At 65.7% G+C, this 115,343-nt stretch carries 100 protein-coding genes and 1 pseudogene (2 of these 101 running past the window's edge); 53 read left to right on the forward strand and 48 right to left on the reverse strand.

Annotation, left to right across the window (positions count from 1 at the left end; all coding sequences use genetic code 11):
* Positions 1–392 carry the 5' portion of a LysE family translocator gene (locus tag OSH10_RS14550; RefSeq protein ID WP_266332555.1) on the reverse strand. 202 nt of this gene lie to the left of the window's left edge, so only the first 392 of its 594 coding nucleotides appear in the window; its start codon is at positions 390–392; its stop codon lies beyond the left edge, outside the window.
* A gap of 199 nt (positions 393–591) precedes the next feature.
* On the opposite strand from OSH10_RS14550, the gene OSH10_RS14555 reads away from it, so the two are divergent.
* Positions 592–1,440 (forward strand): fumarylacetoacetate hydrolase family protein, encoded by an 849-nt coding sequence (locus tag OSH10_RS14555; protein WP_266332556.1) that lies wholly within the window; start codon positions 592–594, stop codon positions 1,438–1,440.
* 381 nt (positions 1,441–1,821) lie between these two features.
* Positions 1,822–3,075, forward strand: coding sequence for a mechanosensitive ion channel family protein (locus OSH10_RS14560; RefSeq protein ID WP_266332875.1), 1,254 nt, complete (start codon positions 1,822–1,824; stop codon positions 3,073–3,075).
* Between the two features lie 10 nt (positions 3,076–3,085).
* On the opposite strand, the gene thiD is transcribed toward OSH10_RS14560, so the two are convergent.
* Complete coding sequence (thiD, locus tag OSH10_RS14565) at positions 3,086–3,883, reverse strand: bifunctional hydroxymethylpyrimidine kinase/phosphomethylpyrimidine kinase (RefSeq protein WP_266332557.1); 798 nt, start codon at positions 3,881–3,883, stop codon at positions 3,086–3,088.
* Between the two features lie 19 nt (positions 3,884–3,902).
* Positions 3,903–4,844: a DMT family transporter gene (locus OSH10_RS14570; RefSeq protein WP_266332558.1), complete on the reverse strand. Its 942-nt coding sequence runs from the start codon at positions 4,842–4,844 to the stop codon at positions 3,903–3,905.
* A 265-nt stretch (positions 4,845–5,109) separates the two neighbouring features.
* On the opposite strand from OSH10_RS14570, the gene OSH10_RS14575 reads away from it, so the two are divergent.
* Positions 5,110–5,532, forward strand: coding sequence for a DUF2155 domain-containing protein (locus OSH10_RS14575; RefSeq protein ID WP_266332559.1), 423 nt, complete (start codon positions 5,110–5,112; stop codon positions 5,530–5,532).
* On the opposite strand, the gene aat is transcribed toward OSH10_RS14575, so the two are convergent.
* From aat to OSH10_RS14605, 6 genes are all read right to left on the reverse strand, one after another.
* On the reverse strand, positions 5,469–6,146 hold the full coding sequence (gene aat / locus OSH10_RS14580) for a leucyl/phenylalanyl-tRNA--protein transferase (RefSeq protein WP_266332560.1): 678 nt from the start codon (positions 6,144–6,146) through the stop codon (positions 5,469–5,471). The genes OSH10_RS14575 and aat overlap by 64 nt on opposite strands.
* 156 nt (positions 6,147–6,302) lie before the next feature.
* The gene (gene accC / locus OSH10_RS14585; protein WP_266332876.1) at positions 6,303–7,646 is read right to left on the reverse strand and encodes an acetyl-CoA carboxylase biotin carboxylase subunit; all 1,344 of its coding nucleotides are present in this window, start codon (positions 7,644–7,646) and stop codon (positions 6,303–6,305) included.
* Positions 7,647–7,660: 14 nt separating this feature from the next.
* Entirely contained in the window at positions 7,661–8,116 is a 456-nt protein-coding gene (accB, locus tag OSH10_RS14590; RefSeq protein WP_266332561.1) for an acetyl-CoA carboxylase biotin carboxyl carrier protein, read from the reverse strand.
* Positions 8,117–8,152: 36 nt separating this feature from the next.
* On the reverse strand, positions 8,153–8,590 hold the full coding sequence (gene aroQ, locus OSH10_RS14595; RefSeq protein WP_266332562.1) for a type II 3-dehydroquinate dehydratase: 438 nt from the start codon (positions 8,588–8,590) through the stop codon (positions 8,153–8,155).
* 137 nt (positions 8,591–8,727) lie between these two features.
* Entirely contained in the window at positions 8,728–9,486 is a 759-nt protein-coding gene (locus tag OSH10_RS14600) for a DsbA family protein (RefSeq protein WP_266332563.1), read from the reverse strand.
* Positions 9,487–9,547: 61 nt separating this feature from the next.
* Positions 9,548–10,936 (reverse strand): M48 family metalloprotease, encoded by a 1,389-nt coding sequence (locus OSH10_RS14605; RefSeq protein WP_266332565.1) that lies wholly within the window; start codon positions 10,934–10,936, stop codon positions 9,548–9,550.
* Positions 10,937–11,084: 148 nt separating this feature from the next.
* Here OSH10_RS14605 and OSH10_RS14610 point away from each other — a divergent pair, with 148 nt between their 5' ends.
* Positions 11,085–12,248, forward strand: a complete 1,164-nt coding sequence (locus tag OSH10_RS14610; RefSeq protein ID WP_266332566.1) for a pyridoxal phosphate-dependent aminotransferase — start codon at positions 11,085–11,087, stop codon at positions 12,246–12,248.
* Between the two features lie 6 nt (positions 12,249–12,254).
* On the opposite strand, the gene OSH10_RS14615 is transcribed toward OSH10_RS14610, so the two are convergent.
* Positions 12,255–13,538: an ROK family protein gene (locus tag OSH10_RS14615; RefSeq protein ID WP_266332567.1), complete on the reverse strand. Its 1,284-nt coding sequence runs from the start codon at positions 13,536–13,538 to the stop codon at positions 12,255–12,257.
* Between the two features lie 213 nt (positions 13,539–13,751).
* Here OSH10_RS14615 and pgi point away from each other — a divergent pair, with 213 nt between their 5' ends.
* The 7 genes and pseudogenes from pgi to OSH10_RS14650 form a co-directional block, all read left to right on the forward strand.
* Positions 13,752–15,404 (forward strand): glucose-6-phosphate isomerase, encoded by a 1,653-nt coding sequence (gene pgi / locus OSH10_RS14620; RefSeq protein WP_266332568.1) that lies wholly within the window; start codon positions 13,752–13,754, stop codon positions 15,402–15,404.
* A gap of 633 nt (positions 15,405–16,037) precedes the next feature.
* Positions 16,038–17,093 carry an ABC transporter permease gene (locus tag OSH10_RS14625; protein ID WP_266332569.1) on the forward strand — a complete coding sequence of 352 codons (1,056 nt, stop codon included), beginning with the start codon at positions 16,038–16,040 and terminating at the stop codon, positions 17,091–17,093.
* 85 nt (positions 17,094–17,178) lie between these two features.
* Positions 17,179–18,156, forward strand: coding sequence for a sugar ABC transporter substrate-binding protein (locus OSH10_RS14630; protein WP_266332570.1), 978 nt, complete (start codon positions 17,179–17,181; stop codon positions 18,154–18,156).
* A 110-nt stretch (positions 18,157–18,266) separates the two neighbouring features.
* The gene (locus OSH10_RS14635; RefSeq protein WP_266332571.1) at positions 18,267–19,844 is read left to right on the forward strand and encodes a sugar ABC transporter ATP-binding protein; all 1,578 of its coding nucleotides are present in this window, start codon (positions 18,267–18,269) and stop codon (positions 19,842–19,844) included.
* A complete protein-coding gene (locus OSH10_RS14640) occupies positions 19,844–20,620 on the forward strand; it encodes an SDR family NAD(P)-dependent oxidoreductase (protein ID WP_266332572.1) in 777 nt (258 codons plus the stop codon). Before OSH10_RS14635 ends, OSH10_RS14640 begins: the two co-directional genes overlap by 1 nt.
* A 578-nt stretch (positions 20,621–21,198) precedes the next feature.
* Positions 21,199–22,314 carry a reverse transcriptase domain-containing protein gene (locus tag OSH10_RS14645; protein ID WP_266332573.1) on the forward strand — a complete coding sequence of 372 codons (1,116 nt, stop codon included), beginning with the start codon at positions 21,199–21,201 and terminating at the stop codon, positions 22,312–22,314.
* A 12-nt stretch (positions 22,315–22,326) separates the two neighbouring features.
* Positions 22,327–22,797 (forward strand): annotated as a pseudogene (locus tag OSH10_RS14650) (S1 family peptidase); the annotation flags it as partial.
* A 62-nt stretch (positions 22,798–22,859) separates the two neighbouring features.
* Here OSH10_RS14650 and OSH10_RS14655 read toward each other — a convergent pair.
* Positions 22,860–23,732, reverse strand: a complete 873-nt coding sequence (locus OSH10_RS14655) for an aldose 1-epimerase (RefSeq protein ID WP_266332574.1) — start codon at positions 23,730–23,732, stop codon at positions 22,860–22,862.
* Between the two features lie 251 nt (positions 23,733–23,983).
* On the reverse strand, positions 23,984–24,553 hold the full coding sequence (locus tag OSH10_RS14660; protein ID WP_266332575.1) for an SDR family NAD(P)-dependent oxidoreductase: 570 nt from the start codon (positions 24,551–24,553) through the stop codon (positions 23,984–23,986).
* Positions 24,554–24,765: 212 nt separating this feature from the next.
* On the opposite strand from OSH10_RS14660, the gene OSH10_RS14665 reads away from it, so the two are divergent.
* Both OSH10_RS14665 and OSH10_RS14670 read left to right on the forward strand, forming a co-directional pair.
* Positions 24,766–27,207 (forward strand): thiamine pyrophosphate-dependent enzyme, encoded by a 2,442-nt coding sequence (locus OSH10_RS14665; RefSeq protein WP_266332576.1) that lies wholly within the window; start codon positions 24,766–24,768, stop codon positions 27,205–27,207.
* 11 nt (positions 27,208–27,218) lie between these two features.
* A complete protein-coding gene (locus OSH10_RS14670) occupies positions 27,219–27,905 on the forward strand; it encodes an E3 binding domain-containing protein (RefSeq protein WP_266332577.1) in 687 nt (228 codons plus the stop codon).
* Between the two features lie 83 nt (positions 27,906–27,988).
* Here OSH10_RS14670 and OSH10_RS14675 read toward each other — a convergent pair whose 3' ends face one another.
* Entirely contained in the window at positions 27,989–28,768 is a 780-nt protein-coding gene (locus OSH10_RS14675; protein WP_266332578.1) for an SDR family NAD(P)-dependent oxidoreductase, read from the reverse strand.
* A 188-nt stretch (positions 28,769–28,956) separates the two neighbouring features.
* Here OSH10_RS14675 and OSH10_RS14680 point away from each other — a divergent pair, with 188 nt between their 5' ends.
* The 7 genes from OSH10_RS14680 (at position 28,957) to OSH10_RS14710 (ending at position 38,874) form a co-directional block, all read left to right on the forward strand.
* Positions 28,957–29,772, forward strand: coding sequence for a GntR family transcriptional regulator (locus tag OSH10_RS14680; protein ID WP_266332579.1), 816 nt, complete (start codon positions 28,957–28,959; stop codon positions 29,770–29,772).
* Positions 29,773–29,968: 196 nt separating this feature from the next.
* Complete coding sequence (locus OSH10_RS14685) at positions 29,969–31,033, forward strand: sugar ABC transporter substrate-binding protein (RefSeq protein WP_266332580.1); 1,065 nt, start codon at positions 29,969–29,971, stop codon at positions 31,031–31,033.
* 116 nt (positions 31,034–31,149) lie between these two features.
* Complete coding sequence (locus OSH10_RS14690; protein WP_266332581.1) at positions 31,150–32,655, forward strand: sugar ABC transporter ATP-binding protein; 1,506 nt, start codon at positions 31,150–31,152, stop codon at positions 32,653–32,655.
* The gene (locus OSH10_RS14695; RefSeq protein ID WP_266332582.1) at positions 32,652–33,695 is read left to right on the forward strand and encodes an ABC transporter permease; all 1,044 of its coding nucleotides are present in this window, start codon (positions 32,652–32,654) and stop codon (positions 33,693–33,695) included. The genes OSH10_RS14690 and OSH10_RS14695 overlap by 4 nt, the downstream gene beginning before the upstream one ends.
* A complete protein-coding gene (locus OSH10_RS14700) occupies positions 33,692–34,672 on the forward strand; it encodes an ABC transporter permease (protein ID WP_266332583.1) in 981 nt (326 codons plus the stop codon). The genes OSH10_RS14695 and OSH10_RS14700 overlap by 4 nt, the downstream gene beginning before the upstream one ends.
* Positions 34,673–34,681: 9 nt before the next feature.
* Positions 34,682–35,563, forward strand: a complete 882-nt coding sequence (locus OSH10_RS14705; protein ID WP_266332584.1) for an SMP-30/gluconolactonase/LRE family protein — start codon at positions 34,682–34,684, stop codon at positions 35,561–35,563.
* A gap of 83 nt (positions 35,564–35,646) precedes the next feature.
* Positions 35,647–38,874 carry a GH36-type glycosyl hydrolase domain-containing protein gene (locus OSH10_RS14710; protein WP_266332585.1) on the forward strand — a complete coding sequence of 1,076 codons (3,228 nt, stop codon included), beginning with the start codon at positions 35,647–35,649 and terminating at the stop codon, positions 38,872–38,874.
* Between the two features lie 4 nt (positions 38,875–38,878).
* Here the strand turns inward: OSH10_RS14710 and OSH10_RS22920 are convergent, their stop codons facing one another.
* Genes OSH10_RS22920 through OSH10_RS14720 form a run of 3 tightly spaced genes read right to left on the reverse strand, consistent with a single transcriptional unit; the run spans position 38,879 to position 41,301 of the window.
* On the reverse strand, positions 38,879–39,415 hold the full coding sequence (locus OSH10_RS22920; protein WP_323181606.1) for an AAA family ATPase: 537 nt from the start codon (positions 39,413–39,415) through the stop codon (positions 38,879–38,881).
* A gap of 4 nt (positions 39,416–39,419) precedes the next feature.
* Complete coding sequence (locus tag OSH10_RS22925) at positions 39,420–40,358, reverse strand: ROK family protein (protein ID WP_323181607.1); 939 nt, start codon at positions 40,356–40,358, stop codon at positions 39,420–39,422.
* A 28-nt stretch (positions 40,359–40,386) separates the two neighbouring features.
* Positions 40,387–41,301, reverse strand: coding sequence for a tagatose-bisphosphate aldolase (locus OSH10_RS14720; RefSeq protein WP_266332586.1), 915 nt, complete (start codon positions 41,299–41,301; stop codon positions 40,387–40,389).
* Positions 41,302–41,594: 293 nt separating this feature from the next.
* On the opposite strand from OSH10_RS14720, the gene OSH10_RS14725 reads away from it, so the two are divergent.
* Complete coding sequence (locus tag OSH10_RS14725) at positions 41,595–42,494, forward strand: sugar-binding transcriptional regulator (protein ID WP_266332587.1); 900 nt, start codon at positions 41,595–41,597, stop codon at positions 42,492–42,494.
* A 68-nt stretch (positions 42,495–42,562) separates the two neighbouring features.
* Here OSH10_RS14725 and OSH10_RS14730 read toward each other — a convergent pair whose 3' ends face one another.
* From OSH10_RS14730 to OSH10_RS14745, 4 genes are all read right to left on the reverse strand, one after another.
* Entirely contained in the window at positions 42,563–43,327 is a 765-nt protein-coding gene (locus OSH10_RS14730) for an ATP-binding cassette domain-containing protein (protein WP_266332588.1), read from the reverse strand.
* A 2-nt stretch (positions 43,328–43,329) separates the two neighbouring features.
* Entirely contained in the window at positions 43,330–44,364 is a 1,035-nt protein-coding gene (locus OSH10_RS14735) for an ABC transporter permease subunit (RefSeq protein ID WP_266332589.1), read from the reverse strand.
* Between the two features lie 71 nt (positions 44,365–44,435).
* Positions 44,436–45,419, reverse strand: a complete 984-nt coding sequence (locus tag OSH10_RS14740; RefSeq protein WP_266332590.1) for an ABC transporter substrate-binding protein — start codon at positions 45,417–45,419, stop codon at positions 44,436–44,438.
* Between the two features lie 540 nt (positions 45,420–45,959).
* On the reverse strand, positions 45,960–46,691 hold the full coding sequence (locus OSH10_RS14745) for an SDR family oxidoreductase (RefSeq protein WP_266332591.1): 732 nt from the start codon (positions 46,689–46,691) through the stop codon (positions 45,960–45,962).
* Positions 46,692–47,030: 339 nt separating this feature from the next.
* Between OSH10_RS14745 and OSH10_RS14750 the strand changes: the two genes are divergently transcribed.
* Positions 47,031–48,065: a LacI family DNA-binding transcriptional regulator gene (locus tag OSH10_RS14750; protein WP_266332592.1), complete on the forward strand. Its 1,035-nt coding sequence runs from the start codon at positions 47,031–47,033 to the stop codon at positions 48,063–48,065.
* A gap of 3 nt (positions 48,066–48,068) precedes the next feature.
* Here the strand turns inward: OSH10_RS14750 and OSH10_RS14755 are convergent, their stop codons facing one another.
* The 16 genes from OSH10_RS14755 to OSH10_RS14830 form a co-directional block, all read right to left on the reverse strand.
* Positions 48,069–48,737: an HAD family hydrolase gene (locus OSH10_RS14755; protein WP_266332593.1), complete on the reverse strand. Its 669-nt coding sequence runs from the start codon at positions 48,735–48,737 to the stop codon at positions 48,069–48,071.
* An 88-nt stretch (positions 48,738–48,825) separates the two neighbouring features.
* Positions 48,826–49,755 carry a sensor domain-containing diguanylate cyclase gene (locus tag OSH10_RS14760; RefSeq protein WP_407660718.1) on the reverse strand — a complete coding sequence of 310 codons (930 nt, stop codon included), beginning with the start codon at positions 49,753–49,755 and terminating at the stop codon, positions 48,826–48,828.
* A gap of 175 nt (positions 49,756–49,930) precedes the next feature.
* Positions 49,931–51,421, reverse strand: coding sequence for a sugar ABC transporter ATP-binding protein (locus OSH10_RS14765; protein WP_266332595.1), 1,491 nt, complete (start codon positions 51,419–51,421; stop codon positions 49,931–49,933).
* A 72-nt stretch (positions 51,422–51,493) separates the two neighbouring features.
* Entirely contained in the window at positions 51,494–52,495 is a 1,002-nt protein-coding gene (locus OSH10_RS14770; protein WP_266332596.1) for a sugar ABC transporter substrate-binding protein, read from the reverse strand.
* A 49-nt stretch (positions 52,496–52,544) separates the two neighbouring features.
* Positions 52,545–53,498, reverse strand: a complete 954-nt coding sequence (locus tag OSH10_RS14775) for an ABC transporter permease (protein ID WP_266332597.1) — start codon at positions 53,496–53,498, stop codon at positions 52,545–52,547.
* A 3-nt stretch (positions 53,499–53,501) separates the two neighbouring features.
* Complete coding sequence (locus OSH10_RS14780) at positions 53,502–54,272, reverse strand: enoyl-CoA hydratase/isomerase family protein (protein ID WP_266332598.1); 771 nt, start codon at positions 54,270–54,272, stop codon at positions 53,502–53,504.
* Positions 54,269–55,462 carry a CaiB/BaiF CoA transferase family protein gene (locus OSH10_RS14785; RefSeq protein ID WP_266332599.1) on the reverse strand — a complete coding sequence of 398 codons (1,194 nt, stop codon included), beginning with the start codon at positions 55,460–55,462 and terminating at the stop codon, positions 54,269–54,271. Before OSH10_RS14785 ends, OSH10_RS14780 begins: the two co-directional genes overlap by 4 nt.
* A 169-nt stretch (positions 55,463–55,631) precedes the next feature.
* On the reverse strand, positions 55,632–56,384 hold the full coding sequence (locus OSH10_RS14790) for an SDR family NAD(P)-dependent oxidoreductase (protein ID WP_266332600.1): 753 nt from the start codon (positions 56,382–56,384) through the stop codon (positions 55,632–55,634).
* A 177-nt stretch (positions 56,385–56,561) separates the two neighbouring features.
* Complete coding sequence (locus OSH10_RS14795; RefSeq protein WP_266332601.1) at positions 56,562–57,740, reverse strand: aldose 1-epimerase family protein; 1,179 nt, start codon at positions 57,738–57,740, stop codon at positions 56,562–56,564.
* A gap of 163 nt (positions 57,741–57,903) precedes the next feature.
* Entirely contained in the window at positions 57,904–58,818 is a 915-nt protein-coding gene (locus tag OSH10_RS14800) for a sugar phosphate isomerase/epimerase family protein (RefSeq protein ID WP_266332602.1), read from the reverse strand.
* Between the two features lie 20 nt (positions 58,819–58,838).
* On the reverse strand, positions 58,839–59,927 hold the full coding sequence (locus OSH10_RS14805; protein WP_266332603.1) for a Gfo/Idh/MocA family protein: 1,089 nt from the start codon (positions 59,925–59,927) through the stop codon (positions 58,839–58,841).
* Between the two features lie 16 nt (positions 59,928–59,943).
* Positions 59,944–61,017 carry an ABC transporter ATP-binding protein gene (locus tag OSH10_RS14810; protein WP_266332604.1) on the reverse strand — a complete coding sequence of 358 codons (1,074 nt, stop codon included), beginning with the start codon at positions 61,015–61,017 and terminating at the stop codon, positions 59,944–59,946.
* A gap of 2 nt (positions 61,018–61,019) precedes the next feature.
* Positions 61,020–62,111, reverse strand: a complete 1,092-nt coding sequence (locus OSH10_RS14815; protein ID WP_266332605.1) for an ABC transporter ATP-binding protein — start codon at positions 62,109–62,111, stop codon at positions 61,020–61,022.
* Positions 62,108–63,067 carry a carbohydrate ABC transporter permease gene (locus tag OSH10_RS14820; RefSeq protein ID WP_266332606.1) on the reverse strand — a complete coding sequence of 320 codons (960 nt, stop codon included), beginning with the start codon at positions 63,065–63,067 and terminating at the stop codon, positions 62,108–62,110. The genes OSH10_RS14815 and OSH10_RS14820 overlap by 4 nt, the downstream gene beginning before the upstream one ends.
* On the reverse strand, positions 63,064–63,924 hold the full coding sequence (locus OSH10_RS14825; protein ID WP_266332608.1) for a carbohydrate ABC transporter permease: 861 nt from the start codon (positions 63,922–63,924) through the stop codon (positions 63,064–63,066). Before OSH10_RS14825 ends, OSH10_RS14820 begins: the two co-directional genes overlap by 4 nt.
* Positions 63,925–64,229: 305 nt before the next feature.
* Positions 64,230–65,858 carry an extracellular solute-binding protein gene (locus OSH10_RS14830; RefSeq protein WP_266332609.1) on the reverse strand — a complete coding sequence of 543 codons (1,629 nt, stop codon included), beginning with the start codon at positions 65,856–65,858 and terminating at the stop codon, positions 64,230–64,232.
* Between the two features lie 411 nt (positions 65,859–66,269).
* On the opposite strand from OSH10_RS14830, the gene OSH10_RS14835 reads away from it, so the two are divergent.
* From OSH10_RS14835 to OSH10_RS14845, 3 genes are all read left to right on the forward strand, one after another.
* Positions 66,270–67,307 carry a LacI family DNA-binding transcriptional regulator gene (locus OSH10_RS14835; protein WP_266332611.1) on the forward strand — a complete coding sequence of 346 codons (1,038 nt, stop codon included), beginning with the start codon at positions 66,270–66,272 and terminating at the stop codon, positions 67,305–67,307.
* Between the two features lie 349 nt (positions 67,308–67,656).
* Positions 67,657–68,754, forward strand: coding sequence for an alcohol dehydrogenase catalytic domain-containing protein (locus OSH10_RS14840; RefSeq protein ID WP_266332612.1), 1,098 nt, complete (start codon positions 67,657–67,659; stop codon positions 68,752–68,754).
* 21 nt (positions 68,755–68,775) lie between these two features.
* A complete protein-coding gene (locus OSH10_RS14845; protein WP_266332613.1) occupies positions 68,776–70,410 on the forward strand; it encodes an FGGY-family carbohydrate kinase in 1,635 nt (544 codons plus the stop codon).
* Between the two features lie 1,376 nt (positions 70,411–71,786).
* Here the strand turns inward: OSH10_RS14845 and OSH10_RS14850 are convergent.
* The 4 genes from OSH10_RS14850 to OSH10_RS14865 all read right to left on the reverse strand — a co-directional run bounded on the left by OSH10_RS14850 (position 71,787) and on the right by OSH10_RS14865 (position 75,300).
* Positions 71,787–73,589, reverse strand: coding sequence for an adenine deaminase (locus OSH10_RS14850; RefSeq protein ID WP_266332614.1), 1,803 nt, complete (start codon positions 73,587–73,589; stop codon positions 71,787–71,789).
* A gap of 84 nt (positions 73,590–73,673) precedes the next feature.
* Entirely contained in the window at positions 73,674–74,303 is a 630-nt protein-coding gene (locus tag OSH10_RS14855) for a glutathione S-transferase family protein (RefSeq protein WP_266332615.1), read from the reverse strand.
* Complete coding sequence (locus tag OSH10_RS14860; protein ID WP_266332616.1) at positions 74,300–74,989, reverse strand: Rieske (2Fe-2S) protein; 690 nt, start codon at positions 74,987–74,989, stop codon at positions 74,300–74,302. Before OSH10_RS14860 ends, OSH10_RS14855 begins: the two co-directional genes overlap by 4 nt.
* A 38-nt stretch (positions 74,990–75,027) precedes the next feature.
* Positions 75,028–75,300: an acylphosphatase gene (locus OSH10_RS14865; RefSeq protein WP_266332617.1), complete on the reverse strand. Its 273-nt coding sequence runs from the start codon at positions 75,298–75,300 to the stop codon at positions 75,028–75,030.
* Positions 75,301–75,760: 460 nt separating this feature from the next.
* Between OSH10_RS14865 and OSH10_RS14870 the strand changes: the two genes are divergently transcribed.
* The 12 genes from OSH10_RS14870 to OSH10_RS14925 all read left to right on the forward strand — a co-directional run bounded on the left by OSH10_RS14870 (position 75,761) and on the right by OSH10_RS14925 (position 91,327).
* Positions 75,761–76,885 (forward strand): BMP family ABC transporter substrate-binding protein, encoded by a 1,125-nt coding sequence (locus tag OSH10_RS14870; RefSeq protein ID WP_266332618.1) that lies wholly within the window; start codon positions 75,761–75,763, stop codon positions 76,883–76,885.
* A gap of 74 nt (positions 76,886–76,959) precedes the next feature.
* On the forward strand, positions 76,960–78,537 hold the full coding sequence (locus OSH10_RS14875) for an ABC transporter ATP-binding protein (RefSeq protein ID WP_266332619.1): 1,578 nt from the start codon (positions 76,960–76,962) through the stop codon (positions 78,535–78,537).
* 1 nt (position 78,538) lies between these two features.
* Positions 78,539–79,621, forward strand: a complete 1,083-nt coding sequence (locus OSH10_RS14880; RefSeq protein WP_266332621.1) for an ABC transporter permease — start codon at positions 78,539–78,541, stop codon at positions 79,619–79,621.
* A 9-nt stretch (positions 79,622–79,630) separates the two neighbouring features.
* Positions 79,631–80,566 (forward strand): ABC transporter permease, encoded by a 936-nt coding sequence (locus OSH10_RS14885; protein WP_266332622.1) that lies wholly within the window; start codon positions 79,631–79,633, stop codon positions 80,564–80,566.
* 81 nt (positions 80,567–80,647) lie between these two features.
* Positions 80,648–81,517 (forward strand): aromatic ring-hydroxylating oxygenase subunit alpha, encoded by an 870-nt coding sequence (locus OSH10_RS14890; protein WP_266332623.1) that lies wholly within the window; start codon positions 80,648–80,650, stop codon positions 81,515–81,517.
* A gap of 86 nt (positions 81,518–81,603) precedes the next feature.
* On the forward strand, positions 81,604–82,932 hold the full coding sequence (locus OSH10_RS14895) for an amidohydrolase family protein (RefSeq protein WP_266332624.1): 1,329 nt from the start codon (positions 81,604–81,606) through the stop codon (positions 82,930–82,932).
* Between the two features lie 29 nt (positions 82,933–82,961).
* The gene (guaD, locus tag OSH10_RS14900; RefSeq protein ID WP_266332625.1) at positions 82,962–84,329 is read left to right on the forward strand and encodes a guanine deaminase; all 1,368 of its coding nucleotides are present in this window, start codon (positions 82,962–82,964) and stop codon (positions 84,327–84,329) included.
* Positions 84,330–84,542: 213 nt separating this feature from the next.
* The gene (locus OSH10_RS14905; RefSeq protein WP_266332626.1) at positions 84,543–85,583 is read left to right on the forward strand and encodes a substrate-binding domain-containing protein; all 1,041 of its coding nucleotides are present in this window, start codon (positions 84,543–84,545) and stop codon (positions 85,581–85,583) included.
* Positions 85,584–85,788: 205 nt separating this feature from the next.
* The gene (locus OSH10_RS14910; RefSeq protein WP_266332627.1) at positions 85,789–87,042 is read left to right on the forward strand and encodes an LVIVD repeat-containing protein; all 1,254 of its coding nucleotides are present in this window, start codon (positions 85,789–85,791) and stop codon (positions 87,040–87,042) included.
* Between the two features lie 159 nt (positions 87,043–87,201).
* Positions 87,202–88,749, forward strand: a complete 1,548-nt coding sequence (locus OSH10_RS14915) for a sugar ABC transporter ATP-binding protein (RefSeq protein WP_266332628.1) — start codon at positions 87,202–87,204, stop codon at positions 88,747–88,749.
* The gene (locus OSH10_RS14920; RefSeq protein WP_266332630.1) at positions 88,746–89,762 is read left to right on the forward strand and encodes an ABC transporter permease; all 1,017 of its coding nucleotides are present in this window, start codon (positions 88,746–88,748) and stop codon (positions 89,760–89,762) included. Before OSH10_RS14915 ends, OSH10_RS14920 begins: the two co-directional genes overlap by 4 nt.
* Before the next feature lie 215 nt (positions 89,763–89,977).
* On the forward strand, positions 89,978–91,327 hold the full coding sequence (locus OSH10_RS14925; protein WP_266332631.1) for a ferredoxin reductase family protein: 1,350 nt from the start codon (positions 89,978–89,980) through the stop codon (positions 91,325–91,327).
* A 242-nt stretch (positions 91,328–91,569) separates the two neighbouring features.
* On the opposite strand, the gene mtnK is transcribed toward OSH10_RS14925, so the two are convergent.
* From mtnK to OSH10_RS14940, 3 genes are all read right to left on the reverse strand, one after another.
* Positions 91,570–92,832 carry an S-methyl-5-thioribose kinase gene (gene mtnK / locus OSH10_RS14930; protein WP_266332633.1) on the reverse strand — a complete coding sequence of 421 codons (1,263 nt, stop codon included), beginning with the start codon at positions 92,830–92,832 and terminating at the stop codon, positions 91,570–91,572.
* Between the two features lie 91 nt (positions 92,833–92,923).
* Positions 92,924–93,766, reverse strand: coding sequence for a hypothetical protein (locus OSH10_RS14935; protein ID WP_266332634.1), 843 nt, complete (start codon positions 93,764–93,766; stop codon positions 92,924–92,926).
* A gap of 18 nt (positions 93,767–93,784) precedes the next feature.
* Positions 93,785–94,834, reverse strand: coding sequence for a substrate-binding domain-containing protein (locus tag OSH10_RS14940; RefSeq protein ID WP_266332635.1), 1,050 nt, complete (start codon positions 94,832–94,834; stop codon positions 93,785–93,787).
* Between the two features lie 267 nt (positions 94,835–95,101).
* On the opposite strand from OSH10_RS14940, the gene mtnB reads away from it, so the two are divergent.
* The 4 genes from mtnB (at position 95,102) to OSH10_RS14960 (ending at position 98,615) form a co-directional block, all read left to right on the forward strand.
* Complete coding sequence (mtnB, locus tag OSH10_RS14945; RefSeq protein WP_266332636.1) at positions 95,102–95,752, forward strand: methylthioribulose 1-phosphate dehydratase; 651 nt, start codon at positions 95,102–95,104, stop codon at positions 95,750–95,752.
* The gene (locus OSH10_RS14950; RefSeq protein WP_266332637.1) at positions 95,749–96,306 is read left to right on the forward strand and encodes a 1,2-dihydroxy-3-keto-5-methylthiopentene dioxygenase; all 558 of its coding nucleotides are present in this window, start codon (positions 95,749–95,751) and stop codon (positions 96,304–96,306) included. Before mtnB ends, OSH10_RS14950 begins: the two co-directional genes overlap by 4 nt.
* Before the next feature lie 471 nt (positions 96,307–96,777).
* The gene (locus tag OSH10_RS14955; protein WP_266332638.1) at positions 96,778–97,815 is read left to right on the forward strand and encodes a LacI family DNA-binding transcriptional regulator; all 1,038 of its coding nucleotides are present in this window, start codon (positions 96,778–96,780) and stop codon (positions 97,813–97,815) included.
* A 23-nt stretch (positions 97,816–97,838) separates the two neighbouring features.
* The gene (locus OSH10_RS14960; RefSeq protein ID WP_266332639.1) at positions 97,839–98,615 is read left to right on the forward strand and encodes a glutamine amidotransferase; all 777 of its coding nucleotides are present in this window, start codon (positions 97,839–97,841) and stop codon (positions 98,613–98,615) included.
* 260 nt (positions 98,616–98,875) lie between these two features.
* On the opposite strand, the gene OSH10_RS14965 is transcribed toward OSH10_RS14960, so the two are convergent.
* On the reverse strand, positions 98,876–99,511 hold the full coding sequence (locus OSH10_RS14965) for a GntR family transcriptional regulator (protein ID WP_266332640.1): 636 nt from the start codon (positions 99,509–99,511) through the stop codon (positions 98,876–98,878).
* 136 nt (positions 99,512–99,647) lie between these two features.
* Between OSH10_RS14965 and OSH10_RS14970 the strand changes: the two genes are divergently transcribed.
* The 10 genes from OSH10_RS14970 (at position 99,648) to OSH10_RS15015 (ending at position 110,585) form a co-directional block, all read left to right on the forward strand.
* A complete protein-coding gene (locus OSH10_RS14970) occupies positions 99,648–100,784 on the forward strand; it encodes a mandelate racemase/muconate lactonizing enzyme family protein (protein ID WP_266332641.1) in 1,137 nt (378 codons plus the stop codon).
* Between the two features lie 71 nt (positions 100,785–100,855).
* The gene (locus OSH10_RS14975; protein WP_266332642.1) at positions 100,856–102,133 is read left to right on the forward strand and encodes an ABC transporter substrate-binding protein; all 1,278 of its coding nucleotides are present in this window, start codon (positions 100,856–100,858) and stop codon (positions 102,131–102,133) included.
* Positions 102,134–102,344: 211 nt separating this feature from the next.
* The gene (locus tag OSH10_RS14980; RefSeq protein ID WP_266332643.1) at positions 102,345–103,274 is read left to right on the forward strand and encodes a carbohydrate ABC transporter permease; all 930 of its coding nucleotides are present in this window, start codon (positions 102,345–102,347) and stop codon (positions 103,272–103,274) included.
* A gap of 10 nt (positions 103,275–103,284) precedes the next feature.
* Positions 103,285–104,118, forward strand: a complete 834-nt coding sequence (locus OSH10_RS14985) for a carbohydrate ABC transporter permease (protein WP_266332644.1) — start codon at positions 103,285–103,287, stop codon at positions 104,116–104,118.
* A gap of 163 nt (positions 104,119–104,281) precedes the next feature.
* Positions 104,282–104,611: an L-rhamnose mutarotase gene (locus tag OSH10_RS14990; RefSeq protein WP_266332645.1), complete on the forward strand. Its 330-nt coding sequence runs from the start codon at positions 104,282–104,284 to the stop codon at positions 104,609–104,611.
* A gap of 231 nt (positions 104,612–104,842) precedes the next feature.
* Positions 104,843–105,217, forward strand: coding sequence for a hypothetical protein (locus OSH10_RS14995; protein WP_266332646.1), 375 nt, complete (start codon positions 104,843–104,845; stop codon positions 105,215–105,217).
* 33 nt (positions 105,218–105,250) lie between these two features.
* Positions 105,251–108,103 carry a response regulator gene (locus OSH10_RS15000; RefSeq protein ID WP_266332647.1) on the forward strand — a complete coding sequence of 951 codons (2,853 nt, stop codon included), beginning with the start codon at positions 105,251–105,253 and terminating at the stop codon, positions 108,101–108,103.
* Complete coding sequence (locus tag OSH10_RS15005; RefSeq protein WP_266332649.1) at positions 108,100–109,065, forward strand: diguanylate cyclase; 966 nt, start codon at positions 108,100–108,102, stop codon at positions 109,063–109,065. The genes OSH10_RS15000 and OSH10_RS15005 overlap by 4 nt, the downstream gene beginning before the upstream one ends.
* A gap of 81 nt (positions 109,066–109,146) precedes the next feature.
* Positions 109,147–109,890 (forward strand): SDR family oxidoreductase, encoded by a 744-nt coding sequence (locus OSH10_RS15010; protein WP_266332650.1) that lies wholly within the window; start codon positions 109,147–109,149, stop codon positions 109,888–109,890.
* 62 nt (positions 109,891–109,952) lie between these two features.
* The gene (locus OSH10_RS15015; protein WP_266332651.1) at positions 109,953–110,585 is read left to right on the forward strand and encodes a GNAT family N-acetyltransferase; all 633 of its coding nucleotides are present in this window, start codon (positions 109,953–109,955) and stop codon (positions 110,583–110,585) included.
* A 75-nt stretch (positions 110,586–110,660) separates the two neighbouring features.
* Here OSH10_RS15015 and OSH10_RS15020 read toward each other — a convergent pair whose 3' ends face one another.
* Genes OSH10_RS15020 through OSH10_RS15035 form a run of 4 tightly spaced genes read right to left on the reverse strand, consistent with a single transcriptional unit; the run spans position 110,661 to position 113,891 of the window.
* A complete protein-coding gene (locus OSH10_RS15020; protein ID WP_266332652.1) occupies positions 110,661–111,626 on the reverse strand; it encodes an alpha/beta hydrolase in 966 nt (321 codons plus the stop codon).
* On the reverse strand, positions 111,613–112,260 hold the full coding sequence (locus tag OSH10_RS15025) for an RraA family protein (RefSeq protein WP_266332653.1): 648 nt from the start codon (positions 112,258–112,260) through the stop codon (positions 111,613–111,615). The genes OSH10_RS15020 and OSH10_RS15025 overlap by 14 nt, the downstream gene beginning before the upstream one ends.
* 30 nt (positions 112,261–112,290) lie before the next feature.
* Positions 112,291–113,544: a UxaA family hydrolase gene (locus OSH10_RS15030; protein ID WP_266332655.1), complete on the reverse strand. Its 1,254-nt coding sequence runs from the start codon at positions 113,542–113,544 to the stop codon at positions 112,291–112,293.
* The gene (locus tag OSH10_RS15035) at positions 113,541–113,891 is read right to left on the reverse strand and encodes a UxaA family hydrolase (RefSeq protein WP_266332656.1); all 351 of its coding nucleotides are present in this window, start codon (positions 113,889–113,891) and stop codon (positions 113,541–113,543) included. The genes OSH10_RS15030 and OSH10_RS15035 overlap by 4 nt, the downstream gene beginning before the upstream one ends.
* A gap of 120 nt (positions 113,892–114,011) precedes the next feature.
* On the opposite strand from OSH10_RS15035, the gene OSH10_RS15040 reads away from it, so the two are divergent.
* Together OSH10_RS15040 and OSH10_RS15045 are read left to right on the forward strand one after the other, a co-directional pair.
* Complete coding sequence (locus OSH10_RS15040) at positions 114,012–114,692, forward strand: GntR family transcriptional regulator (RefSeq protein WP_266332657.1); 681 nt, start codon at positions 114,012–114,014, stop codon at positions 114,690–114,692.
* Positions 114,693–114,816: 124 nt separating this feature from the next.
* Positions 114,817–115,343, forward strand: partial view of a sugar ABC transporter substrate-binding protein gene (locus OSH10_RS15045; RefSeq protein WP_266332658.1) — the 5' portion only. 490 nt of this gene lie beyond the right edge of the window; 527 of the gene's 1,017 nt are visible here — the first part of the coding sequence; its start codon is at positions 114,817–114,819; its stop codon lies off the right edge, out of view.

Genomic DNA, 115,343 nt, shown 5'->3' on the forward strand with positions numbered 1-115,343 from the left:
AACAGGGCCATCGCGCTGACCGCCATGATCCATGCCTTGGGATTGACCCACTGGAACAGCGCGGCGGACAGGAAACTCATCGGCCTGCCCTGCTTCGTGCCGTCGGAATCATGCCGGCCGGCCCGCGCCAGCTTCCAGGCCAGATAGAGCAGATAGGCGAAGGAGACGTATTTCAGGACTTCGTGCAGCAAGGGGTAGGTTTCGAACACGCCGCCGAGCCCCATGCCCACGGCGAACACCATCAGCGGGAACCCGACCGTGATGCCGAGAATATGCGGCACGGTCGGCACAACGCCCCAATTGGCGCCGGAGACCATCAGCATCGTGTTGTTCGGCCCCGGGGTGAAAGCCATCACCGCCGTGAAGCCGAGAACGGCCAGCACATGTTCCATGGGGTCCTCCCGAGACCGGCCTCATCCATGGCACAGCCGCCATTATAGGTCAACAATGCTGACATTTCGCCTCAAGGCGAAGGTCGGCGCGCAGTTGTTCCCTGTGGGCCAAGCTGCATTGCTCCAGTCGTCAGACATCTGCTCTTGCAAGCCAGCGCCCCCTCGACCAATATCCGCCCGCCAACACGGAGAACTATCAATGAAACTCGTACGTTTCGGGGCCGCTGGCTCGGAGAAGCCGGGCCTTGTCGCCAAGGACGGCACCATTCGCGATCTTTCGGGCGTCGTTTCCGACATCACCCCCGAGACGCTCAAGAACGGCGCAATCGACGCGATCGCCAAGGTCGATCCGGCTTCGCTGCCGGTCGTGCCCGCCGGCACGCGCCTTGGCCCGGTCGTCAACGGCACGCGCAACTTCATCGCCGTCGGCCTGAACTATGTCGACCACGCGCATGAAACCAACATGCCGATTCCGGCCGAGCCGATCCTGTTCAACAAGGCCCCGAACTGCATCGTCGGCCCGAACGACAACGTCACGATTCCCAAGGGTTCGGAAAAGACCGACTGGGAAGTCGAGCTGGCGATCGTCATCGGCAAGACCGCGAGCTACGTTTCGGAAGCGGACGCGATCAACTACGTCGCCGGCTACGCCGTCTGCCACGATGTCTCCGAGCGCGCCTTCCAGACGGAGCGCGGCGGCCAGTGGATGAAGGGCAAGGGTTCGCCGACCTTCGGTCCGCTCGGCCCCTACCTGGTCACGCCGGACGAAGTCGCCGACGTCCAGAACCTCGACATGTATCTCGACCTGAACGGCGAGCGCGTCCAGACCGGCAACACCAAGACCATGATCTTCGGCGTTGCTCACCTGGTCAGCTACATCAGCCAGTTCCTGCAGCTCGACCCGGGCGACGTCATCACCACCGGCACCCCTCCGGGCGTCGGCATGGGCATGAAGCCGCCGCGCTTCCTGAAGGCCGGCGACAAGGTTCGCCTCGGCATCCAGGGCCTGGGCGACCAGGAGCAGGAGTTCGTCGCCTACAAGGGCTGATGGACCGGCGATAGAGCCTTAAGAATGAGAAGCGGTCGATGCCTCGCGCATCGGCCGCTTTTTTTGTCCAAAGCTACCCCGTCCGATACGAGGATTGACGCAGGCCGCTCCGGCAGGCACCCTACACGCCTTGTTTCGGCGCATCCCGACGATGCGCCCGATCCCGTAAGGCGCTCGAAGTGAGAGCCTATCGTCGCGCGGATGCGGCCAGTCCTCAACGGGCGGCTCTCCGCCATTTCCGGTATCGTCCCGCTTGCGCTTCGGTGCGCGGGACACGTCCATCGGGCGCGGATACCCCCATCAGGCGTAGCGCCGCTCCGGATAGCCCCAAAGCCGGGGCCGCGCGCCGTTCACATCTCCAGAGGAGTAATGGTGGACAGCATCAATCGAATTCTCGCGGAACACCATTGGCTCAGCCCGCTGCTGGCCCTGTTCGCTCTCGTCCTCGCCGCCCTGTTCGCCAACTTCGTCGTCAAGGCGCTGCTGCTGCGGCTCTTCAACCACTTCATCGGCCTGACCGTGTATGGCCGCGACGAGCAGCTTCGCCGCCATGGCGCGATCGGTCGCCTCGCCAACATCATGCCGGCCTTCGTCGTCTACGCGGGCATCAAGCTCATTCCCGACCTGCCGGCGGGCATCGTCACGATCGTCCAGAACGTGGCGAATGCCTTCATCATCCTGTCGTTGGCGATGGCCATCAGCGCGGTGCTGAACATCGTCGACACGATCTATCATCGCCGCCCTGCGCACCGGCTGAAGCCGATCAAGGGCTACATCCAGGTCGTCAAGATCGCCGTTTATGTGATCGCGACGCTGCTGATCATCGCGACCCTGATCGACAAGTCGCCGATCATCCTGCTCTCCGGCCTTGGCGCGATGGCCGCCGTCCTGATTCTCGTGTTCCAGGACACGCTGCTCTCGCTGGTGGCCGGCATCCAGATATCCTCTTCGGATATGGTCCGCGTCGGCGACTGGATCGAGATGCCGGACCAGAACGCCGATGGCGAGGTGGTCGAAATTGCCCTGCACACGGTCAAGGTTCAGAACTTTGACAACACGATCACCACGCTGCCGATCCGCACCATGGTCACCGACCCGTTCAAGAACTGGCGCGGCATGCAGGAATCAGGCGGTCGCCGCATCAAGCGCTCGCTGCATCTCGACCAGACCAGCATCCGCTTCCTCGATCCGGCAGATTTCGCCAAGCTTGCCCAGTTCGGCATGCTGGAGACCTATATCGAGCACAAGCGAGTGGAACTGGACGCCTGGAACAGCAAGCTCGGCGAACGGGCCAATGTCGCTGCGAACCGCAGGAGGTCGACCAATATCGGTGTCTTCCGCGCCTATGTGCAGACCTATCTCCAGAGGCATCCCGGCATCCGCCAGGACATGACGATCCTCGTGCGCCAGATGGTGCCGGCCGCCGACGGATTGCCGATCGAGATCTACGCCTTCACCAATACGACGGCCTGGGCGGAATACGAAGGCATCCAGTCGGACATCTTCGATCACCTCTATGCGATCCTGCCCGAGTTCGATCTGCGCATCTTCCAGAATCCGAGCGGCCACGATCTCAAGACGCTGGCCCCGAGCCTGCGCCGCGTCGAGCGGGGTGCCGTGGCGGCCACGGCGTGATCCGCATCGTTCACCACCACTTGTAGAAGTGATGCACCGGTCCGTGGCCCCGGCCGATCCGCAATCGGTCGGCGGCCGCGATCGCCTCGGTGATGTAGAGCTTGGCCTCGCCGACCGCCGGTTCCAGCGCCAGCCCGCGCGCCAGCCCGGCGGCGATCGCCGACGACAGGGTGCAGCCGGTGCCGTGCGTGTTGAGCGTGTCGATGCGCGGGGCGTGGAACCATCGCTTGCCATGCGCCGATACCAGCAGGTCGGCGCTCTCCGGGCCGGTGCCATGCCCGCCCTTGATCAGCACGGCCTGAGCGCCGAGGCGCAGGATCGCCTCCCCCTGACGCTCCATGCCGGCCTCGTCCTCGGCCATATCGGCCTGGAGCAGGCGTGCCGCCTCGCGCAGGTTCGGCGTGACGAGGGCTGCGCGCGGCAGCAGGTGGGAGATCAGCACCGCGACCGATTCCTCGCGCAGCAGCATGTCGCCGCTGGTCGCCACCATCACCGGGTCGAGCACGACATTGCCCTGCGCGTGGCGGTCGAGCCCGTCGGCGACCGCGCGGATGACGTCCGGCTGCGACAGCATGCCGATTTTCACCGCATCGACGGCGAGATCGGAAAACACCGCGTCGATCTGCTGGGTGACGAATTCCGCCGGCACGTCGTGGATGCCGGTAACCCCCAGCGTGTTCTGCGCCGTGAGCGCCGCGATCACCGAGGCGCCATAGACGCCGAGCGCCGAAAATGTCTTGAGGTCGGCCTGGATGCCGGCGCCGCCGCCCGAATCCGAGCCGGCGATGGTAACGGCGATGGCTGTCATATCGGCTTGTCCTTGTCTCTCAGGTGCCCGGGCCGGCTGGCGTCTTGGCCGCGCGCTCGCGGTTGCGCTTCAGGCCAAGTCGATGCTCGCGATAGATCACGAACATGCCGGATGCAATCACGATCCCCGACCCCACCAGCATGGTGACGCTCGGCGTGGAATGGAACAGCAGATAGCCGACGATGATCGCCCACAGCATCGAGATATATTCGAACGGCGCGATCAGCGAGGCCTCGCCGTAGCGGTAGCTCTGCGTCAGCAGCACCTGGCCGATGCCGCCGAAAATGCCGGCGCCGATCAGGAACGGCACATGCTTCCAGTCCGGCACCACCCAGCCGAACGGCGCGGTCAGCAGCATGAAGATGGCGGTGAAGATCGAGAAATAGACGACGATCGTGCCGGGCGATTCGACCCAGGTGAGCCGTCGCGTCTGGGTCGCGGCCAGCGCGCCGAAAAAGGCGGCCAGGATCGAGAACACCGCGCCGAGCGTGCTGCGGTCGGGTCCGCTCTCCGGCCCGACATAATCCGACAGGATGACCAGCACGCCGATCAGCCCGATCACGACAGCCGTCCAGCGATAGACGCGGATCGCCTCCTTCAGCAGCACGGCGGCGAGCACGACGGTCAGCAGCGGCGAGGCGTAGCCGATGGCGGTGGCGTCGGAGAGAGGCAATCGTGCGAGTGCGGAAAAGCCGAAGAACATCGAAGTCGCACCGGCGACCGAGCGCAGCACATGGCCGCCGATGCGCGGTGTGATGAAGACGGAAGGGAAATTGCCCAGCCACGCCACCCAGATCAGCACCGGGATCAACGCGAAGGCCGAACGGAAGAAGGCGATCTCCCCCGGCGGGTAGCTGTCCGAGATGTATTTGATCAGGGTCGCCATCGCCGTGAAGGCAAGGGTCGATATGATCTTGAGCAGCACGCCGAATAGCGGCTGTCCCCGTTCTGGCGTTTCCATGAGACCGATCGGACCGGGGGGCGGCCCGTTTCTTTATTGGTGGGTCGCGAAGGGCGCGACCGGCTTCAACGTCGGATCATAGGACCCGGCTGACAGAAGGTGCAACCGGTTAAAGCCCGGGGACGGCATTCGAAACGAGCCGGCGGCCTTATTCGGTTGACGGCCGGGGCGTGTCGGTGGACTGGTATGCGTACAACGCCTTTTCCCCGCCGGAATCGCATGTTAAGCACCCTACCGGCGGTGCAGAGGTCATCATCGGAATCCTATGACACGTTTCATTTCACGACGCAGCAGCCCGGCTCTTGCCGTGGCGGCCCTGGCCTCTCTCTTCGTCGGCTCCCCTGCCCACGCGGAGCGGATCACCAATCCGATCGCCGAGTTCGCGGGCCTCGACAAGATCACCGGCCGGATCATCACCTTCGACGTCTACATGGACGAGACGGTGCAGTTCGGCGCGCTTCAGGTCACGCCGCGGGTCTGCTATTCGCGCCCGCCGACCGAGCCGCCGCAGACCGATTCCTTCGTCGAGGTCGATGAGATCACGCTGAACCGCAAGGTGCGCCGGATCTTCACGGGCTGGATGTTCGCCTATAGCCCCGGCCTCCACGCCGTCGACCACGCCGTCTATGACGTCTGGCTTGCCAGCTGCAAGACTTCGTCGACAGTCGCCCGCCCGTCCAAGCCGTAGAACTCGCCATCTCCCTCCAGCGCCTGGTCGAGCCGGCGGTGATAGTCCGCGCGGTCGACTTCGATCGCGCCGAACTGCGAGAGATGCTCGGTAGTGAACTGGGCGTCGAGCAGGGTGAAGCCGCCCGCCTTCAGCCGCGCCACGAGATAGACGAGTGCTATCTTGGATGCGTCGCGCGCGTGGCTGAACATGCTCTCGCCGAAGAAGGCACCGCGTAGCCGCACGCCATAGAGCCCGCCCACCAGCTTGCCGTCCTGCCACGCCTCGACCGTGTGGCAATATCCCAGCGTGAACAGTTCGTGATAGAGCGCGCGGATGCGCTGGTTGATCCAGGTCTTGTCGCGATAGGGCGTATCGGCATTGCCGGCGCAGCCGGCGATCACCCCGTCAAAATCCGAATCGATCCGGATCTCGTAGGGCTGGTGGCGCATGGTGCGCGCAAGCCGGCGCGGGACGTGGAACGTCTCGAGCGGAAAGATGCCGCGGCTTTCGGGTTCGATCCAGTAGAGGCCGGGATCATCGGCCGAGTCGGACATCGGAAAGATGCCGGACGCGTACGCCTTCAAGAGGATTTCGGGCGTGATCTCCGGGAAACGGTCGGACCTGCGAGCCATCACGCGATACCCGGATCGCATTCGAGCCGAGCCGAATCAAACGCGGCTCTCTCCGTATTGGCTGAGCGAATCCAGCGCATCGTGCCCCCTCCTTGGAAGAGCACGGGAACATTGTCATGTTCCCGTGCTGCCTCAAAGGGGGATGTCGCGGCCGAGCTAGTGGTCCACAGCCAGCTTCTTCTCGAGCCAATGGATGTCGTAGCGGCCATCGGCGATGTCCTGGTCATCCACCAGCTGGCGGAAGAGCGGGATCGTCGTATGGATGCCGTCGACGACGAACTCGTCGAGCGCGCGCCGCAGCCGCATCATGCATTCGACGCGGTTGCGTCCATGCACGATCAGCTTGCCGATCAGGCTGTCGTAATAGGGCGGGATCTTATAGCCCTGATAGACGCCGGAATCGACGCGAACGCCGAGACCGCCCGGCGGATGGTAATAGGTGATCTTGCCCGGCGACGGCGCGAAGGTACGCGGATCCTCGGCATTGATGCGGCATTCGATGGCGTGGCCCTCGAAGGTCACGTCTTCCTGCCGGAAGGACAGGCCGCTGCCGGCGGCGATGCGGATCTGCTCGTTGACCAGATCGATGCCGGTGATCGCTTCCGTGACCGGATGCTCGACCTGCAGGCGCGTGTTCATCTCGATGAAATAGAACTCGCCATCCTCGTAGAGGAACTCGATCGTGCCCGCGCCGGAATAGCCGAGATCGGCGACAGCCTTGGCGCAGACCGCACCGATCTTGTCGCGCTCCTCGGCGTTCAGGGCCGGCGAACCCGCCTCTTCCCAGACCTTCTGGTGCCGGCGCTGCAGCGAGCAGTCGCGCTCGCCCAGATGCACGGCATAGCCCTTGCCGTCACCGAGAACCTGGATCTCGATGTGGCGCGGCTTCTCGAGGTACTTTTCCATGTAGACGGCATCGTCGCCGAAGGCGGCCTTGGCCTCGGAACGGGCGGTCTGGAAGGCGATGACGACATCCGCCTCCGAACGAGCCACCTTCATGCCGCGGCCACCGCCGCCGGACGATGCCTTGATCAGAACCGGGTAGCCGATCTTGGCGCCGTTGCGGATCGCGTCGGCCTCGTCCTTGAGCGCGCCGTCCGAGCCCGGAACGACGGGAATGCCCAGGCGCTGCGCGGTGCGCTTCGCCTCGATCTTGTCGCCCATGATGCGGATGTGCTCGGACTTCGGTCCGATGAAGGTCAGGTTGTGCGCTTCGAGGATCTCGGCGAAGCGCGCATTCTCGGACAGGAAGCCGTAGCCGGGATGGATGGCATCGGCGCCCGTGATCTCGCAGGCGGCGAGCAGCGAGGGAATGTTCAAATAGCTGTCGCGCGCGGGCGGCGGGCCGATGCAGACGCTCTCGTCCGCGAGGCGGACATGCATGGCATCCGCGTCAGCCGTCGAATGCGCGGCAACGGTCTGAATCCCGAGCTCCTTGCAGGCGCGCAGAATGCGGAGGGCGATTTCACCGCGATTGGCAATCAGGATCTTGTTGAACATCGGCACCACGGCGCTCATTCGATGATCAGGAGCGGTTCGCCATACTCTACCGGCTGGCCGTCCTCGACCATGATGGCCTTCACGACACCGGAGCGCGGCGACGGAATCTGGTTCATCGTCTTCATCGCCTCGACGATGAGGAGCGTCTGGCCCTCGCGGACCGTATCGCCGATCTCGATGAAGGTCTTAGCGCCCGGCTCGGGCGAGCGGTAGGCGGTGCCGACCATCGGCGAGGGAACGATGCCGGGGTGGCCGGCCAGGCTGACTTCAACCGGCGCAGCCGCCACGACCGGCGCCGCCGCGAGCGGAGCGGCGACCTGATAGGCGGCGGGAGCGGCGGTGATGTTGCGTGCAACGCGGATCCGCAGATCCTCGTGCTCGACTTCGATCTCGGTGAGATCCGTCTCCGTCAGCAGCAGCGCGAGCTGCCGGATCAGGTCCTGATCGATCGTCGAATTTTTGCTCGTCATGCCCTTTGTTCTTTCATTGAGGCCGTTCCCCCTCACTCACTCGACGAGCGGTTGCAGCGCTTGAAGCGCCAACCCGTAGCCAGCGGCTCCGAAACCGCAGATCACGCCGGCGGCGACAGGGGAAACATAGGAATGATGTCGGAAATCTTCGCGCGCGAAGACATTGGAAAGATGCAGCTCGATCGTGGGGAGCCCGACGGCGCGAATCGCGTCATGCAGGGCGATCGACGTATGCGTATAGGCGCCCGGATTGATCACGATGCCGCGGAACCGCCCGAGCGCCTCGTGAATCCAGTCGATCAGCATTCCCTCATGGTTGGACTGGCGAAAATCGACCGCCATGCCCAACCGCTCGCCCGCGGCCTTGGTATCCGCCTCGATCTCGCTCAGCGTCTTGGAGCCATAGACACCAGGCTCCCGCTTGCCGAGCATGTTGAGGTTGGGACCGTTGAGAACGAGGATTGCTGCTGTCATCGATGATTTTCTACCGAGGGCCCTGCAAGGACGGGCCCTTGCGGCGAGGTTGGCAGGTTATAGGGGGTCGAGGAATAAAGGAAAAGCCCCGAAACTCGCGCCTCGGGAATCCTGTCCCATGATTCTTGACCCGTCGGTCAGCACGTCACGGAGCCGCAGGCGCGCACGGATTTGATCTTCTCCTTCAGCGCATCATACCCGACCGCGCCGACGACCACGTCGTTCTGCAGGACATAGGACGGCGTGCCGTTGATGCCGAGAGCCTGGGCCAGTCCATAAGATTCGTTGATGGTGGCCGCGACCTCCGGATCCTTGAGGTGCGCCTGGATTGCGGCCTTGTCGAGACCGATATCGGCGGCAACCGCCAGCGCCCGCGCGCCATCGACGGCGCCCCGGCTCATCAGCAGCTCGTCATAGAAGGCCTTGTACTTCTCGGGCGCGACCTTGTTGACGCTGATCGCCACCTGGGCGGCCTCTTCCGACCCCTGCCCCAGCACCGGGAACTCCTTCAGGATGACGCGAAGGCCCTTGTCCTCGTCGAGCAGCTTCTGCATGTCGGCGTGGGCGCGCTTGCAGTAGCCGCAATTGTAGTCGAAGAACTCGACCAGCGTGACGTCGCCCTTGGGATTGCCCAGCACGACATGGCGCGGCGAATTGAACAGCTGGTCGGCATATTTGGCGACGCCGCTCTTGCGGGCCTCGGCTTCGGCGACCTGTTCCTTGCGCTGGAGTTCCTCCATCGCATCCCGGATCACTTCCGGGTTCTTCATCAGATAGTCCTTCACCAGATCGCCGATCTCGGCCTGCTGGTCCTCGGAGAAGCTGGCGGCCTGCACCGGCACGGCGGCGGTCAGCGCGATCGCGGCGAAAGCCGCTGCGAAGAAGGGTCTCGACATGGCAATCACCTGTTTGCGTCGGGCCTGGAGATCGCGCGCGGCGATCGGCGGGCGGAACGGATCATTTCGTCTTCGATGGCGGTGTATAGGACAGAATGTCGTCGGCACGAAGCCAGGCCGGCGATCCCGTCTTGAATTGGCTCTGCACGCGCTTGGCGCGGGACTTGGCTTCCCGGAACTTGCCCTCGGCGAATTCGCCCTGCGCGGTGGCGAGATCGGCCATGGCGATGTCGCCCCGCAGCGCATAGGCGCGCGCCAGGCTGCGATGGCCGATCGGCATGTCCGGATCGGCCTGCAGGCCGATGGTGAGGTTTTTCACCGCCTCATTGACCGATTTGGGATCGCCGACCTCGACGAGAGCCTGGCCGAGCATGATCCGCAGCAGCCCCGATTTCGGTGCCGCGGCCACGGCCTTGCGCAACGGCGCGACGGCCTCCTTGGCGCGGCCGGCTTCGAGAAGCACCTGGCCCTGCAACTCGTAGAAATAGGGGAAGTTGGGCCGCGACTTGATCAACGAGCCGATCTGGTCGATGGCGTTGCGGGAATTGCCGGTTCGATAGGCCAGGATGGCGCGGGCATAGCGCGCCGGCATCGAGGTGTCGGAAGGCGGATAGCGCCGCATCACCAGCATCGAGTCTTCGGAGAACGCCGAGAGCTTGGCCCGCACCATGTCGTGCCGCGCCTGCAACTCCGGCGAGTCCTTGGTATTGTAGAACTTGCTCTTTTTCGCCGCGCTCTCGATCAGCTCGATGCGCTCGTTCGGCATCGGGTGGCTCTGCAGATACGGATTGGCGCCCTGGCTGGAGAACAGCGTGTTGTCGGCGAAGCGCTGGAACGTCGTGATCATGCCCTTGGCGGACTGGCCGCTCTTGTCGAGATAGGTGAGCGCCGAACGGTCGGCGGCCATTTCCTCGGAGCGCTGATAGGCGAGCAGGCCGCGCCGGACCATCTCGTTCGAGCCCATGGCGATGCCGCCACCGGCGCGCGCGGCGTCGCCGGAGCCGGAGGCCGCGCCGGCGATCGCGGCGCCCATGCCGACAACGCTGCCGATCATCGCCATCGTCTTGGCCGTCTCGAGCTGCTGGCGCAGCTGAATCTGGTGGTTGCCGGCGAGATGCCCGGTTTCATGCGCGAGCACGCCGATCAGCTCGTTCGGCGTCTTCGAATCGATGATCGCGCCGGTGTTGACGAAGATCTTGTCGCCGGCGGCGACGAAGGCGTTGAAGGACGGATTGTTGACCAGATACAGCTCGATCGAGGTCGCACGAAGGCCGGCGGCCTTGTAGATCGGCCGCAGGTAGTCCTGGATCAGCGCCTCGGTTTCCGCGTCGCGCACCAGGGCCGGCCTGGACTGGGCATCGGCCGGGCCGGCGGCGAACGGCGCCAGCATGGCCATGCCGATCATGCCGCCCACAAGGCCTCGCACCACGCGCTGGATCGAATTCGTCACGGATCGCCCCTCCTCCAGCCTTTCCCTCACGGCCGGCGAATTGTATGAAGCCGCCTCGCGCTCGCGCCAGCGGCATCCCCCTTGGACGGATGCGCAGAAAATGGGGCGATAGCAAGACTTTTAATCCCCCGGATGGAACAGCCCCGCCATGACCCCTTCCGATCGCCCGCCATCGCGCCGCAGCGCCGTCGCTCCCTTCATCGCGATGGATGTGATGTCGGCGGCGTTTGCGCGAATCGCCAAGGGCGAGCGCATCGTCCGCATGGAGATCGGCGAACCCGGAGCCTCGGCCCCGAAGCCCGTGCTCGACGCCGCCCGCGCGGCGCTGGATAGCGGCCGCATCGGCTATACCGAGGCACTCGGCTGGCGGCCGCTGCGCGAGCGCATCGCGCAGTATTATGCGGATACGCACGGCATCGACGTCCCCGCCTCGCGGATCGCCATCACCACGGGCTCGTCGGCCGGCTTCAACCTCGCCTTCCTCGCCGCCTTCGATGTCGGCGACCGGGTGGCCATCGCCTCACCCGGCTATCCCGCCTATCGCAACATCCTTGCCGCGCTCGGCCTGGAGGTCGTCGAGATCGAGACCACGGCCGAGACCCGGCACGCGATCACGCCGGCCATGCTGGAGCGCGTCCATGCGGACAAGCCGCTGGCCGGCATCCTGGTCGCCAGCCCCGGCAACCCGACCGGCACGATGATGACGCCCGACTCGCTCGCGGCCCTCATCCGCGCCGCCGACGAACTCGGCATCCGCTTCATCTCGGACGAGATCTATCACGGCCTCGTCTATGAGGGCGTCGCCGAGACGGCGCTTGCCACCAGCGACCGCGCCATCGTCATCAACTCGTTCTCGAAATATTACTGCATGACCGGCTGGCGGATCGGCTGGATGGTGCTGCCGGAAATCCTCGTCCGCCCGGTCGAGCGGATCGGCCAGAGCCTCTACATCTCCGCGCCCGACCTGTCGCAGCGCGCCGCGATCGCCGCCTTCGACGCGATCGAGGAACTCGAAGCGATCAAGGCCGGCTATGCCGCCAATCGCAAGCTGCTGCTGGAAAGGCTGCCGAAGATCGGCTTCGACGATTACTTCCCCGTCGATGGCGCCTTCTACATCTACGCCTCGGTGCGCCGCTTCTCGAACGATTCCGCCGATTTCGCGCAGAAGATGCTGGCCGAGGCCGGAATCTCGGCGACGCCGGGCGCGGATTTCGACCGCGTGCACGGCCACGCGCACATCCGCTTTTCCTTCGCCGGGGCCACGGCGGAGATCGCCGAGGCCGCGGAACGCCTGGAAAACTGGCTCGCCTGAGCGCGATCAGACCTTGAGGTCGGCGGGCTCGCGCACGGGCGCCACCGGCTTCGGCAGCACCACAGGATCGTGGTCCGAACTGGCAAAGACCTCGCGGTCGAGCCGCTGCATCGCGCCGGCCAGAATGCCGACATCGACGAGGTCGTCCTCGGCCGAGAACACCTCGATCTCGGTCATGCGGGCGAGTTCGCCTACCAGCCCCTCGTCGAGACCGGCGCGGAATCCGGCCTCCATCAGGTCGAAGGCGGCGACGCCGCGCCCCGTAAAGGCGACGCGTTGCGGATTGAGCAGCGCAATCAGCCGCGACAGGCCGTAACCGAGCGCCAGGCCGGCCTGGTGATAGGCCATGCGCACGCGATCCTCGCCGGCGCGCGCCCGCTCCTCGAGCCGGTGCATCGTCTCGGCGTCGGGATCGATATCCGTCGGCGACACGTCGGGCGCCAGGTTTTCCACCGCCCGGTAGATCGCGTAGTCGGCGACATAGGCCTCGACGCAGCCACGGCGGCCGCAGCGGCAGAGCGCGCCGCCCGGCATGTGGTTGGCATGGCCGAATTCGGCGCCGGAACCATAGGCACCGGTGAACAGGCGGCCATTGATATAGAGCCCCATGCCCACGCCATAGGCGATGAAGATGGTGGCGAAGGTGCCGCCGAAACGGATGGGATCGCGCGAATGCAGCGCCTGCGCCATCATGTTGACGTCGTTGGTCATCGAGGCGCGGATGCCGAGCGCCTCGGTCACCGGACCCGGGATCGGTCCCACATCCACGTCGACGGTCGGGCTCCACAGCAGCGTGCCGGTCGTCTCGTCGGTGGTGCCGGGAATGGCGATCGAAATCTCCGACACGCGCGAAGGCGGAATGTCCCGGTCGGCGAGATAGCCGCGGATGCAATCGATCAGCCGCGGCACGAAATGGCGCGACTCGGTCCCCATCGTCGCGATGGCATAGTGCCGGCTGTCGCGCAGATGGCCGGAATAGTCGCTGAGCAGCAGTGTCACCGAATGGAGCGAGATCTTGACGCCCAGCACATAGGCGGCCTCGTCGTTCAGCGTCAGCGCCACGCGTGGCCGGCCCCGGCCGAGCGGCCGCTCGGCCCGCTCGTCGATATCGGCGGTCACCAGGATATGTTCGGCCAGGAGATCGCCGGTAATGGCGGAGATCGTCGCGGGACTGAGTCCCGTCTCTCGGCCAAGCTCGACACGCGCCAGCGGACCGGCACGACGAAGCGCCCCGAGAACGAGACCACGGTTCTGGCGACGCACTAGTTCAGTGTCGGCTTTGCTCTGCACGATTCTCCTCCGCGCCCGCAGCATGGTGTATCGATTATTGATTTCCAAGCGTAATTGATGGCGCTACGTCAGCTATGAATATCAAATTTTGCATGTGAGAATGGCGCTGTGATGTCTTCACCCGGATCGGGTGGGCTCCACTTGCCGCAGCCGGGCTCCCGTCGTATGTCGTCGTCAGCCCCGTAGGCCCATCGCTTCGAAGGACGTCCACGCATGACCGTCGCCCGAACCGCCGCTACGGCGGCCGCTATCAGCAATGCCTTTGCCGCTCTCCGAGAGCAGCGCGATCGCGTCGAGGCGCAGAACATGCGCGAGATGTTCGCCGCCGATCCCGCGCGTTTCAGCCGTCTTTCGGCGAGCGTGGACGGGCTGCTGCTCGATTACTCGAAGAACCGCATCGACACGGCCGCGGTCGTCGCGCTGCTCGACCTCGCCCGCATCGCCGGTGTCGAGGAGCGTCGCGACGCGATGTTCGCCGGCGAGAAGATCAACGTCACCGAAAACCGCGCCGTGCTGCATGTGGCGCTGCGCGCCACGCCGGACGAGAGCTATATCGTCGATGGCAAGAATGTCGTGGATGACGTGCAATCCGTGCTCGCGGCCATGACGGCCTTCGCCGAAGGCATTCGCGACGGCTCGATCGCCGGCACGGGCGGACGCTTCACCGACGTCGTCAATATCGGCATTGGCGGCTCCGACCTTGGCCCGGCCATGGTCACGCGCGCGCTCAGCCCCTATCACGACGGCCCGCGCCTGCACTTCGTCTCCAATGTCGACGGCGCGCATATCCACGACACGCTGGAAGGCCTCGACCCGGCGACGACGCTGTTCCTGGTCGCCTCGAAGACCTTCACCACGATCGAGACCATGACCAATGCCGCCACGGCGCGGGCCTGGATCGTCGCGGCGCTGGGCGAAGAAGCGGTCGGCGCGCATTTCGCCGCCATGTCGACGGCGCTGGACAAGGTCAATGCCTTCGGCATCGACGAAAGCCGCACCTTCGGCTTCTGGGACTGGGTCGGCGGCCGCTATTCGGTCTGGTCGGCGATCGGCCTGCCGGTGATGATCGCCATCGGCGCGGACGATTTCCGCCAGTTCCTCGCCGGCGCGCATGCGATGGACCAGCATTTCCGCACCGCGCCGCTCGACAAGAACCTGCCGGTGCTGCTGGCGCTGATCGGCATCTGGAACCGCAATATCCTCGGCTTCCCGGCCAAGGCGGTGCTGCCCTACGACCAGAGGCTGGAGCGCTTCGCGGCCTACCTGCAGCAGCTCGACATGGAATCGAACGGCAAGCGCGTAACGCTGGAAGGCGCCCCGGTGACGCTCGCCACCGGTCCGCTCGTCTGGGGCGAGCCCGGCACCAACGGCCAGCACGCCTTCTACCAGCTGATCCACCAGGGCACCGACGTCATCCCCTGCGATTTCCTGATCGCGGCGACGGCGCATGAGACGGACAAGGTCCATCACGCCCTGCTGCTCGCCAACTGCTTCGCCCAGACGGAAGCGCTGATGCGCGGCCGCACCACGGACGAGGCCCGCGCCGAACTCGCCGCCGAAGGCAAGGTGCCGACCGAGGTCGAGCGCCTCGCCCCGCACAAGACGTTTCCGGGCAACCGCCCGTCCAATACGATCCTCTACAAATTGCTCGATCCCTTCACGCTCGGCCGCCTGATCGCGCTCTACGAGCATCAGGTCTTCGTACAGGGCGCGATCTGGGGCATCGATTCCTACGACCAGTGGGGCGTCGAGCTCGGCAAGCAGCTCGCCATGCAGTTGCTGCCGATGGTCGACGGCACCGCCGACGCCGGCTCGCGCGATTCCTCTACCGCAGGATTGATCAAGGCCGCCGCCAGCCTGCGCTGACGCCGCGGCGATCATCGCTGAAAACAAGAGTCCGGCGGGAAGCCTCCCGCCGGACTTTTTGATTCCGGCGCTGTCGGCCGTGCGAGTCGGCATCGAGAGACAAGTAAGCCCCTCACCCCACCCCTCTCCCGCAAGCGGGCGAGGGAGCCGATCGCGGCCCGTCGCCCCGCCGGCAACTCCGGAAGATCGAACGATTGAAGACGTCGCGTCGAATACCCAGCCCCTTGGGGACCCAGTAGCCTCCCACGTCACCCCGCCGCCGGCCGAAAAGCCCTCGCCCGCTTGCGGGAGAGGGTTGGGGTGAGGGGCTTGCTTTCCAAGTTTTGACGATCGAGTCCCGGATTCGCGCGATCGATCTCGGAATACCCCCTCCCACTATCCGCAGCCGATCCTCGCCCTGACGCTCCGCTCCCGTCCCACGAGACGCCGAAGCGCCCACGTTTCCCAGCCCGCCTCCATCCACGTTTCCAGCCTCCCGCGAGAGCTACACCGATTATTTCCACACAGCCCGATCCCGACATTGATAAAATTATAATAGCATGATGTTATGTGAGCCGGCCCCTCCAACGTTCTGAAGGGGCCCCGCCAGGGACCGCGTCGAGGAGGATGCGCCCGGCGGCAAGGGAGGGAAACATGGAACGTACCGTTGAGCGGGATTCCGGCTTCGAGGGATCTGGCCGCGCCGTGCGCGATCGGCTGACGCGGTTTGTCGCGGTCGGCGAGGTGGGCGTCTTGCTCGCGCTGATCGTGCTGGTCGCCTTCTTCTACATCGTCGAGCCGGCATTCCTGTCGGAACGCAATATCCGCGCCATCCTGCGCGTCGTTTCGTTCATCGGCATCATCGCCATCGGCCAGACGATCCTGCTGGTGAATGGCGAGTTCGATCTTTCCGTCGGCGCGGTGGCCGGCCTGTCGGCGGTCTGCAGCGCCAAGCTGATGACGGCGCTGGCCCTGCCCGTGCCCCTGGCGCTGATCGGCGGCGTGCTCGTCGGCGCCGGGATCGGGCTGGTCAACGGCCTGGTCGTGGTGAAGCTGAAGATCCCGGCCTTCATCCAGACGCTGGGCATGCTGTTCATCGGCCAGGGCCTGATCCAGGTCGTGACCAACGGATACCCGGTCTATCCGCTCCCGCCCGTGATCACCGCCATCGGCTATGCCGATTTCCTGTTCGGGCTCGGCTGGAGCTTCGTCTTCTTCATCCTCGCCGCGCTGATGGCCGATTTCGTGCTCCGCCGCACCGTGCTCGGCCGCAACATGTATGCGACCGGCGGCAATCCGGAAGTCGCGCGCCTCGTGGGCATCGATACCAACCGCTACAAGATCGGCGCCTTCATGACGGTCGGCGCGCTCGCCGCCGTCGCCGGCATGTTCGTCATGGCCGATCTCGCTTCCGGCACCACCTCGATCGGCAGCGGCTGGGAATTGAACGTCATCGCCGGCGTCGTCGTTGGCGGCGTCAGCCTTTTCGGCGGCGCCGGCACCATGGCTGGCGGCCTGATCGGCGTTCTCCTGCTGCAGGTCGTCACCAGCGGTCTCGTCGTCGTCGGCGTCAATGCCAACTGGCAGCAGATCGCCGTCGGCGTGATCATGGTGCTCGCCGTCGGCCTCGACATCCTGCGCCGCCGCTATTTCATCGCCGGCTCCAGCGCCGCGCCCGCCGAGCCGCCGACCGCCACCACACCATCCTGAGCGCCCCCGATCCCCGGAGACCGGACAGGACGCTATCGATCAAAAGGGCCTGCCAGAAGGCGGGCCATCCAGAGGGAGGACTACCATGAAGACACGTTTTTCCAGCCTGACGAAGGCGGCGCTGCTCGCCACCGTCGCCATGACCGGCGGCCTCACCGCCCTGCCCCAGGCCGGCCTCGCCGCCGGCAAGAACATCCTCTGGGTGCAGCCGATGCGCGACCATCCGGTGCATCGCCTGATGCAGGCCGGCTTCCTCAACAAGTGCAAGGAACTCGGCAATACCTGCGAAGTCGTCGGCAACCCGAGCTCCACCAATTATGACGTGCCCGGCTCGATCCCACTCGCCGAGGCCGCCATGGCGCGCACCAAGTTCGACGCCATCGCCGTCTACGGCCCGGGCCCGGAGATCTTTCCGTTCATCGGCAAGCTCGGCCGGGAAGGTTTCCCGGTGGTCACCTGGCACGTGCTGCCGCCCGAGGGCTCGGTTCCCGGCCTGAAGGCCGCGACCGGCGAAGACATTCCCTCGGCCGGCAGGGCGGCGGCGCTGTCGATGGGCGAGAAGCTGGGCGGCAAGGGCGTGGTCGCGCTGACGCAGGGCTCGTCCAACGACACCGAGAACGTCATGGCGGACTCGTTCCGCAAGACGATGGCCGAGAAATATCCCGACATCCGGATCCTCGACACCCAGATGGAAGGCTTCGAGCCCTCCGCCGCCGAGGGCAAGGCCGTCGCCCTGCTGCAGGGCAACCCGGACGTCACCGCTGCCTTCTCGACGACCGGCAATGGCGCGCAGACCTGGTCGGGCGCCGCCCGCAAGGCCGATCGCCCGCTCGTCATCATCGGCATGGACTACATCCGCCAGAACCTGGACATCGTGAAGTCGGGCGCGGCCTATGGCGTGGTGGCGCAGCCTCTCTACGAGGAGAGCGCGCTGACCGCCCAGCTTGCCAACGACCTCGCCGAAGGCAAGACCGTGCCGTATCTCAACCCGCTGCCGGCCTCGGTCATCACCGCAGCCGACCTCGAGCCCTACTACAAGATGCTCGACAGCGCCGGCCAGTAAGGCACGCCCGCTTGGCCCTCGCCCGCTTCCGGGCGAGGGCTGGGTGAGGGACCTTCTTCCCCTCGCCTCTCCCCCAGGGAGGCAAATGGATGCACACGGGAACACCGATCATGACCGACCCAGCCACCGCCCCGCCCGTCATCCAGACCCGCGCCATCGTCAAGAGCTTCGCCGGCGTGCAGGCGTTGCGCGGCGTCGATTTCGCCGTGCATCCGGGCGAGATCCACGCGCTGCTCGGCCAGAACGGCGCCGGCAAGTCGACCCTGGTCAAGATCCTGAACGGCGTCCACAAGTCGGGCTCCTATTCCGGCGAGATCCTCGTCGACGGCAAGCCCGCCACCTTCGCCTCCACCTCCGACGCCCGCGCGCATGGCGTCGGCTACGTGCCGCAGGAAATCGAGGTGCTGGAACAGCTTTCCGTCGCCGAAAACGTCTTTGCCGGCCATACCGGCCTCGGCCGCGGCCCGATCATCAGCCGCCGCCGCATGGAGACCGAAGCCCGCGCCCTGTTCGAGGAACTGGGCCTCGCCATCGATCCGCGCATGCTGGTCGCGAGCCTCACCTCGGCGCAGCGCCATCTCGTGATGATCGCCCGCGCCCTCTCCTTCCGCCCCCGCGTGCTGATGCTGGACGAGCCGACCGCCTCGCTTTCCGGCGTCGAGGTCGAGCGGCTGTTTTCCGTGCTCCGCCGCCTGAAGGCGCAGGGCAAGACGATGATCTTCATCACCCACCGCCTGCCGGAGGTGCTCGCCATCTGCGACCGCGCCACCGTGCTGCGCGATGGCCGCGTCGCCGCCGAGATCGACCGCGCCCATTTCGACGAGGAGCATTTCATCTTCGCCATGTCGGGCCAGAAGCTGCAGCGCCTCTATCCCGACCATGTCGCCCCGCCGGCCGAAACGCCGCCCCTGCTCTCGGCCCGCGACCTCTCCATCGCCGGCCGCTTCGGCGTCAATCGCGGCGTCAGCGGCGTCTCCTTCGATGTGCGCCCCGGCGAGATCCTCGGCCTCGCCGGCCTGCTCGGCTCCGGCCGCACCGAGATTTTGCACGCCCTCTATGGCCGCATCCCGTTTTCCGGCAGCATCGCGATCGACGGCAGGCCCGTCGCGATCGCGCGCTCCAGCGATGCACGCGCCGCTGGCGTGGCGCTCTTGACCGAGGACCGCAAGCGCGACGGCCTGCTGTTCAACCTGCCCGTCGGCGCCAACATCACCATCGGCAACCTGGCGCCGCTGTCGAGCCACGGCATGGTGCGCGACGCCCGCGAGAAAAGCGCCGTGCTCGCCGCCATGCGGGCGCTCAACGTCAAGGCCCGCTCCCCGCAGGCCTCCGTCGCCCATCTCTCCGGCGGCAACCAGCAGAAGCTGCTGTTCGCCCGCGTGCTGATGAGCGCGCCGCGCGTGCTCCTCCTCGACGAGCCGACCAAGGGCGTCGACGCCGGCACGCGGCACGAGATCTACCGGCTGATCGTCGACCTCGCCGACAAGGGCGTGGCGCTCGTCGTCGTCGCCTCGGAACTGGAGGAAGTGATCGGCCTCGCCGACCGCTGCCTGGTGGTGGCCGACGGGCGGATCGTCGATGAGTTCCAGCGCGGCGAAGGCAGCGAGGACAAGGTGCTGCGCTCGATCACCACGGCGCAGGCCGAGATGCAGCAACAGGCGCTCGCCGCCGGCGCGGGGCGCACCTGATGGCCGGGCGCTTCGCAGGCAAGGTCGTGCTCGTCACGGGCGCCGCGACCGGCATCGGCCGGGCCACGGCGGAATATCTGGTGGCCGAGGGCGCCAGCGTCTTCGGCATCGGCCTCGATGGCGAAGCCGGCCGCGCGCTCGACGAAACCTATGCGGCGAGCCACCTGCCGCTGTCGTTCCGCGAGGTCGACCTGACGGATGACGCGGCGGTGCGCACCGCCGTCGCCGCCTGCCAGCGCGAGCATGGCCGGCTCGATGCCGTCGTCAACTGCGCCGGGATCTACGCCACCGGCAAGCGGCTGGAGGACGTCAGCGACGCCGAATGGGATTTGACCGTCGCCGTCAATCTCACCGCGATTTTTCGCGTCTGCCGCGCCGCATTGCCGCTGATCCGCGCCTCGGGCGGCGGGTCGGTGGTCAACCTCGCCTCGGTGCACGCGATCGCCACCGTCCCCGGCGTGCCGGCCTATGCCGCCACCAAGGCGGCCGTGGTCGGCCTGTCGAAGCAGATGGCGCTCGACTATGCGGTCGACCGCATCCGCGTCAACGCCGTCCTCGTCGGCTCGGTGGCGACGCGCATGACGCTCGGCGACGCACCCGATGGGCGCGAAAAAGTCGAGGCGGCGGGGCTCTATTTCGACGAGCGAAAAGTGCCGCGCGTCGCCGATCCGTCCGAACTCGCCAGGGCGATCGGCTTTCTCCTCTCCGACGACGCGTCGTTCGTCACCGGCAGCGCCTTCACGGCGGATGGCGGGCTTACGGCGCTGTTGCTGTAGGGTCCTCGCCGCAAGGGTCTGCTGCGGCAAGCAATTGTCCGCATGACGAAATCGCCTCAAGGATATAGCGCCCCCGCCGGATCGCGCCGTCTTCACCTCTCGCCTCACGGGAGAGGTCGAAGGCCGAAGGCCGGCGGGTGAGGGTTTACGGCCTCACCGACAGCCCGCTTTGCGGTAACGCGCCAAATCCGGAGGGTTCCCTAACCCCTCACCCGGCGCTCCGCGCCGACCTCTCCCGCCGGGAGAGGTAAAAGGCGAGCGCCCTCGCCCGCCGGTTGATCTTGCGCGCTGCTTTGCGACATCGGGTTCCCGCCGCCAGAACTGCCAGGGACCGTTGCATCGGGATCGAGAGACCCTAGTTGCACGCAATCTCGCGAACTCCTCATCCGCTCATCGTCCGATCCCAGTCAAACACAACTGTCGATTGAAAAGAATCAGTAACCCGTGCTAATTCTGACAGCAAGAGGATCCTCCCCGCAGAGCGCGCTGTCGAAACTGCGGCGCAAGACAAAATGTTATCCCAAGTCGTGTTGCGTCGTGCAACTCGGCAATTTGACGATGATAGGGGGAGGATCCTCATGCCCAATTTCTTCTGGACTCAGGAGAACCCTCCAAATTTTGGTCTCCCGATTGAACTTAAAAGCAGACAGAGCTTTTTAGAACACCTAAATATATCTTCTGCGGAACTTAAGAAGATATGGTGGTTCTCGCACCGCATGTATACGCGGTTTGAAATTCCAAAGCGTTCCGGAGGAATGAGAGCTATATTCGCTCCTAACAAGCGTCTAAAGCACTTGCAGGGAAAGCTGCATCATCTTCTTGAAACTATCTATAAGGCACGCCATCCCGTACATGGGTTCGTAAAAGATCGTTCGGTTAAAACGAATGCGCAAGAGCATGTTGGACGCCATCATCTCCTGAACCTTGATCTGGAAAACTTCTTCCCCTCTATATCAGAGAAGCGGGTAACTGGACTTTTCTTGAGTCTAGGAATGGACACTGAGACCGCACAAGCAGCTGCGAGAATAGCATGCTTTCGAGGACACCTCCCGCAAGGACCCCCTGCTAGTCCTATAATATCCAATATGATATGCTATCGGATGGATCGAGAACTGATGAGGTATTGCAAAGAACGCAAGATCCGGTACTCCCGATATGCCGATGACATTACGTTATCAATGTACTCGCGGCCAAACTTAATGGTACTTGGGGAATCTTTACTTGCAGGATCCCTAAAACTCGATGCGCTAGATCCTGCCCTCAGGGCTATTATCGCGAACAATGGCTTCACTATCAACGAGACCAAGATACGGTATTCTGACAAAAACTCGCGCCAAAAGGTAACGGGGTGTATTGTCAATGAATTCGTAAATGTACCTCGAACTTTTGTTCGAGAAGTTCGTGCCATGCTCTACTCTGTGGAAAAGAGCGGAATGGCAGGTGCGCAGGCAAAGTTGGCTGGCAAATCGCACGGCACCGGTCATATCGAAAACGTACTGAGGGGGAAAATCGCATGGCTGGGTCAAGTTAAGGGAAAAAGCGATCCAATATTTAGGAAGTACGCGAACCGATACAACGCTATATTTACATCAACTAAGATCAAAGTAGAACCCACTGCCCGAGAAAAAGTGGAACGGTCCGTTTGGGTAGTGGAATATTGCTATGATAAAGATAATGAGGTCCAGATAGAATAAGGGACCGCATTTTTTCTGGAGGGTGTCGGCTTAGTAACGGCCTTTCACTGCATTGTTGGAGGAGAGGATATTGAGGTATTTCATCCTAGCAAGCCCGCGAATCGCTTTCCGGTAAAACTGAAAAAGGGCTGTGCCGCTCGCGATCTCGCTATTCTAGAACATGAAGTTCCCTTGGAAGAGCACTATACCTTGGCAATCGCCGATGCTACTCCAAATGAGGACGGTGCCATTCTGGCGTTGGGCTACCCGTCTTATGGTCCGGGCGACAAGATAAGTCGGAGACCTGGCCAAATTCACAGCAGGCCGACTAAATCTGGCGTCAAATACTTGGAAGTCAGCATGAAGCTTAATCAAGGCATGTCTGGCGGGCCAATATTAAACTCAAGCGGACATGTCATCGGCATAACCCACAAAGGAGGAGTTACCGAAGACAAAGATCTTGCGGTTGACATCAATGAGCTTTTAGAACTTTCTGGTATTTAAGTTATTAGATTACTCAATCGCAATATCCTTGAATGAACAATTTCGACTATTAATCCAAGTCATCACGCAATCACCCCAAACCTCACCGCCCCCTCCACGCCCTCCCCCGGACCCAGCACCACCAGCCCGAGCCCATCCTCCCAGGCTTCCAGCTTGTTCGCGGCGCAGGGGACGTTGGTCTGGGGTTCCAGGCAGAAGAAGCTCTGCTTCGGGTCGGCGTAGAGCATCAGGTTTTCGAAGATCGGGTCGGCCTCGATCGTCAGCGTCACGCCGCGATTGGGAAAGCGCAGTTGGGCGAAGCCGTCCCAGCCGGAGTAATTGTTGTTGCGCCAATGGCTTGGCAGGGGCGCACCTTCCGAGAAATCGAGCTCGGGCGGAAGCGAGATGCGCGAGCCGGCGACGCCGTCCGGGGCTTCGAGCCAGAAATGGCTCGCCTTGAAGCGAAGCTCCGTGTCCGCATCACGCTCGAACCAGGGGTGATGGCCGAAGCCGAACGGCATGCGGACGGGGCCAAGGTTTTCCAGGCTCGTCGTCAGCGTCAGCCCCTCGGGCGCGAGCTCAAAATGCTGGGTCGCGCGGTAGAGGAACGGCTCGCCGGCGACGCGGCGCTCCAGCGTCAGCAGAGCCGTCGTGTTGGACGCGTCCTCGACCTGCCATTGCGACTGCCAGCCGGTGCCATGCACGTTGAAGCGCTCGGCGCCGTTGTTGGGCTCGAAGCGATAGGCAACGCCATCGAAGGTGAACTGGTTGCCGTCGATACGGTTGGCATAGGGCAGCATCGGGAACGAGCCGACGCCGAGCACGTCGCCGGCATCAGCGCGCTCGGCCGAAAGCGGGCGAAAGATGTCGATGCCGGCCTTTCGGAACGCGGCGATGCTGCCGCCGATCTTTGGCGCGATCGTCAGGCTGAGGTCACCGGCGGCAAGTTCGATCATGTTGGCGCGTTTCCATCGGGCTTTTCTTTGACAGGACATAGTTGACCGGCGAGGGCGCGAGCGGAAGGGCGCGCTGTCTGGGCCAGATCCCCCTTCCACATCCCGAGGCGGCTTTCGCAGAAAGCCGTCTCGAAGGACGCAAGGCGGATGGGCCTTCATTCGGCCAAGGCGTCGGCGTCGTGCGTCCTTCGAGACGGCCCTTTGGGCCTCCTCAGGATGTTGGGGCCGGAGGTGGCAGGACGGCCTGCTCGTCAGAAATTCCGGCCATAGCCCGTGGTCCAGCCGCCGTCGACGGCGAGCGTCTGGCCTGTCGTGTAGCTGTTGAGCGGATCGACCAGGAAGAGCACGGCGTTGGCGACGTCTTCCGCCTTGCCGGCCTGGCCGAGCGGAACGTGGGAGAGCATCGCCTCGTCGCCCGCCTCGCCGACGCGGCCGACCGCCACCGCATTGACCCGCACGGCCGGGCCCGAAACCATGGCGAGCGCCCGGACGCCGGCGATCGCCGACGCCATGGCCGCCGACCAGGCGGGATGGCGGCGCATCGGCACGAGGCCGGCGGCCGAGACGAGATGGACGATGCGGCCGCCGCCCCGCGCCGCCATGGCGCGCGCCACGGTCTCGGCCTCCAGCGCCAGCGCCTCGGGCCGGTAGGCGGCATCCGGCGACAGCGCATGCGACAGGACGAGGATGTCCGGCGCGGCGTCGCCGGCCCGACGCGAGACGGTGGCGTCATTCGCCGCGAGCGCCGCGATGACGGCGGCGAGAATGGCGTTCTCCGCGCCGGCGACGCGCGCCGACTGGCCTGAAATCCCGATTTCCATGCTGGTCTCCCCCCGAACGGACCTATGCGGCATCGGCCGGATTCTGGCAACGCCCGGCTTTCCGCGCCGATTTGCGCCCGCCCGACGATTAGACCTTGGCAAGGCGCGGCTCGATAACATAACATCATGCTATTATAATTTTAGATGCGATGTCCATCATCGGGCTCGAGGACGCATCACCCGCGTGAAAAGCGCGGGGTCAGGGAGGGATGATGAGCGCTCAAGTGATGAATCCGGCAATCCGCGCCCCGGAAATCCACAATCCGGTCTTTCGCAGCGCCGCCGGCAGGACACTGCCGGCCGGGCTGAGCGCGGCGGCGCTGCTGGAGCTCTACGAACGCATGGTGCTGCTGCGCCGCTTCGAGAGCGTGGCGCAGACCGCCTGCCGCAAGGGCGAGACGCCCGGCTTCCTGCATCTCTATATCGGCGAGGAGGCGACCGCCGTCGGCGTCTGCGCGCATCTGCGCCCCACCGACTGGATCACCTCGACCCATCGCGGCCATGGCCATGCGCTGGCCAAGGGCATGGATCCCGACATCCTGATGGCCGAGCTGTTCGGCAAGCGCGACGGCTGCTGCGGCGGGCGCGGCGGCACCATGCATCTCTATGACCGCAAGACCGGGCTTTTCGGCACCAACGGCATCGTCGCCGCCGGCATCAGCCACGCGGTCGGCGCCGGCATGTCCGCCCGCGCCCAGGGCAAGGACGGCGTCGGCGTCGCCTTCTTCGGCGATGGGGCGACCAACCATGGCGGTTTTCACGAGTCGCTGAACTTCGCCGGCATCCAGAAGGCGCCGGCCGTCCTCGTTTGCGAAAACAACCTCTACGCGACCGCGACGCCGCTGGCCTCGGCGACGCTGAACCCGGAGATCGCAACGCGGGCGGCCGCCTACGGCATTCCGGGCGTCGCCGTCGACGGCAATGACGTCATCGCCGTCTGGCAGGTGATGGCCGAGGCGACGGCGCGCGCCCGATCGGGCCAGGGCCCGACGCTGATCGAGGCCAAGACCTATCGCACCGTCGGCCATCACGAGGGCGACCCGGTGACGGGCACCTATCGCACCCAGGCCGAAGTCGACGAATGGGCGAAGCGCGACCCGATCCAGATGCTGCGCACCCGGCTGCTGGAGGATTTCGGCGCCGCCTCGGCCGACGAACTCGGCGCGATCGACGCGAAGATCGACGGGATCGTCGCGCAGTCGCTCGAATTCGCGCGCAATTCGCCGGAGCCGGACCCGGCCACCACGGCGCTGCATGTCTATGCCGAGCCGATCAACCCGGCCGATGCGCTGGTCCAGGCGGCGCCGACGGCGACCGTGACCCAGGGCTGGCTCGACGCGGTGCGCGACGGCATCGCCGAGGAGATGCGCCGCAATCCGCATCTGCTCTATTTCGGCGAAGGCACCGGCGAGCGCGGCGGCACCTTTGCCCACACCAAGAACCTCTGGACCGAGTTCGGCCCCAACCGGATGGTGGATACGCCGATCTCCGAGCAGGGCTTCACCGGAGCGGCCATCGGCGCTTCGGCGACGGGATCGCGCACGATCGCCGATCTGATGTTCGCCGATTTCGTGTTCGAGGCGGCGGGGCAGATCGTGCTGCAGGCCGCCAAGCTGCGCTACATGTCGAACGGGCAGATGAACGCGCCGATGGTGGTGCGGGTGGGTTCGGGCGCGGTGCGTTCGGCCGGGCCCCACCACAGCGGCACCTATCATCCGAGCTGGGCCAACATTCCAGGCCTGATCGTCTGCATGCCGGCGACGCCGGCCGACGCCAAGGGCCTGATGAAAACGGCGCTCCGGGCCGGCGACCCGGTGATCATGCTGGAGCCCAAGGCGCTGTTCGCGTCGAAGGGCGAGGTGCCGACCGGCGAGCATCTGGTGCCGTTCGGCCTGGCGCGCATCGCCCGCGAGGGCGGCGACATCACCATCGTCTCGGCCGGCCAACTCGTGCACCGCGCGCTGGAGGCGGCGGAGAAGCTGGCAGCCGAGGGGATCTCGGCGGAGGTCATCGACCTTCGCACCATCATGCCGCTCGATGTCGGCACGGTGGCGAAGTCGGTGGCGAAGACGCACCGGCTGCTGGTGGTCGACGAGGGCTGGGGCGCCTTCGGCGTCGGCGCCGAGGTGGCGCAGGCGATGAACGAACTCGCCTTCGACGATCTCGACGCGCCGGTCGGCCGGCTGCATACCGACGCGCAGCCGCATCCGCTCGCCCCGGCGCTGGAGCGCGCCATGCTGGTCGATGCCGTCAAGATCGTCGCCGCCGCCAAAGGCGTGCTCGGAGGCCAGCCGCCCGTGCCGAAGCACTGGCGCTATCTCGGCCGCCAGGCGGCGCCCGCCCCCGTCGCGGCGCCCGCCGCCACCACGATGCCCGCTCCGGTCGCGCCGGCTCCGGCTGCGCCGGCCGCAGCCGGCGACGGCGAGCCGATCACCATGCCGTTCGGCGACCTCACCATCAGCGAGGGCACGATCGTCGGCTGGCTGAAGAAGGAAGGCGATGCGGTCAAGGCCGGCGAGATCGTCGCCGAGATCGAGACAGACAAGGCGGTGGTCGAGATCGAGGCGCCGGTCGACGGCATTCTCGGCCCGATCGAGCAGCCCAAGGGCACGGTCGTGCCGATGGGCGGCCGCATCGGCAGCGTCCGGACCTGAGAGGGAATCGCATGAACGCCCCCGTCCGTACCCTCGCCTCGCCCTATGCACGAAAGCTCGCCCGCGAGCGCGGCATTGCGCTGGCGCGCGTCACCGGCTCCGGCCCGAACGGCCGCATCGTTGCCGAAGACCTGATGGCAGCGCCGGAAGCCGCGCCCACGGCTCCGATCCCGGCTCCCGCGATGGCGGCGGCGCCTGCCCCGGCTGTCGTGGCGGCGCGTCCGATCTCCGCCTTCGCGGCGACCCTCGACCTGACGCCGCTCTCCGCCTTCATCGCGGCTTCCGGCTCGGAACTCTCGATCGATGCGTTCCTGGTCAAGGCGGCGGCGCGGGCCGCCGGCGCCGAGGCCGAGGCGATCCGCTGGATCAAGCCGGAGGGCGGCGCGGTGACGATCGCCCGCCCGCTGGCGCTGGCGCCGACCGAGATCGCGCGGCAGATCGGTGGCGATGCCGAGACAGCCTCGCCGGGGGGCAAGGTGATGGTCGTGTCGCGCCTCGCCGCCAAAGGGGTGCGTCCGGTCGCCGGCAGCCTGCCGGCCGGGATCGACCTGCGCGTCCTGGTGGTCGCCAGCGACGGCTCGGAGACCGCCGAGGCCCTGGTCGTACATGACGCCGACGCGATAACCGAGACCGAGGCGGGCGAGATCCTCACCGGTTTCCGCGACCTGCTCGAAGCCCCGCTGCGGCTGCTGGTCTGAACGGCGCGAGCCCGATTAACGGACGGCTGACGAGAGGCTAACAGAGGGGTTAACACGCGGGCCGTGTTAACCCCTCTCGCGCTTCACATCATGTAGCCGGTGGTCCAGCCGCCATCGACCGCCAGGACCTGGCCATTGATGTAGGAAGATTCCGGCGCCGAGAGGAAGAGCACCGCCTCGCCGATCTCTTCCGGCGTGCCCGGACGGCCGAGCGGAATGTGCTCCATGAACGCCTGCGTCTTGGCCTGGAACAAGCCGTCCGCGCCATAGAACAGCGCCTTGGTGCCCTCGGTCATGATGGATCCCGGCGCGATCGCGTTGCTGAGGATTCCCTGCGGCCCCAGCTCCAGCGCCATCGAGCGGGTCAAATGGATGACGCCCGCCTTGGCCGCGACGAACGGGCTCTGCAGCCGCATCGCTGCAAGGCCGACGACGGAAGCGATGTTGACGATCCGGCCGCCCCGACCTGCCGCCTGCATCGGTTCGAGCGCGCGGCGGGTCATGAAGAACAACCCATCGAGATCGATGCCGACGATCCGATGCCATTCCTCGATCGGGAACAGATCGACGTGGACCCGGTGCGCCTGCGTGTTGACACCGGCATTGTTGACCAGGATGTCGAGCCGGCCATAGGTTTCAACCGTCAGCGTGACAGCCCGGTCAATCGAGTCGGGATCGCGAATGTCGACCTTCAGCGCCAGCGCGTCCGGCAGGGTCGCCGCGACCTCGCGTGCGCCTTCCTCGTTGACGTCGGCGACGACGATGGAGGCCCCGTTCGCGGCCAGGCGGCTGACGATGCCGCGCCCGATGCCTCCGGCGGCGCCGGTGACAAAGGCCACCTTGCCCGTTAGATCGCTGCGCATCCGCCTGCCCTCCCCGGCTTTCGTCCGAACCCGCCGGACTTCAACGATATATTATGATACTATAATCTATCCTGAAGGCCGGCAACCGCTTGCCGACAGAATGACGGACTGCGGCCCATGATTGGTACGCATTGGCAAAACTCGCTAATTTGGCGGTCGAACAAAAGCGATTCTGGGGAATTTGACAGGTGAAAGCAAGCAAGACGGAGCCAGTTGGCGACAGCTCGCCGGATGCCTCGGGAGCTGCCGCCTCGCTCGAAAGCTTCCAGCCGCGCGCGCTTTCGCGCGACGACGGTCCGCTCTACCGGCAACTCGTCTCCATCCTGCGCGAGCCGATCGCCAACGGCACGCTGGTGCCCGGCACGTCCCTGCCACGCGAGGCGGACATCGCCGAGCGCTTCGGCGTCAGCCTGATCACCGTCCGCCAGGCTCTGCGCGATCTCGAGAATGACGGGCTGATCAAGAAGCGGGCCGCCAAGCCCGCTATCGTGGCGACACCGGAATTGCCGTCGCAGCCGAGCTTCGATTTTCGCAGCTTCGCGCAGATTGCCGAATCGACCAAGGGCCGCGCCCTGGAGATTCATTCCTATCGCAAGGAACGCTCGGCGGCTGCGAGCGCGGCCTTCGGCCTGAACCCGGAGGAGAGCTGCCATTGCCTGCGCGCCACCCTGCACCAGAAAGATGGTCCGACATGCCAGACGACCTTCTATTTCCCGCCGGCCATCGGCGCCCGCCTGAAGCGCCCGGATTTTGACGACGTCGTCGTCTTCCGCGCCGTCCAGCGCCACCTCGGCATCCAGCTATCCAGCGCCCGCATCACCGTGCGCGCCGATATCGCCGACGAGGCGCTCGCCGAAGCGCTCGACTACAAGGTCGGCGGGCCGATCCTCGTCATGGAGATGCTGTATTTCTCGGCCGCCGGCGAACCCGTGGAACTGACGATCAACAAGAACCGCGCTGACCTCTTCAGCCTTTCCTACGACGCCCCCAACGATCTCGGATGACCGCTCCGGCACGTCTGGACTTCGCCAAGAGATTATAATAGCATATATTTTATCGCAGGGATGAGGATCAACTGCGAGGCCGCGCGGGACAGGTGCCCGGGCGAGGGGAATGACGCGTCGCCATGACGGATGCCGCCACCGGCAAGAAGCATCCGCACGCATCAGTTGGGAAACGTTCCTTGAGGGAGGAAAATCCGTGAAGCGCACAGCCGCACTCGCCGCCTTGTCGGCAATCAGCCTGTCCGTCGCCCTGTCCGGGTTCGGGACCGCGCCGGCCATGGCCGAAGGCAAGACCTACAAGATCTATCTCTCCAACAATTTCGTCGGCAATGACTGGCGCCAGCAGATGCTGCGTATCGCCGATGCCGTGGTGAAGAAGCCGCCGCTCGCCGGCCGCGTCGACCTCAAGGTCGAGAATGTCGAGACGACGACCCAGGCCCAGATCAACTCGCTCAACAACATCATCCGCACCAGGCCGGACGCCATCCTGATCGATGCCGGCTCGCCGACCGCGCTCAACCCGACCATCGAGAAGGCCTGCGCCGCCGGAATCCTGGTCATCTCCTTCGATCAGGTCGTGACCGCCGATTGCGCCTACAAGGTCGAGTCCGACTGGAACATGCTTCCGGCCGTCCAGGCCGAGTGGATCGCCGAGAAGATCGGCGGCAAGGGCAAGGTGTTCGTCGATCGCGGCCTTGCCGGCGCGCCGATTTCCGAGCAGCTGCAGAACGGTTTCGAGAAGGTTCTGAAGAACTATCCCGGCATCGAGATCGTCGGCTACTTCAACGGCAACTATGCGCTCGGGCCGGAGCAGGAAGGCGTCGCCTCGCTGCTCGCCGCCCATCCGCAGGTCGATGCGATCCTGACCCAGGGCTATGGCTCCGGCGCGATCAAGGCGTTGCAGGATGCCGGCCGTCCGCTCGTTCCCGTCGCCGGCGGCGGCTACAATTCGGCCTCGCTCGTCTGCGCCCAGACGGAGGGCGCCCAATGCATCCTCGAGACCAACCCGGCCTATCTCTCCGCCGAAGCACTGAAGCTCGCGGTCGACATCCTCGACGGCAAGGAGGTCAAGGACAAGCACATCTTCGTCTACGGCCCGTTCCAGTCGACCGACCCGCAGCCGTCCAAGCTCTATCCTAATGTGAAGATGCAGAAGATCGAGATCGGCAAGACCGCCTTCCCGGATCTCGCCCCCGGCCTGTCGCTGCCGATTTCACCCGACTGGGTGGAGATCACGCCGCAGGAAGCCGCCGGCTCGTAAGTCACACATGGGGTGAGGAAATCCCTCACCCCGCCCCTCTCCCGCCCGCGGGAGAGGGAGCAGACCGCGCCTGGGCGCGACGAGTCCTGAAATTCCTGACTGAAGGTCCGGCCTGCATGACCGAACTTCTGAACGCGACCGCGATCACCAAGCGGTATGGCGGCATCACCGCCCTCAGCCGCGCCGATTTTTCCGCCCGCGCCGGCGAAGTGCATGCGCTGCTCGGCGAGAACGGCGCCGGCAAGAGCACGTTCATCCAGATTCTCGCCGGCGCCGTTCGCCCGGATGGCGGAACCGTGACCCTGGCCGGCTCGCCCTATCGTCCGCGCAATCCGCAGGAAGCGCAGCAATCCGGCATTTCTCCCGTGTTCCAGGAGCTGTCGCTGGTTCCCGACCTGACGGTGGAGGAGAACATCTGGTTTCGCCGCGAGCCGCTCTCGGCCATCCGCACGGTACGAGCCCGCGCCATGCGCGAGGCGACGCTCGAGCTGTTCGCGCGCCACAAATTTCCGCCGATCCGGCCCGATCAGGAGCTGCGCCGGCTGACCCTGGCCGAACGGCAGGTGATCGAGATCGCCAAGGCGCTGTCGCGCGACCCGCAGGTGCTGATCCTCGACGAAGCGACCTCCGCCCTCGGGCCGCAGGAGACGGAATGGCTGCTCGGCCTTGCCAAGGGGCTCGCGGAAGCCGGCAGGCTGGTGATCTACATCTCGCACCGCCTCGGCGAGGTGCGCCAGATTGCCGACCGCATCACCGTGTTCCGCAACGGCGCGACGGTCGCCGCCTATGACACCCACGCCGTCGACGACGAGACCATCATCACCGACATGCTGGGACGGCGAATGGATCGTCTCTATCCCGAACGGAAGAGCACGGCGAGCCAGACCGTCGCCCTTGGACTGCGCGGCTTCGGCGTCGATCATCGTCTTGCCGACATCGACCTCGACCTGCGCGAGGGCGAGGTGCTCGGCGTCGCCGGCATGCAGGGCCACGGCCAGCGCGAACTGTTCCAGGCGCTGTTCGGCATAGGCGGCTCGCGTGGCACGGTGGAGGTCTGGGGCAAGCCCAAGACGATCCGCGGCCCGCGCCAGGCGCTGACCGGCCGCGACGGCCTCGCGCTCGTGCCGGAGGACCGGCGCAACCACGGCCTGCTGCTGTCGAAGAGCGTGCGCGAAAACCTGACGCTCTCCGTCATCCAGCGCTTCACACGCTTCGGCATTACCGACCCGAAGCGTGAAAGCGCGCTGGTCGACGAGATGATCGCGACGCTGAAGATCAAGACCGGCACGCCGGAACAGCTCGCCGGCACGCTTTCCGGCGGCAACCAGCAGAAGGTCATCTTCGGCAAGATGCTGCTGACCGAGGCGCGGATCCTGCTGCTCTACGACCCCACGCGCGGCATCGATGTCGGCACCAAGGGAGAGATCTTCCAGCTGATGCGCGACCTCGCCGCCAAGGGCTACGCCATCCTGTTCTATTCCAGCGACCTCGCCGAACTGGTGCATGTGGCGGACCGGGTGGCGGTCCTGCGCAACGGCCGGCTCGCCGCCATACTGGAAGGCGAGGACAATTCCGAGCGGCAGATCCTGCGCGCCGCCCTGATCGAAACGAGGGCGGCATGAGCATCGTGGACCCTACCAGCCGCGCCGGAATAGCCATCGCCAACTCTGGAGCCGCCGGGACAGCGCCCCGCCGCTCGCGCGCGGCAATCTGGAAATCCGCCCTTCTCGACCGCGCCTCGCTGATCATCCCCTGCGTGATGCTGATCGCGCTGCTGCTCGTCTACGCATCCTTGCGCGACGGCGTCTTCACCCTCGACGAACTGAACCTCGATACCGCGGCGGCGATGACGCTGCTGCTCGCCGCGACCGGACAGACCATCGTGCTGCTGCGCGGCGGCATCGACCTTTCGATCGGCGGCATGATCAGTCTCGGCACCGTGCTGGCGGCGACGCGCTTCGGCACGGATCCCGGGCAGGCCGCCGCCTGGGCCTTCGGCATCGTCGCGATCGGCGGGCTGGTCGGCGCGCTGAACGGCATCCTGATCACGGTGCTGCGGCTCCAGCCTTTCCTCGTCACCCTCGCCACCTGGTCGATCCTCTCCGGCGCGGCGATGATCATCCTGCCGACGGATGGCGGCGCCCTGCCCTCCGGCTGGACGATGTTCGGTGTCTCCTCCTGGCTCGGCCTCTCCAGCTCGGTCTGGATTCTGGCGCTGCTTCTCGTCTTCTGGTTCTGGTTCAAGCGCACCCGACTGGGCATCGCCATCCGCGCCACCGGCTCGAACGAGCGCTCGGCCTTCCTGTCCGGCGTCTCGCCGATCGGCATCAACATCGCCACCTATGGCTTGTCGGGCATCTTCGCCGCGCTGGCGGCGCTCTATCTGACAACCCAGACCGGCGCGGGTTCGCCCACCATCGGCAAGGACTACATCCTGCCCTCGGTAGCGGCGGCGGTGATCGGCGGTATCAGCCTGTTCGGCGGCCGCGGCGGGCTCGTCGGCACGATGATCGGCGCCTTCATCCTGACCATCATCGGCAATCTGGTCTTCGTGCTGGAGGTCTCCAGCTACTGGCAGCCCATCGTCTCCGGCATCATCCTGCTCATCGCCGTGCTGGCGAGTTCGATTGCCGAGAAATCCGCGCGACGGAGCCTTTCATGAACATCCGCCGCCATCGCGCCATCCTGCTCGCCTATCTCGGCATGATCGTCCTGCTGCTCCTGACCAGCGTCGTCGCGCCGGGTTTCCTGTCGGCGACGCATCTCAGGAGCACGGTCGTGCTCGCCGCCTTCATCGGCATCGTCGCGCTGGGGCAGACCTTCGTCATCATCGGCGGCGGCATCGATCTGTCGGTGCCGTGGGTGCTGAACTCGGCCGCCGTGCTGATGACGCTGCTGGCCGGTAGCCAGGACGCGCCGCTGCTCTGGATCGTGCCTGTGCTGCTCGCCGCCGGCGCGCTGGTCGGCATGGTCAACGGCTTCGGCGTCGCGATCTTCGGCGTGCCGCCGATCATCATGACGCTCGCCGTCAACGTCATCCTGCAGGGCGGGATCCTCGTCTATACCGGCGGCGCGCCAACCTCGACCGCGCCCAAGGCGATCCAGTTCCTGGCCGTCGGCCGCATCGCGGGCTTTCCCGTCGTGCTGATCCTCTGGATAGCGCTGGCAGCGATCGCCACCATCCTGCTGTCGAAGACCGCCTTCGGCCGGCATCTCTATGCCGTCGGCACCAGCGCCACGGTGGCGGAATTCTCCGGCGTGCCGACGCTGCGCACCACTGTGCTGGCCTATACGCTGTCCGGCTTCACGGCTGCCCTCGCGGGCATGCTGCTCACCGGCTACACGGCGCAGGCCTATCTCGGCATGGGCGATCCCTATCTCTTTACATCGATCGCGGCGGTGGCGATCGGCGGCGCCTCGATCCTCGGCGGCAGCGGCCATTATATCGGCACCATTGCCGGCGCCCTGGTGCTGACCATTCTGACCGGGTTGCTGCCGGCGCTGAACCTCTCCAGCGGCGCGCTGCTGATCGTCTATGGCGTCGTCATCCTCGTCACCGTCTCGCTGGCCAGCGAAGCGCTTTCCGGCCTTTCCGCCTTCCTGCCGCGCTTCGGCCGGTCGCGCGGCCCATCCGCCTGAGGAATTGCCATGACCGACATCGAATGCGTCTCCGACGCCAAGGCACAACTGGGCGAAGGAACCTATTGGGACCCGGCCACGGAAGCGCTCTGGTGGATCGACATCTACCAGAAAGCGATCCATCGCTTCGATCCGCTGACGCGAAAGACGGAAACCCACATCGCGCCGGAACTGCTCGGCTGCCTCGCCGTCCGGGCGAGCGGCGGGCTGGTGCTGACGATGGCGAGCGGCTTCTATTTCTTCGATCCGACGACCGGCCGCTTCGACCAGATCACCGATCCGGAAGCCGATCTGCCGGACAACCGCTTCAATGACGGCAAGACCGACCGGCAGGGCCGCTTCTGGTCCGGCTCGATGTTCGAGGCGCCCGGCAAGCCGGTGGTGAAGAACGCCTCGCTCTACCGGATGGACACCGACCTTTCGATTCACAGAATCGTCGAGGGCATCGGCTGCTCCAACGGGCTCGCCTGGAGCCCGGACAGCCGGACAATGTATTACACCGACAGCCATGGCCCGGTGGTCTGGGCCTGGGACTTTGATCCGGCGACCGGCGAGGTCGAGAACCGGCGGCCCTTCATCGATCTCTCGGAGACGAAGGGCATCGTCGATGGCGCCACCGTCGATGCAGAAGGCGGCTACTGGGCGACGATCCCGTTCCAGGGAAAGGTGCTGCGCTTCGATCCCGCCGGCAAGCTGATGCGCACCATCGAACTGCCGACCGACCTGCCGACCTGCTGCGAATTCGGCGGGCGCGATCTCGACGTTCTCTATGTCACGACGGCGATCTACAATCGCACGCCCGAGCAACTCGCCGGCCAGCGCAATCCCGGTGGCCTGTTCGCGCTGGACGTCGGCGTCAAGGGCTTGCCGCTGGTGCCCTTCCAGGGCTGAGCGGTTCGAGCCCCATCGGCAAACCGCCCGCCACCCGATATCATCGCCGCGCCGACACGAGCGGCGATGATGGCGAGGCGAGAATGTCCGACATGACCCAACGCGAATTCCTGACGCCGCGCGATGACGCGCTTGGACTGCGCACGCTGTCCAACCCCGCCGGGCTTTCGATCTCCGCCCTGCCCAATGGCGCCATCTCCTCGATCACCCACCGTGCCGAAGGCGGTGCACCAGTGATGATCAACCAGGTGCTGGGTTCGCCGATCGATGGCGGCATCGGCCGGATCTGGCTGCGCGTCGGCGGCAAGACCCCGTTCCTCGCACAGTTGGTAGGCCCACGGGCCAGGGTTTCCCTTGCCGCGGACGACTCCCGCTTCGTCTGGCGCGGTGAGACGAACGGCATCGTACATCAGGTTACGCTGCGGCTCGATCCCGACGCGACGCGCTGGTTCTGGCATGTCGAGATTGAGAACCGGGGAGACGCCGAGATCCCCTGCGACATCGTGCTGGCGCAGGATCTCGGCCTTGGTGGGCGGGGCTTCCTGATGGGGAGCGAGGCCTATGCCTCGCAATATATCGACCACCGCGCGGCCCAGCATCCAACCTTCGGCCCGGTTGTCATGAGCCGCCAGAATCTCTCGCAGGGCGGGCGCTTTCCCTGGCATGCGCTTGGCTGCATCGAAGGCGCTGTTTCCTATGCGACCGATGCGATCCAGATCTTCGGACCGGATTTTCGCGCCCGCGACGAGATCGAGCTCGGTTTCGGCACCGACCTGCCCGGCACCGTCTGGCAGCACGAGCTCGCCTGCCCGGCCCTTCAATCGAGGCCGGCAACGCTCGCTCCGGCGGCCAAGGCAAGCTGGACCTTCTTCAGCCAGTTCGTCCCCAACCACCCCGAGGCTTCCAGCGACGACGATCTCGGCCACATCGACGGAATCGTGGAAGCGGCGGCCAGCCCCTCCTTCGAAGCGATCGCCCCCTCGCCTGCCGCGCGCAGCCTGTTGCAGGACGCCGAGCCGCTCGCGGTTCTGGCCCTCGACGGGGCCGACCTGGCAAGGCTCTATCCGGCGCGGGAATTGGAGGAACGCCAGGATGGCGGCTTGCTCTCCTTCTTCGTGGCCGAGGGCACGCTGAACCGGCATGTCGTGCTGGCTGCCAAGGAGGATATCGTCGCCCGCCGCCATGGCGCGATCGTCCGCAGCGGCCAGGGCATGATGCCGGACGAGGCGACCCTCGCCGCGACCTGCTGGATGCATGGCGTGTTCGCGGCACAACTCACCATCGGCAACACCTCGTTCCACAAGCTGTTTTCCGTCTCGCGCGATCCCTACAACATCACCCGCGCCAGCGGCCTGCGCATGCTGATCGACACCGGCGAAGGCTGGCGCCTGCTCTCGGTGCCATCCGCCTTCGACATGGGCCTCAGCGATTGCCGCTGGATCTACCGGCTCACGGACCGCACCGTCACGGTCCACGCCATCGCCTCCGGCGTCGATGCCGCCATGCAATGGCGCGTCGAGGTCGATGGACCGCCTGCGCGCTTCCTCGTGCTTGGCCATATCGTGCTCGGCGAGCGCGACTATGAGCAGAGCGGCCGGATCACCATCGACGAGCCCGCCAAGCGCTTCACCTTCCAGCCCGGCAAGGACTGGCTCTGGGGCCAGAATTTCCCGGATGCCGCCTATCACCTCGTCACCAGCACGCCGGAGGCTGTCGAAGCGATCGGTGGCGACGAGCTGCTCTACGAGGACGGCGCGCCGCGTGGCGGCGCCTATGTCGCGCTGCGCACCGGCGAGACCCGCCAACTCACCTTCGCCGTCGTCGGCTCGATGACGGATCCGGCAGAGGCGCGCCGCCTCGCGGACCTCTACGCCAAGGGCCAGCCGGACGAAGCGCTGCTTGCGCCGGCCGCAGACTACTGGCGCCGCGTGACGCGCGATTTCACGATTCCCGGCCAAGGCGACGCGCTCTCGGCGGAACAGGCGATCCTGCCCTGGCTGGCGCATGACGCCATGATCCACCTGACTGTGCCGCACGGTCTGGAGCAATACACCGGCGCGGCCTGGGGCACGCGCGACGTCTGCCAGGGTCCGCTCGAATTCATGCTGGCGCTGCGCCACGACGAGACGGCGCGCGACATCCTGACGACGCTGTTCGCCGAGCAATACCGGACGCGGGGCGACTGGCCGCAATGGTTCATGCTGCCACCCTATTCCAACATCCGCGCCGGCGAGGCGCATGGTGACATCGTCGTCTGGCCCCTGAAGGCGCTCTGCGACTATATCGAAGCCACGGGCGATATCGGCATCCTCGACATAGGCCTGCCCTCGCGGCGCGACGACGATTTGAAGCCGACCGATGAGACCGGCACGATCCGCGAGCATGTCGAGCTTTTGCTTTCGACCGTCAGGGAGCGCTTCATCCCGGGCACGCATCTGATCCGCTATGGCGAGGGCGACTGGAACGACTCCCTGCAGCCGGCCGATCCGCACCTGCGCGACTGGATGGTCTCGAGCTGGACCGTCGCCCTGCTCTACGAGCAGATCCAGCGCTTTGCCGCCATCCTGGAACGCACGGGCGATGTGGCCGAGGCTACGGTGCTCACCTCGCTCGCCGGCGTCATGCGCGGCGACGTCAACCGATACCTCATCCGCGACGGCGTCATCGCCGGCTATGGGCTGTTCGATCCCGGCCACGACCAGGTCGAACTGCTGCTGCATCCGAGCGACCGGCGAACCGGGCTTTCCTACTCGCTGATCCCGATGACGCAGTCGATCCTGGGCGGCCTGTTCACGCCGGCGCAGACGCGCGCCCATCTCGACTTGATCCGCCAGCACCTGCTCGACCCGGACGGCGCGCGGCTGATGGACAAGCCGGTCGTCTACCGAGGCGGTGTCGAGACGCTGTTCCGGCGCGCCGAATCCGCCGCCTTCTTCGGCCGCGAGATCGGCCTGATGTATGTGCATGCGCATCTGCGCTACTGCGAGGCTCTGGCCTTCAGCGGCGACCCGGAAGCGGCCCGCGAGGCACTTGCGCTGGTCAATCCGATTGCCGTCACCGAGCGACTGTCGCAAGCGTCGCTACGCCAGCGCAACACCTATTTCAGCTCCAGCGACGCCGCTTTTCCGGACCGCTACCGGGCGAGCGCCGAATGGAGCCGAGTGCGCGACGGCAGCATGGCCGTCGATGGCGGCTGGCGGATTTATTCAAGCGGACCAGGCCTCTACACCCAGATCTTCATCCGCCACATTCTCGGCATGCGGCGCCAGTTCGGCGCGAAGGTTGAACCCCAGCCCGCAGCCACGGGGTAGGCCCTTACGCCAGATGCAGCGCCGGCCTCAGCCACGCCAGGATCGCCTCGATGTCGGTCGCCTGCGTCGTGTCGACGTCGAATCTCGGTCCCCGATCGACCGGGGCGGCGCGCTTGGCGAGTTCGATCAGTTCGGGAATGAAGGCGGCGCCGGGATGGCCGGCATGGCGTTGATCCAGGCGGTCGCCATAGCGCTTCGCCAGGACCTCGGGCGGAGCGTGGCACCAGATCTCGGCGGTCGCTCCGACACCGGCACGCTCGATATGCGCCTCCAGCACCTCGCGCGGCTGGAAGCCGAACCAGGCGTCGATGATGAAGGTGGTGTCGTCCGGCGCATCGCGGAGGATCGACCAGATGGCGTGATAGCTCGCCCGCCCAAGCGCGCGATTGAATTCGCGGTCGCCGACGCCAAGCTGGTCGAAGAAGGGCTCCTTGACCGTATCGAGCGTCAGGATGATCCAGCCCATGCGCTGCGAGATGGCGCGTGCGATCGTGCTCTTTCCCGTGGCGGGAATGCCATTGACGAGGACGGCTCGTTTCATGAAATCAGGCCGGCCTATCGAGCACGCTGAGTTCCGCCGCAACAAGAGCCGAAGGCGGCAGCGGGGATCGATGCTCGATCAGGGCGCAGACGGCGGCGCCGATGACGCCGGCATCGTCGCCAAGTGCCGCCGACAGGACGGGATACTGATACCAGGGGGCGAGCGCCGGAACTTTCTGCAGCGCCTTGAACGCGGCCTTGCCCAACCCACCGCCGAGCAGGACGAGATCCGGGTCGAAGGCGGCCGAGGCGCTGTCGATCGCCGCGCGCAACGGGCCGGCCCATGCGTCCAGAACCTGCCGGGCCACGGCATTGCCCTTGGCGGCCCTGCGAAGGATATCGTCGATCGAGGTATCCGCCGGCAGGCCGGCTTCCTGGATGTGCCGGGCCAGCGCGGTGCCGGAGCTGGTCGTCTCGACGCAGCCGCGACGGCCACAGACGCAGGCCGCGCCCTTGACGTCGACGGTGATGTGGCCGAGCTGACCGGCCGTTCCGCGACCGCGCAGGATCTGCCCTTCCTGCACGATCGCCCCGCCAATGCCGGTGCCGATCGTGAACATCACGACGTTCTCCCGGCCTCGGCCGGCGCCCGCCGCGATCTCGGCCACGAGCGCCATGTTGCAGTCATTGTCGATGATGACCGGCTTGCCGGTTGCCGCCTCCACCCGCTCCGCCAGGGCGGCGCCGGCGAGGTTCAGATAGCCGCCCGAAAGCACCGTGCGGCGGCGGGCGTCGACGCGGCCGGGCACGCCAATGCCGATCGCCGTGACATCCGGCCGGTCGAGCTGGCGGACCAGCTCGATGATGCGGCCGATGGCGTTGTTCGCATCCCGGTCGATCCGCTCGGACACCCGCTCCAGAATATCGCCCGCGCCGGAGACGCGGGCGGCCCGGAGATTCGTGCCGCCGATATCGATACCGATGGCTGTTGACGTGTCAGGCATGTTGCACCCGGTCGCCGAAGAAATGGGATCAGGCCGCCTTGCGGGCCTGGGCCGAATAGCGCGCCAGCACGTCCTGGATCTGACGCAGGCGCGGAACCGCGATGGTGGTCAGCCGCTCCCGCTGGATCTCGCGGTCGAGATGGATGCAATCCTTCCAGAGCGCGCGGCCGGCGATGACGCCCGAGGCGCCGTTCTGCATCGCGATCTCGACCTGGCCGATGAAGGTCTCGTGATCGACACCGGCCGACAGCACCGCCCACGGCACCTCGCCGGACATCGCCGTGATCCTGGCGCAGGATTCGGCCGTGCCGGGATAGGGGATCTTCAGCACCTTGGCGCCGAGCTCGAGCGAGATCCGCGTGCCCTCCTCGATCAGCCAGGGCGTCCTGGCCTTGTAGTCTTCCTTGCTCTCGCCCTCGAGCTGATAGGTCAGGAACTCGACCACCAGCAGCAGGTCCTCGCGCGCGAAATCCTCGATCGACTGGCGCAGGATCTCGATATTGGCGGTGTTCGCCTCCGGCTTGTCGGCGCGGAGATAGACCATGATCTTGCCGCCGGTACCGCCCAGCTCGCGGACGCGACGGGCGTTGATATCAGGCACCAGTTTCGACAGGCGATAGCCTTCCGGCGAAACGTCCCAGCCCGATGCGTCGAGGCCGATCAGCAGCGCCGTATCACGCGCCAGCGAACCATTCTCGATCACATGCGGCACGGCACAGAGCGGATCGAGAAGGACGCAGGAAGCTTCATTGGCGAGATAGCGGGTGATGTCCGACTTGGTCTCGCCCAGCATGTCGTTGCTGATCTTGGCCTGCTCTTCCGGGTCGGAAGCGAGGATGGTGCGCATCCCGCCGCGCTGGTCGCAGGCGATCACCATCATGGCGCCATCGCGCCCGCAGATCTGCTGGTAGCCACGGAATTCCGATGTCGACATTCGGGTCATACTGCACGGTCCGATTTTGGCGCCGGCCTTGCCGGGCGTTGGCGAAGTTCCTCAAGCCACCGAACCGGCCCATTCTACCGCAACTGGCGGCGAATTCCCGATACATCGTCGATGCCCGTCGCTTTTATGGACCGCCCCTGCCCGGATGGATTATGCACGGAAGGCTGGCGGTTCGAGCACGCGGCGTCTCTGCGGTGGCTCCCTCAAGCTGATGCGTGTATGTGTATCATCTTTCAGAAAGGAATTTCAAGCTGTCCTCTTCGTCATCCCAGGACACCGCTGCGACCCGCACGATGCTGCACACCGTCGCCAAGCTTCACTACGAAGCCGACCTTTCGCAGGTCGAGATCGCGCGCCGGCTGAATGTCTCGGCGGCGACGATCTCGCGGCTGCTGCGGCGGGCGCGCGAGGAAGGAATCGTGCGCATCGAGATCCCCGATATCGCCACGCCGGAGGAACTCAACCAGAAGCTGGTCGAAGCGCTCGGGCTGAAGCAGGCCGCCGTGGTCGACGCCCCGGAGACGGGGGTCATGGCCGCCCTCGCCTCGCCGGTCGGCGCCCTTCTGCGCGACGCCGGCCTCAAGCAGGATTCGGTGCTGGCGATTGGCTGGGGCCGCGCCGTGCGCGAAGTGATCCAGGCTGGTCTTCCGAGCCTGCCGGGCGTCATCACCGTCCCGGCGACCGGCGGCATGCAGCAATCCGCGCCGCATTTCCAGATCAACGAATTCGTCCGCCTCGCCGCCGAGCAGATGTCGGGAACACCGCATTTCATCCACGCGCCCTACCTGCCGTCGCCGGAATCACGCGAGGCCTTCCTGAGCGACCCGATCATCCAGGAGAATGTCGCGCTCTGGGGCAGGCTCGACGCGGCGCTGGTCGGCATCGGCCTGACGCACGCGGTCGATCCGGCGCTCGGCGCATCCTCGGCAACGCCGAACGAACTGGCGCTGGCGCATGCCGCCGGCGACGTCGTGCGGCATTATTTCGACGTGTCCGGCCATCCGGTGCCCTGGGATGGCGAAGACCGGCTGATCGCCGTGTCGCCGGAACAATTGCGCGCCACGCCTCTGGTGATCGGCGTGGCGGTCTCGGCCAACAAGGTACCGGCGATCCTGGGCGCCATCCGTGCCGGTCTGGTCAATGCCTTGGTCACCGACGTCCGAACCGCGCAGGCGGTGCTGGACAGTCTCTGACGCCGATCCGATCGCGAAAAGAAAAGGGCGGCCGCGCAATGCGGCCGCCCCTATCCTTGATCGCGACGTCAGCCCCCGACCATCAGCTTGACGATCTCGTCCGGATTGGTGTCGGCGATCCTGCGTTCGCCGGCCAGGGTGCCACGCCGGAGCACGACGATACGATCGGCGACCGCGAAGATGTCCTGCAGATTGTGCGAGATGAAGATGATCGCACGCCCCTGGGCCTTCAGGTTCTGGATCAGCGAAACGACCTTGCGCTGTTCCGGCACTCCCAGTGCCGCCGTCGGCTCATCCATGATCAGGACGCGGGCGTTCCAGTAGATCGCCCGGCCGATCGCCACGGCCTGACGCTGGCCACCCGAGAAGCGGCCGACGGGCGCGTCGAGCCGGTTCACGTGGAAGTCGAGCCGCGCCATGGTCTCCTTTGCCGCCTTGGCCATGGCCGGACGGTCGAGTACGGGCAGGAAACCAAACAGGCGCCGCATCGGCTCACGACCCAGGAAGATGTTGGCGCCGATCGTCAGATTGTCGGCCAGCGCCAGGTCCTGGTAGATCGTCTCGATGCCATGGGCCCGAGCCGCCTCCGGTGTTGCGAAGCGAACCGCCTCGCCGGCGAAGCGGATCTCGCCGCCATCGGCGCCATAGACGCCGGAGATGGTCTTGATCAGGGTCGACTTGCCCGCGCCATTGTCACCGGCAAGCGCCACGACCTCGCCGGGATAGAGCGCCATCGAGACGCCCTTGAGGGCCTCGACGCCGCCGAACCGCTTGGAGACGGAACGCACGTCCAGGATAGGTTCCTGGGTCTGCAGTTGGGGTTGCACCGACATCACTAACGATCCCCACCGAGCTTGCGCTGCGTCTGGTCGACGAGCACCGAGATGATGATGACGACGCCGACGGCGACGAACTGCCAGAACGGCTCGACATTGATGAAGACGAGGCCGTACTGGATCACCGCGATCACGAGCGCGCCCGCCACCGTACCGAGAATGGTGCCGGAGCCGCCGAACAGGCTGGCGCCGCCGATCACCACCGCGGCGATCGAGTCGAGCAGCAGCGGTTCGCCGGCCTGGGCCGCGCCGGCCGTGAAGCGCGCCGCATAGAGCACGCCGCCAAGACCCGCGCAGAGCGCGGAGAGCAGATACAGCTTGCGGATATGGCGCGGCACGTTGATGCCGGAACGGATCGCGGCCTGCTCATTGGCGCCGATGGCATAGGTGTGCTGGCCGAAACGGGTCTGAGACAGCAGATAATGCATCAGCAGCACGAACAGGATCGTGATGATCACGACGACGGGGAAGCCGAATACGCGCCCATTGCCGAGCGAGGCAAACCAGCTGTTGGCGACCGGGACGGTGGTGCCGCCGGCCAGCAGGAACGCAACGCCGCGCGCCACGCCGAACATGCCGAGCGTTCCGATGAAGGGGGGGACCTTCAGCTTGGAAATCAGCACGCCGTTGACCAGGCCCGGCCCGAGCGCGACCACCAGGCCGGCGGTGATGCCGACGAGCATGGCGGCGAAGGGCGGCAGCGACTGGCCAGCGAGATTGGTGGCATGCGCCGCGATGACGGCGGCAAGGCCCATGATGAAGCCGATCGAAAGATCGATGCCGCCGGAAATGATGACGAAGGTCGATCCGAGCGCCAGAAGCAGCGGCGCTACCGCGAAGATCGCGATCGACTGCGCGTTATAGCTCGAGAACAGGAACGTCTGGCCGTAGCTGATGCGGGACCAGGTCTCGAAGAAGATCAGAAGAATGGCCAGGAACAGCCAGGCGCGCATCGCCGCGATCCGCAGGATCAACTGGCGTGAACGGGACTTGGCAGGGTCCGCGCGCGATTCCGTAGACGTTTGGGCGGACATGCGCCACTCCGTAACAGGTATCGAAGAGGGAAAGAGCGCCGCCGGACCGCTGGCCCGGCGGCGCCGGCGGCTCAATCCTTGTAGATGAACTGCGCGATTTCGGGCTTGTCGACGTTGTCCTTGTCCATCACGGTGAAGCCGGTGCCGATGGAAACGGGGATCGACTGACCGGTGAGATGGGCGAAGGCGGAGATCAGGCCGTAATAGCCGATTTCAGCCGGATGCTGGGCGATGGCGATATCGATCAGGCCGGTCTTGATGTTGTCGACGATCGAGGGCGGTGCGTCGAAGGCGACGACCTTGACCTTGCCGGACTGTCCAGCCTGCTGGACGCCATTGGCAGCGCCGATGGCCGAGAACAGGTTGGCGCCGAAGATGCCGGCGAGATCCGGATTGCGAGCGAAAACGGCCTGCAGCTGCGAGGCGGCCTTGTTGGAATCGTTGTCGTTGAACTGGGTCTCGAGAACCTCGATGTTCGGGAAGTTCTTCAGTTCGTCCTTGAAGCCTTCTTCACGCTGGTCGGTGGTCGAGACGCCGGGCTTGACGTTCGAAACATAGACCTTGCCCTTCTCGCCGATCGACTTGGCGAGCGCGCGAGCCGCGATGCGGCCACCCAGCACATTGTCGGACGCGATGTAGGAAAGCGGGAAATCCGCCTCGCCGGCGCCGGTCTGGTAGTTGCCGGTACCGATGAAGGTGTCGACGGTGATGACCGGAATACCAGCGGCATGAGCCTTCTTGAGCGGCTCGACCAGCTGGACCTTGTCGGTCGGGGCGATCAGGATCGCGTCCGGCTTGCGGGCGATGATGGCGTCCAGAACCGGAACCTGCAGCACCGGATTGAACTCGGGCGCGCCCTGGAACACCAGGTCGACACCGACGGCCTTGGCCGCGGCTTCGGCGCCCTTGCGCATGGTGATGTAGAAGCCGTCCGTCGTGATGCCCGGGATCAGGGCGACGGTGAACTTCTTGTCCTGGGCCTGGGCCGCGATCGAGCTGGTCAGGACGGTAGCCCCGACTGCCAGAGCCGCGAGAGCAGTAACAATCTTCTTCATGGCGTTCCCTCGTTTTGAACTGAATCTGTTGCCGAGCAACGGTGGTTCACCCGACGAGGCCCTTCTGTGAGGCTGTTCGAACGGATGGTCGCGGCGCGCAGCGGCGCCGCTTGGCGCCGTCCGGCCTTGATGGGACATGGCGCCGGATCCGGCGCACGAAGTCGAATTCAAAAAGACGGGTGAGATCGGCAAGATAAAGAATTGCCAAATTCGCGCACGGAAAGACATAGACACGCCGTCCACGCCCGATGCACAAGCGAGTCAAGTCTATCCTGACAAATCCGGCTGATGGCCCTGCCGAGCCAAGCCCTCCCATTTCTTCTTGTTGATCGAAGCCTAGATGCGGTCTTCGGCAACGTCAATCCGATATTTTACGCAAGCCAAGTTTGCTCGGATGCCGCTGGGGCAGAATCAAGAAGAAGTGGCGCTTCTTCCCGTTTTTGGCGACGCCAGCACGGATGGACCGGCGGCAGGATCCGATCCTTCTGCATGGCCGAGCCCACCCGGCAGCGCGCAACAACCGGCTCCGGACGAGCCGGTTCAGATGTCCTGGTTCTGCGGCAGGATCACCAGATCGCGGATGGTCACGTTGGCCGGGCGGGTCAGCATGAACAGCACCGCATCGGCGATGTCCTCGGACAGAAGGCCCTCCCGGGCCGCAGCCTTGGCCGCGATCACCGCCGGGTCGGAATAGCCCCACAATTCGTTGAGCACGACACCCGGCGCGACCGCGCCGACGCGAATGCCATGCGGCGCGACCTGTCGCCGGACGCCGTGCACAAAGGCCTGCACCGCGTGCTTGGTGGCGCTGTAGACCGGCTCCCACGGAATGGCCTGATGACCGGCAACCGAACTGGTGACGATGATGTCGCCCGCGCGCCGCTCGATCATGGACGGAAGTACCGCGCGCACGGCGCGGAACACGGCGTTGATGTTGACGCCGATCACTTCGTCGAAATCGTCCGGGTCTCCATCCACCAGATCGCCGGTGAGATAGAGACCGGCATTGGCGAGCAGGATATCGATCGGTCCGAGCCCGGCGACCGTCTCCGCAATGGTGCGCTCGACCTCGGCGGGTTTGGTCAGGTCGGCGGCGATAACCAGGGCTTCGACATCGGGAAATTCGTCGCGAACCGCTTGCAGCCGCTCCTTGGATCGCCCGACCAAGGCCAGGCGCGCACCCTGCCCGGCCAGCATGCGCGCCGTGGCGCGCCCGATGCCGGAGCTCGCTCCCGTTACCAGCGCGACTTTTCCCTTGAGATCCCGGCTCATGCAGACCCTCCCCGGCCATGCGATATCGTCGCCGGCCGGAACATGTTCCGGGCCGGCTGGCGCTTCGTCGCTGAATTGTTTCCTGTTGGCGGCCCGCGCCGGGAACGACCTCCGTCGTCGCCAGCGTCCTCCCGGACCTTCCAACGGCCTCCTGCACGAAGGCTAACATTCCGTCGGACCACGTCAACGTGGAAATTTGCACGCGTAAAACATTGTGTTAGCTTTGCCGTCGTGATCGCTGAAAAGCACGGCGCATACCGCTAGGGAACCATGGCTTCGGCTTCTGGGACCGCGTAATGGCTCGATCGCCAGCCGAGGCCCGGGTTTGAAAGAGCAGGAATGACCGATCGCACGATCAAGAACATGGCGGAGTTTTCGGAGCTGAGCGGCATCTCGCGGCCGACCGTATCCAAATATTTCAATGACCCCGACAGCGTGCGCAAATCGACCCGTGCCAAGATCGAGAAGGCGCTGGCCAAGTACGAATACCGGCCCAACCTCTTTGCGGTGAACCTGAACAAGAAGCGGCCGAAGATCGTCGGGGTGATCGTGCCCGACACTGCCGATACCTTCTTCTCCGAGCTGGTGCGACGAATCGAGATGCGCTGCGTCGAGCGCGGCTATCTCGCGATCGTCCTGTCCTCCCGCGGCGACGCGCAACTGGAGGCACGCTCGATCGAGACGTTGCTCTCGCTGAAGATCGCCGGCGCCATCGTCGCGCCGCTTGGCGTCCACTCCGACCGGCAGCTTATGCGCAGCCTGCGCGCGCGCATCCCCATGGTGTTTCTGGATTCGAGCCTCGACGACGAAACGCCGTTCGTCGGCACCGACAATTTTCAGAGCGTGCCCCTGATCACCGAATATCTCTGCCGCAGCGGCGAGCCGCCGACCTATTTCGACATGCCCGCCGTCAACCAGAACGGTCCGGAGCGCAAGCAGGCCTATGTGGCGACGATGGAACGGCTTGGCCTCAGGCCCGAGATCGTTGCTGTTTCGCAGAAGAATGACTGGCGCTTCGAGGATATCGCCTTCGAGGAGGCTCGGCGCATCCTGGAAGGAAACGGGTTTCCGACCCGGACCGTGCTGTGCGCCAATGACCGCTGCGCCGTCGGCGTCATGGCCGCGGTATTCCAGCACGGCCTGCGCATCGGCCGCGAGTCCGGCTGCGACATCCGCATTGCCGGCCACGACGACCAGCCGCACAGCCGCTATGGCTGCCCGCCCCTGACCACCGTGGCGCAGGATTTCGACCGGCTGGCGCAATCCGCTGTCGCGATCCTGCTCGACCGGGTCGAGAGCGAAGAGGAAGGCAGCAATCCCAAGCCCCAACAGGTGCGGCTGGAAGGCAAGCTCGTCATGCGCGCCTCCGCCTGAACCTTAGGCCGGAACCCTCTCCAGGCAGGCGGCGACGAAGGGCCTGAGACGCGGATCGTCGAAATGCGGCACGGCGAGCGCGGCGCCTTCCTCGATCAGACGCTCGGCAGAAAGCCCGGTTGTCAGGCCCACCACCGCGAGCCCCGCCGCCACCGCGGCGCGAATGCCGGAAATCGAATCCTCGAAGGCAACGCTGTTCGCCGCCGTCCCGCCCAGACGATCGAGCCCGGTCAGATAAGGCAGCGGGTGTGGCTTGGCATGAGCGAGTTCGTCGCCGATGACGACGGTCTCGAAGCGGTCGGTCATGCCGATCCCGGCGAGTTCCTGCTCGGCATTGGGGCGCGGCGCATTGGTGACGACGCCATAGCGCGCGCCCAGCCCGTCGGCCCAGTCGAGGAAATCGGTCAGCCCCTCCGCCGGCGTGAGATCCGTGGCCAACGAGCGGAACAGCACTTCCTTCGCCTCGACCAGGGCCGCGCCCTGCCCTGCCGTCAGCGCCGGCACGAGATCGGCCAGGATGGTGTGGTTCGGAAACCCCATCACCTGCGTTCGGTAACGATGCTGGTCAAGTTCCACGCCATGGAGCGCCACCTGCTGCCGCCAGGCTTCATAGTGCAGATGATCGATGTCGAGCAGCGTGCCATCGAGGTCGAACAGAAGGACACCGGACATGAGAACGCGCTCCAGATCGCGTAGCCTGGGTTGGTCTGCGGGCTGATTTCTACGCCAGACGGGTCACGAACGGCGGTTCTTCGCGCCGCTATCCCGCGTCGGCCACGGAACCGACCGGATCGGCAAAGGCCTGCACGTGATTGCGGCCAGAGACCTTGGCCTGATAGAGCGCCTCGTCGGCCCGGCGGTAGAAATCGCTGAGCGCCTCGCCGGGCCGGCTGGAGGTTATGCCGGCCGAGAAGGTGTAGTGGAAGTCGGGATCCTGCACCAGCGGACGCGACAGGCGGACCACGGCCAGCATGCGCTCCAGGATCAGACAGGCATGTTCGAGCGAGGTGTCCGGGAAAGTAAGCGCGAACTCCTCCCCGCCCATGCGGCCGAACGAATCCGAACGACGCAACTGGCCCTCGATCAGCTTGGAAAAGTCCTGCAGCACGAGGTCGCCCGTCTGGTGACCGAATCGGTCGTTGACCAGCTTGAAATTGTCGAGGTCGATGACGGCGAGACAGCCCATGCGCCCGAGTGTCTGGTGATCGACAAGGACCTGCTCGATCCGCGCCGTCAGGAAGCGTCGGTTGGCGACCCCCGTGAGATCGTCGGTATAGGACGCCTTGATGGCAAGGTCGCGATCCTGACGAATCTCGCGTTCCTCGACGCGAAGGCTCGTGATGTCGCTGGCGATGCAGAGCATCCAGCCATCGCTTTCCACCGTCTCCGTCATCCAGAGCCAGCGCCCGTCATGCAGGTCGGTCTCGAAAGCGCGGAATCCGGTCTTGCCCCGCCGGGAAAGCGTCGAACTTAGCCAGACCTCGAAATCGGGAACACACAGGACCGTGCCACGGCCAAGGTCATGATTGCGACGCATGAGTTCGGCCCAGCTCGGCGATTCGTCGGGTTCGATGAAATAGGCGCTACGGAAAGCCCGATTGGCATAGCGAATACGATCAAAGCCATCATAGATCGCGACCAGCACGTCCGAGGCATCGTAGAGCTGTACAACTCTCGAAATGACACTCACGTCCAAGCCAACGTCTCCACCGCTCCCCCGTCGTGCCGTTCTTCGACGAAGTCGGCTCCGGACACGTGAACCTATCGCGCAAAGGTAGCGGAACTGGCAACAAGGTTCCATCACCCTCTGGGGGAGATCCGGCGTGACCGGAGCGGTGGCGCAAAAGACGGGCGGGCTCCCTGGCTCAGGCCTGGGCGAAGGCGGCGGTCAGCACGTCGTTCTCCGTCAGCCTGTCATTGGCCGCGAGCATGGTCTGCCGTCCACGCGACAGCACCATGACGGTCGAGGCAAGCGCGAGAACCTCCGGCAGTTCGGAGGAAACAAAGATGACGCTCATCCCCTTCTTCGCCAGATCCTGCACCTGCCTGTAGATATCCGCCTTGGTCCGAACGTCGACCCCATGCGTCGGCTCGTCGAGGAACAGGATTTCCGGTTCGGAAGCGAGGCAGCGGGCGAAGATCACCTTCTGCTGATTGCCGCCCGACAGGCGGCGCACCGGCTGCTGCGGCCCTTCGCTGACGATGCCCAGCGAATCGCGGAACCGGGCGAACAGGGATTTCTCCCCGCCGAGATCGAGGATGGCGCCCTGCTTCTGGCGCCGGGCCACGGCGACATTCTCCGCCAGCGAAAGGCTCGGCAGGATGCCGTTGGTCTTGCGCCCCTCGGGCAGCAACGCCAGTCCGCTCTGCCAGGCCTGCGTCGAATTGACCGGCACGATCCCGTCCGGCCGCGTGATCCTACCCGCCGCAAGGGGCCGAATGCCGCAGAGCAGTTCGAGCAACTCGGTCCGGCCGGCGCCGACCAAGCCGAAGATGCCAAGGATCTCGCCTTTGCGCAGCGCGAAGGAAATGGGCCCCACGCGCCCCTTGTCCGCGATCGCCTCCGCTTTCAGCCGCACCGGCGCCCCGGCCGAAATGGCCGGCTTGTCCAGCGCATCGAAGGTGAAGGCCCGTCCGGTCATGTCGGCGATGATGCCGGCTCGCGTCGTCTGGCTCACCGGACGGTCGCCGACCACCCGGCCGTCGCGCAGCACGACCACGCGGTCCGAAATGGCGAACACTTCGTCGAAGCGGTGGCTGATGAAGATGATGGCGACGCCGTGAGCGCGTAGGTCGCGCACGATGGCGAACAGGGCCTCGGCCTCATGCGGCGTCAGCGAGGCCGTCGGCTCGTCCAGGATCAGCAGCCGGGCATTGCGCGCCAGCGCCTTGGCGATCTCGACGATCTGCTGCTCCGCCGTCGACAGCGAGCCCGCCTCGACGCGCGGATCGATATGCGCCGCGCCGACCCGGGCGAGCAACTCGCGCGCCTTGGCGGCGAGCGACTTGCGGTCGATGACGCCGGATCTGCCGGTCCTGTAGTCTCCGATGAACAGATTCTCCATCACCGACAGCGAGGAGATCAGAGACAGTTCCTGGTGGATATGGATGATGCCGGCGTCGAGCGCCGAGCGCGTATCGCGGAACACCGTCTCCGCGCCATTCCAGACGATCGTGCCGGCATCGCGCGGCAGCGCGCCCGACAGGATGTTGACGAAGGTCGACTTGCCGGCGCCGTTCTCGCCCAGAAGCGCGACCACCTGCCCGGCCGAGATATCGAAATCGACCCCATGCAGGACGCGGTTCTGGTCGAAGGATTTGGCGATGCCACGGGCGGAAAGAAGACAATCGGTCATGGGGTTCTCGAATCCGGAGACGGGGCCTCCCCCGCGTGCGGGAGAGGCGTGCATTGGAGGGGCGGAACGCGTTTACGTCTTGGCGCCCTTGCCGAGCGCCACCGGCGCGTCGACGGCGATATCGGCCGGATAGGTCGCGCCGAAGGCGATCATGTTGTGCAGCATGACGAGGCTGTCGAAGGCCTGGCGCGCCGGCGCCTGGTCGATCAGCGCAAGGATCTCGCCGCCATCCTTGTACTGCTGCTTCTCCGGCAGGTCGTCATAGCCGACGACGCCGACCTTGCCGGTCGCCTTGGCGTCGCGCACGGCCTTGGCCGCCGCTTCCGAACCGCCGGCCGTAACATAGAGGATCGACAGGTCGGGGTTGGAGGTCATGACGTCGGTCGCCTGCGAATAGGCGGTGGCGTCGTCGTCCTTGCATTCGAACGGCCCGACAATGGTGATGTCGGGGTAGTTCTTCTTCAGCAGGTCGAGCGCGCCGTTCATGCGGGCGTCGTGCTGGGCCGCGCCGAGATAGCCGGTGATGACGGCGACCTTGCCCTTGCCGCCGGTCTGCTTGGCGATGAACTCGCCGGCCTTGGCGCCGGCGTCATAGGCGAGCATGCCGATCGAGACGTTGCGGTTCGACTTTTCGGCGGAATCGGCGATGAAGGAGATGAACGGCACGCCTTCGGCGACGACCTCGTTCACCTTGGCGACGGTGCCGTCGAAGATCGGCACGGCGGCGATACCGTCATACTGCTTGGTCAGCGCACCGTCGATGCCGGCGACCATCACCTCGGCGGTCAGGCCGGTGCCGAGCTGGATGTAGTCGACCGTGGTGTTGAGCGGCTTCAGATATTCGGTGGCGGCAGCGATCCCCTTGTCGGCGGCTTCCCAGAAGGATGAGCCCTGGAACGACAGAACGGCGAGGCGAAGCGGCTTGGGCGCCGGGCCCTGGGCGGCGACGGTACCGCCAACGGCCTTGGCGCCTTCAGAGAGCGTGGCCTCGGCCAGGGCGAAGCCCGGCACGAGCGGCAGCGCCAGGCCGGCTGCCGAGAGCATCAGGAAGCGGCGACGATCGAATGTAGTCATGGTTTCCTCCAGAGTTGAGCTTGGTAGTGGGGCGGCCGTTCGGACCGCCTCAGTCTTCTTCGGTGCGGCGGTTCAGGCTGTCCGCGCCGACGGCGAGGATGACGACCAGACCAATGGTGATGGTCTGCCAGTAGCCGGAGACGTTGAGCAGGACGAACGCGTTGCGCAGCAGGCCGATCAGCGCCGCGCCGATGACGACGCCGCCAATCGAGCCGCGCCCCCCGGCCAACGCGACACCGCCCAGGATGACCGCGGCGATGACATCGAGCTCGTAGCCGAGGCCGAGATTGGGGTTGGCGTTGGTCAGCATGCCGCCGAGCAGCAGTCCGCCGAGGCCGGCCAGGCTGCCCGAGACGGTGAAGACGAGGATCCGCGTCTTCGCCACGTCGATGCCGGCAAGGCGCGCGGCGCGGGCATTGTCGCCGACCGCATAGACATTGCGCCCCCAGCGCGTTCGCGTCGCGAACAGCCAGACGAGGATCGTCAGCGCCACCAGCAGGATGAACTGCACCGGCAGCCCGCCGATCTTGCCGTAGCCCAGAAACGCCGCCCAATTGTCGAAGCGCTGCGGATTGCCGTTGGTGATCAGCAGCGCCGCGCCGCGCGCGATCGACAGCGTGCCGAGCGTGGTGATGAACGGGTTGATCCGGAGCTTGGTGATCAGCACGCCATTGGTGAAGCCGATCGCCATGCCGATGCCGATCGCGCCGACAATGCCCAGCGACGGCATGCCGGTGGTGGCCGACACGATCGCGCCGGTGACGGCCGACAGGCCGATCACCGAACCGACGGACAGATCGATGCCGCCGGCGATGATCACCAGCGCCTGGCCCAGCGCGACGATGCCGACAACGGAGATCTGGCGCGCCACGTTGGAGAGGTTGCGCCCGGTCAGGAAGAACTCGCTGGCGAAGGTCAGGCCGAGAAAGACGAGAATGAGCATCGCGAGAACGGTCGCCTCGCGGCGCGTCCGCACGAAGCGGATAACGGTAGCAGCGGTCATGGATCAGCGTCTCTTGAAGGTGGGCTGGCGCTTTTCCTTGAAGGCGGCGCGGCCTTCGGCGGCGTCTTCGGTGGCGAAGCAGATGGTCTGCAGGTCGCGCTCGTAGTGGATCGCCTGCTCCTGCGGCATGGTGAACGCCGCCTGCAGGTTGAGCTTCGCCGTTTCGGCCGCGATCGGCGCCCGGCTGGCGATTACATCGGCGAGGGCGCGGGCCCGCGCCAGAAGATGGGCCTGCGGCACCACTTCCGACACCAGACCCCAGGCAAGCGCCTTTTCCGCCGGGATCGGATCGCCGGTCATGATCATCAAGGCCGCATTCGACGGGCCGACCGAATGGGCGAGGAAGGTCGCCATTCCGCCACCGCCGATCCAGCCGAGCTTGATTTCCGGCGCGGCGAACTGCGCATTCTCCGACGCGATGCGGATATCGCAGGAGAGCGAGGTTTCCAGCCCGCCGCCGAAGGCATAGCCGTTGACCGCCGCGATGGTCGGCTTCAGCAGTTTGCGGATCGCGTCGCAGTAATCGGCGCGATTGCGGAACTGCCAGGGCGAGGCGTAGGTGTCGAGCTCCTTGATGTCGGAGCCAGCGCAGAACGCCCGCTCGCCGGCGCCGGTGACGATGACGACGCGGATCGTGTCGCTGTCATTGCATTCCTGCACCGCGGCGACGATCGCCTTCGACATCTCCGGCGTGACGGCATTGAGCTTGGCCGGCCGGTTCAAGGTGATGGTCGCGACGTGGCCGTCGACGGTGAAGAGGATGTCGTCGGTCATGCCGAGCCCTCGCTGACGGCGCCCTTGGCGATCAGATCATTGATGGTGGCTTCATCCAGCCCTGCTTCCGCGAGAACGGCCCGCGTATGCTCGCCGGTCAGCGGCGCGCCGCGCTCGACGGTCGAGGGCGTCTTGGAGAACTTGATCGCGAAGCCCGGCGTCTTCACATGGCCTTCCGTCGGATGGTCATATTCGACGAAGGTGCCGTTGTGCTTGATCTGCTCGTCCTCGACGAGATCGGCATAGCCATAGACCGGGCCGCACCAGATATCCGCCGCGCGCAGCAGTTCCAGCCATTCGGCCGAGGACTTCGTCTTCAGCTTCTCGCGCGTCTTGGCGAAGATCTCGTCGCGCTTCTCCCAGGTGTCGACCTCGTCGTCCATGGTGAGGAAGCTGTCCTCGCCAATCACCGCGCCGAGCGTGGCGAGCTTCGGGAACGAGACGATGATGAAGCCATCGGTAGTGGCAAACGCACCGTATGGCGCGCGGATATAGACATGCGCATGCGGCTCGGCCGACCGGGTCTGCGGCTTGCCGGCGACGGTGAAGACCGAGAGCTCCTGCATCTGGATCGTGGTGATCGCGTCCAGCATGTTGACCTGGACGAGTTGCCCCTCGCCCGTCCGCTCGCGATGCAGCAGCGCCGCCAGCGCGCCCTCGAAGGCGGTGTAGGCGGTGATCGCATCGACCAGATACTGGCCGGCGGGTGTCGGCGGCTCGCCCTCGCGGCCGGTCGACAGCATGGCGCCCGACATGCCCTGAAGCACCAGATCCTGCCCCGGACGGTTCAGATAGGGGCCGTCCTCGCCATAGCCCGAGATCGAGACATAGATCAGCTTCGGATTGATCTTGGACAAGCTCTCGTAATCGACGCCGAGACGCTTGGCGACACCGGGACGGTAGTTCTGCAGGAAGACGTCGGCCGTCTTCACCAGTTCGAGCAGCATCGCCTTGCCGTCGGGATTCTTCAGGTCGATGGCGAGCGAGCGCTTGTTGCGGTTGAGCGACAGGAACGAGACGTTGACCTTGTTGCCGCGCGCGCCGCCGGCCGCGACATGGCGCTGCCATTCGCCGTTGATCGGCTCGACCTTGACGACATCGGCGCCGAGATCACCCAGACGCTGCGCCGCGAAAGGCCCGGCCATGGCGATCGAGCAGTCGAGTACGCGGTACCCGGAGAGAATGCCCATCAATCAAAATCCCTTAATAGTCGCGGCCGTGAGACGGCTTGGGAATGCGCCAGGCCGAGTCGGCTGGCGTGGCTATCGAGAACCGGAGCGGAGCGGACGTCGGTCCGTGAGCACCGGAAGCGCAGCGAGCCGCGCCAGACGGCCGGCATGGTAGCGTTCACAGGCTGTCTCACGTCATCCACCAGCCGCCATCGACGTTCAGCGTCTGGCCGGTGACGAAGCCGGCGCTTTCGGAGGCGAAGAAGATCAGCGCGTTGGCGATATCGGCCGGCTCACCCCGGCGCTTGACGGCCTGCCGATCGAGGACATGGCGGTTGTAGCCCTCGGGATCGGGATGGATCTTTTCCGCATCGGTCGGGAAGGCGCCGGGCGAGATCGCATTGACCGTCACGCCATAGGGGCCGAACTCGCGCGCCCACGCCCGCGTCAGCCCGACCAGAGCGCCCTTCGACTGGATGTAGGGCGACAGGTTGGCCCAACCGCCGGAGAGCGTCACGCTGGCGATGTTGATGATGCGGCCAAAACCCTTGGCCCGCATCGACGGCAGTGCGACCTGCACGCAGACGATGCCGGCGTCGACATTGATGCGCTGGACCGCCTGATGCTCCTCGATCGAATATTCCTCGAACGGCTTTGACGGGTAGATCGCGGCATTGTTGATGACGATGTCGAACCCGCCAACCTCGGCCGAGAGCGCTTCGAGCGACGTCCGCAGCCCCCCGAGATCGGAAAGATCGAGCGCCTTGAAAACGAGCCTGTCGAGGCCGCGCTCGCGGGCCGCCGCCTTCAGGGCCTCACCCTTGGCCGGATCATTGTCGATGGCGACGACGGTGGCGCCGGCCTCCAGGAATGCTAGCGTCGCCGGCAGGCCGAGACCGCCCGCGGCGCCGGTGTAAAGGATGGTCTTGTTCTGGATAGTCATCTGTCAGTTCCAAATATCGCAAATTCTGTCGTCGTCCCGGGCAAGCGCAGCGCGACCCGGGATCCATTCAGCCGTATCGCCGACAGGAAAGGCGCCGGATTCCCGACTGCGCGGCGGAATGGATCCCCGCCTTTGCGGGGATGACGACGCGTTGGGAGCGACAGGCAGGAGCGCATCTCACCGCCCCCGGATCGGTCGATGATTGCCGGTCGGCGTCGGATATTCGTCCGTCGGCTGCACGGCGAGTCCGGCGATGCGCTGCTCCAGCGCGACCGTCGCGTCCTTGCCGGCATGAATGCGGAACGTCGTGTCGTAGCGGCGCTCGTCGCCATGATCGAGCCAGATCAGCTCGTTGTGCTCGCGGGCGTAGGTCTGGCCCAGCACATGGTTGGTCGAGGGCTCCAGGCCGATCGCGTACTGGCCGGCCTGCAGGTTCTGCCATTCGAACTGGCAGGGGAACTGGTCCTTGCGGGTTTCGACCTCGAAGGCCAGGCCGAGACGGTCGTTGACGAGCGCCACCGGCACGAGGCCGTTGGCGTCGGCCTTCATCTCGTGCTGCCAGACCTGTTCATGGAAGTTCTTCTGCGGCGCCGGCAGCGTGCGATAGCCAACGCCCTGCTTGCGGTAATCGGCGCCGGCATGGGCGGCCCAGACCACTTCCTCGATCGGCGCGACATAGCGGGCGCCCTCTTCCAGCAGCGGCGCGGCCGGATTGATGTGGTAGCAGTACATGTGCGGCGTCTTGTAGAAGCCGTGATTGACCACGCGGTCGGTGAGCTTGATCTCGTTGGAGCCGACCTTCGCCTCGATGCGGCGGATCAGGTGCAGGTCCTCGCCGAAAACGGTCGATTGCTGCACGACGCCTTCCGCCCAGAGCGTGCATTCGTCGCCGTCCCAGGCCTCGCCATAGCCCGTGAGCCGGGCCGGAATGGTGCCAACGCGGCCATGCAGCGAGTGCTTCACGGTCTTGCGCGGGCCGTAGACGTAACTATCGGCCGGCGCCTCATGCATGAACAGGATGTGGTCGAGACCGCATGTGACGAGCAGGCCGGAGAAGGACCGCATCCAGCCAAGGCCGCCCTCACCCTCATATTCATGCAGGAACGCATTGCGGAAGCCGGCGGGCGAATGCCAGCCGATCGAGGTTCCCTGATAGTCGAGATCGGCGATATCCATCGCGCGATCGACCAGCACGGTGAAGCGCAGGCCGGACCCGGTGCGGAATTCGAGCATGCGGATGCCGCGTTCGACGCCGTCGCCCAGCGTCGTCAGCCGGACGCCCGCGAATTGCGACAGCATGCCGGAATGCTCCGCCAGTTCGCGCCGCGTAAAAGTCCGCCCGAAAAGTTGCACCATGGTCGTGTCCTGATTGTCCTGTTTCGTAAAGAGCGAGGAGGCCCCGCCCGACCTCCCCCGCAAAAGCGGGAGAGGGCCATTCTGCCGGCGCACTTTCATCGACCTCGCGGCTTGGAAAGAGCGCCCCCTCTCCCGCTGGCGGGAGAGGGTTGGGGCGAGGGTCTTACAGTCCGTTCGCGCGGAACTTGTCGTCGAGGAACTTCTTGGCGCGCGGAACATCGTCTTCCGACAGATGCTCGATGATCACCGGAATGTTCGGGTGCTTTTCCGACAGGCGCTGGAGATAGAGGTCGTAATTGAGCGAGCCGGTGCCCGGTGCGTTCAGGACCATTTCGCCGACGCCGCGGAAGGTGTGCGAGGCGAGCGCATCGTCGTCGCCGATATCGGCATGCTTCTCGCTCTTGTCGTCGCCGGCGCGGGCAACGTCCTTGGCGTGGGCGATCTTGATCTTGTCGGCCAGCGTGTCGAACACCTGGTTCAGCACCTTGTCCATGTTGTCGATGTTGTGATCCTCGAAGTAGTTCGTCGGATCCATGAGCAGGCCGAGGCCCGGATGATCGACCTGCGCGAACATGCGCACCGTCTCCTCGACCGAGCCGACGACGTTGTTCACATAGGTCTCGAGCAGGAACATCGAGCCGTGGTCATAGGCTTCCTGCGCCAGTTCCGCGATCACGGCGCGGCACATCTCGAAGCCTTCTTCCGACTTGTTCTTCGGATCGCTCATCCACTCGCTCTCGGTATTGTAGGTACCGGTTTCCGAGATGACGTAGGGCGAGCCGAGGTCGCGCGCGTTGCGGATGATTTCCTTCAGGCGCTCGACATTGGCCTCGCGGTGGGCGAGGTCCGGATGGATGATGTTGGTGTAGCCGGAGATGCACGAAATCGGCAGATCGTTGTCGCGGAACGTGTCGCGGACCTTCTTGGCCTTCTCCTTGGTGATCTGGCCCGCGCCGAGGTCGATATCCTTGAAATGGAGATCGAGCTGGACGGTGTTGAAGCCGTGCGCGCGGATCTTTTTGGCTGTCTCTTCAAGGCCATAGGGGAAATAGCCGGTGAAAATGCCAGACTGCATCATGATGAGTTCCTCCCTGGAATTCAGATAGCGATTTCGGAAAGCTTGACGGCGCGACCCTCGGCGATCGAGCGGTAGCCCGCCTCGATCAGCGCCACGGTCTTGACGTTGTCGGCGACGGTGAGAGCGGGCGCATGGCCGGTCTTCACCGCATATTGCAGTTGCTCCATCACGCCCTTGAAGGCGTGCGGGAACCACATCGTGTCCCATTCCGGCGTGACCCACTTGCCGCCGGTCGTGGTCTTCGAGGCATAGGTGAGTGTCGAAGCGGCGCCGGTAGGCCAACCGATCGTGCCCTGCGCCACGCCATGCGTGCCCTCGACCCGCCACTTGATGTAGATGTCGGAGTCGAAGCCCTCTTCGCGCGGGCCGGACCAGACGTCTTCGAGCGACACTGCCATGACGCCGGACTCGAACTTGATCGTCGAGGCGGTGATGCCGTCCGTATGCTCGAATTTCGTGCGCGGGTCGGTCCGGGCGGCGGTGTAGATCTCGTCGACCTCGCCGAACAGAAAGCGAAGCACATCAAGGTGATGCACGCTCATGTTCGAGAGCGTCAGCCGGTCGTACTCTTCCAGGAAGGTCTGCCAGTGCGGGATGGCGCGCATCTCAATTGTGGCGATCACCGGCGTGCCCAGTTCGCCCTTGTCGAGGATCTGCTTCAGCACGCGCATCGACTGGTCGTAGCGCATGTTCTGGTTGACGGAGAGGATCTTGCCGGCGGCCTTGGCCTCGTCGCGTAGCGCGATGGCGTCTTCCAGCGTCAGGGCTAGCGGCTTCTGCGCCAGGATCCCCTTGATATGCTTCTGCTTCAGCGCGTGACGGATCAGCGCAGGCTGCTGGTCGGGCGGAAAGGCGAGGTCGAGGATCTCGACGTTTTCATCCTCGATCAGCGCTTCCGGCGTCTCGTGCACGGTGGGGATCGACCAGCGTGTCGCCACCTTGGCGGCGTTGGCCTTGGTGCGCGACGCAATCGCCACGACCGGGAAGCCGGCCTCCTGATAGGCGGCCAGATGGCATTCGGCCATGATCATGCCGGCGCCGATGGCGCCGATCCGGAGATCGTTGACCCGGATCTCCGGATCCGGCGCGAAGCCCTTGGAATCAGCCATCATTTCCTCCGTCTGCTTAGGGGTTCACGCGAGGAACGGCAGTCCCGTCCGCGGCGAAAAAGTGGATGTCGGCCGGATCGACCGAGAGGGTGATCTTCTCGTCGGCGGCGAATTTCGGCTGGCCGCGCAGCAGCGCCCGCAGGCGCGCCTCCCCGGCGGTCAGCGTCACCACGGTGAAGCCGCCGAGCGGCTCGACCTCGAAGATCGCCGCCGCGGCGCCGTCGCCTTCGCGCCAGGGCGCGAGCTTCAGGCTTTCGGGGCGGATGCCGAAGGCGGCCGTGCGATCCGGCACGGCAGCGAGCGGCAGGCGGATAACACCCTCCGCCGCTGTTAGCCTTCCGTTAACCGTATCGGCCGTTCCGGCGAGCAGATTGATCGTCGGCGCGCCGACGAGGCTGGCGACATAGCGGCTGGCCGGACGATCATAGATCGCGCGCGGCGTATCGACCTGGCGGATGACGCCCGCGTCCAGAATCGCCATCCGGTCGGCGACCGACATCGCCTCTTCCTGGTCGTGGGTGACATAGACCAGCGTGTGGCCGAGCTCCTGCTGCAGGCGCTTCAGCTCGACGCGGGTCTCTTCGCGCAATCGGGCGTCAAGGGCCGAGATCGGGTCGTCCATCAGATAGGCGGCGGGATCGCGCACCAGGGCGCGGGCGATCGCCACGCGCTGGCGCTCGCCACCCGAGAGCTGGGCGGGCGGCTTGTGCAGGATGTGGCCGATATGGAGCTTCTCGGCGACGGCGGCGAGCTTGTCCGCGATCTGCGCCTCCGGCACTTTCCGCTCGACCAGCGGAAAGCGGATGTTTTCGCGCGCGGTCATATGGGGAAAGAGCGCCAGGTTCTGGAACACCATGGCGACGTTGCGCTCCGCCGGCGACACCGCGTTGACCCGCTTGCCACCGATGAGGATCTCGCCCTCGTCCGGGGTCTCCAGCCCGAGGATCAGGCGCAAAATCGTCGTCTTGCCGGAGGATGGCGGGCCGAAGAAGCAGAAGAACTCGTTGTCGAGGATGGTGAACGAGGCACGGTCGAGCGCCAGCGTGTCGCCATAGCGCTTCGAGACGTTGTCGAAGGTGATCTCGGCCATGCTCAGCCTCCCCGGATCGCGGCGGTGGAAGCGGCGTCGAACAGGCGGACCGCTGCCGGCGCCGGCACGATCGAGACGTCGTCGCCGATCGAACAGCCGACATCGTTTTCGGCGACGATCTTGACCGTCTGGCCGCTCTCGACATGGACGATGGTGCGGGCGCCGATGCGCTCGACAAAGGTGACGCGGGAGCGCAGCCCCTGCCCTTCAAGGCCAAGCGTCGCCTCTTCCGGCCTGAACCCATATTGCACGGCCCGGCTGCCGGCGGCACTCGCCGCCGCGGCGAGATCATCCGGCAAGGGCGGCGAGACGCCCCAGGACCCGAGATCGACGGCGAGCCCGCGATCCGTCTCGGCCAGTTCGCCGGCGATCAGATTCATGCCCGGCGCGCCGATGAACCTGGCCACGAAGATGTTGGCCGGGTTGTTGTAGACTTCGAGCGGCGTGCCGACCTGCTGCAGCACGCCATGGTCCATCACGGCGATGCGGTCGGCCATGGTCATGGCCTCGAGCTGGTCGTGGGTGACGTAGACCATGGTCTGCTTGAACTGCTTCTGCAGATGCTTCAGCTCCGTCCGCATCACGGCGCGGAAGGCGGCGTCGACATTCGACAGCGGCTCGTCGAGCAGGAAGATCGCCGGCTCGACGATGGCCGAGCGTCCGATGGCGAGGCGCTGCAGGATGTTGACCGAGAGCTTGGCGCTCTTCTGGTCGAGCATCGGCGTCAATTGCAGGAAATCGGCGATGTTCTTCACCCGGCGGTCGATCTCGGACCGGCTCATGCCGCGCATCTTCGGGCCATAGGCGAGGTTCTGGCGAACCGTCATATGGGTGAAGATCGCGTAGTTCTGGAACACGAAGCCGACGCCGCGCTTGCCCATCGGCACGCCGTTCATGTCGCGTCCGTCGAACAGGATGCGGCCGCCGGAGGGGTCTTCCATGCCAGCGATCATGTTCATGGTCGTCGACTTGCCGCAGCCGGACGGGCCCAGCAGCGCCATGAACTCGCCGTCGCGGATCTCGAGATCCATGGTCTTCAGCGCGGTGAAATCGCCAAAGCGCTTCACCAGGTTTTCAAGACGGATGGTGGTCATGCCCGTCCCCCGTTTTTGGCAGCTTCCATCCGCTTCATGGCGAAGACGGCAAGGACGGAAAGGGCGATCAGGATGACGAGCGCGATGGCCGCGACATAGCCCCAGATCAGGTCCTGGGTCGTGACCTTGTAGATGTAGACGGAGATCGTCTCGGTCGCGACGCCGGGGCCGCCACCGGTCATGATGTAGAGCGTGTCGAAGATCTTGAAGATCTCGATGACGCGGATCGCCAGCGCGATCACCATGATCGTCTTGATGCGCGGCAGCATGATCGTGAAGAAGCGCTGCCGCCAGTTGGCGCCGAGCAGGGTGGCCGCCTTCAACTGGTCCTCCGGCACGCCGACCAGGCCGGCAAGCAGGATCAGGAACATCAGCGGCGTCCACTGCCAGATGTCGGCGATCATCACCGCGACCAGCGCCAGCGTCGGATCGGACAGCCAGGCGATCTTGATATCCATGCCGGACAGCGCCGAGAGGATGCCGTTGAATGGCCCGCCCGACTGGAACAGCATGAAGAACATGTAGCCGGCGACCGCGGGCACGACCATCATCGGCATCAGCAGGATCGAGTAGAAGACCCGCTTGCCGGGGAAGTCGTCCATGAACAGCGTGGCGAGGCCCAGCGCCAGCAGGAACTCGGCCGGAACGCAGACGAGCATGATGATGAAGGTGCGCCAGAGCGCGCCCCACCAGCGCCGGTCCTCGAGCAGGTCGGTGTAGTTGGCGAAGCTGTTCCAGGACTGCCAAGCCTTCCACCAGCCGACGCCATCGAGTGGCGACCAGTCGGTGAGGCTGATATAGAGCTGCATCAGCAGCGGGAAGCCGGCGATGAACAGCACGAGCAGCTGGGTCGGCAGGGTCAGGCGGAAGCCGAGCCGACGCGATTCCCGGTCCACCGGCGGGATGGTGCGCGGCGCGGCTTCGGCGGCGCCCGGCAGGATTTCGGTCGCGCTCATTGCTTCAGCGCTCCGAAGGTCAGGCCGCGGACCAGATGCTTTTGGATGGCAATGCCGAGGATGACGGGCGGGATTGCCGCGAGCAGGCCGAGCGCCGCCTTGGCGCCATAGAGCTGGCCGGTCATCGAGGATGAGAGCGAGGCCATGTAGACCGGAATCGTCACCCAGTTCTTGGTCGTGAGTAGCAGCGCGATGAGATAGTCCGACCAATTCAGGATGAAGACGAGCAACGCCGAGGAGGCGAGCGGCGCGCGCATCACCGGCAGGGTGATCTTCATGAAGACGCGGAAGCGCGAGCAGCCTTCGACGAGGGCGGCTTCCTCGATCTCGCGCGGCATCTCGTCGAAGAAGGTCTTCATCAGCCAGAAGGCGAAGGGCAGCGTGACGATGCCGTAGATCAGCGCCAGGCCCCACCAGGTATCGATCAGGCCGAGAAAGGCCCACATGATCATGACCGGGATCATCACCGCCATGGGCGGGAACAAACGAAGCTGGATCAGCGCCAGTGGCAGGTTCTTGCCCGAGCCGAAACGCGACAGGCCATAGGCGGCGGCCGTGCCGCAGACCATGGCGATGACAGTGCCGAACACGGCCGAGAGCAGCGACGCCAGGATCGGCCGCCAGGCCGTGCGCTCCAGCGCGACGATCAGGTCGGAAGTGCTCTGGCCGAAGACGAAGCGGAAATTGTCCAGCGTCGGCGCACGCGGAATCCAGGTCAGGTCGGCGCCCGTCGCCGACCATTCCGGGATCGGCTTGAAGGCCATCGACACCATCCAGAGGATGGGCAAGAGCGTCAGCGCGAGCGCAAGCGCGATCGCTGCATAACGGAAGATTTCAAAGGCGGGTGAACGCCGCATACTCATTCCTCTCACGACCTTGCGGTTGCCGCCGGTCGTCCAGCCAACTCGCCGTCATCCCCGCGAAAGCGGGGATCCATTCAGCTTCCCAAGCCCTGGGTTGAATGGATCACGGGTCTTCCCCCGGGATGACGAAGCGCGCTGGTGCTCCGTTTCCTTGAACCTACCGAAGGCCCTCACCCAACCCTCTCCCAGAGGGAGAGGGCTTTTTCGCCAGCGCTTTTCATCGCCATCGAGGCCTGTGATAAGCGCACCCTCTCCCGCTGGCGGGAGAGGGTCGGGGTGAGGGTCTTCGCCTCTTTCGGCTACGTCACGACCGGATCGAGCACCGTCGGCCACGAGGCCTTGTTGCTGCGGATCGCGTCGAGGAGCTTGTCCTCGCCGATACGCCGGGCGATGCGCTTCCATTCGCGCTCCGTGTCGGCCATCGCCTGTTCCGGCGTCTTCGACTTGGTGCAGGCGGCGACCAGGTTTTCGTCGAGCGCGTTGTGGAAGGCGGTTGCGCCCGGATAGTTGATGGTCGGGACCGTGCGCGCGACGACCTCGCGCAGATTGTCCATGTGGTAGGCGTGGTACGTCTCGCGGACGAGCGGATCGGCGAAGTTCGCCAGCTGGAACGGGTCGAAATAGCCGCCCGGATTGGCCGTCATCCAGGAATAGATCCGGCTGGAGCCGAGCCATTGCAGCAGCAGGTAGCAGGCTTCCGGATGCTGGCTCTGGGCCGAGATCGAGGCCGACAGGTTCAACCAGAGCACCGAGCGGCGGACCAGCTTGTCGTCGATGACGCGGCCGGGCGGCAGCATCGAGCCGATCTTGCCGGTGACCTTCGAGCCCTCATTCGCCTTGTTGTCGAGGAACTTCGGCAGGTTGGAGAAGGCGCAGGTCATCGCCGCGCCGCCATTGCCGAAATTGCCATACTGCTCCGGCCAGCCCCAGGAGATCGCGTCCGGCGAATGATGGGCAAGGCTGTCGACATATTCCGTCGTCGCCAGGATGCCATTGGCCGAATTGATCAGCGGCGCGCCATTGTCGTCGAACAGGAATTGGTTCGGCGAGGCGGTCGAGACGAAGCGCTGATACCAGTTGGTGTAGCCCCAGCCCTGGTTGCGCAGGTCGGTCGAGCCGAACAGGCCCTTGTCCGAGCGGTGGAAATGCGAGGCGATGTCGCTGTGCTGCTTCCAGGTGGTGGGCGGCGCCAGATCGTAGCCGAACTTGTCCTTGAAGGCCGACTGCTCGGCCGCGTCGCCGAACAGATCGGTGCGATAGACCCAGCACTGATAATCGCCATCGAGCGAGACGCCGTAGACGGAGCCGCGATAGCGATTGAACAGGCTGACGCCTGCGTCGCCGCCGGGATAGCCGCGCTCGGGATTGTCCCATTCCGGCTTATACTGCGCGACGAAATCATCCATCTTGACGAGACCATTGGTCTCGGCGAGGTCGCCCAGGCGGTTCCACTCGACGGCGTAGATGTCGAACGCGCCGCCCTGGGTGGATATGTCCTGCATCGCCTTGGTGAATTCCTGGCCGTTGGGCTGGCCGACGATCTCCAGCGTGACGCCGGTTTCCTTCTCCCAAAGGTCCTTGATCGACGGCGCGCCTTCCGGGAACGGCTTGGTCAACTGGCCGATCGAGCCATCCGACAGGCCGAGCACGATCTTGCTCGGCGCCTTGCCGGCGGCCTTCAGCGCCTTGATGCCTTCGACGGCGCGGCCTTCCGGCGTATCGGCGCCATACTGGTAGCGCTCGGCGCCCGGGAAGCCCGTGGGGCCGCCGATCATGCCCGGCGACAGCGCCGTATCCGCGAAAGCCGGCCGCAGGAACTTCGGCGCGATGCCGATCGCCGCCGTGAGCGCAAAGGCCGAGCCGCCCGTCTTCAGCAGACGGCGACGGGTGAAGCCGGACGAGCCGGCGGACGAACCGCGCGTGGACATGATTTCCCCTCCCAAGGACAAGCGGATCATTCGCTGACCCGTCACATCGGCGGAGATGATTGATATTGATTTGTTTCGATGTCAACAGGCGACGCAATGCATCATATTCGACAAGAATTTTTGATGCGTCGCAGCATTGCGAGTGGGGCAAGTCTCTTTGAGAACGGGACGATAGATGCAGAGACGCCCGTAGAATGGCGCAATTCCGCGAGAAATGGCGATCGAGCGTCGCCGTCGCACATCCCTCGTCCCCGCGCCCACCAGGCATGCAAAATCCATCAAATACCTCATTGACATCATTTTACACCAAAGACATCATTTGGCATCGCGACACTGCCGCCGCTTCCGGTCCTCCGGGCAAACGGCGTACCTTGCGACGTCTTCGGCCCTGAAACGACTCGGACATACGGAATGCGGACGACGCTGGCGGACATCGCACGGGAGGCAGGGGTTTCGACCGCGACGGTCGACCGCGTCCTCAACAATCGCGATGGCGTCAAGGAGCGCACCCGCGACCGCGTGCTGACGGTCGCGGGAAAGCTCGGCTATGTCGAGGAAGGGGCACGCCCCGTCCTGCCAGCCTCGCTCGCCAGCCTGCCCGGCGGCATCGTCGACCTCGACATCGTGCTGCCCGGCGGCACCAACACCTTCATCAACAACCTCGCCGCGCGCTTCGCCGACACCGCCGCGGTCCGCCCGGACGTCAATCTGCGCATCCACTCGATCGAGGGGTTCGAGCCGGTCCTGCTGGCCGAAAAGCTGGAAGCGCTGCGCGGCAAGAGCCAGGGCGTCGGCCTGATCGGGCTGGATCATCCGGTGGTGCGCGAGGCGATCCGCTCGCTCGCCGGCTCCGGCGTGCCGGTCATGACGCTGATCTCCGACATCAGCCACGTGCCGCGCGTCGGCTATGTCGGCATCGACAACCGCGCCGCCGGAAGGCTCGCCGGCTATCTGCTCGGCCGCTTCATGAAGGCGGAGACCGGCAAGGTCGCCCTGTTCGCCGGCTCGCTCTCCTATCGCGGCCATGAAGAGCGCGAGATGGGCTTTCGCCACATGCTGCGCGAGGAATATCCGGGGCTCTCGATCGTCGAATTGCGCGAGATCCGCGACGATACCGAGCGCGCCTATAGCGAGGCGGTCGCGCTGCTGGCGCGCTATCCCGACCTCGCCGGCATCTACAATATCGGCGCGGGCAATCGCGGCATTTCGCGCGCGCTGCAGGAGGCGGGGCGCGAAAAATCCGTCGTCTTCATCGGCCACGAACTGACCGAGCACACGCGCCGTTTCCTCATCTCCGACACGATGGACGCCGCGATCGACCAGAACCCGCGCGTCGAGGCCCGCGAAGCGGTCGACCGCCTCGCCCGCGCCGCCCGCGGCGAGGAAAACCCGACCGGCCCGGCGACCCGCCTGCAGGCGATCTTCAAGGAAAATATCCCGGAGGTGTGAGGCGACGAGGGGAACATCTGGATTCGCGCCTTCCCACGCTCGCCGTCATCCCGGGCGCAGCGTAGCGGAGACCCGGGCCCCCTTCAGCCGAGTTGCAGGGGAGTCTCGCACGGCTGGCGCTTCGGCTGCATGGATCCCCGGTCAAGCCGGGGATGACGGCGAGCCTGGGGGAGATCGGCCGCTACAACCTCCCCATCCCCCCTCGCCTCCCCCGCCCGCCTGTCAAATCCGTATCAGTCGGCGTGCGTTTCGGCATTGGCGCGGCGGGCGTGCAGATCCTATTCTCGCGGCCCTGATCCATCGAACCGATGCGCCCGCCAAACGGGCCACATGCCTGGGGAGGCCTCCCATGTTTCAATCGCGCACCATGACGGCGATCGTCTGCCATGGACCGAAGGACTATCGCGTCGAGGCGGTGGGCAGGCCCGAGCCCAAGCGGCGCGAACTGGTGCTGAAGATCGACGCCTGCGGCATCTGCGCCAGCGACTGCAAGTGCTGGTCCGGCGCCAACATGTTCTGGGGCGGCCAGAATCCCTATGTGAAGCCCCCGGTGATCCCGGGCCATGAATTCTTCGGCCGGGTCGACCAGATCGGCGAGGAAGCGGCAGAGCACTTTGGCGTCGCCGTCGGCGACCGGGTCATCGCCGAGCAGATCGTGCCCTGCGACAAGTGCCGCTATTGCCGCTCGGGCAGCTACTGGATGTGCGAGGTCCACAACATCTTCGGCTTCCAGAAGCAGGTCGCCGATGGCGGCATGTGCGAATATATGCGCATTCCCGAGACCGCCCGCGTCCATAAGATCCCGGAAGAAATCTCGCTCGAGGACGCCGCGATCATCGAGCCGCTCGCCTGCGCCATCCACACCGTCAATCGCGGCGACATCCAGCTGGATGACGTCGTGGTCATCGCCGGCGCCGGCCCGCTCGGCCTGTTCATGACGCAGATCGCGCATCTCAAGACGCCGAAGAAGCTTGTTGTCATCGACCTAGTGCCGGAGCGCCTGGCGCTGGCCAAATCGTTTGGCGCCGACGTGGTGATCAACCCGCGCGAAGAGGATCCGATCGAGATCGTGCGCGGCCTGACCGAAGGCTATGGCTGCGACGTCTATATCGAGACGACGGGCGTGCCGGCCGGCGTCACGCAAGGGCTGGAGATCATCCGCAAGCTCGGCCGCTTCGTCGAGTTCTCGGTGTTCGGCGCCGAGACGACGGCCGACTGGTCGATCATCGGCGACCGCAAGGAACTCGACATTCGCGGTGCGCATCTGGCGCCCTATTGCTATCCCGTCGCCATCGACCTGCTGCAGCGCGGCCTCGTCACCTCCAAGGGCATCGTCACCCACCATTACGGCCTGAAGGACTGGGACGTCGCCATCGAAAAGGCTTATGGACTGGATTCGATCAAGGTGCTGCTGCGGCCCGGCTATGGAGCGGATGCCGCCGGCTGAGACGCGAACAGGGACGTTTGCATGAGCTATTTCATCGGCATCGATGTCGGCACGGGCAGCGCCCGCGCCGGCATTTTCGACGCGACCGGCGTGCTGAAGGCCTCGGCCAAGCGCGAGATCACGCTCTGGCACGAGCCGGGCGATGTCGTGGAGCAGTCGTCGGAGAACATCTGGCAGGCAATCGTCGCCTCGGTGCGCGAAGCCATGGCGGCCGCGCGCATTCCTGCCGATCAGGTCGCCGGCATCGGCTTTGACGCCACCTGCTCGCTGGTGCTGATCGGCGCCGACGACCAGCCCGTCACCGTCAGCCCCTCCGGCGATCCCGCGCGCAATGTCATCGTCTGGATGGACCACCGCGCCACCGACCAGACCCGCCGCATCAACGCGACCCACCATCCGGTGCTCGCCTATGTCGGCGGTGTCATCTCGCCGGAGATGGAAACGCCGAAACTGCTCTGGCTTTCGGAGAAGAAGCCGGACAGCTTCGCGGCCGCAAGGCACTTCTTCGATCTCTCCGACTGGCTCACCTATCGCGCCACCGGCAGCCTCGCCCGTTCCGTCTGCACCGTCACCTGCAAGTGGACCTATCTCGCGCATGAGAAGCGCTGGGACGAGAGCTATTTCCGGCAGATCGGCCTTGGCGCTCTGGCGGACGAGGGCTTTGCCCGCATCGGCACGGAGGTGGTCGATCCCGGCACGCCGCTGGGCAACGGCCTGACGGCGCGGGCCGCGGAAGAACTCGGGCTCCAACCCGGCACGCCGGTCGGCGCGGCACTGATCGACGCGCATGCCGGCGGCGTCGGCTCGATCGGTGCGCGCGATACGTCGAACCAGCCGACCGACGCCAAGCGCCAGATGGCCTACATCTTCGGCACCTCGGCCTGCGCCATGACGACGACGGTCGAGCCGCGCTTCGTGCCCGGCGTCTGGGGCCCCTATTTCTCGGCCATGCTGCCCGGCCTCTGGCTGAACGAGGGCGGCCAGTCGGCGGCCGGCGCCGCTATCGACCATCTGGTCAAGCTGCATCCGGCCTATCCGCAGGCGGCCGCCTCCGCCAAGGCCGAGGGCAAATCGCTGCTCGCCTATCTGGAAGCCCGCGTGGCGACGCTCGCCCCGACGCCGGAGGCGATCGCCCGCCTCGCCGCGCCCCTGCAGGTCGTGCCGGAATTCCTCGGCAACCGCTCTCCCAACGCCGACCCCGAAGCCCGCGCCGTGATCGCCGGGCTGGACATGGACGAGGACCTCGACAGCCTGGCGCGGCTCTATCTCGCCGGCATTTGTGGCCTCGGCTATGGCGCGCGGCAGATCGTCGATGCGCTGGCAAAGCAGGGCGCGGAACTCGACACGATCGTCGTTTCCGGCGGCGCCGGACAAAGCCCGCTGGTGCGCCAGGTCATGGCCGACGCGACCGGGCTCGCCATCGCCGTGCCTGAATCGTCCGAGCCCGTGCTGCTCGGGGCCGCGATCCTGGGCGCGGTGGCAGCCGGAGCCTTTGAAGGCACGGTTGCGGCCATCGACGAGATGTCCCGGCTAGCCTCCGTCCATCGCCCGGCGGGCGGCACCACGGCGGGAATCCATGACGCGAAATACCGCGTTTTCCTCGCCCTGCAGGCCGCTGAACGCCAGGCTCGCGAACTGGTCGCCTCGGCGCTGTAGCCGAGGCGCGCGCCCCAAACTTCCGCGGCCGCCGAACACGCCTGTTGCCGTTCCGTCACATCGCGCCGAACTCGCTGCGCGACGGCGCATGGACCGTGCGTTCCGCGGCGATTCCAATTGCCAGGAATCACGAAAAGGAAGATGCGTCTCGGGCTCTGTTCAACGCCATAAATGGGGGCACCATGGCCAAGCGTACCTACGAGACTCCGGCACTGGTCAAGCGCGAAAAGCTCGACCGGATCGCGGCGGGCTGCGTCGGCTCGAACTGCAACTAGGCAGAGGCAGGCGACGGGCGCCCCGGGCGGCCCGTCCCGCCAAGTGCCATCCACCTCGACAAGGAAGCCCGGCCGGCAGGCCGGGCTTTTTTCAGTTTCGGGCCCCATCGGAATCACAGCGTTACATTGCGGCAACGCCAGTCTCGAAATGATATTTCCCGACCTTTGCTGTGCCAACTAAATGCTTGCGCACCATAGGTGAAATCGAGAAAAATTCAGCTGTCATTATTACCAAGGGGGCCAACATGACGAAGCGTAGCTACGAGACTCCGGTTCTGATCAAGCGCGAGAAGCTCGACCGCATCACCGCCGCGTGCATTATCTCGGAGTGCCCCGTAACCTAAGCTCTCAGAGTATTCGATTAGCGAACCAAGTAGTAGGATTGGCCTAGCCACCCTGCACTTGACGCATCAACCTCTGTTCAAGTTGTGACGGAGGATTTCGATATTTCGCGGCGATGTACTTCGCCGCAACAAGCACTATGACAACTTTGCCGCAAAACGGCAGACTAATGGACGAAGGGGACGATGATGACCAAGCGCACCTATGAAACGCCGGTCCTGACCAAGCGCGACAAGCTCGATCGCATCGCGGCGGATTGCCCGGTTTCGAACTGCCAGGTCTGAGGATTCATCGCCCTTGTCTTGCACCGTCAGGACCGGGGAGATCGCAATCGCTCAAATCGATGACACATCACCAAGGACGACAGAATGACCAAGCGCATCTATGAGACGCCGGTTCTGACCAAGCGCGAGAAGCTGGACCGCATCACGGCAGCCCCTTGCCCGGTTTCGGGTCCCTGCGGCCCGCAATAGTTCGCACGCGGTACGCCGCTTGTTCCGATGGAGGGACAGTCTGCTGCCGCCATCAATTTGCATCATCCGATGCGACAGGGGGACTATGAATGACCAAGCGCACCTATGAGACGCCGGTGCTAATCAAGCGCGAGAAGCTCGACCGCATTGCGGCTGAATGCATCGGCTCGGATTGCAATATCGGCTAGTCGCGAGAGCCTCACGGCCCTCGGCGCCCAGTTCGGGCTTCTGCCCGGCGAACGAAACACCCCGGCATCCCACGATGCCGGGGTGTTTCGTTTTCTCCTCAGGCTGGTTCGAACATGGCCTGGATTTCCATCTCCGGCACCAGCACCAGACCCTTGTCGGTGATGCGGATCTCGGGAATGACGGAAAGCGGGATCAGGTTGAAGCCCATATAGGGGATCGAGCAACCCGCCTTTTCCCACTCGATCTTCAGCGCCTTCGTCTCCTCGGCCACTTCCGTGACGCGCTTGTCGGAGAGCAGGCCGGCGATCGGCAGGTCGATCTTCGCCAGCACCTTGCCGTCGGCGACGACGCAGACGCCGCCCTGGGTCGCGGCGACCGTCTCGAGCGCCAGCTTCATGTCCGGCTCGTTGGTGCCGGCGATGATGATGTTGTGGCTGTCATGTCCGACCGAAGACGCCACGGCGCCGCGCAGCAGGCTGAAGTTCGAGAGCACGCCATGCGCGACGTTTCCAGCCGACTTGCCGTGCCGCTCGACGACGGTGACGAAGCAGAGGCCGTGCCGCTCGAACAGGCTCTCCCAGTCATTCGCCGCCTCGATTTCGATCCGGTCATGGCCGAGCGTGATGCCGGGAAGCTCGGTGCGGATCGCGTGCAGCGTTCCGGGACCCGCCGGCAGATCCGGGGTGAGCTTCAGATCCGCCGGAAGCTTGACCGTCTGATAGGCGGCCTTCGGGTACTGGTAGCGATCCGATAGCGCGGCATCGAGCAGCGGCGTGATCTTCGCGCCGTCGACCACCAGCTCGCCGCCATACCACGTCGATTGCGGATCGAGATCGTCGCTCATCAGCACCAGATCCGCCCGGCGTCCGCCGCCCATGCCGCCGATCTCGCCATCCTGGCCGAAGCGGGTCGCGCCATGCAGCGAGCCCATCGACCAGGCCTGTTCGGGCGACATGCCGGCCTTCACCGCCTCGCGCACCACCCAGTCGAGGCCGAACAGCATCAGGTCGTCGGCATCGCGGTCATCGGTGCAGACGGCGACGCGCTTGTGCGAGGCGCCCAGTTCGGTGATCGTCTTGATCGCCTGCGGCAGCGAGTGCCACGGCGTCGTCGGCGGGCCGCCACGAAGGAACAGCCAGATGCCGGCCTCCAGCATGTCGTCGGCGATCTCGCGATCGATGGCTTCATGCGTGTCGGTGACGCCGCTGGCGGCATAGGCGGCGACGAATTCGCGGCCATAGACGTGGCCCGAGACCGGACGCCCGCGCGAAAGCGCCGCCGCGATGATCGCGTGGCTGCGCTCGTCGCCCATGGCGACGGGCACGAAATCCATCTTTTCGCCCAGCGCGACCGCTTCCGGCCACTTGTCGAACAGCGCGGCGATCTTGTCCGGCGTCAGGTCGCCGCCGGCCGTCTCCAGCTCGGGCGAGGTCGCCGGCACGGTCGAGGGCACCGTCAGGAAGATCGACAGCGGCGCGACGCGCGCATCTTCCAGCATCGCCTCGACGCCGGCGACATCCATGACGTTGCCGATCTCGTGGCTGTCGCAGAAGATCGTGGTCGTGCCGTTCAGCAACGCGGCCTCGGCATAGGCGCAAGCCGTGACCATCGACGATTCGATGTGGATGTGCGGGTCGACCAGGCCGGGCGCGATGATGCCGCCCCGGGCGTCGTAGATCGCCTTGGCGCCGCCCTTATGCGTGCCGGAAGGTTTTACGGCGGCAATGCGCCCCCCGGAAATCCAGACCTCGCGCTCGGGCAGGATGCGCTCCGAATAGGTCGAGAGCACGCGGGCGCCCCGGATGACGAGATCCGGCGCGGCGCGGCCCGAAGCCACATCGGCAAGACGCCGTGTCTGGGTGGCCAGTGGCGCGACGGAGAAGCGGGTGAGCCTGGTCATTTCAACCTCGATCGATGGCGGCAGAATCTGCCGGGAACGCATAGTCGACTCTCCCGGAGGGAGAGGTGACGAAAACGGATTTCGTCAATGATAGTCGGGAATTCCCGGCATGGTGATGAAACCCGGAATCGTCCGAACCCGGCGCATCCAGCGCCGGAGAGCGGGATATTCGTCGTGATCGATGCCAAAGTCACGCGACAGCGCGATCGCCGGGAAGAGAGCAATGTCGGCCAGCGTCGCCTGGTCGCCGACGAACCAGGCAAAGCCTTCGAGCTCCCGCTTCGTCATGTGGTCGTCCATGATGCGGAAGGCGCGGCGCGAGGCGGCGCCGACCGCATCGGCATCGGCCGGAACTTCCAGCATGTGATGCAGGCGCGCCAGCGTGGCGGGGGCCAGATCGGCGCCGGCAAAGAACAGCCACATCATCACCTCGCCAAAGGGCACGGGGTTGGCCGGCAGCCACTGGCCTTCCCGGTCATGCAGGCGGGCGAGATAGCAGAGGATCGCGCCGGAATCGCGCAGGGTTGTCTCGCCATCGACGAGGATAGGCAGGTTGCCGAGCGGGTTCAGGCGCAGATAGGCGGGCGAGCGCTGCTCATGGCCGGGGTGAACATTAACCGCTACCTTGGCGTATGGGAGGCCGAGCGCCGAAAGCAGCAGCCGCACCTTGTAGCTGTCGGAATCCAGCTCGTAGTCGTGCAGGACGAGGCTCATGCTGCGGCTCCGGCCTGCCGGGCCGCCGGCGCGAGACCCGCCGCCGGCAGCGCTTCGAGGCTGGCGCGCAGTTCCTCGGCCCACATCGCGATGTCCTTCAGTGGCAGATCGCCGCCGGTGCGCGCGATATGCAGCGCCGTGCGTTCGGCGGCATAGGGCTGGAGCGCCAGGAACAGATCGGCGCCCTCCAGCGCCGTGGCGAAGGAGCCCGGCGAAAGGGTTTCGAACGATCCGGCCCGGCCCGCCGCCAGCAGCTGGGCGACCGTTTCCGGCTCGCGATCGAGATAGAGGCTGCGCACGGGCACGGCGGCGATGTCTGCCGGCGGCTGCCCGGCCGCCTCCCCGTCCCACCGCACCCAGATCATCCCGGCGGCCTCGACCGAGGCATAGGTCGGCACCTTGATCGTCTCCGGCACCTCCAGCGTCGGATGGGCCGGGATGTGCCGGCACTGGCCGGCCTCGTCATATTGCCAGCCGTGATAGAGGCAGGCGATGTGATTGCCGCGCACGAAGCCGAAGGAAAGCCGCATGCCGCGATGCGGGCAGCGATCCTCCCAGACATGGCTGGCGCCCGAGGCATCGCGCCAGACCACCAGCTCCTTGTCGAACAATTGCGTCCCCGCCGACGTCCCCGGCTCCAAGCCGTCGCCCAGCGCTAGCGCGTACCAGCCGGCTGCAAACCCCATGACTGCCGTTCCCCTGCTTTCTGGATCTTCCGGAGCGGTCATTGCCGTTCCGCATTTCGGTGGATGTCGAGCACCAGGCAATCGATCGGCCCGAGGCTGCAGGCCATCTCGAACATGTCGACGAGATCGGCGGCCCCTTCGACAGCAACCTCGACCCGGTTGTCATTGACCGTGCCCAGGCGCATGGCGAGCGACAGGCGGGCGGCGCGATGGCGCACGAACTCGGCAAAGCTCTCCGGTCGGAAATGGCCGGTGAACACCATCGTCACCGGCGGGTTCAGGGTGCTGCCCTGCACATTGGACCGAAGCATGCATTCCCCTGCTGGTAGATCAAAGCCGCTATTCGCACAACAATCAGGCATGTCTATCCTCTAGGCAATGCGACATCAATGCGACCTTGCCCCGGACCTCGCCTGCTCGACAGCCGATACCAAGCAAGCTTCGCGCCGCCTGGCAGGGACTGGCCTGAACATTGCTTTGTCAGTGGCAGGAGTGAACCGATGCGCCTAGCCGCCCCACCGCCCCATGCCATTCGAATCGAGTTGCGCCCTTGCGGCGGCGACCCGATCGCACCCGCCCAGCCCAACCGGAAGCCGCGCCGCCACCGCCAGCCGCCAGCCGTTCCCGGCGAACGATCGGCCGGTCCGCCTTCATGACCGGCCATTGCAATGCCCAAGATTCAGCCACGGCACATTCCTTAGGCAAACAAGACAGCGACCAGCCGCCCTGCGCGGCTGCGAGCCCAGACAGTATTCAAAGCAGAGGGACAGAATGATCGACTTCAAGAATATGGACCGCCGCCGCTTCATGGGCCTTGCCGGCATGACGGCTGCCTCGTCGCTGATTCTGCCGCAGTTCGGCCGCCCGGCCTTCGGCGCCACGCCGCTCGCCGCTGTGAAAGAAGAAGACGCCGTGATCGGCTTCGGCCATGTCGGCCCGATCTCGGACGAGGGCTGGACCTGGAGCCACCACCAGGGCCTGGAAGCGGTCAAGGCCGCCTTCCCCAAGGCGAAGTATCTCGAAGTCGAGAACGTCCCCTTCTCGGCCGATTGCACGCGCATCTATCGCCAGATGGTCAGCGACGGCGCCAACATGATCATCTCGACGTCGAACTATGGCGACCTGATCTACGAGGTGTCCGACCGCGCCACCGACGTGGCCTTCATGGAATGCGACGGCCACCGCAAGGCCGACAACCTCTCCTATTACTACATCCAGCATTGGTTCCCGACCTATGTCGCGGGCGTCGCCGCCGGCCTGCTGTCGAAGACCGGCAAGCTCGGCTATGTCGCCTCCTTCCCGGTCCCGGCCGTGTTCTGCGGCACCAACGCCTTCCTGATGGGCGCCCGCACGGTCAATCCGGAAGCGACGCTCCAAACGGTGGTGATCAATTCCTGGTTCGATCCGCAGGGCGCCAAGCAGGCCGGAACCGCGCTGATCGACAATGGCTGCGATTTCCTGTTCGGCATCATGGATGAAGCCGCCTATCTCCAGGTCGCGCAGGAGCGCGGCGTCTGGGCCGCGATGTGGAACACCGACATCCGCCGCTATGGCCCGGATGCCTATGTCACGTCGATCGTGCTCGACTGGAACCAGTATTATGTCGACCAGGTCCGCAAGCGCCTGGCCGGCGAATGGACCGGCGGCGAAGGCACGCTGCTGCCGATGGGCAAGGGCATCGACCGCGACGCCTGGGGCGCCAAGGTTCCCGCCGACGTCGCCGCCAAGGCCGACGCCGTGCGCGACCGCATCCTGAATGACGGCTTCAACCCCTTCGTCGGCGAGATCAAGGACGTCGACGGCAATGTCCGGGTCACGGCCGGCGAGACCATGACGCCGGAAGCCCTCTACACCTGGGACTGGTCGATCGAAGGCGTGTCCGGCCTCAAGGTCTGACGCCAGAACAAGGCCCTTCCCGGCAGCGGGAAGGGCCGACCCACACATTCCGGCGCCGAGGAACGACCCATCTGATGACCGATATTCCCGCCCTGGCCACCCTCGAACAGCCCGTCATCGCGCTGGAGGGAATCGGCAAGGTATTTCCCGGCGTGATCGCCAATGCCGATGTCGATTTCGATCTTCGAGCCGGCGAGATCCATGCACTGCTCGGCGAGAACGGCGCCGGCAAGTCGACGCTTATGAACATCCTGACCGGCATCTACCGGCCGGATTCCGGACGCATCCTGCTCGATGGCGTCGCCCAGGCCTTCAATTCGCCGGTCGAGGCGATCGCCGCCGGGATCGGCATGGTGCACCAGCACTTCAAGCTGGTGCGCGCCTTCACTGTCGCCGAGAACGTCCATCTCGGCTGGAAGGAAACGCCGCGCCTCGCCTCGGCGCAAGTGCTGGAAGCGCGGACGCGCGAACTGTCCGAGCGTTACGGTCTCGCGGTGCGCGCCGAGGCGCGCATCGACGAACTTTCCGCCGGCGAACAGCAGCGCGTCGAGATCCTGCGCGTGCTGGCGCGGCAGGCACGCGTGCTGATCCTCGACGAGCCGACCGCCGTGCTGACGCCGAGCGAGGCGCGCACCCTGTTCAAGGCGCTGCGCGCCTTCAAGGCGGCCGGCAATTCGGTCATCTTCATCAGCCACAAGCTGGACGAGGTGCTGGAGATTTCCGATCGCGTCACCGTGCTGCGCGGCGGCCGCAAGGTCATCACCGAGCCGACGGCCAACTGCACCACGACGAAGCTGGCCCAGTTGATGGTCGGGCGCGAAATGGTGCTGGGCGGCCTGCGCGAGGCGATGACGCCGCGCGACGAACCCGGCCGGGTCGTGATCTCGCTCGAAAACGTCTCGGCCGCCGACGATCGCGGTCGTGCCGGGCTGATCGAGGCCAGCCTGCCGGTCCGGGCCGGCGAGATCCTCGGCATCGCCGGGGTCGCCGGCAACGGCCAGCGCGAACTCTCCGAAATCCTCACCGGCGTGCGCAAGCCGACCAGCGGCAAGGTCCTCATCGAGGGCGTCGCCGTCGAGGATCCCTCGCCCGCCCTCTTCCTCGATATCGGCGTCGGCCACATCCCGGAAGACCGGCTGCGCAGCGGCGTCGCGCCCAGCCTCTCGGTCAGCGACAACGCCGTGCTGCGCGCCTACACCGAGCCGCCGATCGCGCAGGGAATCCTGTTCAAGCCGGGCGCCGCCGACACGCTCGCCAGAGAAATCGCGGCCGATGCCGAGGTGACGCTGCCGTCGCTGCGCACGCCGATCCGCAACCTTTCCGGCGGCAACCAGCAACGCCTCGTCGCCCGGCGCGAGATGCGCATCGCCAGGCTCGCCATCGTCGCCGCCTATCCGAGCCGCGGCCTCGATGTCGGCGCGATCTCGACCCTGCTTCGCTATCTGATCGACCTGCGCAATGCCGGCGTGGCGGTCGTGCTGATCTCCGAGGAGCTATCCGAATTGTTCGACGTCACCGACCGTATCGCCGTCATGTTCAAGGGGCGGGTGATGGGCCTGTTCGAGACAAAGGACGCCGATCTCGAGACGGTCGGCCTGCTGATGGGCGGCCAGACGAAGCCGGCCACCGCGCCAACCGTCGAGGCTGCCTGACATGAGCGGCCTGCAATCCCTGCGCCTCGTGCGCGTCTCGGCCGTGTCTGGTCGCCGTATTCTCGCCGCCCGGGTCATCAGCTTCATCGCGGCGCTGGCGGTCGGCGCGGTCGTGCTCGCCGCCTGCGGCTTCGACCCGCTGCATCTCGGCACCCAGATCCTCAAGAAGAGCCTCGGCTCGCGCTTCGGGCTGGAAGATCTCGGCCTGCTGCTGACGCCGCTGATCCTGACCGGCCTCGCCGTCACCGTGATGATGAAGATCGGCCTCTGGAACATCGGCGCCGACGGCCAGTTCTATATCGGCGCCTTCGCGGCGACCGCAATCGGCCTGTTCGTCAAGGGACCGGAGCCGGCCATGCTGGTGCTCTGCTTCATCGCGGGCGCGGCCGGGGGCGCGCTCTGGATCCTCGTCCCGACGCTTGCCCGTGCCTATGGCAAGGTCGACGAGATCATCACCACGCTGCTGCTGAACTTCGTCGCCTTGCTGCTGGTCTATTACGTCGCCACCGGCCCGTGGCGCGACCGCACCACCGGCACCGTCGCCTCGACCGGCCGCGTGCCATACGAGATGCCGGATTTCTTCGGCTCGCTGCATTGGGGCTTCGTCATCGCGCTGATTGCGCCGGTCCTGTTCGGACTGCTGCTGCGCTACACCAAATGGGGCTACGAGATCCGCCTGACCGGCGCCAATCCGGAAGCCGCGCACTATGCGGGCATCCCCGTCCGCCGCCGCATGATCACCATCATGCTGCTTTCCGGCGCCATCGCCGGCCTTGCCGGCATGCTGGAAGTGACCGGCACGGTGCATCGCCTGCAGGGCGGCATTTCCAACAATTACGGCTATCTCGGCGTCATGGTCGCGGTGCTGGCGCGCGGTTCGCCGGTCGGCGTCATCGCCGGCGCGGCTCTGATGGCGATCATCCTGAACGCCGGCATCATCCTGCAGACGCAGGGCCTGACCACCGCCGCCGTGCTGGCGCTCACCGGGCTGATCATGATGTTCACGGCGGTTGCGGACCAGTTCGCCCATTACCGCCTCGTCCGCGCCCTGCCCGTTCCGGCAGCGTCGGCGGCGGCGGGCTGAGGAAATCCCATGGAACTCATCACCGGCATCCTGACGACGGCGGTCCTGGCGGGCGGCGTTCTGGCGCTCGCGGCGCTGGGCGAAGTGCTGGCCGAGCGCGTCGGCGTCTTCAATCTCGGCGTCGAAGGGCTGATGGCGCTGGGCGGCGTTACCGGCATCATCGCCGTGACGCTCTACCCCAATCCGTTCTTCGGCTTCGTCATGGCGCTGCTGGTCGGCCTCGGCTTCGGCGCGCTGTTCGCGCTGGCGACCGTCGTCTTCCGCGCCAACCAGGTGCTGTGCGGCCTGGCGCTGACCATGCTCGGCTCCGGCCTCGCCGTCACCATCGGCAAGAGCTATTCCGGCATGCCCGCCAAGGCGACGTTCGAGAAGATCATCGTTCCCTATCTCAGCGACCTGCCGATCGTCGGCCGCGCCTTCTTCTCGCAGAACATCCTCGTCTATCTGATCTACCTGATCATCCCGGCCGTGATCTCCTTCATGCTGTTCCGCACCCGCCACGGCATGAATGTCCGCGCCGTTGGCGAAAACCCTGCTGCCGCTGATTCCGCCGGCATCCCTGTGACGCTGATCCGCTTCTGCTACGTCACCATCGGCGCGGCGCTCGGCGCCGGGGCCGGCGCCTATCTGACGCTCGCCTTCGTGCCGTCCTGGTCGGATGGCGTGGTGGCGGGGCGCGGCTGGATCGCCGTGGCGCTGGTGATCTTCGCCGGCTACCGGCCGTTCGGCGCGGTGTTCGGCGCGCTGCTCTTCGGCGTTATCACGGCGATTGGCTATGTCGGGCAGGCGCGCAACTGGCCGATCTCGCCCACCTTCCTGTCGATGCTGCCCTATCTCGGCACCATGCTGGCGATGATCCTGCCGGTGTTCCTGTGGCGGCGGCTGCGGCTTGGCTTCACCGCGCCGGCCGGCCTCGGCGTGCCGTTCTTCCGCGACGAACGATGAGCCCCGCCTGGCCGAGCGGCCAGGCTTCTGCAACACTTCCACGGCACACCCCGCCGCCTCTGCCCCTTGAGGAGACAGCCCATGGCAAGACCGGCTGAAAAAGCATCCCTCGACCAATGGTACGTGATCGACATCGCGGCCGAGATTCCGGCCGAGGCGAAGCCGAACCGGCTGCTCGGCCGCGACCTCGTCGTTTCCCGCGATCCGGCGGGCGCCATCGTCGTGCGGGAAAAGCTGGAGGGCGGCGCCCTCGGCGAACCGCTTCCGACGCGCGATCGCTACGGCTTCGTCTGGACGACGCTGGGCACGCCGGAGCGCGAACTGTTCGACATTCCCGAGGCCGACGAGCCGGATCGCCGGCATGTCGTCTGCGGCGCGGTCGCGGTTCGCGCGTCAGGCCTGCGCATCGTCGAGAACTTCCTCGACATGGCGCATTTCCCCTTCGTCCACACCGACATCCTCGGCGCCGAGCCGCACACCGAAGTGCGTCACTACACGACCGAGATCCGCCGCGACGTCGACGAGGTCTGGGCGACGAATTGCGAGTTTTTCCAGCCGCAGGCGGCGCTGTCCGCCTCGGGCGGAATCATGACACAGTACATGTATCGCGTCGCCGCGCCATTCCAGACGATGCTCTACAAGACCTGTCCCGCGGCGGCCAACCGCTGGGACGTGATCTGCCTGTTCGTGCAGCCGCTCGATCATGACCGCTGCCGCGCCCATCCGGTGATGTTCATCATCGACGACGAGAGCACGCTCACCAGCATGGTGCACTTCCAGCAGCTGATCTTCCTGCAGGATCGCATCATCCTGGAGAACCAGCGCCCGCGCCTCTTGCCTCTCGAACCGCGTGCGGAAATCCCGACGCGTGCCGACATCTCCTCGGTCGCCTATCGGCGCTGGCTGAAGGAGAAGGGCGTCACCTTCGGCACCGCCGAACGCGCCGCCTGAACCCCCTTTCGTTCCGCCATCGTGCCATCCCGCCGGCCGATGGCGATCGTTTGTCCATCCTGCATGATCCCGAGGTTAAACGTTTCATGACCATCGATATTGCCATCATCAACGGCACCGTGCTGCCGATGGGCGGCGCCAAGCCGATCGCGAACGGTGTCGTCGCCATCACCGGCAACACCATCGCCGCCGTCGGCCCGGCCGATCAGGTCGATATCCGCGGCGCGCGAAAGGTCGTCGATGCGTCGCTGTCGGCCGTCATGCCGGGCTTCTGCGACAGCCACACCCACATCGCCTCCAACATGCTGCTGCGTGGACTTCTGGAGGATGTGAAGCTGTTCGAATGGCTCTCGACCATGTGGCAGCTCAAGCGCAATTTCGACCCCGAGACGCTCTATTGGGCGAGCCTGACCGGCCTCGTCGAAATGGTGAAATCCGGCATCACCACTTTCAACGAGCACTTCGACGCCTATGCCGTCGAGCCCGAGATCGAGGCGCTGAAGAAGATCCCGCTGCGGGCGACGCTGGGCTATGGCTTCGCCGATCGCGGCCTCTATGCGCCGATCACCGACTGGTCGTGGAAGACACTCAACAATTTCGGCGATCTGGTCGCCAAGCATCACAAGACCCGCGATGGCCTGTTGCAGATCGGCCTGTCGCCGCATGCGCCCTATTCCTGCGGCGAGGAGATGTACCGGCTGACGCGCGAAGTGGCCGACGCCTACAGCGTGCCCATCCACACCCACCTCGCCGAAGGCACGCAGGAAATGGCCTATATGGCCGAGAATTACGGCACCTCGCCGGTGCGCTGGCTGGAATCGCTCGGCTTCCTCAAGGGGGACATCACGGCGGCGCATTGCACGCAGCTCGACACCGAAGACATGAAGATCCTGGCGGCGCATGACGTCAAGATCGGCCATTGCCCCTGCTGCAACGCCAAGCTCAATTCCGGCACCATGCCGCTCAAATGCGTGCTGGAGCACGGCATCACGGTCGGCCTCGCCACCGACGGCCCCGCCAGCCACAACACGCTCGACATGTTCCAGGAGATGAAGTTCGCCGGCCTGATCCACAAGGACAAGACCAACGACGTCGAGTTCCTGAAGACCCACGAGATCCTGGAGCTGGCGACGGCGCAGGGCGCCAAGGCGATGAACCGGCCGGAGACCGGCCAGCTCGTGCCGGGCATGATGGCCGACGTCATCGTCGTCGACCTCGACAAGGCGCATAGCCTGCCCGTCTATGACACCGCCGCCGCGCTGGTCTATTCGAGCCGTGCCGACGACGTCACGCATACGATCGTCAACGGGCGAATGCTGATGGAAAACCGCATCGTCGCGGGTATAGACGAGGCGGAAATCCGCCGCGAGTTCCGCACCCGCGCCCATGCGCTGCGCCAGCGCAGCCTCGGCTGAGCCCGACGACCTACGACAGGATCCGACCCGTGACCGATCTCCGCCACAAAACGATCGCCGGCACCTTCTGCCATGCGCCGATATTGGGCGAGATCGAGATCCTGAGGGATGCGCTGGTCGAGATCGACGGCGAGGGCCGGATCGCCAAGGTGGTCGCCGCCGGCAGCGCCGCCCATGCCGAGGCACGCACGGCGGCGGAGGCGGCGGGAACGCTCATCGTCGCGCCGCCGCGCAGCTACATCCTGCCCGGATTCGTCGATCTGCACATCCACGCGCCGCAATACCCGCAGCTCGGCAAGGCGCTCGACGTGCCGCTCGAAGTCTGGCTACAGCAGCACACCTTCCCGCTCGAGGCGCGCTATGCCGACCTCGCCTTCGCCCGGCGACACTATTCCGCGCTGGTCGGGGACCTGATCGCCAATGGCACGACGACGGCGCTCTATTTCGCCACCCAGCACGTCGAGGCCTCGAAGGCGCTGGTCGACATCTGCCTCGAAAAGGGCCAGCGCGCTTTGGTCGGCAAGGTGGCGATGGATAATCCCGACGAATGCCCCGACTATTATCGCGATAGCTCGGCCGAGGAAGGCATCGCCGGCACGAAGTCGCTGATCGACTATGTGGCCGCGCACCCGGAAAACCACGGCCTCGTTCATCCGGTCATCACGCCGCGCTTCGTGCCCTCCTGCACCGATCCGCTGCTGGAAGGGCTCGGCGAACTGGCGCGCGAATGCGGCTGCCATGTCCAGACCCACTGCTCGGAGAGCGACTGGGCGCATGGCTATGTGCTCGACCGCTTCGGCCGCACCGACGCCGAGACGCTCGACCGCTTCGGGCTGATGACGCGCCGGACCGTGCTGGCGCATTCGAACTTCCTGACCGAGGGCGACATGGACCTGATCCACGCGCGGGGCGCCGGCGTCGCGCATTGCCCGCTCTCCAACGCCTATTTCGCCAATTCGGTGTTCCCGCTGCGTGCAGCCCTGGCGAAAGGCGTGCGCGTCGGTCTCGGCACCGACATTTCCGGCGGCCCCACCGCCTCGATGATCGAGGCGCAGCGCATGGCCATCGCCGCCTCCCACATGCTCGAGACCGGCGTCGATCCCGCGCTGCCGCAAGGCACGCGCGGCCGCCCCGGCTCGCGCATCGATTTCGACATCGCGTTCCACCTGGCGACGGCCGGTGGCGGCGACGCGCTCCACCTTCCCGTCGGCCAGTTCGCGCCCGGCTACCATTTCGACGCCATCCTCGTCGATCCCGACGCGCCGGGCGGCACGATGCGCGTCTGGGACGATATCGACAGCGACGAGGACGCGCTGCAGAAGATCGTCTACACGGCCTCGAAGGCCAATCTCGCCGCCGTCTGGATCGGCGGCCGGGGTGTCGCCGGCGCGCTCTAGCGGGACGGCTCCCCACCGGAAGCCGGCTTGGCAGCCCGGCACAACGGTTGCTGCAACAAACGACCCAGATTCCCGCTTGAATTGAAATCGCTTTTCTTTATGCCCATCGGCGGAACGCTAGCTTGGCAGCGAATTGCGGCGACCTGGCCGGCGCACCGTTCGCGGTCGCCTCGGCTGCTGCGAGCGACGTTCAGAAACTGACGGGGTATGGATATGGGCAAGAAGCTTCTCTCGTTCGCACTCGCTGCGAGCCTCACCGCGCTCTCCTCGGGCGCTTTCGCCGAAGGCATCGCCGGCGCGCCGGCGCCGTTCGACAAGGGCGGCGTCAAGATCGCCGTCATCAGCTTCCTCGGCTCGGGCGACTGGCTGCAGGCGTTCGAGGCCGGCGTGAAGCGCCAGGCCGATGCGCTCGGCGTCGAGGCCAATCTCTCCCAGGCCCGCAACGACATCAACGCCCAGCGCGAGCTGATCCAGCAGGCGGTCAATCTCGGCGTGAAGGGCATCGTCATCAACAACGGCCAGCCCGAAGCGCTGAAGGACGTCGCCCAGGCGGCGCTCGACGCCGGCATCCCGGTCGTCGCCTATGACGTCAATCTCGACAACGCCAAGATCCCGCAGATCGAGCAGTCCGACGCCGACATGGCACGCCTGGTGCTGGAGCAGGCCGTCAAGGAGCAGGGCGAGACCTTTGACGGCGGCGCCGTCTACGTCTCCGGCTTCGCGCCGCTCGACCGCCGCTATGCCGTCTGGAAGGAATTCGGCCAGAAGTATCCGGGCATCAAGGAAGTCGCCACCTGGGGCGTCGTGAACGACAGCGTCCCGGCTTCCGTCGCCGACCAGACCAAGGCCGTGCTCGCCGCCAACCCGACGCTCTCCGTCGTCTTCACCCCCTGGGACGAGTTCGCCCGCGGCGTGAAGCTCGCCATCGACGAGGCCGGCGTCGCCGACAAGGTCAAGATCTACGGCGTCGACATCTCGACCTCGGACATCCAGGCCATGCGCGAGCCGAACAGCCCCTGGGTCGCCACCGCCGCCACCAACCCGGCGGTCGTCGGCGAGGTTTCGGTGCGCGCCCTGGCACAGCTGATCGCCGGCCAGGACCCCGGCCACTCGGTGCTGATCCAGCCGACTCTCGTCACCAAGCAGACGCTGGTCGACAACGACATCAAGACGATCGAGGAGCTGCAGGAAAAGTTCCCGGCCTTCAAGGACAGCGACGCTGCCAAGAAGGACTGGATCCCGGCCTCGAAGTAAGAAGCACACTCAGCCTGAACCCTCCCCTCGAGGGAGGGTCAAAAGTGCGAAGCACTTTTGGGGAGGGGCGCTTGAAACATCGGGGTGGGAAAGCTGCGGTTCGCCGAAGTACCCCCTCCCCAAATCCGCCAAGGCGGATTTGACCCTCCCTCAAGGGGAGGGTTTCACCCGTGAACTCGCCTTCCGCCAAGACGAAGAAAAGACCATGACCCTTCCGACCCCCGACTATGCCAAGAACATTCGCCTGATCGGCCATTCCGACCAGGGCGGGCGGCCGGACGCGTTGCAGGTCATGGTGCATCGCGGCTTCGCCTATGTGGCGCATCCCTGGTCGCAGGGCTTCTCCATCATCGACGTGCGCGACCCGAAGAATCCCGGCGAAACCACCTTCATTCCCGCGCCGCCAAACACCTGGACGATCCACCTGCAGACGCATGACGACCTGCTGCTCGTCATCCATGCGCGCGACCTGTTCGCCGACGCCGCCTTCGCGGTCGATGAGAAGGTCTATTACACCAGGTCGGTCGGCGAGACGGTCGGCACGGCCGGCGGCGCGAAAGGGTCGCGCAACTGGTCGGCCGGCATGGCGATCTACGATATTTCCAGGCCGACAGAACCGCGCCAGATCGGCTTCTTCCCGGTCGAGGGCGTCGGCATCCATCGCATCTGGTATGTCGGAGGCCGCTACGCCTATGTCTCGGCGCTGGTCGATGGCTATAGCGACTACATCTTCATGATCGTCGACCTTCAGGACCCAACCCGGCCGGTCGAAGCCGGCCGCTGGTGGATCCCCGGCATGCATCTGGCCGGTGGCGAAAGCCCGAACTGGGGCGAGGGCCGGCGCTATGCGCTGCATCACAGCCTGGTCGAGGGCGACACCGCCTATGCCTGCTGGCGCGATGGCGGCCTCACCATCCTCGACATCGCCGACAAGTCGGCGCCGAAGCTGATCACGCACAAAAACTGGTCGCCGCCCTTCGGCGGCGGCACCCATTCGCCCCTGCCCCTGCCGAAGCGCGACCTGTTGATCGTCGCCGACGAGGCCGTGCTGGACCACGAGGAAGACGGCCGCAAGCGGACCTGGATCTTCGACATCAAGGACAAGGCGAACCCGATCTCGATCGCCACGCTGCCAACGCCGGCCGAAGCCGATTATACCGCCAAGGGCGGCCATTTCGGCCCGCACAACCTGCATGAGAACCGGCCCGGCAGCTTCGTCTCCGACACGCTGATCTTTGCCACCTACCAGAATGCCGGCGTACGGGTGTTCGATATTTCCAACCCGTTCGAGCCGAAGGAGACGGGCGCGCTGGTGCCGGCCGCGCCCGAGCGCATGGTCGACAAGCGGGACAATCGCCCGCGCGTGATCCAGTCGGCCGATCTCTTCGTCGACGCCAACGGCATCATCTATTCGACCGATTACAATGCCGGCCTGGCGATCATGGAGTATGGCGGCTAGGCGCGGTTTCGCCTTTTTCCTCGCGGGAGAAGTGGACCAAGAAGCCGCCGGGTGAGGGTTTACGGCCTCACCGGAAACACCGTAAACCCTCACCCGGCCCGATGGGCCGTCCTCTCCCCTTGGAGAGGCGACAAGACAAAACTGGAACCGGCTAGCGCCTTGCCCACATCTTCGACGCCCAAGAAAATCGCCGTCTCCGTATCGGGACTGGAAAAATCGTTCGGCCCGACGCGGGCACTTGCGGGCGCGGATCTCGTTGTCGAGGCTGGCGAGATCGTCGCGCTGATGGGCGCCAACGGCGCCGGCAAGTCGACGCTGGTCAAGATCCTCTCCGGCTCGATCTCCGCGGATGCCGGCACGATCCTCCTGAACGGCCAGAGCGTGTCCTTCGCCTCGCCGGGCGAGGCGCAGGCGGCTGGCGTCGCCACCGTGCATCAGGCGACAGACCAGGCCGGCGCGGCGGGGCTGACCGTCGCGGAGAACCTGACGCTGAACGAGCTTTGCGGCACGGGCAGCTTCTTCGTCTCGCCGCGTTCGACCCGCAAGCGGGCCGCCGAAATCGCCGCGCTGATCGACCTCGACCTGCCGCTCGACCGCGACTTCATCGACCTGCGCCCGGCGGAACGCCAGTTGATCGCCATCGCCCGCGCCGTCGCGGCGAAGGCGTCGGTGCTGATCCTGGACGAGCCGACCTCCAGCCTGTCCTCGACCGAGGCCGAGCGGCTGTTTTCGGTGCTGCGCCGGCTGAAGGCGAGCGGCATCGCCATTCTCTACATCTCGCACCGCACCGGCGATCTGGCCGCGATCGCTGATCGCGCCGTGGTGCTGCGCGGCGGCAAGGTCGTCGCCTCCTTCGCCAAGCCGATCGATTTTTCCGCCGCCGTCGCCGCCATGATCGGCCGCACGCTCTACGCCGCCCTGCATGACGGCACCGTATCGAGCGCGCCGATCCTCGCTTCCGTCAAGCGGGCGCGCCTCATCCCCGGCGCGAGGCCGTTCGATCTCGACCTCCGCTCCGGCGAGGTCGTCGCCATCACCGGCACGCTGGGCTCGGGCAAGAGCCGCCTGCTGCGCGCGCTGTTCGGGCTGGAAACGCTGGCCGAGGGCGAATTCACGCTGGACGGCAAACCGTGGCTCTCGAACGGTCCTGCCCGCTCGATCGAGAACGGTGTGTTCATGGTGGCGGAAGACCGCTGGGCCTCGTCGCTGCTGCCGCCCGAAATCCCCGGCGCGTCGATCGCCGGCACCATCGCCTTGCCGCATCTGCCGCGCTGGTTCCCTCTGGGCCTGCTGCGCGAGACGCGCGAACGCCTGGTCGCAAGCGACGCCATTGGCCGCCTCGGCATCAAGGCGCGCGGCCCCGATGATACGCTCGACCAGCTTTCGGGCGGCAACCAGCAGAAGGTCGTGCTGGCGCGCTGGCAGGCGGCGCCCTGCCGGCTGCTGCTGCTCGACGAACCCTTCCAGGGCGTCGATGTCGGCGCCCGCGCCGATCTGATCGCCGCGATCCGCAACAGCCAGTCCGGTTCGGCGACTCTGATCGCCACCAGCGACACCGAAGAAGCGCTGGAGGTTGCCGACCGCATCCTCGTCATGCGCGACCATTCCCTCTACGAGGCCGACGGTAGTCATGAATCGCTCGCCGCCGTGATCGGCAGCGTCGAGAGCATCGAGACCCGCGCCGACGGCACAGGACAAACACCATGACGGACCAAGCCACCGCATCGTCGAAGCCGGCTTCGACCTTCGCCGAAACCGCCCGCAAATATGCGCTCTTCGTGCTGCTGGCGGTGATGCTGGTCGGCTTCTGGTCGGCCCAGCCGGCCTTCATCAACTCGGCCAATCTGTTCTCCATCCTGCAGGCGGTCTCCGTCGTCGCGATCCTCGGCGTCGGGGTCTCGATCACCATGTCGGCCGGTGGTTTCGACCTGTCGGTCGGCAGCGTCGCCGCCTCCTCGGTCATGGCGGCGAGCTACGCCATGGTCGTGCTGCAGATGAACGCCTTCGAGACGCTCGGCCTCGTGCTGCTGATGGGCGCTTTCATCGGGCTGGTGAACGGCCTGCTGATCGTGCGCGTTGGCGTTCCGGACCTGCTGGCGACGCTTTCGACCATGTTCCTGCTCGCCGGCCTGCAACTGATCCCGACCGGCGGCCGCTCGATCACCGCCGGCATGATGCTGCCGAACGGCACCACGGCGGCCGGCGCCTATGATCCTGCCTTTCTCATCCTTGGCCGGGGGCGCCTGTTCGACACGGTGCCCTACCCTGTCATCGTCATGGCCGTCGTCGCCATCCTCGCCTGGTTCCTGATGGAGCGGACGCGCTGGGGCCGGGTGTTCTACGCGATCGGCGGCAACGAGACGGCGGCGCATCTCGCGGGCGCGCCGACCAAGGCCTATCGCCTCTGGGCCTATGTGCTCTCCGGCACGCTGGCCTCGCTGGGCGGCCTGATCGTCGCTTCGCGCGTCGGCCGCGGCGACGTCTCGGCCGGCAATTCGCTGCTGCTCGACGCGGTCGCCGCCTCGCTGATCGGCTTCGCCGTCCTCGACAAGCGCCGCCCGCATGTGCTGGGCACCGTGCTCGGCGCGATCTTCGTCGGCGTGCTGCTGAACGGCCTCACCATGCTCAACGCCCCCTATTATACGCAGGACTTCGTCAAGGGCGTGGTGCTGGTCGGCGCGCTGGCGCTGACCTTCGGGCTGGGCAAGAAGAAGCGCTAGCCGCAGGCGCACGAGCAGGAAACAAAGCGCCCCACGGTCGATATCCTATCTGGCGCGCGCGACTACGGGATATTCCGGAGGATCGGCACGACCGTACCCATGCTAGGAGTATCGGAAGCCGTGGCGCGCACCGTCGCGCCGCGACGTACCGAGATCAGTAGAACCCGAAGGCGTCGCGGGGCAGGCCAGGCACATCGCTTTCGGCTGGAGGCGTGATGCGCAGCATCAAGATTGCATTCTGGGTGATCGCCGGAGCGCTCGTCCTGCTGTTTCTGCTGGCGGACCCTTCGATCCTCTTTCCGGCGGGGTTCTTGCCGTTCCGCACGACGATGGTCCAGTTGACGGGAATCCTGGCGATCGGCTTCATGAGCGTCGCCATGCTGCTGGCCTTGAGACCACAGTTTGCCGAGAACCGGCTCGGCGGCCTCGACAAGATGTATCGCCTGCACAAATGGCTGGGAATCGCCGCGCTGGTCCTATCCGTCCTGCATTGGCTATGGTCGCGAGGCCCCGGCTGGGCGGTTAGCCTCGGCTGGCTGCAGCGGGGCGCGCGGCCGCCACGCGTGCCGATCACCGATCCCGTCAAGGCGTTCCTGGCAAGCCAGCGCGGCTTCGCCGAAGGTATTGGCGAATGGGCCTTCTACGCCTCGGTGGCGCTGATCGTTCTCGCGCTGCTGCGCTATTTTCCCTATCGCTGGTTCTACAAGACACATCGTCTCATCGCGATCGCCTATCTCGTCCTTGTCCTCCACGCCGCTTTCCTGATGACCTACGAGTATTGGGCCACGCCGCTGGGCCTGATGACGGCCCTGCTGATGGCCGGAGGCGCGATCGCGGCCGTGCTGGCGCTGGCCGACAGGATCGGAGCCAACAGGCGCGTGAGCGGCCGGATCGTCGGCCTCCACAATTTTCCGGGTGTGCGAACGCTCGAGACCCAGATCCAGCTGGATGAGGGATGGCCGGGCCACATGGCCGGACAGTTCGCCTTTGCCACGTCCGATCCGGCGGAAGGGCCCCATCCCTACACGATTGCCTCCGCTTGGAACGGCACGACACGGCAGATCACCCTGATCACCAAGGAACTGGGCGATCACACCGCGCGGCTGCGATACAGGCTCCGCATCGGCCAACCCGTTCGCCTGGAGGGCCCATATGGCCGGTTCATCTTCGAGGATGGCGCCGATCGCCAGATCTGGATCGCCGGCGGCATCGGCATAACCCCCTTCATCGCGCGGATGGAGCAGCTAGCCCTTGCTCCCGCCGGAACGACGAGGCGGGCCGTGCAGGTAGACCTGTTCCACAGTACGGCCGACGTTGACGAAGAGGCCCTGGATCGACTGGCGGCCAGTGCCCGGGCGGCGGACATCCGGCTCCACCTGCTGATCGATGCCCGGGACGGCCGGCTGAGCGGGGATCGCATCCGCGCGACCGTGCCCGATTGGGCCAGGGCGAGCATCTGGTTCTGCGGGCCCGCGGGCTTCGGAGATGCCTTGCGACGGGACTTCGCCTCGCATGGCTTCCCCGTGGAGAAACGTTTCCACCAGGAACTGTTCTCGATGCGCTGAATGGCGCCGCCGGGGCCGGGCGCTCGCGCGGAGACCATGCCCCGCGATGGCCGATGGTCGCGGCGCCCCCCCGGCCCGCGAACGATCTGCAACTTGGCTCGCCGCCAAAGGCCAGGGCCTGGCCGGTTCCCCGCTCGCTGGACGCCGAGCCGCGGGCTCGAACCTGCGGCTGGATCGCCTGCCTCCGCCGACCATGCTGAAAGCTCCAGCCGCGGCAGAGGCTTGCCGCCGCGCGGTCGGCCTCAGATCGCCCTCGCGCCCGCGACGATATCCTCCGGCGTGCGGAAGCTCCCCGGCTCCAGCAGGAACTTGCGGGCGAGCTGCGCCGCCCTGTTCTCCAGCGGCGCGCGGCGCGACGGGTCGGCGATCCATTCGAAATCGATATTGTGCGCGAAGCCCAGGACCCGACGGATCGTCTTGACGGCGGCATAGCCGACGGCATCGGCGAACACGCCATCGAGGAAGGCTTCGCGCCGGGCCGCCAGCACCGCTGCGTCGGACGGGTTGGCAAACATCGTCGCCGGATAGGCATCGCCACGCGCGCTGGTCTCCCAGAGCGCCAGGAAGCGGGTCTTGAACGTGTTCCAGAACACCGGCACCTGGTCGAGGACCCAGTCGGCCTGCTCGCGGCGGTCATCGGCGGCCGTCGCATGACCGGGCTGCGCCAGATAGTTCATCACCAGATTGGCCAGAAAGGCGCCGACGTCATAGCCGATCGGTCCCACGAAGGAGAATTCCGGGTCCATGACCTTGGTGTCGGTCTCGGTCACCATCACCGAGCCGGTATGCAGATCGCCATGGATCAGCGCCTGTCCGCTGGTGAGGAAGCGCCAGCCGAAATCGGCGACGGCGCCCTTCAACGCGGAATCGGCGCGGAATTCCCGCGCCAGGCCGTCGAGCTGCGGGCTGGTCCAGCGATTGCGCGGCGACTCGCTGAGCGGATCGGAGAACACGACCTCGGCGGTGATGCGGATCAGCGACGTGTTCCTGGCGAAGCTCGCCGTCCATTCCGCCTTCTCCTCGATCGTCGCGCCGATATCGGAGGTGGCGAAGGTCGAGCGCGCGGCGAACTCGCCGACATGCTGCGCGACATGGGGATAGCGCCGCCCCTCGATCAGGCCGCGCCGCAGGATGATATGCGGCGAGAGGCGCTCCATCACGAAGGCGTAGAGCTCGGGCTGGTAGTGATAGAAGCGCGGCGCCAGGCCTTCGACATGCGCCCCGACCGCCCGGTAATAGGACTGCTCGAAAAACGCCCGGTCGAGCGGCAGCGGCCAGCTTTCGCCCGCCGCGCGCACATAAGGAAGCGACTGCTTCACGCAGACCGAGCCGTCCGGCCCGTCGACCAGGAAGACGAGGTTCAGATTGCCGTCGCCGACTTCCTCGACCGCCCAGCTCTCCGGTGCGCCGCCGAGCTTGGCGCGCATCTCCCGCAGATCGTTCAGGAACGTGCGGACCGAATGATTGTCGAGGGCGTAGTAGCCGGCGGGCGTGGGAAGCGACATGGAACCTGCTCAGAAAGCGCGACGTGAAGCATGAGACGGAACCGGGAGAGCGAGCATGGCCCGCCCTCCCGGGGAAGCGTTGGCGGAAAGGCTATTTCCAGCCGTAGCGGGTGGCAGCCGCGCCGACCAGGGCGGCATAGTCCGCCTCGATCGCGTCGAGCTTCTTGACCAGATCGGATCCGGCGCCGCCGAGACGGGCGATATAGTCCTCGCCGGCCGGCTTCGCAGCCCAGTCATTCTCGACGAAACGGGCGACCGCCTTGCCATTGTTGGAGACGGTGGGTTTCACCGGCTCGAACTCGGCCGCAGCCTTCTCCAGCCCGGCGAGGAACGCCGCGTGGTCGAGCCCGCTATAGGGCTTGCCGGCGGAATCCGTGACGTTCAGGAAAATCTGGTCGTCGCCAAAGGCCGTGTAGCCGCCGCCGAGACCCTTGTCGACCGAGGCCGCCTTCTCGAAGAAAGCCTGCGCCACGGCCGAGTCGAGCTTGTCGCGCGGGAAGGTGACCTTGACGAAATCGGTCTGGCCGCTCGGATCGTCGAGGCGCGAAATCAGCACGCTGTACTGGCGGAAGACATAGCCGAGGCTGGCGGCGAAGCGATCGGCCGCCTCGTCGTCGAGATCGGCCATGGTCTGCAGCGATGCGTTGGTCTTGAGCAGGTATCCGCCGGGCGTCACCTCGCTCACCATCTTCGAGTCGGGCACGCCGGCCGCGGCGGCGATCTTCGGCACGATGTCGGTCAGCGCCTGGAGCGCGAAGGCCGCGCGCACCGCATAGGTCGCCTGGTCCAGCTTCGGCAATTCGAAGCCGGAGGAAGGCGCCGCCTCATAGGAGATCAGGACGGGCTCGGCCGCCTGAGCGGCCGTGGCCGCCATCACGACAAAAGCGGCCCCGAGGGCCGCCTTGCCGAACTTGCTGCGCATGGGCAGGTTCATAGGTCTGTTTCCATTCGTCTACTGTGTCGCGACGGGGATCCAGCTGGCGCTCGCCGCGTCGCTCTTGCCGAAAGCCGGCAGCTTGGCGTCGAGATCCTCGACCGTCTTGATGGCATTGTCGCGCAGATCCTTTTGCGTGATCAGGACCGGCTTCACAATGATGTTGTGGCCGGGATCTTCCCCCGCGATCAACTTGGCGACGGCGCGCACCGAAACTTCGCCGACAACGGCCGGGTTGGTGGCGGCGGTGGCGACCCAGGGGCTGCCCTCGGCGGCGATCTCGGTGATGTCGGCGGTCGAAACGTCGGCCGAATAGATCTTCACCTTGTCGGAGATGCCGAGTTCGTCGGTGGCGAGCTTCACGCCGCGGGCAAATTCGTCATAGGGCGCGAAGACGACGGTGATGTCGGGATTGGCCTGGAAGGCGGCCTTGGTCTGGTCGGCGGTCGACGAGGCGGTGGTGTCGTTCACCGCGCCCCAGCGCGCCTTCTCGACGATTCCGGGATTGGCCTTCCTGGTCTCTTCCCAGATCTCGTTGCGGCGGTCGAGCGGCGCGAAGCCGGCGACATAGACATAGCCGGCGTTGAAGGCGGTGCCGTTGTCGGCGATCGCCTGGCCGAGCGCGGCCTTGGCCAGTTCATGATCGGACTGCTCGACCTGCGGAATGGCCGGATTGCCGAGGTCGACGTCGAAGGCGACGACCTTGATGCCGGCGTCGAGCGCCTTCTGCGCGACGTCCTTCAGCGCTTCCGGCTGGCCATGGTCAATGATGATGCCCTGGACGCCCAGATTGATCGCCTGTTCGACCTGCTCGCGCTGGGCGGCGGCGTCCTGGCGGCCGGAGAAGATCTGCAGGTCGATGCCGAGCGCCTTGGCCTGCTTCTGCGCGCCGGCCTGGTAGGCCTGGAAGAAGTCGCCGGCCGAAATGAAGGTGACCAGCGCAACCTTGACGCCGCCCTTGTCGAAGGGAGCGGGCGCCCCAGCGATACCCTCGCCATATGCGGGTGCGCCCAGCAGGCTGGTGGCCATGAGAGCCGCTCCGGCGAGGCCGATTGCGAAACGTTTCATACTTGTCTCTCCCTCGCGTCCATCCGGACGGCTTTGACCCGGCAACGCGTGCCAGCAGATGGCACGGTTGCAATATAATTCTGATAGCGCGACCCCTGACGGGCGAGGAACGAAGGATTTTCTCTTTATACAAGCCGGAATGGGAAATTTGATCTACCCCATGCTTGCGCGCGCGTTTTAGTTAGTATGGTGGCGGTCGGCCGGCTGAAGCCCATGCCGGCATCGCCTTTTTTTGACGGAGTAGCGTGGTTGGCGCAGACGATTTCCTTGAAGACCGAAGCCGGTTCCGCCAGCGACGACAGCGCCCTGGGTAAAGCCGTGGCGGGGGTCATTGCCGCCGGCCGCGCCGCGGCGCTTCGCCATTGGGTGCCGGCGACGTCCGGCAATTTCTCCGTCCGCATCGATGCCGAGACGATCGCGATCACCCGTTCCGGCGTCGACAAGGGCAATCTTCAGCCTGCCGACATCCTGATCCAGCCGCTGGCCGTGCCCTTGCTGCCCGGATCCTCGGCCGAGGCCGAGCTGCACACCGCGCTGTATCGCAAACGCCCCGACCTCGGCGCGATCTTCCATGTCCACAGCCCCGCCGCGACCGTGCTGTCCCGCCTCGCCGCGCCCGAAGGAAGGCTGCGGCTGACAGACTGGGAACTGCAGAAGGCGCTTGCCGGCGTGCGCACGCATGAGGCGGTCGTCGAAATTCCCGTCTTCGCCAATGACCAGGACATTTCCGCCCTGTCCGGCCGGGTCGATGCCCGCCTGGCCCAGCCGGCCGGTGACGCCATTCTCGCACCCGGCTATCTTCTCGCCGGACACGGACTCTATGCATGGGGCGCCACCGAAGCGGAGGCCGCCCGCCATCTCGAAGCGCTCGAAACGCTGTTCGAATTCGAGCTTTCCTACAGGAGGTTCACGCCATGACCACACTGACCATCTATCCGGACAAGGATCCAGCCAATCCCGATCTCGTCACGTCCGACCCGGCTGAGATCGCGGCCGCACTGAACAAGGTCGGCGTGCTGTTCGAGCGCTGGAAGGCCGGCGCGGAACTCGCCGCCAACGCCAGCCATGAAGACATCCTCGCCGCCTACAAGGCCGAGGTCGACCGGCTTTCCGCCGCCGAGGGCTATCAGACGATCGACGTGATGCGCATCACGCCGGACAATCCCAACAAGCAGGCGATCCGCACCAAGTTCCTCGACGAGCACACCCATGACGAGGACGAAGTCCGCTTCTTCGTCGAGGGTTCTGGCGCGTTCTATCTGCATCTCGGCGACAAGGTCTATCAGGTGGTCTGCACCCGCGACGACCTGCTTTCTGTCCCGGCCGGCACGATGCACTGGTTCGACATGGGGCCTGAGCCGAACTTCACCTGCATCCGCCTGTTCATCTCGCCGGATGGCTGGGTCGCCAACTTCACGGGCGACAAGATCGCCTCGACGATCCCCGCCTTCGGCGAATCCGTCGCGGCCTGACAATAGCTTCAGCCCTCTCCCGGCCGCCGGGAGAGGGTCTTCTCCCCCATGGCGAATCGGCCGGCACGCCGGCTCCCACCCGTGCAAGAGCCGGCGTCACATCGCTACGCCGCCATTCGGCCATGTCGTTCCGCAGGCCTGCAAGCAGGCCGGCGCGCTCTTTTGGCTCGCGAGCCCCGGCGCCCCAGATGGAACGGTCGCCTTCGTAAAAATTCCGAAACCGCAATGAGATCCAGCGTCACGCAGCGACGTGGTGAAGGGACACGCGACGACTACCCTGCGTTGCAGCGGCGCGCCTGGCCAAGCTTGCCTTGTGCCGCAGCAACACAGCCGTTCGAACGATTGGCCAATGCAACTTGGAAGCGTTACAGTCATTGATTGACAGGGGCCGTCACAATTCATGCTCCCGTCAGGCGGCATGACAATCTGGCGAGACATGCTGGGCCGTTTCGGTAGCCGCCAGGGGGCAAGATGACCGGGAAGCAGGACGAACCTGCGCGACGGAACGCGACGCTCAAGGATGTCGCGGCAGCCTGCGGTCTCTCCGTGGCGGCTGTGTCGCGCTATCTCAACCACTCCATCAAGCTGCCGAGGGCGACGACCGACCGCATCGACGCCGCGATCCGGGAGCTGCGCTACCAGCCCAACCCGCATGCGCGCAGCCTGAGCCTAGGCCGCTCGGAGACGATCGGGCTCGTGATTCCCGATATTGCCAACCCGTATTTCGCCCATCTGGCTGCGGAGGTGGAACGCGCGGCTGCCGAGTTCGGGCTCGGCCTCCTGCTCTGCCCAACGCTGAGCCGCACCGATCGCGAGCTCGACTATCTCGGTCGCCTTTCCGGGCGCCATGTCGACGGACTGCTCTTCGTCACCAACAATGGCGATGATCCCGCCCTCGCCCTCGCGCTGAAGGGCTCCGACACCGTCGTGCTCGTCGATGACGACATCGATGGCGCGACCGCGCCGACGATCATGGCCGACAGCGACCAGGGCGGCTTTCTCGCGGGCTCGCACCTGATCGACAAAGGCCATCGCCGGATCGCCTATGTCGGCGGGCCGGCCGGGCTTTCCAGCAGCCGGGGCCGTCTCGGCGGATTCCGCCGCGCCATCGCCAAGGCGAATGGCTCGGTCACGGTCGTGGCGGAGTTGCAGGGCCCCTACTCGTCAGAGCATGGCCGGAACGCCGCGAACCAGCTTCTGGCGCTCGAGCCCCGCCCCACCGCCATCTTCGTTGCCAGCGACGAGATTGTCCTCGGCCTGCTCACGGTGTTTAAACATCAGGGTGTGAAGGTCGGGGCGGATATCTCCGTCGTCGCCTTCGACGATGTCGGTCCGCTGGAACTGTTCGATCCGCCGCTGACGGCCATCCGCCAGCCCGTCGCCGCGCTGGGCCGGCGCGCTGTCGAACGGGTGTTCGCCCTGATCAAGGGCGATACCCTGGCGCCGGTCACCGAACTGCTTCCCGTCGAACTGATCATCCGCAGTTCCGTCAAGCCGCTCCACCGTTGAGGGCGGCATCAAAGGGGAAGAGAATGACCGCCAAGAAGGTGTTGCTCGTCGGCGAAAGCTGGATGTCGAGCGCCACGCACTACAAGGGCTTCGACCAGTTCGGCAGCGTGACCTTCCATCTCGGCGCCGAGCCGCTGGTGAAGGCGCTGGCCGGAAGCGAGTTTGAACTCACCTACATGCAGGCGCATCAGGTGCCGACCGAGCTGCCCCTTACGATGGAGGGGCTCAACGCCTATGACGCGATCATCCTGTCGGATATCGGCTCCAACTCGATCCTGCTGCATCCCGATGTCTGGCTGCAGGGCAAGCCGATGCCGAACCGGGTCAAGCTGCTGCGCGAATGGACGCGCCAGGGCGGCGGCCTGATCATGATCGGCGGCTACCTGACCTTCCAGGGCATTGACGGGCGCGGCCGCTGGGCGCGCACGGCAGTCGAGGACGCGCTGCCCGTGACCTGCCTGCCGCATGACGACCGTATCGAGGTGCCGGAAGGATTCCGCGCCGAGATCGTCGGCAATCGCGCGCATCCGCTGCTTGCCGGCCTCGACGGCGAATGGCCGCTGCTGCTCGGCGCCAACGAGGTCAAGCTGCGAGACCGGGCGGATGTCGAGCTTCTGGCCCGCCTGCCCGAGTCCGAGGGTGGCCATCCGCTGCTGGTGGCGGGCGAGTTCGGCGAAGGCCGCAGCGTCGCCTGGACCTCCGACATCGGCCCGCACTGGCTGCCCAACAGCTTCGTCGAATGGCCGGGCTATGCGCGGCTCTGGAAGAACGTGCTTGGCTGGGTGACGAAGGCGAGTTGAGAATAGCCCTGTCGCGATTCTCGCTCGCGAAACGCGGTCCAGTCGAAGGTAAGCAAGCCCCTCACCCCTCCCTCTCCCGCAAGCGGGCGAGGGCTTTTCGGCCTAGGTGATGTCGACAGCGAGGCTGGCCGAGGTCAGCCCCCTCTCCCGCGCGCGGGAGAGGGTTGGGGTGAGGGTCTTGCTACCCTCAGGCCCCAAACAGGCTGAGGCGCCCGCAAGGTAGGCGTCTCGAAGCGCCGGTCCCAAGCCCACAAAGAGAGCTAGAAAATCCCCAGCGTCCGCTGCAGCGCGTTGGAGAAATGCGTCTGCAACGCGGCTTCGGCGGCGTCGGCGTCACGGGCCTTGCAGGCTTCCAGCAGCACCAGATGCTCGCGCAGGGTCCGGAGCACGATCGGCGTCGTCAGCGTGCGATCGAGACGAATCAGCTGCAGATAATTGTGGACGCGGCGATAGGTCGATCCGACCAGGACATTGCCCAACGCGCCGATGATCTCGAAATGCAGGGCCGCGTCGATCGCCACGATTTCCGGTGCGATCGCCGGCGTGAAGCCTTTGCTTTCCAGTTCGGCGATGCCGCGATGATGCCGCTCGATCATCGCATCGAGCAATTCATGCGATGCCGTCTCGGCGAAGACGCGGACCGCGGGGCGCTCCAGGATCGAGCGGAACTGATAGGTATTCCGCGCAAATTCGAAGTCCGCCTTCATGAAGCGGATGCCGGAGCGCGGATGGATCGTCAGCAATCCTTCCGTCTGCAGCACGCGCAGCGCATCGCGCAACGGCGCGACCGGCACGCCGACCAGCTTGACCAGATCGTTCTGCGAGACGAAGGCGCCGGCCGGCAATTCCCGTCCGAACAGCATGTCGAGAATACGCTCATACGCCAGCTCGCTCAACGAAACGGTGACACTGTCGGCGACCCGCTCGACCGGCTCGGGCGCGCCGGCGTCTTGCGATACAATCGGATCTGATCTATCAGATCGGTTACGTGACATATCAACACTCTCATTTGATCGATTAGGCGAGCATAGCATGCGCATCGTGGATTTTCGAATTGTCCGTTTCCAGTTCGCCCGCGACCGTGTCATCGGCGACAGTCAGGTCCGCATCGCCCATGCCCATGTCGCGACGCTGGAGCTGATCACCGACACCGGCCTGGTCGGACTGGGCTTCTGCGCCTCGCTGTTCAACCCGCTGCCGTCGCAGGCCGAGATCGAGCGCATCTTCCGCGCCGAGATCTGGCCGGGCCTTGAAGGCCAGGAGCCGGCGGGGCTCGTCCACCGCGTTCGCCGCCCGCGCGGTGGCAACATCCGCGGCGCCTCGCTGCCCTTCGGCGAAGGCGTCGACCAGGCGCTGTGGGACCTGACCGCCAAGGAAGTGAAGATGCCGCTCTGGAAGCTTCTCGGCGGCACCAAGTCGCGCGTGAAGGCCTATGCCAGCGGCCTCGACTATCACCTGTCGGACGAGGATTTCTGCGCCCTGTTCGAGCATGCGGCGTCGGTCGGCTACAAATCCTTCAAGATCAAGGTCGGCCACCCGGACATCGAGCGCGACCTGCACCGGCTCGAATTGCTGGTGAAGACCGTCGGCAAGCCCGAGGCGATCATGATCGACGCCAATGAAGGCTGGTCGCCGCAGCAGACGGTCCGCAACATGAACAAGATCAAGGATGCCGGTTTCGACATCCTGTGGATCGAGGATCCCTGCCTTCGCTACGATTTCGAGGGCCTGAAGATGATCCGCCAGGGCTGCCCGTTCACGCTCGTCAATTCTGGCGAGTATTTCGACGCCCATGGCAAGCGCCAGTTGATCGAAGCGCGCGGCACCGACATGATCAACGTGCACGGCTTCGTGTCGGAGGTGATGCGCATCGGCTGGCTGGCGGCCGAGCACGGCATCCCGGTCAGCCTCGGCAATTCGTTCCTCGAGATCGGCGTCAACATGGCGATCGCCCTGCCCGAGGTCGAATGGCTCGAATACTCGTTCCAGAATTTCGACCATCTGGTCGAGCAGCCCTTCGAGATCCGCGACGGCTGGATCCATGCGCATGACCGCCCGGGCCACGGCCTGGTGCTGGCGGAATCCGCGCGCAGCGACTGGGCGGTTCCCGACGTGATGGCCAATGACGATCTGCCGGCCGGTCCCGTCAACACGCGCCTGCCGCACTGAGTTTTGAGGGACCCAAAGCCGCGCTCGCCGGCTTTGGGTGGGGAGAGATCTGCGAGGGAGGAGACACAGACATGAAGACGACGAACCGGATCCTGCGCGCCGGCACGATGCTCGCCACCGCGCTTGTCATGACGCTCGGCGTGGCGACATCCGCCAAGGCCGATACGACCCTGACCGTCTGGGACTGGAAGTCGGGCGATCCGACGACGGCTCCCTATTTCGAGAAGGTGAAGACCGATTTCGAGGCCGCCCATCCCGGCGTGACCGTGAAGTTCGTCATGCAGCCGCATGACCAGTATTACACGCTGCTCGGCACGGCGATCGCCGCCAGCCAGGGCCCGGACGTCGTGCTCGTGCATGGCGGTTCACAGGCCAAGGAGCGCATCGCCGCCTTCTCGAAGCTCGACGACAAGATCGCCGACATCAAGACGCGTGTCGCCGGCTGGGACGAATTCGCCGGCCCCGATGGCAGCGCCTATGCCGTGCCGATCTCGATCCAGGGTCTGGCGGTCTATTACAACAAGGAACTCTACAAGAAGGCCGGCCTCGATCCCGAGGCCACGCCCAAGAGCTGGGCCGAGCTGGAGGCGATCTGCGCCAAGCTGAAGGCCGCCGGCACGACCTGCTTCGCGCTCGGCAACAAGGAGGGCTTCGGCGCCGACTTCTTCTATTCCGCCGCCGCCGCCAACGCGCTGACCGCGGAGCAGCAGGCCGCCTGGACCGCTGGCGACCTGAAGTGGTCGAGCCCGGAAATCAAGGCGATCGTCCAGAAGTGGGTCGATACCCAGAAGGACGGCTGGTACGCGGAAGGCGCCAACTCGACCGCCAAGTTCATGGACGAATACCAGAGCTTCGAGCGCGGCGAGAACGCCAACACGATCGGCCTGCTGTCGGATGTCGCGCACTGGAAGGAATTCGATGAATTCCTCGAGCCGCAGAATGTCGGCGTCTTCGTCATGCCGCCGGTCACCGCCAGCGTGAACGACAAGCTGCGCATGCCGCTTGCCGGCGGCATCGGCTATGCCGTGACCAAGTTCTCGCCGAACCAGGACCTCGCCGTCGAGCTCGCCAAGAGCTTCACCGCGACGCCCGCGATGCAGGTGTTCTTCGAGGCGGCCGGCGCGGTTCCCTCGGATACGGCCGTCGATACGTCGAAGGTCGAGAGCCCCTCGGCCAAGATCGTGCTGGGTTCGCTTTCGGACGGGGCGCCGCTGCTGCACAACAACACGTCCACGGCCGAGACCGAGGAATGGCATCGCCAGAGCCAGATGCTGTTCACGGGCGAGACCACGGTCGACAAGGCCGTCGCCCGCCTCGACGAAGTCCAGGCCCAGGCGAAGAAGAAGTAGTCCTTCTTCGAAATTGCTCCGCATTCCAACCACTCCGACGTCATCCCGGGCTTGACCCGGGATCCATACAACCACGGCCCCAGGCGACTTGGGCTGCATGGATCCCCGCTTTCGCGGGGATGACGGCCATGGGTTGCCCGCGCGAGCCAAACGACATTCCGGACGAATTGCCTCGCCCGGAATCTCTCTATCGGATGACCAGAGGCCTCGCATGACCCAGACCCTGACCGCCAAGGACAGCAAGAGCACGGCCAAGGCCGTTTCGCGCCCAAAATCCGGCGGCCACAATGCCGAGCGCCTCGCCTATCTGTTCGTGCTGCCGGCTTTGGCGCTGGTCGTGGTGTTCCGCATCATCCCGCTGATCTGGGGCCTCGGCTATTCCTTCACCGATTATGACGGCATGTCGGCGCCGCGCTTCGTCGGGCTCGACAACTATATCGGCATCGCGCATGACCCGGTCTTCCTCGACAGCCTGGTCAACATGCTGATCCTGCTGGCGACGCTGCCGATCTGGATCGGCCTGCCGCTGGTGCTGGCCATCCTGATCCATCAGGGCGTGCCGGGCGGCAAGCTGTTCCGCGCCGTCTATTTCTTCCCGGCCGTGCTCTCCTCCGTCATCGTCGGCGCGATCTTCAACGTGCTGCTGCGCTATGACGGCTCATTCAACCTGTTCCTGAAAGCGATGGGCTTCTCCGCCGTCGACTGGCTCGGCAATTCGTCGACGGCCCTGTTCAGCCTGATCGCGGTGCAGCTCTGGGCGACCTTCGGCATGAGCCTGCTGATCTTCATCGCCGGCCTCTCGACCGTCTCGGCCGAAATGCTCGAAGCCGCCAAGCTCGACGGCGCCAAGCTGCTGCAGACCTGGTGGTACATCGTCATTCCGTCGATCCGGCCGATCATCGAATTCGCCGCCGTGGTCACCACGATCGGCATGCTGACCTCGATGTTCGGGCTGATCTACGTGCTGACCGCCGGCGGCCCGGGCACCTCGACCATCCTGCCGGAATTCCTGATCTGGCTCGAGCAGGGCAAGATGAACCGCCCCGGCTATGCGAGCGCGATCTCGATGGTGCTGTTCCTGATGATGGCCGGCCTCGCCGCCATCCAGATCCGCATCATGTCCCGCAACGCCGACATCTAGGGCCCGCGCCATGGCAGCCGTTCAGACCCGCGAGAAGCGCATTCTCTGGATCCTCTCGATCCCGATGGCGCTGCTCGCCCTCTCCGCCGTCTATCCCGTCTATTTCACGATCAACGCCGCGCTGAAGACCCGAAAGGGCTATGTGCTCGATCGCTTCGGCCTGACGACCGACCCGACCTTCGTCAACTTCTCGCAGGCCTGGAACCAGTCGCGCCTGTCGGAATATTTCACCAATTCCGTCGTCGTCACGGTCGGCGCCGTGATCGCTCTGCTGGTGGTCGCCTCGATGGCCGGCTTCGCCCTCGCCATCCTGCGCTTCCGTGGCCGCAAGATCATCTTCATCACCATCCTGGTGTCGCTGATGATCCCGGTGCAGGTGGTGCTGGTGCCGTTCTATCGCACGATGATCGGCCTCAACCTGATCGACAGCCGGCCGGGCCTGATCATCGCCTATACGGCGTTCTTCCTGCCGTTCAGCGTCTACCTGATGACCGCTTTCTATGCCCGCCTGCCGCGCGAACTGTTCGAGGCGGCGCAGATCGACGGCGCCAATCTGCTCCGGGTCTGGTGGCACATCATGCTGCCGATGGGGAAGCCGGCGCTGGTGACGCTGGGCATCCTCAACACGCTCTATTGCTGGAACGACGTGCTGATCTCGCTGCTGGTGCTGCAGGACCAGCGCACCCTGATGGTCGGCATCGCGGCGCTCCGGGGCGAATACACCACCAACGTGCCGCTGCTCGCCGCCGGCATCTGCCTGGCCGCCGCGCCGATCGTCCTGATCTACGTCATCTTCCAGCGCCAGATCGTCAACGGCATCGCGGTGGGCGCGGTGAAGGGGTAGCCCCTTCATCCCGTGCTCGCCATCATCCCGGGCGGAGCGCAGCGGAGACCCGGGACCCATTCAGCCGGGTTTTCAGGCCTAAGGCTCCGGCCTCAGGCTGTATGGATCCCCGCCTTCGCGGGGATGACGCCAAGTTGAAACCTCAAGAAAGCAGGATCCAGAAATGCAGCGCATGGGCATGGTGATCGGCGTGAAGCCGGGGGCGATCGCGGAATACAAGCGGCTGCATGCGACCGGCTCGGCCGAGGTCAACGCGCTGCTCTCGGCCTGCGGCGTGAGGAACTATTCGATCTATCTGCGCGAGCCGGAAAACCTGCTGTTCGGCTATTGGGAATATCAAGGCGCCGACTGGCCGGCCGATGCGGCCCGCCTCGACAAGGAGCCTGCGATCCGGGCCTGGCTCGGCCAGACCGATCCCTGCCAGCAGCCCCTCGCCTCGGCCGGGCCGGGCGAATGGTGGTCTTCCATGGAAGAAGTCTTCCACCTCGACTGAGGCACGGCTCGTCTTCCCGGCCCCGGCTTCATGCGGATGCGAAAGCGAATCGCACCCGTGTCACTCCGAGCCCGCTCCACTTCTTGCGCTCGCGCTCCACAACCAGCGCGAAGGCTTTCGCGCGCATCCCGGACGGATTGCAACCCAGACCCGCAGCCTCGTTGCGTCAACCGTGCTGCCGGTCCGGATCGAGCGCCATGGCTATTGATCTCTTAGGGTTAACCGGGTTCTATGCGGCCGCATTCGCTCCGATGGGGGGACGAGATTTCTGGTCGGCTTGGCGCACAGTCTTCCGAACGCGGTAGCTGGCTGGATCTGATCCCAGCCGGCCTGCTTCTGGTTGCAAGCGCGATCGCAATTTTTCTCAGCACGCTGACTGCGGACGCCGGCAGCCAGGAAGTCGCCGTGGTCGCGCCGCTCTGGTCGAACGCGGCGGAAACCGCCGGGATCGTGGCGCGCGCCGGCGGCAGCATCGTCGCAAGCGCCGGATTGTCCAATGTGATCATCGCCCACTCGGACAATCCGGACTTCATCTCGACGCTTTATCGCTCCGGCGCATGGCTCGTCCTCGACGCCGTCAAGCTGCGTGGCTGCTTCTCCCTCTAGGCGACTTACCCAGATCGTTTCAAGGATTTCCGGATGGCCGAACTCGACAGGTTGCGACACAGGTTTGGCTTGTTCCTGGTCTTCCTGATCTGGGCGCATGTCCCGTTCGTCGCCTTCGTGGCGTGGTGGATCGATCGCGGCATCGTCGCGCCGACGCTGGTCGCCATCCTGCTGGCGGCAGCGCTGCAGGTGTCGTGGACGCTGCGAGGGCCCGCGCCGGTGACGCGCTATGTCTCCGCCGTCGCCCTGATGGGCCAGCCGGCGCTGCTGGTGTTCATGTTCTCGGGCCATCCATGGCAGATGGACATGCACATGTACTTCTTCGCGACGCTGGCGCTGGTGATCGGCTGGTGCGACTGGCGCCCCGTCGTCGTCGCCGCCATCGCGGTCGCCGTTCATCACCTGATGCTCAATTTCGTCTTCCCCTATGCGGTGTTCCCGCTCGGCGCCGACCTGCCCCGCGTCTATCTGCACGCCGCGATCGTCGCTTTCCAGACCGTCGTTCTGGTCTGGCTCAGCGTACGGCTGGTCGCCAGCTTCCGCCGTATCAAGGCGATGAGCGACGAGATCGTTCTGGCCAACGAGATGCTGGAGCAGAAGGTGGCCGAGCGCACGCGCGAGGCCAATGCGGCGAACATCGCCAAGAGCCTGTTCCTGGCCAATATGAGTCACGAGATCCGCACGCCGATGAACGCCATCCTCGGCTTCAGCCATCTGGCGCTGCGCACCGAGATGACGCCGAAGCAGGCGGATTATGTCAGCAAGATCAAGGCGGCCAGCACTGCGTTGCTGGCGCTGATCAACGACATTCTCGACTTCTCCAAGATCGAGGCGGGCATGCTCTCGCTGGAGAACACCCATTTCAAGATCCGCGAGACGATCGAGAACGCTACGTCCATCTCCGCCGTCAAGGCGGCCGAGAAGGGCGTCGATATCCGCATCAACATCGACGACAACGTGCCGACCACCCTGCTCGGCGATGCGCTGCGGCTGAACCAGATCCTTCTCAACCTGGTCTCCAACGCGGTGAAGTTCACCGAGCGCGGCGGCGTCATCGTATCCATCCGTGCGCTGGAGAAGCGGGAGCGCAGGCTTGTCCTCGAAGTCGCCATCCGCGATACCGGCATCGGCATGACGCCGGAACAGCAGCGCCTGCTGTTCCGGTCGTTCAGCCAGGCCGACAGCTCCATGACGCGCAAGTTCGGCGGCACGGGGCTCGGCCTCGCCATCAGCAAGCAGCTGGTCGAGCTGATGGGCGGCTCGATCCACGTCGAAAGCGCGGCAGGCGCCGGCAGCACCTTCACCTTCACCGTGCAGATGGAGGAAGGCGACGCGCAACTGCTGGCCGAGGCGGCCGATGTCGAGACGTTGCGCGGGCTCCGCGTGCTGATCGCCGACGACAACCCGGCCTCGCGCGAGATCCTGCATTCGGTGTTCGAGGGCTGGTCGGTGCAGGCAGATCTGGTGGCCTCCGGCACCGAGGCGATCGCGCTGCTCGAAGCGGCCGAGGCGCGCGGCGTCTCCTACGATCTGATGCTGATCGACTGGAAGATGCCCGGCCTGGACGGCATCGAATCCGTCGAGGCGATGCGCAGCAGCGAGACGCTGACCCGCCTGCCGACCATCATGATGGTCAGCGCCTATGCGCGCGAGGAGGCGATGGAGAGCGCCAGCGAGGCCGGGATTTCCGCCTTCCTCGTCAAGCCGATCGACACGGCGCTGCTGCTGGCCGAGATAACCCGGCTGATCGGCGCTTCTTCCAGCGAGGAACCCGTCGCGACCTCCGCCGTCCAGTCCATTCCCATGGTCTCGCCGGAGTTGCGCGGCTCGCGCATCCTGCTGGTCGAGGACAACGAGATCAACAGCGAGGTGGCCATGGAGATTCTCACCGATGGCGGCCTCGTGGTGGAACTGGCCCCGAACGGCCGCATCGCCTGTGAAATGGCGCTCGACTCCGACAGGCGCTACGACCTCGTGCTGATGGACGTGCAGATGCCCGAGATGGACGGCATCGAGGCGACCAAGCGCATCCGCCAGACGATCCCGGCCGACCGACTGCCGATCCTCGCCATGACGGCGCATGCCTATGAGCAGGAGCGGCAGAACTGCTTCAACGCCGGCATGAACGATCATGTCGCCAAGCCGGTAGACCCGGCGACGCTGATGCGCGCGCTGGAGCGCTGGCTGAAGCCTCGCAAGCCCGAGGGCACCGCCGCGACGGCGGCCACGGACGCCCCTGCCCCGGCAGAAGCGCCTGCGGAGCTGCCCCCGGCGCTGCCGCCCTTCGATCTCGATACCGCCCTCGTGCGGGTCAACGGCAAGAAGGCGCTGCTGCGCAAGCTGATCCTCAGCTTCGCGACCAATTACGGCGACGTCATCGCCACGCTGAGGGCCGAGATCGCGGCCGACGGGTTCGACGATGCCCGGCGACTGGCGCATTCGCTCAAGGGGGTTTCCGGATCCCTGGAATTGCGTAAGGTAGCCGAAGCTTCTCGTCAGCTGGAGGATGCGATCGCGCATCGGGAACTGATGAATATCGAGGATCTCATCGAGCGCCTGGACGAGGCTTTGCAGCCGGCGCTGGACGCGGCCCGTTCGCTGACCTCCGCCGATGCATCGATCCCGACCGCTTCGGACGCGTGTCTCGATCCCGCATCGCGGGCGGAGGCCACACGACTGATCGGCGAACTGCGCCAGCAACTCGCCAAGCGCAGCATGCGCGCGCGCAAGACCTTCGAGGCGCTGGAAACAGCGCTGCAGGGAACACCGGAAGCGGCCCATCTCGGTCAGATCCGCGATCCGATCAGCCGGCTCGATTTCAGCAATGCCCTTGCGGGGCTGGACGCCGTCGAGCGTGAATTCGATATCAGGGAAGTGCAGAAGTGAGCGAGCGGCCGTCGATCCTGATCGTCGATGACGAGGTCAGCAATATCGAGATCCTGAGCGCCGTGCTCGAGGAGGATTACGATATCTACTTCGCGACCTCCGGAACCGAGGCGCTGGAGATCGCCCGTACCACCCTGCCCGACCTGATCCTGCTCGACGTGCTGATGCCGGGCATGGATGGCTACGAGGTCTGCGCGACGATCAAGGCCGATCCGCTGATCGCCGACGTTCCCGTCATCTTCACCACGGCGCTGGGCGACCAGGAGGCCGAGGTGAAAGGCCTGATGCTGGGCGCGATCGACTACATCACCAAGCCGATCCTGCCTGTCGTCGTGCAGGCGCGCGTGCGCAATCATCTCGACATGAAGCGGATGCGCGACGAACTGGCCGAGATGGCCGTTACCGACGCCCTGACCGGCCTCGGCAACCGCAGGCGGCTGGAACAGGCGCTGAACCAGGAAACCGCGCGCCTGTCGCGTACAGGCGGCCAGCTCTCCGTCATCATCCTCGACATCGATTTCTTCAAGAAGTTCAACGATCTCTACGGTCACACCGCCGGCGACCGCTGCCTCACCATGGTGGCGGCGGCGCTCAACCGCGCCGTCCACCACGCCAGCGATGTGACGATCCGCTATGGCGGCGAGGAATTCGCCTGCGTGCTGCCCGAGATCGAACATCTTGAAGCGATGGAGATCGCACTGGGCATCCGCGACCGCGTGCAGGCGCTCGGCATCCCGCATTCCGGTTCCGACGCCTCGCCCTACGTCTCGGTCAGCCTCGGCGTCGCGACGGCGCCCTGCCTGCCAGGCAGCCAGCCCGAGGCCTGGATCAAGGCGGCCGATAAGCAGCTCTATGTCGCGAAGGCGGCCGGCCGCAACCTCGTCGAAGGCATCATTTTCGACGCCAAGGAAACACTGTCGGCCGCCACCGCCGGGCGGATGAACGAAGACGACGATTCATAAGTCGGGAGACAATCCCCACGGGCTGTGCTTCGATCGACACAGCCCGCATCGAATCCCAGAGACGGGCGTCATTTCGGGAGGATGATTGTGGGAGTAATACTCGTCACGGGCGCGTCGCGCGGACTTGGTGCAGCGATCGCAAAGGGACTGGGCGCCGCCGGCTGGACGGTGGCCGTCAACTTCGCACATGACGACCGGGGCGCCGGCAGCGTCGTCGACGCCATCACCAGCGCGGGCGGCAAGGCCGCCGCCTTCAAGTTCGACGTCACCGACAAGGCCAGCGTTCGCCACGGCATCGCCGAGATCGACCGCCAGATCGGTCCTGTCGACGTGATCGTCAACAATGCCACCGGCCCGCAGCCGCTGATCCCGATCGAGGAACAGACCTGGGACGACCATCTCGACCAGCTTCGCTTCTTCGTCAAGGCGCCGCTCCTCCTGCTTCAGGCGGTGCTGCCGGACTGGCGGGCTCGCCATGCCGGCCGCGTCATCCACATCGGCTCGGAAGTGGTCGACATGGGCAACCCGCAATTCGGTCACTACGTCGCCGCCAAGGCCGCGATGGTCGGACTGACGCGCTCCTGGGCGCGCGAATTGGGGCCCGAGGGCATCACCGTCAATCTCGTCGCGCCGGGCTTCATTCCCGTCGAGCGCCATGCCGAAACCCTGGTCGAGGAGCTCGAGGATTACCGCCGCCTGGTGCCGCTTGGCCACCAGGGCGTGCCGGAGGACATCGCCGGGATCGTCACCTTCCTGGCCTCGCCTGCGGCCGATTTCATCACCGGCCAGACGTTCGCCGTGAATGGTGGGCGCACCCTGGCCTGATCGCCCTCGACAATCGCGGCCGGGAGGTTTCCCGGCCGTTGTCCTCCGCCGACGGAACCGACATGACGACCCTGACCCGCGATGATTTCCGCTTGCGCCCGGCTGACCTCGCCGACATGCCGGCCGTCTACCGGGTCTGCCTCAAGACCGGCAATGCCGGCCAGGACGCGACGGATCGCGAGGACGACCCGGACGCGCTCGGCCACATGTTCATCGGCCCCTATCTGGTGCTGCAACCGGATTTCGCCTTCGTGCTCGACGGGCCGAAGGGCGTCGCCGGCTATGTCATGGGTGCGCTCGACACGCCGGATTTCTACCTGCGCATGGAGCGCGACTGGCTATCGCGGATCCGCGCCCGCGTGAGGGATCCGGGCGATGACGAAAGCCGCTGGTTAGGCAGCGACTGGGTGCGTCGGCTGATCCACCGGCCGCCCTATCTCTATCCGCCGGCCCTGCACCCCTACCCTTCGCATGGCCATGTCGACTTCCTGCCCGAGGCGCGCGGCCTCGGCTGGGGCAGGTCGGGCTTCGAGCATCTGATGACGGCGCTCGCGGAAGCCGGCTCGCCCGGCATGCATCTCGACGTCAGCCCGCACAACCATTCGGCCATCGCGTTCTACCGCAAGCTCGGCTTCGCCCCGGTCATCTCCGACGAACTGCCGGCCGGCGGCCTAACCATGGCGCGGCGGTTTTAGGATCAAGCAAGACCCTCACCCTACCCTCTCCCGCCGGCGGGAGAGGGTTGGGGTGAGGGTCTTCTTTAGATCAGATCACCCCAGCGACTTCATCCAGTCCGCCACCGCCTCATAGGTTGCCAGCGTTGCCGGCGGCGGGTTGGGGGCGCCGATGAAGCCGTGGTTGACGCCCTCGACATGCAGATAGGTCGTCGCCACGCCGGCCGATTTCAGCCGCGCGGCGAACAGCGCGCCGTCCTCCGCCAGCACGTCATAGGCCGCGGTGATGACGAGCGTCGGCGGGAAGCCGGAAAGGTCGGCAAGCTCGGCGGTGAGCGGCGAGCAGCGCGGATCATTCCAATCGGCCGGATCGGGCGCGTAGAGGTCGCGGAACCAGATCATGTCCGCCTCGGACAGGCCGACCGAGCCATCGCCGAACGCCTCGTAGGAGACGCCCGCCCCGATCGCTGTCATGTCGGTGACGGGATAGAAGGCGACCAGCCCGGCGAGATCGGGACCGCGGCCATCGCGGCCGGCCAGTATCGCGGCAATCGCCAGCGTCGCCCCGGCGCTGTCGCCGGCGAGGAAGATGCGTTCGGGATCGACACCCAGTTCGGCGGCCCGCCCGACGAGATCGACCACGGCCGCGAAGGCGTCGTTCGCGCCGGCCGGAAACGGCGCTTCCGGCGCCAGCCGGTAGTTGACCGACACGACCAGCGCGCCGGTCGCATTGACCAGGCGGCGGGCGTTGCGGTCATGCGTATCGTAGCTGCCCAGCACGAAGCCGCCGCCATGCAGATAGACGATCAACGGCGGCTGTTCCGCGCTGGCTTCGGGGCGGTAAATCCTGGCCGAAAGCGGCCCTTCGGCGCCGGCAACCGTCGTTTCCTCGATGCCGGCGACTTCCGGCTGACCGCTGGTGTTCGCCTGCATTGCCTCGAACAGCGCCTTCGCCGCTTCGGGCCCGATATCGGGGAAAGCCGGCCGGGTCTGGCGCGCCTTCACCCCCTCGGCGAGCAGCGGGTGCAACGGCTCGACCGCCACGAAATCAGAATTTTCCATGCTTCAGATATGCCTGTTGCGGATCGGTGCCGGCGAGGATCGCCTTGCGAACGAGGTTTTCGGTCGAGATCGCCGTCTCGGCGCGCTCGACGACTTCGAGAAGATATTGCGCCGGAATACGGACGAGACCATCCCGGTCGCCGAGAAAATAGTCGCCGGGGCGGATGTCGATGCCGCCGATGACGATCGGCACGTCGGTCGCGACCGGCAGCCAGTGTCCGACGATATCACGCGGCGTGAAGCCACGGCACCAGGTCTGGAAGCCCATTTCGAGCAAGAAATTGGTATCGCGGATGAAGCCGTCGACGATCGCGCCGCGCACGCCCTTGTTCTTCAGCGTTTCGGCTGAAAGCTCGCCCATATGCGCGACGATGCGGTCGTTGGGCTGCGACACCCAGATCGAGCCGGAAGGCGCCTTGGAGAGCAGGCCGGTCCAGGCCAGAAGCGTCTCATGGCCATCCGCGTCCGGATCGGCGCGGCCCTCGATGGTGAAGGCCGGCCCGGCCAGTGCGCGCTCGGGCATGATCGGGCGCATCTCGGCCGGCAGCGTGAAATCGCGCAGTCCCATGGCGCGCATCACGTCATGCACGACGCCGGTATAGCAGGCCTCCAGGCGTGCGGTCAGATCGGTCAAAACATCCTCCCCGATGTCTCTATTTCCACGTCAGACCGGCAGGCAGGCCGGGCCGATCGGCTCGAAGCTCTTGTAGCCGAGCACGAATTCCTGATGCGCCAGTTCCTCCGACTTGGTGCGCTTGCCGCGCGCGAGGTCGATGACCAGGTCATGGATCTCGCGGCCGACCGCGTCGAGGCTGGCGCGGCCCTCGATGATCCGGCCGGCATCGACATCCATGTCGTCCTCCATCCGGCGATAGGTCTCGGGATTGGCGCAGATCTTCACCACCGGCGAGATCGCCGAGCCGACGACCGAGCCGCGGCCGGTGACGAACAGCACGGCATGGCTGCCGCAGGCGATCAGTTCGGCGATTTCGGCATTGTCGTTGATGTTGGGGAAGCCGAAGCGCACGTCGCCATCCGGCACCACGTCGAGCAGATAGAGCCCGCCATGCGGGGGCACGTCGCCCGGCTTGATCAGCCCGGAGATCGCCGAGGCGCCGGACTTCGCATAGGCGCCCATCGACTTTTCCTCGATGGTGGTGAGCCCGCCCTCGGCATTGCCGGCAGCGAACGAGCCATAGCCAAGCGTCGCGTAATAGCGCGCCGCCTTGGCGACGGACGCCTCCAGGATGGCGCCCAGTTCCGGCGTCACGGCGCGGGCCGCCATGATGTGCTCGCAGCCGATCAGTTCGCCGGTTTCCTCGAAGATGCAGGCCGCCCCCTCCTCGACGAACTGGTCGAAGGCGCGGCCGGCCGCCGGATTACCGGAAATGCCGGACGTGCCGTCCGAACCGCCGCACACCGTGCCGATGATCAGTTCGCTCGGATCCATTTCGACCGTCGACGCCTCGTCCAGAGCCGCGCGCTGCTCGGCGACGAAGGCCCTGCCCTCGGCCATCGATTTGCGCGTGCCACCGGCGGCCTGGATGACGATGGTCTTCACGGGCCGGCCGCTGTCGCGCACCTTCTTTTCCAGCGCGTATTTGTTGAAACTCTCGCAGCCGAGCGAGATCAGCAGCACCGCGCCGACATTGGGATGGGTGCAGAGGCGCTCCATCATCCGCTCGGCATAAGGGTTGGGATAGCAGCCGGGAAAGCCGATGACATGCACGTCGTGCTCGCGGAACGGGATCGCGATCTCGCGGGCGACGTGATGGGCGCATTCGACGAGATAGGCGACGACGACCGTGTTGCGGATGCCCTTGCGGCCATCGCTGCGCAGCCAGCCGCGCATGGTTTCCGTCTGGGCGACCCTGGATGGGACGGACGCCGCGGTCCCTGTGGCGACAGCCATGCTCATGCGCCTGCTCCCGGCTTGTCCGCGTCCATCAGATGATAGGTCGGCGTGTAGTCGCTCCTGACGTTGTGGACGTGGACCGGCGTGCCGATGGCGATCGATTCCGTCGCCGTGCCGATCGGCGCGCCATATTTGACGATCTTCTGGCCGGCCGCGATCGGGCGCCGCGCCAGCTTGTGGCCGAGCGGCAGGTCGGCGGCGAGCGTCACCTCGGCTCCCGCGACGAAAAGGGTCTCGCCGGCGCGGATCCGCGTCCGGGCGACCAGCACATTGTCCCCCTCGAAGAGCAAAAGCAGACGGCCGTCCGTCGCGCCCGCGACGGTTGCAAGGTCAGGCAAAGGGTTCGGCATGGCGATGGGGCTCTGCTCAAAAATCCCGCGTCTCCTTAACGCTGCTAGCCCATCGCCCGCCTAAATGAAACATAAAATTTTTTATTGCGTGGCGAGTAAATCCAAGCCTATCGTTGCGGCATGCCCAAGCTGAAACGCGCCACGCTCGCAGAACAGGCCTATGAGGAGTTGCGGAGCCAGATCGTCTCCGGACGCCTGCCGGCGGGCCAGCGCCTGCTCGCGGAGCAGCTTGCGGGAGAGCTCCTGATCAGCCAGACGCCGGTCAAGGAAGCGATCGCGATGCTGGAGCGCGACGGGCTCGTCGAGGGCACCGCGCGGCGCTCCTCCATCGTGCGTCGCTTCACCCCAGCCGCCATCGAGGAGATCTTCGAGGCGCGGATGCTGGTCGAGCTGGACGCCATCGCCAAGGGGATCGCGGCCGGCCGCGCCACGCCGGAATTCGTCGCCCGGCTGCGCGCCATCTTCGATGCGCACATGACCGAGGTCGCCAAGCAGAGTGACGAGGCGCTGGTCGATGCCATCCGCCTCGACCGCGAGTTCCACGAGCTGATCGTCCAGCTCGGCGCCAATGACACGATCGCCAGCTGGCATCGCGTCATCCAGCGCCAGACCCAGACGATCCGCAACTTCACGCTGAAGAGCTACACGCTGGAACGGACGCGGCAGGAGCATTCCGCGATCGTCGAGGCGGTGGCGGAAGGCGATGCCGAACAGGCGGTTTCGGCGCTCAAGGCCCATCTGGCCGCGAGCCGGGACGCCATGATGTCGCGCGCACCGGAGGATTTTCCGGTCCGCGCCTGAGGCGGACGACAGCCAAGGTGAAGCGCGATGTCGGAGGAGGACGTCGCCGCGGAAACGACAAACCGGATCAACCGGACGCTCCGCGGCACGGGACTGCGTGAATGAACCCGTGGGAGGAAACCACATGAAGATGCTGAAGAAGACTGCGCCGATTCTGGGCGCGGCAATGCTCGCGACCCTGCTCGGGGCCGGTGCGGCCAGGGCCGAGGGCGAGAAGGTGGCGGTCGATCTGACGACGCTGACCTCGCCGTTCTGGACTTCGTACAACAAGTACATCGTCGAGGAAGCGAAGAAGCAGGGCGTCGACCTGCTCGAGCCCTTTAATTCCGAGTTCGACACGGCCAAGCAGATCACCGGCGTCCAGAACGCGCTGTCGCTCGGCGCGAAGGGCATCATCTTCTCGCCGTTCGAATCCGCCGCCGCCGGCTCCGTGCTCAAGGCGGCCGAAAAGGCGGGCGCCAAGGTCGTGGCCGTCGACGTCGCGCCGGATGCCGGGCCCGTGGCGATCGTCGTGCGCGCCAACAACCTCGCCTATGGCGAGAAGGCCTGCAAATTCATCGGCGACAACGTCAAGGAAGGCCCCGTGGTCCAGATCATGGGCGACCAGGCCTCGATCAACGGACGCGATCGCGGCAACGGCTTCCGCGAGTG

The organism is Kaistia defluvii, assembly GCF_026343955.1.
GTDB lineage: Bacteria > Pseudomonadota > Alphaproteobacteria > Rhizobiales > Kaistiaceae > Kaistia > Kaistia defluvii.

What these genes read in the sequence shown, in the direction of transcription:
- OSH10_RS14755 (WP_266332593.1), bottom strand. Translation starts at nt 48,737, where the DNA reads ATGTCCGGTGTCCTTCTGTTCGACCTCGATGGCACGCTGCTCGACATC.
- OSH10_RS14830 (WP_266332609.1), bottom strand. Translation starts at nt 65,858, where the DNA reads ATGTCCACGCGCGGTTCGTCCGCCGGCTCGTCCGGCTTCACCCGTCGC.
- OSH10_RS14790 (WP_266332600.1), bottom strand. Translation starts at nt 56,384, where the DNA reads ATGACTATCCAGAACAAGACCATCCTTTACACCGGCGCCGCGGGCGGT.
- OSH10_RS14990 (WP_266332645.1), top strand. Translation starts at nt 104,282, where the DNA reads ATGCAGCGCATGGGCATGGTGATCGGCGTGAAGCCGGGGGCGATCGCG.
- OSH10_RS14765 (WP_266332595.1), bottom strand. Translation starts at nt 51,421, where the DNA reads ATGACCGATTGTCTTCTTTCCGCCCGTGGCATCGCCAAATCCTTCGAC.
- OSH10_RS15015 (WP_266332651.1), top strand. Translation starts at nt 109,953, where the DNA reads ATGACGACCCTGACCCGCGATGATTTCCGCTTGCGCCCGGCTGACCTC.
- OSH10_RS14975 (WP_266332642.1), top strand. Translation starts at nt 100,856, where the DNA reads ATGAAGACGACGAACCGGATCCTGCGCGCCGGCACGATGCTCGCCACC.
- aat (WP_266332560.1), bottom strand. Translation starts at nt 6,146, where the DNA reads ATGGCTCGCAGGTCCGACCGTTTCCCGGAGATCACGCCCGAAATCCTC.
- OSH10_RS14880 (WP_266332621.1), top strand. Translation starts at nt 78,539, where the DNA reads ATGAGCGGCCTGCAATCCCTGCGCCTCGTGCGCGTCTCGGCCGTGTCT.
- OSH10_RS14665 (WP_266332576.1), top strand. Translation starts at nt 24,766, where the DNA reads ATGAGCGCTCAAGTGATGAATCCGGCAATCCGCGCCCCGGAAATCCAC.
- mtnK (WP_266332633.1), bottom strand. Translation starts at nt 92,832, where the DNA reads ATGTCGCTTCCCACGCCCGCCGGCTACTACGCCCTCGACAATCATTCG.
- aroQ (WP_266332562.1), bottom strand. Translation starts at nt 8,590, where the DNA reads ATGACAGCAGCAATCCTCGTTCTCAACGGTCCCAACCTCAACATGCTC.
- OSH10_RS14675 (WP_266332578.1), bottom strand. Translation starts at nt 28,768, where the DNA reads ATGCGCAGCGATCTAACGGGCAAGGTGGCCTTTGTCACCGGCGCCGCC.
- OSH10_RS14940 (WP_266332635.1), bottom strand. Translation starts at nt 94,834, where the DNA reads ATGAAACGTTTCGCAATCGGCCTCGCCGGAGCGGCTCTCATGGCCACC.
- OSH10_RS14865 (WP_266332617.1), bottom strand. Translation starts at nt 75,300, where the DNA reads ATGCTTCGGTCCAATGTGCAGGGCAGCACCCTGAACCCGCCGGTGACG.
- OSH10_RS15035 (WP_266332656.1), bottom strand. Translation starts at nt 113,891, where the DNA reads ATGCCGAACCCTTTGCCTGACCTTGCAACCGTCGCGGGCGCGACGGAC.
- OSH10_RS22925 (WP_323181607.1), bottom strand. Translation starts at nt 40,358, where the DNA reads ATGCCTGACACGTCAACAGCCATCGGTATCGATATCGGCGGCACGAAT.
- OSH10_RS14575 (WP_266332559.1), top strand. Translation starts at nt 5,110, where the DNA reads ATGACACGTTTCATTTCACGACGCAGCAGCCCGGCTCTTGCCGTGGCG.
- OSH10_RS14655 (WP_266332574.1), bottom strand. Translation starts at nt 23,732, where the DNA reads ATGATCGAACTTGCCGCCGGTGACCTCAGCCTGACGATCGCGCCAAAG.
- OSH10_RS14950 (WP_266332637.1), top strand. Translation starts at nt 95,749, where the DNA reads ATGACCACACTGACCATCTATCCGGACAAGGATCCAGCCAATCCCGAT.
- OSH10_RS14555 (WP_266332556.1), top strand. Translation starts at nt 592, where the DNA reads ATGAAACTCGTACGTTTCGGGGCCGCTGGCTCGGAGAAGCCGGGCCTT.
- OSH10_RS14690 (WP_266332581.1), top strand. Translation starts at nt 31,150, where the DNA reads ATGACCGAACTTCTGAACGCGACCGCGATCACCAAGCGGTATGGCGGC.
- accB (WP_266332561.1), bottom strand. Translation starts at nt 8,116, where the DNA reads ATGACGAGCAAAAATTCGACGATCGATCAGGACCTGATCCGGCAGCTC.
- OSH10_RS14780 (WP_266332598.1), bottom strand. Translation starts at nt 54,272, where the DNA reads ATGACCGACGACATCCTCTTCACCGTCGACGGCCACGTCGCGACCATC.
- OSH10_RS14855 (WP_266332615.1), bottom strand. Translation starts at nt 74,303, where the DNA reads ATGAGCCTCGTCCTGCACGACTACGAGCTGGATTCCGACAGCTACAAG.
- OSH10_RS15010 (WP_266332650.1), top strand. Translation starts at nt 109,147, where the DNA reads ATGATTGTGGGAGTAATACTCGTCACGGGCGCGTCGCGCGGACTTGGT.
- OSH10_RS14920 (WP_266332630.1), top strand. Translation starts at nt 88,746, where the DNA reads ATGACGGACCAAGCCACCGCATCGTCGAAGCCGGCTTCGACCTTCGCC.
- OSH10_RS14670 (WP_266332577.1), top strand. Translation starts at nt 27,219, where the DNA reads ATGAACGCCCCCGTCCGTACCCTCGCCTCGCCCTATGCACGAAAGCTC.
- OSH10_RS15000 (WP_266332647.1), top strand. Translation starts at nt 105,251, where the DNA reads ATGGCCGAACTCGACAGGTTGCGACACAGGTTTGGCTTGTTCCTGGTC.
- accC (WP_266332876.1), bottom strand. Translation starts at nt 7,646, where the DNA reads ATGTTCAACAAGATCCTGATTGCCAATCGCGGTGAAATCGCCCTCCGC.
- OSH10_RS14795 (WP_266332601.1), bottom strand. Translation starts at nt 57,740, where the DNA reads ATGGTGCAACTTTTCGGGCGGACTTTTACGCGGCGCGAACTGGCGGAG.
- OSH10_RS14645 (WP_266332573.1), top strand. Translation starts at nt 21,199, where the DNA reads ATGCCCAATTTCTTCTGGACTCAGGAGAACCCTCCAAATTTTGGTCTC.
- OSH10_RS14815 (WP_266332605.1), bottom strand. Translation starts at nt 62,111, where the DNA reads ATGACCACCATCCGTCTTGAAAACCTGGTGAAGCGCTTTGGCGATTTC.
- OSH10_RS14745 (WP_266332591.1), bottom strand. Translation starts at nt 46,691, where the DNA reads ATGAGCCGGGATCTCAAGGGAAAAGTCGCGCTGGTAACGGGAGCGAGC.
- OSH10_RS14835 (WP_266332611.1), top strand. Translation starts at nt 66,270, where the DNA reads ATGCGGACGACGCTGGCGGACATCGCACGGGAGGCAGGGGTTTCGACC.
- OSH10_RS14870 (WP_266332618.1), top strand. Translation starts at nt 75,761, where the DNA reads ATGATCGACTTCAAGAATATGGACCGCCGCCGCTTCATGGGCCTTGCC.
- OSH10_RS14850 (WP_266332614.1), bottom strand. Translation starts at nt 73,589, where the DNA reads ATGACCAGGCTCACCCGCTTCTCCGTCGCGCCACTGGCCACCCAGACA.
- thiD (WP_266332557.1), bottom strand. Translation starts at nt 3,883, where the DNA reads ATGACAGCCATCGCCGTTACCATCGCCGGCTCGGATTCGGGCGGCGGC.
- OSH10_RS14875 (WP_266332619.1), top strand. Translation starts at nt 76,960, where the DNA reads ATGACCGATATTCCCGCCCTGGCCACCCTCGAACAGCCCGTCATCGCG.
- OSH10_RS14840 (WP_266332612.1), top strand. Translation starts at nt 67,657, where the DNA reads ATGTTTCAATCGCGCACCATGACGGCGATCGTCTGCCATGGACCGAAG.
- OSH10_RS14700 (WP_266332583.1), top strand. Translation starts at nt 33,692, where the DNA reads ATGAACATCCGCCGCCATCGCGCCATCCTGCTCGCCTATCTCGGCATG.
- OSH10_RS14895 (WP_266332624.1), top strand. Translation starts at nt 81,604, where the DNA reads ATGACCATCGATATTGCCATCATCAACGGCACCGTGCTGCCGATGGGC.
- OSH10_RS14960 (WP_266332639.1), top strand. Translation starts at nt 97,839, where the DNA reads ATGACCGCCAAGAAGGTGTTGCTCGTCGGCGAAAGCTGGATGTCGAGC.
- OSH10_RS14785 (WP_266332599.1), bottom strand. Translation starts at nt 55,462, where the DNA reads ATGGGCATTCTCTCCGGGTACCGCGTACTCGACTGCTCGATCGCCATG.
- OSH10_RS14720 (WP_266332586.1), bottom strand. Translation starts at nt 41,301, where the DNA reads ATGACCCGAATGTCGACATCGGAATTCCGTGGCTACCAGCAGATCTGC.
- OSH10_RS14825 (WP_266332608.1), bottom strand. Translation starts at nt 63,924, where the DNA reads ATGCGGCGTTCACCCGCCTTTGAAATCTTCCGTTATGCAGCGATCGCG.
- OSH10_RS14860 (WP_266332616.1), bottom strand. Translation starts at nt 74,989, where the DNA reads ATGGGGTTTGCAGCCGGCTGGTACGCGCTAGCGCTGGGCGACGGCTTG.
- OSH10_RS14710 (WP_266332585.1), top strand. Translation starts at nt 35,647, where the DNA reads ATGTCCGACATGACCCAACGCGAATTCCTGACGCCGCGCGATGACGCG.
- OSH10_RS14730 (WP_266332588.1), bottom strand. Translation starts at nt 43,327, where the DNA reads ATGTCGGTGCAACCCCAACTGCAGACCCAGGAACCTATCCTGGACGTG.
- OSH10_RS14630 (WP_266332570.1), top strand. Translation starts at nt 17,179, where the DNA reads ATGAAGACACGTTTTTCCAGCCTGACGAAGGCGGCGCTGCTCGCCACC.
- OSH10_RS14935 (WP_266332634.1), bottom strand. Translation starts at nt 93,766, where the DNA reads ATGAACCTGCCCATGCGCAGCAAGTTCGGCAAGGCGGCCCTCGGGGCC.
- OSH10_RS14885 (WP_266332622.1), top strand. Translation starts at nt 79,631, where the DNA reads ATGGAACTCATCACCGGCATCCTGACGACGGCGGTCCTGGCGGGCGGC.
- OSH10_RS14805 (WP_266332603.1), bottom strand. Translation starts at nt 59,927, where the DNA reads ATGGCTGATTCCAAGGGCTTCGCGCCGGATCCGGAGATCCGGGTCAAC.
- OSH10_RS15040 (WP_266332657.1), top strand. Translation starts at nt 114,012, where the DNA reads ATGCCCAAGCTGAAACGCGCCACGCTCGCAGAACAGGCCTATGAGGAG.
- OSH10_RS14740 (WP_266332590.1), bottom strand. Translation starts at nt 45,419, where the DNA reads ATGAAGAAGATTGTTACTGCTCTCGCGGCTCTGGCAGTCGGGGCTACC.
- OSH10_RS14660 (WP_266332575.1), bottom strand. Translation starts at nt 24,553, where the DNA reads ATGGAAATCGGGATTTCAGGCCAGTCGGCGCGCGTCGCCGGCGCGGAG.
- OSH10_RS14810 (WP_266332604.1), bottom strand. Translation starts at nt 61,017, where the DNA reads ATGGCCGAGATCACCTTCGACAACGTCTCGAAGCGCTATGGCGACACG.
- OSH10_RS14770 (WP_266332596.1), bottom strand. Translation starts at nt 52,495, where the DNA reads ATGACTACATTCGATCGTCGCCGCTTCCTGATGCTCTCGGCAGCCGGC.
- OSH10_RS14705 (WP_266332584.1), top strand. Translation starts at nt 34,682, where the DNA reads ATGACCGACATCGAATGCGTCTCCGACGCCAAGGCACAACTGGGCGAA.
- OSH10_RS14695 (WP_266332582.1), top strand. Translation starts at nt 32,652, where the DNA reads ATGAGCATCGTGGACCCTACCAGCCGCGCCGGAATAGCCATCGCCAAC.
- OSH10_RS14845 (WP_266332613.1), top strand. Translation starts at nt 68,776, where the DNA reads ATGAGCTATTTCATCGGCATCGATGTCGGCACGGGCAGCGCCCGCGCC.
- OSH10_RS14725 (WP_266332587.1), top strand. Translation starts at nt 41,595, where the DNA reads ATGCTGCACACCGTCGCCAAGCTTCACTACGAAGCCGACCTTTCGCAG.
- OSH10_RS14610 (WP_266332566.1), top strand. Translation starts at nt 11,085, where the DNA reads ATGACCCCTTCCGATCGCCCGCCATCGCGCCGCAGCGCCGTCGCTCCC.
- OSH10_RS14970 (WP_266332641.1), top strand. Translation starts at nt 99,648, where the DNA reads ATGCGCATCGTGGATTTTCGAATTGTCCGTTTCCAGTTCGCCCGCGAC.
- OSH10_RS14980 (WP_266332643.1), top strand. Translation starts at nt 102,345, where the DNA reads ATGACCCAGACCCTGACCGCCAAGGACAGCAAGAGCACGGCCAAGGCC.
- OSH10_RS14995 (WP_266332646.1), top strand. Translation starts at nt 104,843, where the DNA reads ATGCGGCCGCATTCGCTCCGATGGGGGGACGAGATTTCTGGTCGGCTT.
- OSH10_RS14890 (WP_266332623.1), top strand. Translation starts at nt 80,648, where the DNA reads ATGGCAAGACCGGCTGAAAAAGCATCCCTCGACCAATGGTACGTGATC.
- OSH10_RS14735 (WP_266332589.1), bottom strand. Translation starts at nt 44,364, where the DNA reads ATGTCCGCCCAAACGTCTACGGAATCGCGCGCGGACCCTGCCAAGTCC.
- OSH10_RS14985 (WP_266332644.1), top strand. Translation starts at nt 103,285, where the DNA reads ATGGCAGCCGTTCAGACCCGCGAGAAGCGCATTCTCTGGATCCTCTCG.
- OSH10_RS14925 (WP_266332631.1), top strand. Translation starts at nt 89,978, where the DNA reads ATGCGCAGCATCAAGATTGCATTCTGGGTGATCGCCGGAGCGCTCGTC.
- OSH10_RS14570 (WP_266332558.1), bottom strand. Translation starts at nt 4,844, where the DNA reads ATGGAAACGCCAGAACGGGGACAGCCGCTATTCGGCGTGCTGCTCAAG.
- OSH10_RS22920 (WP_323181606.1), bottom strand. Translation starts at nt 39,415, where the DNA reads ATGAAACGAGCCGTCCTCGTCAATGGCATTCCCGCCACGGGAAAGAGC.
- OSH10_RS14625 (WP_266332569.1), top strand. Translation starts at nt 16,038, where the DNA reads ATGGAACGTACCGTTGAGCGGGATTCCGGCTTCGAGGGATCTGGCCGC.
- OSH10_RS14750 (WP_266332592.1), top strand. Translation starts at nt 47,031, where the DNA reads ATGACCGATCGCACGATCAAGAACATGGCGGAGTTTTCGGAGCTGAGC.
- OSH10_RS14955 (WP_266332638.1), top strand. Translation starts at nt 96,778, where the DNA reads ATGACCGGGAAGCAGGACGAACCTGCGCGACGGAACGCGACGCTCAAG.
- OSH10_RS14905 (WP_266332626.1), top strand. Translation starts at nt 84,543, where the DNA reads ATGGGCAAGAAGCTTCTCTCGTTCGCACTCGCTGCGAGCCTCACCGCG.
- OSH10_RS14800 (WP_266332602.1), bottom strand. Translation starts at nt 58,818, where the DNA reads ATGATGCAGTCTGGCATTTTCACCGGCTATTTCCCCTATGGCCTTGAA.
- OSH10_RS14910 (WP_266332627.1), top strand. Translation starts at nt 85,789, where the DNA reads ATGACCCTTCCGACCCCCGACTATGCCAAGAACATTCGCCTGATCGGC.
- OSH10_RS14640 (WP_266332572.1), top strand. Translation starts at nt 19,844, where the DNA reads ATGGCCGGGCGCTTCGCAGGCAAGGTCGTGCTCGTCACGGGCGCCGCG.
- OSH10_RS15030 (WP_266332655.1), bottom strand. Translation starts at nt 113,544, where the DNA reads ATGAGCATGGCTGTCGCCACAGGGACCGCGGCGTCCGTCCCATCCAGG.
- OSH10_RS14820 (WP_266332606.1), bottom strand. Translation starts at nt 63,067, where the DNA reads ATGAGCGCGACCGAAATCCTGCCGGGCGCCGCCGAAGCCGCGCCGCGC.
- OSH10_RS14775 (WP_266332597.1), bottom strand. Translation starts at nt 53,498, where the DNA reads ATGACCGCTGCTACCGTTATCCGCTTCGTGCGGACGCGCCGCGAGGCG.
- OSH10_RS15020 (WP_266332652.1), bottom strand. Translation starts at nt 111,626, where the DNA reads ATGGAAAATTCTGATTTCGTGGCGGTCGAGCCGTTGCACCCGCTGCTC.
- OSH10_RS14635 (WP_266332571.1), top strand. Translation starts at nt 18,267, where the DNA reads ATGACCGACCCAGCCACCGCCCCGCCCGTCATCCAGACCCGCGCCATC.
- pgi (WP_266332568.1), top strand. Translation starts at nt 13,752, where the DNA reads ATGACCGTCGCCCGAACCGCCGCTACGGCGGCCGCTATCAGCAATGCC.
- OSH10_RS14600 (WP_266332563.1), bottom strand. Translation starts at nt 9,486, where the DNA reads ATGTCGAGACCCTTCTTCGCAGCGGCTTTCGCCGCGATCGCGCTGACC.